The sequence below is a fragment of the Streptomyces sp. NPDC110618 genome (assembly GCF_055657065.1).
Genome location: NZ_JBVKBN010000005.1, coordinates 1 through 113,874 on the forward strand (window position 1 = coordinate 1; position 113,874 = coordinate 113,874).

General features: G+C 71.3%; 105 protein-coding genes and 2 riboswitches (1 of these 107 only partly in view). Of the genes, 68 read left to right on the top strand and 37 right to left on the bottom strand.

All coding sequences use genetic code 11. From position 1 onward, the window contains the following. From ACZ7L7_RS11070 to ACZ7L7_RS11080, 3 genes are all read left to right on the top strand, one after another. A partial coding sequence (locus ACZ7L7_RS11070) for a cbb3-type cytochrome c oxidase subunit I (RefSeq protein WP_471428157.1) occupies positions 1-462 on the top strand: 462 nt, incomplete at its 5' end. After that, positions 459-857: a cytochrome c oxidase subunit 4 gene (locus ACZ7L7_RS11075; RefSeq protein ID WP_285513066.1), complete on the top strand. Its 399-nt coding sequence runs from the start codon at positions 459-461 to the stop codon at positions 855-857. The genes ACZ7L7_RS11070 and ACZ7L7_RS11075, both read left to right, overlap by 4 nt. 131 nt (positions 858-988) lie before the next feature. Further along, complete coding sequence (locus ACZ7L7_RS11080; protein WP_471428159.1) at positions 989-2,245, top strand: L,D-transpeptidase; 1,257 nt, start codon at positions 989-991, stop codon at positions 2,243-2,245. A gap of 19 nt (positions 2,246-2,264) precedes the next feature. Here ACZ7L7_RS11080 and ACZ7L7_RS11085 read toward each other — a convergent pair whose 3' ends face one another. Next, entirely contained in the window at positions 2,265-2,666 is a 402-nt protein-coding gene (locus ACZ7L7_RS11085; RefSeq protein ID WP_093718586.1) for a response regulator, read from the bottom strand. 145 nt (positions 2,667-2,811) lie between these two features. Here ACZ7L7_RS11085 and ctaE point away from each other — a divergent pair, with 145 nt between their 5' ends. From ctaE to ACZ7L7_RS11115, 6 genes are all read left to right on the top strand, one after another. Beyond that, on the top strand, positions 2,812-3,432 hold the full coding sequence (gene ctaE, locus ACZ7L7_RS11090; RefSeq protein WP_093718585.1) for an aa3-type cytochrome oxidase subunit III: 621 nt from the start codon (positions 2,812-2,814) through the stop codon (positions 3,430-3,432). A gap of 88 nt (positions 3,433-3,520) precedes the next feature. Then, on the top strand, positions 3,521-4,333 hold the full coding sequence (qcrC, locus tag ACZ7L7_RS11095; protein ID WP_093718584.1) for a cytochrome bc1 complex diheme cytochrome c subunit: 813 nt from the start codon (positions 3,521-3,523) through the stop codon (positions 4,331-4,333). Beyond that, on the top strand, positions 4,330-5,385 hold the full coding sequence (gene qcrA / locus ACZ7L7_RS11100; RefSeq protein WP_093718583.1) for a cytochrome bc1 complex Rieske iron-sulfur subunit: 1,056 nt from the start codon (positions 4,330-4,332) through the stop codon (positions 5,383-5,385). The genes qcrC and qcrA overlap by 4 nt, the downstream gene beginning before the upstream one ends. Further along, positions 5,382-7,019 (top strand): cytochrome bc1 complex cytochrome b subunit, encoded by a 1,638-nt coding sequence (gene qcrB, locus ACZ7L7_RS11105; protein ID WP_285513071.1) that lies wholly within the window; start codon positions 5,382-5,384, stop codon positions 7,017-7,019. The genes qcrA and qcrB overlap by 4 nt, the downstream gene beginning before the upstream one ends. A gap of 144 nt (positions 7,020-7,163) precedes the next feature. After that, the gene (gene trpD, locus ACZ7L7_RS11110) at positions 7,164-8,228 is read left to right on the top strand and encodes an anthranilate phosphoribosyltransferase (RefSeq protein WP_471592290.1); all 1,065 of its coding nucleotides are present in this window, start codon (positions 7,164-7,166) and stop codon (positions 8,226-8,228) included. Positions 8,229-8,312: 84 nt separating this feature from the next. Next, positions 8,313-8,429, top strand: a riboswitch (SAM riboswitch). Between the two features lie 152 nt (positions 8,430-8,581). Beyond that, positions 8,582-9,943 carry an aminotransferase class V-fold PLP-dependent enzyme gene (locus tag ACZ7L7_RS11115; RefSeq protein ID WP_472075624.1) on the top strand — a complete coding sequence of 454 codons (1,362 nt, stop codon included), beginning with the start codon at positions 8,582-8,584 and terminating at the stop codon, positions 9,941-9,943. Positions 9,944-9,989: 46 nt separating this feature from the next. Here ACZ7L7_RS11115 and ACZ7L7_RS11120 read toward each other — a convergent pair whose 3' ends face one another. Then, positions 9,990-10,271: an Lrp/AsnC family transcriptional regulator gene (locus tag ACZ7L7_RS11120; protein WP_015661006.1), complete on the bottom strand. Its 282-nt coding sequence runs from the start codon at positions 10,269-10,271 to the stop codon at positions 9,990-9,992. Next, positions 10,268-11,002, bottom strand: coding sequence for a rhomboid family intramembrane serine protease (locus ACZ7L7_RS11125; protein ID WP_285513074.1), 735 nt, complete (start codon positions 11,000-11,002; stop codon positions 10,268-10,270). The genes ACZ7L7_RS11120 and ACZ7L7_RS11125 overlap by 4 nt, the downstream gene beginning before the upstream one ends. A 154-nt stretch (positions 11,003-11,156) precedes the next feature. Here ACZ7L7_RS11125 and ACZ7L7_RS11130 point away from each other — a divergent pair, with 154 nt between their 5' ends. The 5 genes from ACZ7L7_RS11130 to ACZ7L7_RS11150 all read left to right on the top strand — a co-directional run bounded on the left by ACZ7L7_RS11130 (position 11,157) and on the right by ACZ7L7_RS11150 (position 16,536). Then, a complete protein-coding gene (locus ACZ7L7_RS11130; protein ID WP_055541554.1) occupies positions 11,157-11,396 on the top strand; it encodes a hypothetical protein in 240 nt (79 codons plus the stop codon). Positions 11,397-11,466: 70 nt separating this feature from the next. After that, the gene (locus ACZ7L7_RS11135) at positions 11,467-12,810 is read left to right on the top strand and encodes an NYN domain-containing protein (RefSeq protein ID WP_453604561.1); all 1,344 of its coding nucleotides are present in this window, start codon (positions 11,467-11,469) and stop codon (positions 12,808-12,810) included. A 210-nt stretch (positions 12,811-13,020) separates the two neighbouring features. Further along, positions 13,021-14,055, top strand: a complete 1,035-nt coding sequence (locus ACZ7L7_RS11140) for an NlpC/P60 family protein (RefSeq protein WP_285513076.1) — start codon at positions 13,021-13,023, stop codon at positions 14,053-14,055. Between the two features lie 218 nt (positions 14,056-14,273). Beyond that, on the top strand, positions 14,274-15,281 hold the full coding sequence (locus ACZ7L7_RS11145) for a C40 family peptidase (RefSeq protein ID WP_285513077.1): 1,008 nt from the start codon (positions 14,274-14,276) through the stop codon (positions 15,279-15,281). A 70-nt stretch (positions 15,282-15,351) separates the two neighbouring features. Beyond that, positions 15,352-16,536: a hypothetical protein gene (locus ACZ7L7_RS11150; RefSeq protein ID WP_285513078.1), complete on the top strand. Its 1,185-nt coding sequence runs from the start codon at positions 15,352-15,354 to the stop codon at positions 16,534-16,536. Here the strand turns inward: ACZ7L7_RS11150 and ACZ7L7_RS11155 are convergent. Beyond that, a complete protein-coding gene (locus ACZ7L7_RS11155; RefSeq protein ID WP_285513079.1) occupies positions 16,524-17,069 on the bottom strand; it encodes a PadR family transcriptional regulator in 546 nt (181 codons plus the stop codon). The two genes, ACZ7L7_RS11150 and ACZ7L7_RS11155, sit on opposite strands and share 13 nt — an antisense overlap. 89 nt (positions 17,070-17,158) lie before the next feature. On the opposite strand from ACZ7L7_RS11155, the gene ACZ7L7_RS11160 reads away from it, so the two are divergent. Then, complete coding sequence (locus ACZ7L7_RS11160; RefSeq protein ID WP_285513080.1) at positions 17,159-18,457, top strand: MATE family efflux transporter; 1,299 nt, start codon at positions 17,159-17,161, stop codon at positions 18,455-18,457. Here the strand turns inward: ACZ7L7_RS11160 and ACZ7L7_RS11165 are convergent. Further along, positions 18,418-19,653 (bottom strand): glycosyltransferase 87 family protein, encoded by a 1,236-nt coding sequence (locus tag ACZ7L7_RS11165; RefSeq protein ID WP_453604556.1) that lies wholly within the window; start codon positions 19,651-19,653, stop codon positions 18,418-18,420. The genes ACZ7L7_RS11160 and ACZ7L7_RS11165 overlap by 40 nt on opposite strands. A 120-nt stretch (positions 19,654-19,773) precedes the next feature. On the opposite strand from ACZ7L7_RS11165, the gene ACZ7L7_RS11170 reads away from it, so the two are divergent. Next, the gene (locus ACZ7L7_RS11170) at positions 19,774-20,916 is read left to right on the top strand and encodes a glycosyltransferase family 4 protein (RefSeq protein ID WP_471428168.1); all 1,143 of its coding nucleotides are present in this window, start codon (positions 19,774-19,776) and stop codon (positions 20,914-20,916) included. Between the two features lie 90 nt (positions 20,917-21,006). Continuing rightward, positions 21,007-22,620, top strand: a complete 1,614-nt coding sequence (locus ACZ7L7_RS11175) for a GMC oxidoreductase (RefSeq protein ID WP_453604575.1) — start codon at positions 21,007-21,009, stop codon at positions 22,618-22,620. 13 nt (positions 22,621-22,633) lie between these two features. Here the strand turns inward: ACZ7L7_RS11175 and ACZ7L7_RS11180 are convergent, their stop codons facing one another. Next, complete coding sequence (locus ACZ7L7_RS11180) at positions 22,634-24,430, bottom strand: AMP-dependent synthetase/ligase (protein ID WP_285513084.1); 1,797 nt, start codon at positions 24,428-24,430, stop codon at positions 22,634-22,636. A 312-nt stretch (positions 24,431-24,742) separates the two neighbouring features. On the opposite strand from ACZ7L7_RS11180, the gene ACZ7L7_RS11185 reads away from it, so the two are divergent. The 6 genes from ACZ7L7_RS11185 to ACZ7L7_RS11210 all read left to right on the top strand — a co-directional run bounded on the left by ACZ7L7_RS11185 (position 24,743) and on the right by ACZ7L7_RS11210 (position 29,644). Beyond that, positions 24,743-25,558: a metallophosphoesterase family protein gene (locus tag ACZ7L7_RS11185; protein WP_285513085.1), complete on the top strand. Its 816-nt coding sequence runs from the start codon at positions 24,743-24,745 to the stop codon at positions 25,556-25,558. A 66-nt stretch (positions 25,559-25,624) separates the two neighbouring features. Beyond that, complete coding sequence (locus tag ACZ7L7_RS11190; protein WP_285513086.1) at positions 25,625-26,068, top strand: SRPBCC family protein; 444 nt, start codon at positions 25,625-25,627, stop codon at positions 26,066-26,068. 29 nt (positions 26,069-26,097) lie between these two features. Then, the gene (locus ACZ7L7_RS11195) at positions 26,098-27,258 is read left to right on the top strand and encodes an ArsA family ATPase (RefSeq protein ID WP_285513087.1); all 1,161 of its coding nucleotides are present in this window, start codon (positions 26,098-26,100) and stop codon (positions 27,256-27,258) included. 57 nt (positions 27,259-27,315) lie between these two features. Then, positions 27,316-27,804, top strand: a complete 489-nt coding sequence (locus ACZ7L7_RS11200) for a DUF5304 domain-containing protein (RefSeq protein ID WP_285513088.1) — start codon at positions 27,316-27,318, stop codon at positions 27,802-27,804. A gap of 53 nt (positions 27,805-27,857) precedes the next feature. Next, positions 27,858-28,811, top strand: a complete 954-nt coding sequence (locus ACZ7L7_RS11205) for an ROK family glucokinase (protein ID WP_285513089.1) — start codon at positions 27,858-27,860, stop codon at positions 28,809-28,811. Positions 28,812-28,924: 113 nt separating this feature from the next. Next, entirely contained in the window at positions 28,925-29,644 is a 720-nt protein-coding gene (locus tag ACZ7L7_RS11210; RefSeq protein WP_471592297.1) for an endonuclease/exonuclease/phosphatase family protein, read from the top strand. A gap of 12 nt (positions 29,645-29,656) precedes the next feature. On the opposite strand, the gene ACZ7L7_RS11215 is transcribed toward ACZ7L7_RS11210, so the two are convergent. From ACZ7L7_RS11215 to ACZ7L7_RS11230, 4 genes are all read right to left on the bottom strand, one after another. Then, positions 29,657-30,679 carry a CU044_5270 family protein gene (locus ACZ7L7_RS11215; RefSeq protein ID WP_471592298.1) on the bottom strand — a complete coding sequence of 341 codons (1,023 nt, stop codon included), beginning with the start codon at positions 30,677-30,679 and terminating at the stop codon, positions 29,657-29,659. Further along, positions 30,672-31,295 carry an RNA polymerase sigma factor gene (locus ACZ7L7_RS11220; protein WP_285513092.1) on the bottom strand — a complete coding sequence of 208 codons (624 nt, stop codon included), beginning with the start codon at positions 31,293-31,295 and terminating at the stop codon, positions 30,672-30,674. Before ACZ7L7_RS11220 ends, ACZ7L7_RS11215 begins: the two co-directional genes overlap by 8 nt. Positions 31,296-31,462: 167 nt before the next feature. Then, positions 31,463-32,029 (bottom strand): hypothetical protein, encoded by a 567-nt coding sequence (locus ACZ7L7_RS11225; RefSeq protein ID WP_285513093.1) that lies wholly within the window; start codon positions 32,027-32,029, stop codon positions 31,463-31,465. Next, positions 32,022-32,801 carry an alpha/beta hydrolase gene (locus ACZ7L7_RS11230; RefSeq protein WP_285513094.1) on the bottom strand — a complete coding sequence of 260 codons (780 nt, stop codon included), beginning with the start codon at positions 32,799-32,801 and terminating at the stop codon, positions 32,022-32,024. Before ACZ7L7_RS11230 ends, ACZ7L7_RS11225 begins: the two co-directional genes overlap by 8 nt. A gap of 149 nt (positions 32,802-32,950) precedes the next feature. Between ACZ7L7_RS11230 and ACZ7L7_RS11235 the strand changes: the two genes are divergently transcribed. The 5 genes from ACZ7L7_RS11235 to ACZ7L7_RS11255 all read left to right on the top strand — a co-directional run bounded on the left by ACZ7L7_RS11235 (position 32,951) and on the right by ACZ7L7_RS11255 (position 37,841). Next, positions 32,951-33,712 carry a lysophospholipid acyltransferase family protein gene (locus ACZ7L7_RS11235; protein WP_285513334.1) on the top strand — a complete coding sequence of 254 codons (762 nt, stop codon included), beginning with the start codon at positions 32,951-32,953 and terminating at the stop codon, positions 33,710-33,712. A 33-nt stretch (positions 33,713-33,745) separates the two neighbouring features. Then, positions 33,746-34,957, top strand: coding sequence for a MacS family sensor histidine kinase (gene macS / locus ACZ7L7_RS11240; RefSeq protein ID WP_471428174.1), 1,212 nt, complete (start codon positions 33,746-33,748; stop codon positions 34,955-34,957). After that, positions 34,954-35,637, top strand: a complete 684-nt coding sequence (locus ACZ7L7_RS11245) for a response regulator (protein ID WP_285513096.1) — start codon at positions 34,954-34,956, stop codon at positions 35,635-35,637. The genes macS and ACZ7L7_RS11245 overlap by 4 nt, the downstream gene beginning before the upstream one ends. 107 nt (positions 35,638-35,744) lie before the next feature. Then, entirely contained in the window at positions 35,745-36,773 is a 1,029-nt protein-coding gene (locus ACZ7L7_RS11250; protein WP_472075631.1) for a 6-phosphofructokinase, read from the top strand. A gap of 72 nt (positions 36,774-36,845) precedes the next feature. After that, positions 36,846-37,841 (top strand): 2-hydroxyacid dehydrogenase, encoded by a 996-nt coding sequence (locus tag ACZ7L7_RS11255; RefSeq protein WP_453604544.1) that lies wholly within the window; start codon positions 36,846-36,848, stop codon positions 37,839-37,841. Here the strand turns inward: ACZ7L7_RS11255 and ACZ7L7_RS11260 are convergent. Together ACZ7L7_RS11260 and ACZ7L7_RS11265 are read right to left on the bottom strand one after the other, a co-directional pair. Next, on the bottom strand, positions 37,793-39,673 hold the full coding sequence (locus tag ACZ7L7_RS11260; protein ID WP_285513099.1) for an anthranilate synthase family protein: 1,881 nt from the start codon (positions 39,671-39,673) through the stop codon (positions 37,793-37,795). The two genes, ACZ7L7_RS11255 and ACZ7L7_RS11260, sit on opposite strands and share 49 nt — an antisense overlap. A 104-nt stretch (positions 39,674-39,777) precedes the next feature. After that, positions 39,778-39,834 (bottom strand): trp operon leader peptide, encoded by a 57-nt coding sequence (locus ACZ7L7_RS11265; RefSeq protein ID WP_071528813.1) that lies wholly within the window; start codon positions 39,832-39,834, stop codon positions 39,778-39,780. Positions 39,835-39,930: 96 nt separating this feature from the next. Here ACZ7L7_RS11265 and ACZ7L7_RS11270 point away from each other — a divergent pair, with 96 nt between their 5' ends. Both ACZ7L7_RS11270 and ACZ7L7_RS11275 read left to right on the top strand, forming a co-directional pair. Then, complete coding sequence (locus tag ACZ7L7_RS11270) at positions 39,931-41,283, top strand: class II 3-deoxy-7-phosphoheptulonate synthase (RefSeq protein WP_285513100.1); 1,353 nt, start codon at positions 39,931-39,933, stop codon at positions 41,281-41,283. A gap of 145 nt (positions 41,284-41,428) precedes the next feature. After that, a complete protein-coding gene (locus ACZ7L7_RS11275) occupies positions 41,429-41,662 on the top strand; it encodes a (2Fe-2S)-binding protein (RefSeq protein ID WP_285513101.1) in 234 nt (77 codons plus the stop codon). 19 nt (positions 41,663-41,681) lie between these two features. Here ACZ7L7_RS11275 and bfr read toward each other — a convergent pair whose 3' ends face one another. Next, positions 41,682-42,158, bottom strand: coding sequence for a bacterioferritin (bfr, locus tag ACZ7L7_RS11280; RefSeq protein ID WP_285513102.1), 477 nt, complete (start codon positions 42,156-42,158; stop codon positions 41,682-41,684). 187 nt (positions 42,159-42,345) lie between these two features. Here bfr and ACZ7L7_RS11285 point away from each other — a divergent pair, with 187 nt between their 5' ends. Beyond that, the gene (locus tag ACZ7L7_RS11285; protein WP_285513103.1) at positions 42,346-42,978 is read left to right on the top strand and encodes a sulfite oxidase-like oxidoreductase; all 633 of its coding nucleotides are present in this window, start codon (positions 42,346-42,348) and stop codon (positions 42,976-42,978) included. A 7-nt stretch (positions 42,979-42,985) separates the two neighbouring features. Here ACZ7L7_RS11285 and ACZ7L7_RS11290 read toward each other — a convergent pair whose 3' ends face one another. The 5 genes from ACZ7L7_RS11290 to thiO all read right to left on the bottom strand — a co-directional run bounded on the left by ACZ7L7_RS11290 (position 42,986) and on the right by thiO (position 48,045). Further along, on the bottom strand, positions 42,986-43,843 hold the full coding sequence (locus ACZ7L7_RS11290; protein WP_472075634.1) for a deoxyribonuclease IV: 858 nt from the start codon (positions 43,841-43,843) through the stop codon (positions 42,986-42,988). A 17-nt stretch (positions 43,844-43,860) separates the two neighbouring features. After that, positions 43,861-45,798 carry a Stk1 family PASTA domain-containing Ser/Thr kinase gene (gene pknB, locus ACZ7L7_RS11295; protein ID WP_472075636.1) on the bottom strand — a complete coding sequence of 646 codons (1,938 nt, stop codon included), beginning with the start codon at positions 45,796-45,798 and terminating at the stop codon, positions 43,861-43,863. Between the two features lie 94 nt (positions 45,799-45,892). Further along, positions 45,893-46,687, bottom strand: coding sequence for a thiazole synthase (locus ACZ7L7_RS11300; RefSeq protein WP_285513106.1), 795 nt, complete (start codon positions 46,685-46,687; stop codon positions 45,893-45,895). 3 nt (positions 46,688-46,690) lie between these two features. Beyond that, positions 46,691-46,891: a sulfur carrier protein ThiS gene (thiS, locus tag ACZ7L7_RS11305; protein ID WP_093718548.1), complete on the bottom strand. Its 201-nt coding sequence runs from the start codon at positions 46,889-46,891 to the stop codon at positions 46,691-46,693. Beyond that, the gene (gene thiO, locus ACZ7L7_RS11310) at positions 46,888-48,045 is read right to left on the bottom strand and encodes a glycine oxidase ThiO (RefSeq protein WP_285513107.1); all 1,158 of its coding nucleotides are present in this window, start codon (positions 48,043-48,045) and stop codon (positions 46,888-46,890) included. Before thiO ends, thiS begins: the two co-directional genes overlap by 4 nt. Beyond that, positions 48,043-48,154: riboswitch (TPP riboswitch) on the bottom strand. It overlaps the preceding gene by 3 nt. A 54-nt stretch (positions 48,155-48,208) precedes the next feature. Between thiO and ACZ7L7_RS11315 the strand changes: the two genes are divergently transcribed. From ACZ7L7_RS11315 to ACZ7L7_RS11340, 6 genes are all read left to right on the top strand, one after another. Further along, the gene (locus ACZ7L7_RS11315) at positions 48,209-48,559 is read left to right on the top strand and encodes an avidin-fold protein (RefSeq protein ID WP_472075638.1); all 351 of its coding nucleotides are present in this window, start codon (positions 48,209-48,211) and stop codon (positions 48,557-48,559) included. A gap of 86 nt (positions 48,560-48,645) precedes the next feature. Next, a complete protein-coding gene (locus ACZ7L7_RS11320; RefSeq protein ID WP_472075808.1) occupies positions 48,646-49,809 on the top strand; it encodes an NAD(P)/FAD-dependent oxidoreductase in 1,164 nt (387 codons plus the stop codon). Between the two features lie 420 nt (positions 49,810-50,229). Continuing rightward, positions 50,230-50,595, top strand: a complete 366-nt coding sequence (locus ACZ7L7_RS11325) for an Rv2175c family DNA-binding protein (RefSeq protein ID WP_086171562.1) — start codon at positions 50,230-50,232, stop codon at positions 50,593-50,595. A gap of 82 nt (positions 50,596-50,677) precedes the next feature. After that, on the top strand, positions 50,678-51,325 hold the full coding sequence (thiE, locus tag ACZ7L7_RS11330) for a thiamine phosphate synthase (RefSeq protein WP_285513110.1): 648 nt from the start codon (positions 50,678-50,680) through the stop codon (positions 51,323-51,325). A gap of 122 nt (positions 51,326-51,447) precedes the next feature. Beyond that, positions 51,448-52,371 carry a methylenetetrahydrofolate reductase [NAD(P)H] gene (metF, locus tag ACZ7L7_RS11335; protein WP_285513111.1) on the top strand — a complete coding sequence of 308 codons (924 nt, stop codon included), beginning with the start codon at positions 51,448-51,450 and terminating at the stop codon, positions 52,369-52,371. 56 nt (positions 52,372-52,427) lie between these two features. Continuing rightward, positions 52,428-53,366, top strand: a complete 939-nt coding sequence (locus ACZ7L7_RS11340; RefSeq protein WP_285513112.1) for an SCO2102 family sporulation regulator — start codon at positions 52,428-52,430, stop codon at positions 53,364-53,366. Positions 53,367-53,402: 36 nt separating this feature from the next. On the opposite strand, the gene ACZ7L7_RS11345 is transcribed toward ACZ7L7_RS11340, so the two are convergent. The 4 genes from ACZ7L7_RS11345 to ACZ7L7_RS11360 form a co-directional block, all read right to left on the bottom strand. Further along, positions 53,403-54,914, bottom strand: coding sequence for a phytoene desaturase family protein (locus ACZ7L7_RS11345; protein WP_472075641.1), 1,512 nt, complete (start codon positions 54,912-54,914; stop codon positions 53,403-53,405). 404 nt (positions 54,915-55,318) lie between these two features. Further along, positions 55,319-55,948, bottom strand: coding sequence for a TetR/AcrR family transcriptional regulator (locus ACZ7L7_RS11350; protein WP_285513114.1), 630 nt, complete (start codon positions 55,946-55,948; stop codon positions 55,319-55,321). A gap of 23 nt (positions 55,949-55,971) precedes the next feature. Next, positions 55,972-58,056, bottom strand: coding sequence for a YhgE/Pip family protein (locus tag ACZ7L7_RS11355; protein ID WP_471428183.1), 2,085 nt, complete (start codon positions 58,054-58,056; stop codon positions 55,972-55,974). Then, on the bottom strand, positions 58,028-58,831 hold the full coding sequence (locus tag ACZ7L7_RS11360; protein ID WP_472075643.1) for an ATP-binding cassette domain-containing protein: 804 nt from the start codon (positions 58,829-58,831) through the stop codon (positions 58,028-58,030). Before ACZ7L7_RS11360 ends, ACZ7L7_RS11355 begins: the two co-directional genes overlap by 29 nt. Positions 58,832-59,017: 186 nt before the next feature. On the opposite strand from ACZ7L7_RS11360, the gene ACZ7L7_RS11365 reads away from it, so the two are divergent. From ACZ7L7_RS11365 to ACZ7L7_RS11375, 3 genes are all read left to right on the top strand, one after another. Then, positions 59,018-59,581, top strand: coding sequence for an SAV_6107 family HEPN domain-containing protein (locus tag ACZ7L7_RS11365; RefSeq protein ID WP_285513117.1), 564 nt, complete (start codon positions 59,018-59,020; stop codon positions 59,579-59,581). A 191-nt stretch (positions 59,582-59,772) separates the two neighbouring features. Continuing rightward, complete coding sequence (locus ACZ7L7_RS11370; RefSeq protein WP_285513118.1) at positions 59,773-60,600, top strand: methyltransferase; 828 nt, start codon at positions 59,773-59,775, stop codon at positions 60,598-60,600. Positions 60,601-60,875: 275 nt separating this feature from the next. Beyond that, positions 60,876-61,265: a DUF3040 domain-containing protein gene (locus ACZ7L7_RS11375; RefSeq protein WP_453606978.1), complete on the top strand. Its 390-nt coding sequence runs from the start codon at positions 60,876-60,878 to the stop codon at positions 61,263-61,265. Positions 61,266-61,569: 304 nt separating this feature from the next. On the opposite strand, the gene ACZ7L7_RS11380 is transcribed toward ACZ7L7_RS11375, so the two are convergent. From ACZ7L7_RS11380 to ACZ7L7_RS11395, 4 genes are all read right to left on the bottom strand, one after another. Continuing rightward, positions 61,570-63,948, bottom strand: a complete 2,379-nt coding sequence (locus ACZ7L7_RS11380) for a transglutaminase TgpA family protein (protein ID WP_285513119.1) — start codon at positions 63,946-63,948, stop codon at positions 61,570-61,572. Next, positions 63,945-65,309 (bottom strand): DUF58 domain-containing protein, encoded by a 1,365-nt coding sequence (locus ACZ7L7_RS11385; protein WP_472075646.1) that lies wholly within the window; start codon positions 65,307-65,309, stop codon positions 63,945-63,947. The genes ACZ7L7_RS11380 and ACZ7L7_RS11385 overlap by 4 nt, the downstream gene beginning before the upstream one ends. Continuing rightward, a complete protein-coding gene (locus ACZ7L7_RS11390; protein WP_472075648.1) occupies positions 65,309-66,346 on the bottom strand; it encodes an AAA family ATPase in 1,038 nt (345 codons plus the stop codon). Before ACZ7L7_RS11390 ends, ACZ7L7_RS11385 begins: the two co-directional genes overlap by 1 nt. A gap of 237 nt (positions 66,347-66,583) precedes the next feature. After that, complete coding sequence (locus ACZ7L7_RS11395) at positions 66,584-67,132, bottom strand: beta-class carbonic anhydrase (protein WP_285513122.1); 549 nt, start codon at positions 67,130-67,132, stop codon at positions 66,584-66,586. A gap of 419 nt (positions 67,133-67,551) precedes the next feature. Here ACZ7L7_RS11395 and rsmH point away from each other — a divergent pair, with 419 nt between their 5' ends. From rsmH to ACZ7L7_RS11475, 16 genes are all read left to right on the top strand, one after another. Beyond that, positions 67,552-68,508, top strand: coding sequence for a 16S rRNA (cytosine(1402)-N(4))-methyltransferase RsmH (gene rsmH / locus ACZ7L7_RS11400; RefSeq protein WP_472075650.1), 957 nt, complete (start codon positions 67,552-67,554; stop codon positions 68,506-68,508). Positions 68,509-68,529: 21 nt separating this feature from the next. Then, positions 68,530-69,012: a cell division protein FtsL gene (gene ftsL, locus ACZ7L7_RS11405; protein WP_285513124.1), complete on the top strand. Its 483-nt coding sequence runs from the start codon at positions 68,530-68,532 to the stop codon at positions 69,010-69,012. A 7-nt stretch (positions 69,013-69,019) separates the two neighbouring features. Continuing rightward, entirely contained in the window at positions 69,020-70,978 is a 1,959-nt protein-coding gene (locus ACZ7L7_RS11410; protein WP_453606984.1) for a peptidoglycan D,D-transpeptidase FtsI family protein, read from the top strand. A gap of 162 nt (positions 70,979-71,140) precedes the next feature. Further along, positions 71,141-72,661: a UDP-N-acetylmuramoyl-L-alanyl-D-glutamate--2,6-diaminopimelate ligase gene (locus ACZ7L7_RS11415; RefSeq protein ID WP_285513335.1), complete on the top strand. Its 1,521-nt coding sequence runs from the start codon at positions 71,141-71,143 to the stop codon at positions 72,659-72,661. A 4-nt stretch (positions 72,662-72,665) separates the two neighbouring features. Then, complete coding sequence (locus ACZ7L7_RS11420; protein WP_471592305.1) at positions 72,666-74,081, top strand: UDP-N-acetylmuramoyl-tripeptide--D-alanyl-D-alanine ligase; 1,416 nt, start codon at positions 72,666-72,668, stop codon at positions 74,079-74,081. Continuing rightward, on the top strand, positions 74,078-75,151 hold the full coding sequence (mraY, locus tag ACZ7L7_RS11425) for a phospho-N-acetylmuramoyl-pentapeptide-transferase (RefSeq protein ID WP_285513127.1): 1,074 nt from the start codon (positions 74,078-74,080) through the stop codon (positions 75,149-75,151). Before ACZ7L7_RS11420 ends, mraY begins: the two co-directional genes overlap by 4 nt. Continuing rightward, positions 75,133-76,572: a UDP-N-acetylmuramoyl-L-alanine--D-glutamate ligase gene (murD, locus tag ACZ7L7_RS11430; protein WP_471428191.1), complete on the top strand. Its 1,440-nt coding sequence runs from the start codon at positions 75,133-75,135 to the stop codon at positions 76,570-76,572. Before mraY ends, murD begins: the two co-directional genes overlap by 19 nt. A gap of 98 nt (positions 76,573-76,670) precedes the next feature. Beyond that, the gene (ftsW, locus tag ACZ7L7_RS11435) at positions 76,671-78,032 is read left to right on the top strand and encodes a putative lipid II flippase FtsW (protein WP_453606995.1); all 1,362 of its coding nucleotides are present in this window, start codon (positions 76,671-76,673) and stop codon (positions 78,030-78,032) included. 6 nt (positions 78,033-78,038) lie between these two features. After that, positions 78,039-79,130, top strand: a complete 1,092-nt coding sequence (gene murG, locus ACZ7L7_RS11440; protein ID WP_285513130.1) for an undecaprenyldiphospho-muramoylpentapeptide beta-N-acetylglucosaminyltransferase — start codon at positions 78,039-78,041, stop codon at positions 79,128-79,130. Positions 79,131-79,155: 25 nt separating this feature from the next. Beyond that, the gene (locus ACZ7L7_RS11445; RefSeq protein ID WP_285513131.1) at positions 79,156-79,950 is read left to right on the top strand and encodes a cell division protein FtsQ/DivIB; all 795 of its coding nucleotides are present in this window, start codon (positions 79,156-79,158) and stop codon (positions 79,948-79,950) included. Positions 79,951-80,238: 288 nt separating this feature from the next. Further along, the gene (gene ftsZ / locus ACZ7L7_RS11450; protein ID WP_285513132.1) at positions 80,239-81,429 is read left to right on the top strand and encodes a cell division protein FtsZ; all 1,191 of its coding nucleotides are present in this window, start codon (positions 80,239-80,241) and stop codon (positions 81,427-81,429) included. Further along, a complete protein-coding gene (gene pgeF / locus ACZ7L7_RS11455) occupies positions 81,426-82,154 on the top strand; it encodes a peptidoglycan editing factor PgeF (RefSeq protein ID WP_285513133.1) in 729 nt (242 codons plus the stop codon). The genes ftsZ and pgeF overlap by 4 nt, the downstream gene beginning before the upstream one ends. Before the next feature lie 6 nt (positions 82,155-82,160). Then, entirely contained in the window at positions 82,161-82,880 is a 720-nt protein-coding gene (locus ACZ7L7_RS11460) for a YggS family pyridoxal phosphate-dependent enzyme (RefSeq protein ID WP_472075655.1), read from the top strand. A gap of 129 nt (positions 82,881-83,009) precedes the next feature. Continuing rightward, complete coding sequence (locus ACZ7L7_RS11465) at positions 83,010-83,651, top strand: cell division protein SepF (protein WP_093718518.1); 642 nt, start codon at positions 83,010-83,012, stop codon at positions 83,649-83,651. 82 nt (positions 83,652-83,733) lie between these two features. Further along, complete coding sequence (locus ACZ7L7_RS11470) at positions 83,734-84,018, top strand: YggT family protein (protein WP_007448661.1); 285 nt, start codon at positions 83,734-83,736, stop codon at positions 84,016-84,018. Between the two features lie 53 nt (positions 84,019-84,071). Next, on the top strand, positions 84,072-85,208 hold the full coding sequence (locus ACZ7L7_RS11475; protein ID WP_471592307.1) for a DivIVA domain-containing protein: 1,137 nt from the start codon (positions 84,072-84,074) through the stop codon (positions 85,206-85,208). A gap of 171 nt (positions 85,209-85,379) precedes the next feature. Here ACZ7L7_RS11475 and ileS read toward each other — a convergent pair whose 3' ends face one another. Further along, positions 85,380-88,523, bottom strand: a complete 3,144-nt coding sequence (gene ileS, locus ACZ7L7_RS11480; protein WP_471592308.1) for an isoleucine--tRNA ligase — start codon at positions 88,521-88,523, stop codon at positions 85,380-85,382. A 605-nt stretch (positions 88,524-89,128) separates the two neighbouring features. Between ileS and ACZ7L7_RS11485 the strand changes: the two genes are divergently transcribed. The 5 genes from ACZ7L7_RS11485 (at position 89,129) to ACZ7L7_RS11505 (ending at position 94,042) form a co-directional block, all read left to right on the top strand. After that, positions 89,129-90,250: a TraR/DksA family transcriptional regulator gene (locus ACZ7L7_RS11485; RefSeq protein WP_472075658.1), complete on the top strand. Its 1,122-nt coding sequence runs from the start codon at positions 89,129-89,131 to the stop codon at positions 90,248-90,250. Positions 90,251-90,310: 60 nt separating this feature from the next. Next, positions 90,311-90,913 carry a signal peptidase II gene (gene lspA, locus ACZ7L7_RS11490; protein ID WP_471428196.1) on the top strand — a complete coding sequence of 201 codons (603 nt, stop codon included), beginning with the start codon at positions 90,311-90,313 and terminating at the stop codon, positions 90,911-90,913. A gap of 55 nt (positions 90,914-90,968) precedes the next feature. Further along, a complete protein-coding gene (locus tag ACZ7L7_RS11495) occupies positions 90,969-91,913 on the top strand; it encodes an RluA family pseudouridine synthase (RefSeq protein WP_285513139.1) in 945 nt (314 codons plus the stop codon). Beyond that, positions 91,910-92,380 (top strand): GNAT family N-acetyltransferase, encoded by a 471-nt coding sequence (locus ACZ7L7_RS11500; protein ID WP_285513140.1) that lies wholly within the window; start codon positions 91,910-91,912, stop codon positions 92,378-92,380. Before ACZ7L7_RS11495 ends, ACZ7L7_RS11500 begins: the two co-directional genes overlap by 4 nt. Positions 92,381-92,467: 87 nt before the next feature. Further along, positions 92,468-94,042 (top strand): Na+/H+ antiporter, encoded by a 1,575-nt coding sequence (locus ACZ7L7_RS11505; RefSeq protein WP_453608082.1) that lies wholly within the window; start codon positions 92,468-92,470, stop codon positions 94,040-94,042. A 79-nt stretch (positions 94,043-94,121) separates the two neighbouring features. On the opposite strand, the gene ACZ7L7_RS11510 is transcribed toward ACZ7L7_RS11505, so the two are convergent. Beyond that, positions 94,122-95,234 (bottom strand): mechanosensitive ion channel family protein, encoded by a 1,113-nt coding sequence (locus ACZ7L7_RS11510; protein WP_285513141.1) that lies wholly within the window; start codon positions 95,232-95,234, stop codon positions 94,122-94,124. A 95-nt stretch (positions 95,235-95,329) separates the two neighbouring features. Between ACZ7L7_RS11510 and ACZ7L7_RS11515 the strand changes: the two genes are divergently transcribed. Continuing rightward, a complete protein-coding gene (locus ACZ7L7_RS11515) occupies positions 95,330-95,902 on the top strand; it encodes a dienelactone hydrolase family protein (protein ID WP_453608072.1) in 573 nt (190 codons plus the stop codon). Positions 95,903-95,915: 13 nt separating this feature from the next. Here ACZ7L7_RS11515 and ACZ7L7_RS11520 read toward each other — a convergent pair whose 3' ends face one another. The 4 genes from ACZ7L7_RS11520 to ACZ7L7_RS11535 form a co-directional block, all read right to left on the bottom strand. Then, positions 95,916-97,574 carry an alkaline phosphatase D family protein gene (locus ACZ7L7_RS11520; RefSeq protein ID WP_285513143.1) on the bottom strand — a complete coding sequence of 553 codons (1,659 nt, stop codon included), beginning with the start codon at positions 97,572-97,574 and terminating at the stop codon, positions 95,916-95,918. 92 nt (positions 97,575-97,666) lie between these two features. After that, positions 97,667-98,467 (bottom strand): DsbA family protein, encoded by an 801-nt coding sequence (locus ACZ7L7_RS11525; RefSeq protein WP_285513144.1) that lies wholly within the window; start codon positions 98,465-98,467, stop codon positions 97,667-97,669. 98 nt (positions 98,468-98,565) lie between these two features. Then, entirely contained in the window at positions 98,566-99,261 is a 696-nt protein-coding gene (locus ACZ7L7_RS11530) for a hypothetical protein (protein ID WP_285513145.1), read from the bottom strand. A 69-nt stretch (positions 99,262-99,330) separates the two neighbouring features. Further along, entirely contained in the window at positions 99,331-100,656 is a 1,326-nt protein-coding gene (locus ACZ7L7_RS11535; RefSeq protein WP_285513146.1) for a DUF2252 domain-containing protein, read from the bottom strand. A 171-nt stretch (positions 100,657-100,827) separates the two neighbouring features. Here ACZ7L7_RS11535 and dnaE point away from each other — a divergent pair, with 171 nt between their 5' ends. Beyond that, positions 100,828-104,367 carry a DNA polymerase III subunit alpha gene (gene dnaE / locus ACZ7L7_RS11540; protein ID WP_285513147.1) on the top strand — a complete coding sequence of 1,180 codons (3,540 nt, stop codon included), beginning with the start codon at positions 100,828-100,830 and terminating at the stop codon, positions 104,365-104,367. Positions 104,368-104,453: 86 nt separating this feature from the next. Here the strand turns inward: dnaE and ACZ7L7_RS11545 are convergent, their stop codons facing one another. Beyond that, entirely contained in the window at positions 104,454-104,618 is a 165-nt protein-coding gene (locus tag ACZ7L7_RS11545) for a hypothetical protein (RefSeq protein ID WP_285513148.1), read from the bottom strand. A 223-nt stretch (positions 104,619-104,841) separates the two neighbouring features. Here ACZ7L7_RS11545 and ACZ7L7_RS11550 point away from each other — a divergent pair, with 223 nt between their 5' ends. The 4 genes from ACZ7L7_RS11550 (at position 104,842) to ACZ7L7_RS11565 (ending at position 108,741) form a co-directional block, all read left to right on the top strand. Continuing rightward, the gene (locus ACZ7L7_RS11550; RefSeq protein WP_453608059.1) at positions 104,842-106,056 is read left to right on the top strand and encodes an NYN domain-containing protein; all 1,215 of its coding nucleotides are present in this window, start codon (positions 104,842-104,844) and stop codon (positions 106,054-106,056) included. Positions 106,057-106,162: 106 nt separating this feature from the next. Then, positions 106,163-107,137, top strand: a complete 975-nt coding sequence (locus tag ACZ7L7_RS11555; RefSeq protein WP_285513150.1) for an ABC transporter ATP-binding protein — start codon at positions 106,163-106,165, stop codon at positions 107,135-107,137. Positions 107,138-107,222: 85 nt separating this feature from the next. Continuing rightward, a complete protein-coding gene (locus tag ACZ7L7_RS11560; RefSeq protein WP_285513151.1) occupies positions 107,223-108,047 on the top strand; it encodes an ABC transporter permease in 825 nt (274 codons plus the stop codon). A gap of 34 nt (positions 108,048-108,081) precedes the next feature. Further along, on the top strand, positions 108,082-108,741 hold the full coding sequence (locus ACZ7L7_RS11565; protein WP_472075663.1) for a hypothetical protein: 660 nt from the start codon (positions 108,082-108,084) through the stop codon (positions 108,739-108,741). 374 nt (positions 108,742-109,115) lie between these two features. On the opposite strand, the gene ybaK is transcribed toward ACZ7L7_RS11565, so the two are convergent. The 4 genes from ybaK to ACZ7L7_RS11585 all read right to left on the bottom strand — a co-directional run bounded on the left by ybaK (position 109,116) and on the right by ACZ7L7_RS11585 (position 113,054). Continuing rightward, positions 109,116-109,607 carry a Cys-tRNA(Pro) deacylase gene (ybaK, locus tag ACZ7L7_RS11570; RefSeq protein ID WP_285513153.1) on the bottom strand — a complete coding sequence of 164 codons (492 nt, stop codon included), beginning with the start codon at positions 109,605-109,607 and terminating at the stop codon, positions 109,116-109,118. 6 nt (positions 109,608-109,613) lie between these two features. Continuing rightward, positions 109,614-110,354 carry an LON peptidase substrate-binding domain-containing protein gene (locus tag ACZ7L7_RS11575; RefSeq protein WP_285513154.1) on the bottom strand — a complete coding sequence of 247 codons (741 nt, stop codon included), beginning with the start codon at positions 110,352-110,354 and terminating at the stop codon, positions 109,614-109,616. An 11-nt stretch (positions 110,355-110,365) separates the two neighbouring features. Then, positions 110,366-111,379 (bottom strand): hypothetical protein, encoded by a 1,014-nt coding sequence (locus ACZ7L7_RS11580; protein ID WP_285513337.1) that lies wholly within the window; start codon positions 111,377-111,379, stop codon positions 110,366-110,368. 97 nt (positions 111,380-111,476) lie between these two features. After that, on the bottom strand, positions 111,477-113,054 hold the full coding sequence (locus tag ACZ7L7_RS11585) for an oxidoreductase (RefSeq protein ID WP_472075665.1): 1,578 nt from the start codon (positions 113,052-113,054) through the stop codon (positions 111,477-111,479). A gap of 177 nt (positions 113,055-113,231) precedes the next feature. On the opposite strand from ACZ7L7_RS11585, the gene hisD reads away from it, so the two are divergent. Further along, a protein-coding gene (gene hisD, locus ACZ7L7_RS11590; RefSeq protein ID WP_285513156.1) for a histidinol dehydrogenase crosses the window boundary here: on the top strand, positions 113,232-113,874 show its 5' portion. 683 nt of this gene lie beyond the right edge of the window; the window shows 643 of its 1,326 coding nt (coding positions 1-643); it begins with the start codon at positions 113,232-113,234; its stop codon lies off the right edge, out of view.

A 113,874-nucleotide genomic window follows, 5' to 3' on the forward strand; every position in this document is an offset into this window, starting at 1 on the left:
ACCGGCAAGATGCTCGACGAGCGGCTCGGCAAGATCACCTTCTGGACGCTGTTCTTCGGCTTCCACGGCACCTTCCTCGTCCAGCACTGGCTGGGCGCCGAGGGCATGCCGCGCCGGTACGCGGACTACCTCGCGGCCGACGGCTTCACCGCCCTGAACACGATCTCGACGATCAGCTCCTTCGTCCTCGGCCTGTCGCTCCTGCCGTTCTTCTACAACGTCTGGAAGACCGCCAAGTACGGCAAGAAGATCGAGGTCGACGACCCGTGGGGCTACGGCCGTTCGCTGGAGTGGGCCACCTCGTGCCCGCCCCCGCGGCACAACTTCCTCACCCTGCCGCGGATCCGCAGCGAATCCCCGGCGTTCGACCTGCACCACCCTGAGATCGCCGCTCTCGACCAGCTTGAGAACGCCCCTCACGGTGACAAGGCCCTGGCTGGCGGCAAGGAGGCCGGCAAGTGAAGATCCAAGGCAGGATGTTCATCTGGCTGAGCGTCTTCGTCCTCGCCATGGCGATCGTCTATGGCGTGTGGTCGAAGGAGCCAGCCGGTACGACGGCCCTCTTCCTGGCCTTCGGCCTGTGCATCATGGTCGGCTTCTACCTGGGCTTCACCGCCCGGCGGGTCGACGTGGGCGCCCAGGACAACAAGAACGCCGATGTGGCGGACGACGCCGGCGAGGTCGGGTTCTTCAGCCCGCACAGCTGGCAGCCGCTCGCCCTCGCCCTGGGCGGCGCGCTCGCCTTCCTCTCGGTCGCCATCGGCTGGTGGCTGATGTACTTCTCGGCCCCGATCATCCTGGTCGGTATCTGGGGCTGGGTCTTCGAGTACTACCGCGGTGAGAACCGCACCCAGTAACACGCGCCGAGCGCTCTGGAGCCCGGACACTCCGACAGGAGGGTCCGGGCTCCCCCTTTTGCCGCGCGTTTGGTCACTCGTACGGATTGCCCGGCGCGCCGCCCTTGACGCGGCTCCCTAGCGTCAACTCCATGAACACACATCCGCGCACCCGCACCGTCGTCGGATGCACGCTGCTGGTGATCGCGCTCGGCGCGAGCGGCACGGCGTGCGGCGGTGACGGCAACCCGCTGTCCGCCGCGCCCTACGACGCGGCGGACCAGATCGCCTTCAACGCCCCCACCGGGGACGGGAAGAAGGCCGACCCGGACAAGCCCCTGGAGGTCACCGCCGAGGACGGACGCATCACGGACGTCACCGCCAAGGACGCCACAGGGCGCCACGTCAGCGGCGAACTCTCCGCCGACGGCCGCCGGTGGCACAGCACCTCCCCGCTGGCCGCCGACGCCCGTTACACGGTCCGGGTGTCCACCGAGGACGAGGACGGCGCCCCCGGCCGCCGCCTGATCACCTTCGACACCGGCAAGCCGCTCACCAAGAAGCGGCTGAACATCACCTTCGGCCCCAAGTCGGGCACGTACGGCGTGGGCCAGCCGATAACCGCCGAACTGAGCAAGCCGGTCAAGGACCCGGCCCAGCGCGCCGCCGTGGAACGCGGCCTGAGGGTCGAGTCGGTACCCGCCGTCGAGGGCGCCTGGCACTGGGTGGACGACAAGAAGCTGCACTACCGGCCCAAGGAGTACTGGCCGACCCACGCCACCATCCGGGTACGCAGCGAGCTGGCCGGCGTCAGGATCAGCGACCGGCTCCGGGGCGGCAAGGCCAGGCCGCTGCGCCTCACCACCGGGGACAAGGTCGTCGCCGTCACGGACGCCGCCACGCACTGGATGACGGTCTACCGCAACGGCGAGGAGATCAACTCCATCCCGGTCACCACCGGCAAGCCGGGCTTCGAGACCCGCAACGGCGTCAAGGTGGTGCTGGCCAAGGAGTACTTCGTACGGATGCGCGGTACCAGCATCGGCATCGCGGAGGGCTCGGCGGAGTCGTACGACCTGCCGGTCTACTACGCGACCCGGGTCACCTGGAGCGGCGAGTACGTGCACGCCGCCCCGTGGTCGGTCGGCTCCCAGGGCGCCGCCAACGTCAGCCACGGCTGCACCGGTATGAGCACCGACAACGCGGCCTGGTTCTTCAAGAACGTGCGCGAGGGCGACCTGGTCAAGGTGGTCAACTCCTACGGCGACACCATGGAACCCTTCGGCAACGGCTTCGGGGACTGGAACATCGACTGGCGGAAGTGGCGCAAGGGCAGCGCCCTGGTGGGCGGTACGCCCGAGACCCCGAAGCCGGAGCAGGTGGCCAGACTGCGGCCGGCGGCGGTCTGAGCACCCCCGGCCGCCCGTACTAGGCGCTCTGCAGCCGCTGGGTGCGCAGCAGGGAGGCCAGGGCGGAGGCGAACTCCACCGGGTCCACCGGGTGCGTCACCGCCGCCTCCGCGCGGCTCCAGGTGGCCAGCCAGGCGTCCTGCGGGCGCCCGATGAGCAGCAGCACCGGCGGGCAGTTGAACACCTCGTCCTTGATCTGACGGCACATCCCCATGCCCCCCATGGGCACGGCCTCGCCGTCCAGGACGCAGACGTCGATACCGCCCTTGTCCAGCTCCTTCAGCACGGCGGCCGGGGTCGCGCACTCCACGAACTCGACCAGCGGGACATCGGGAGCGGGCCGCCTGCCGGTGGCCAGCCGCACCTGCTCGCGGGTGTTGGAGTCGTCGCTGTAGACCAGCACCGTGGCGGTCGGCCGCATGGTTCCTCCGTGACGTCAGCGTCGTAAGGACAAGCCCGTTGAGGCGGATGCTACTCCCTTGAACACCACGTCAACACCGGTATGGAGCAGGGAGACACTCCGAACGGCACCCCCCGGAGTGAGGGCGGGATAAGCGACCGACATAATGTCGGTCGTGGCGACAGCAACGACAGTAGAAACCGGGCACGCGCACCCGTCGGTCAATCGGCCGAACCTCACCAGCGTCGGAACCATCATCTGGCTGAGTTCCGAGCTGATGTTCTTCGCGGCCCTCTTCGCGATGTACTTCACCCTTCGATCGGTGACCGGAGCCGAGTTCTGGAAGGAGAAGGCAGACTTCCTGAACTTCCCCTTCTCGGCGACCAACACCACGATCCTGGTGCTCTCCTCCCTCACCTGCCAGCTCGGCGTGTTCGCCGCCGAGCGCGGTGACGTGAAGAAGCTCCGGATGTGGTTCATCGTCACCTTCGTCATGGGTGCGATCTTCATCGGTGGCCAGGTCTACGAGTACACCGAGCTGGTGAAGCACGAGGGCCTCTCGCTCTCCTCGGATCCGTACGGCTCGGTCTTCTACCTGACCACCGGCTTCCACGGCCTGCACGTGACGGGTGGCCTCATCGCCTTCCTGCTGGTCCTCGGCCGTACGTACGCGGCCAAGAGGTTCACTCATGAGCAGGCGACCGCCGCCATCGTCGTGTCCTACTACTGGCACTTCGTCGATGTCGTCTGGATCGGCCTCTTCGCCACGATCTACATGATCAAGTAGCCGGGCCCGTCCCGAGCGCTGCGAGCAGGCACGCGAGCAGCACATCCCAGAAGCATCGACGCAGAAGATCCTGACACCGGGGTAATCCGTGAAAAAGCTCTCCGCACGACGACGCCATCCGCTGGCGGCGGTCGTCGTCCTACTCCTCGCGCTGGCGGCCACTGGGGGGCTGTACGCCTTTGTCGCGCCCACGGGCAAGGCGCAGGCCGATGAAACCGCCCAGTCTCTCGCCATCGACGAGGGTAAGAAGCTCTACGCCGTCGGCTGCGCCAGCTGCCACGGAACCGGCGGTCAGGGCACCTCCGACGGCCCGAGCCTGGTGGGCGTCGGCGCCGCGGCCGTGGACTTCCAGGTGGGCACCGGCCGTATGCCGGCGGCGACCTCCCAGGGCGCCCAGGTGCCGCGGAAGGACGTTGTCTACACGCAGGCCGAGATCGACCAGCTCGCGGCGTACATCGCCTCGCTGGGCGCCGGTCCGAACATTCCGACCGAGGCGGAGTACGGCCCCGAGGGTGCCGACATCGCCAAGGGTGGCGACCTGTTCCGCACCAACTGCGCGCAGTGCCACAACTTCACCGGCAAGGGTGGCGCGCTGACCCACGGCAAGTACGCGCCGTCCCTTGAGGGTGTCGACCCGAAGCACATCTACGAGGCCATGCAGACCGGCCCGCAGAACATGCCCTCCTTCCCCGACACGATCCTGTCGGAGCAGAACAAGAAGGACATCATCGCCTACCTCGACGCGGTCAACGGCGATGACACCGAGAGCCCCGGTGGTCTTGAGCTGGGCGGACTCGGTCCGGTCAGTGAGGGCCTGTTCGCCTGGGTCTTCGGACTCGGCGCGCTGATCGCGGTCGCCGTCTGGGTCGCCGCTCGGACCGCAAAGGCCAAGAAGTCATGAGTAGCCAAGACATTCCTGAAGAGAACCTGCCCGCAGCGCAGGACGCACACGGCGCGGTAGGCGTCGCGGACGACAAGGACCCGTTCGCGGACCCCGGTCTGCCGCCCCACGAGCACCGGATCCAGGACATCGACGAGCGGGCCGCCAAGCGGTCCGAGCGCACGGTCGCCCTGCTGTTCACGGTGTCGATGCTGGCCACCATCGGCTTCATCGCCTCCTACGTGGCGATCGACGCCGACCAGTCGGTCTACATCTGGCCGCTGGGTCACATCAGCGCGCTGAACTTCGCCCTCGGCATGACGCTCGGCGTCTCCCTGTTCTGCATCGGCGCGGGCGCGGTCCACTGGGCCCGCACGCTGATGTCGGACGTCGAGGTCGCCGAGGAGCGGCACCCGGTCGCCTCCGCCCCGGAGGTCAAGGCCAAGGTGCTGGCCGACTTCAAGGAGGGCGCCAAGGAGTCCGCGCTCGGCCGTCGCAAGCTGATCCGCAACACGATGTTCGGCGCGCTGGCCCTGTTCCCGCTCTCCGGTGTCGTCCTGCTGCGCGACCTCGGTCCGCTGCCCGGCACCAAGCTCCGCCACACCCTGTGGTCCAAGGGCAAGCTGCTCGTCAACATGAACACCAACGAGCCGCTGCGTCCCTCGGACGTCGTCGTCGGTTCCCTCACCTTCGCCAAGCCGGAGGGCCTGGAGGAGCACGACCACGACTTCCAGAAGGAGATCGCCAAGGCCGCCCTGATGATCGTCCGGATCCAGCCGGACAACATCAAGGACAAGCGCGAGCTTGAGTGGTCGCACGAGGGCATCGTGGCGTACTCGAAGATCTGCACCCACGTGGGTTGCCCGATCTCCCTGTACGAGCAGCAGACGCACCACGCCCTGTGCCCCTGCCACCAGTCCACCTTCGACCTGTCCGACGGTGCCCGAGTGATCTTCGGTCCCGCCGGTCACGCCCTGCCGCAGCTGCGCATCGGCGTGAACGACGAGGGGTACCTCGAAGCGCTCGGCGACTTCGAGGAGCCCGTCGGTCCTGCCTTCTGGGAGCGCGGATGAGCACTACAGAGACCACTGAGTCCCGCGCACGCGGGAAGGCACCGGCCGGCGAGCGCGTCGCCGACTGGGCCGACGGCCGGCTGGGCATCTACGGCCTGGCCAAGGCCAACATGCGCAAGATCTTCCCCGACCACTGGTCGTTCATGCTGGGCGAGGTCTGCCTCTACAGCTTCATCATCATCATCCTCACGGGTGTGTACCTGACGCTGTTCTTCCACCCGTCGATGAACGAGGTGGAGTACCACGGCAGCTACGTCCCGCTGCAGGGCCAGCTGATGTCGGAGGCGTTCAGCTCCACGCTGCACATCTCCTTCGACGTCCGTGGCGGTCTGCTCATCCGGCAGATCCACCACTGGGCCGCGCTGATCTTCCTCGCGGGCATGTTCGTGCACATGATGCGCGTCTTCTTCACCGGCGCGTTCCGCAAGCCGCGCGAGATCAACTGGGTCTTCGGCTTCCTGCTGTTCGTCCTCGGCATGTTCACCGGCTTCACCGGTTACTCGCTCCCCGACGACCTGCTCTCCGGAACCGGTGTCCGCTTCATGGAGGGCGCGGTCCTGTCCGTGCCGATCGTCGGCACCTACCTGGCGTTCTTCCTGTTCGGCGGGGAGTTCCCGGGCGGCGACTTCGTGGCGCGCTTCTACTCGGTCCACATCCTGCTGCTGCCGGGCATCATGCTCGGTCTGGTGGTCGGCCACCTGATCCTGGTCGTCTACCACAAGCACACGCAGTTCGCGGGTCCGGGCAAGACGAACAAGAACGTCGTCGGCATGCCGCTGCTGCCGGTCTACATGGCCAAGGCCGGAGGCTTCTTCTTCCTGGTCTTCGGTGTCATCGCGGTCATCTCGGCGATCGCCACGATCAACCCGATCTGGGCGCTCGGCCCGTACCGCCCGGACCAGGTGTCCACCGGCGCCCAGCCCGACTGGTACATGGGCTTCTCCGAGGGCCTGATCCGTGTCATGCCGGGCTGGGAGATCAACTTCTGGGGCCACACGCTCGTCCTGGGCGTGTTCATCCCGCTGATGATCTTCCCGCTGGTCCTGGTCGCGATCGCGGTCTACCCGTTCATCGAGTCCTGGGTCACCGGCGACAAGCGCGAGCACCACATCCTGGACCGCCCGCGTAACGCCCCGACCCGCACCGCCTTCGGTGTCGCCTGGATCACCTGGTACATGATCCTGCTGATCGGTGGTGGAAACGACCTGTGGGCCACCCACTTCCACCTGTCGATCAACTCGATCACCTGGTTCGTCCGGATCGCGTTCTTCGTCGGCCCGGTCCTCGCCTTCATCGTCACCAAGCGGATCTGCCTCGGCCTGCAGCGCCGGGACAAGGAGAAGGTGCTGCACGGACGCGAGTCCGGCATCATCAAGCGCCTGCCGCACGGTGAGTTCATCGAGGTGCACGAGCCGCTCAGCCAGGACGCGCTGCACACCCTCACCGCGCACGAGCAGTACAAGCCGGTCGAGATCGGCCCGACGGTCGACGAGAACGGCGTCGAGCGCAAGGTGAAGGGCACCGAGAAGCTGCGCGCCAAGCTCAGCAAGGCGTACTTCGGCGAGGAGTCCCAGATTCCGAAGCCGACCGTCGAGGAGTACAAGGAGATCACGAGCGGCCACGGCCACCACTGATCGCTGCGCTCGCCACGCGCGGTAGAAGGGCCCCCGTCCGGTGTTCGGACGGGGGCCCTTCTCCGTGCCCCCGGCTGGATAGGGTGGGAGCACAACCCCGTGTACCGGGGCGGACACTCTGCTACGACATTCAGGAGCGGCCTTATGAGCGCTGTGACCCCCGCTGGAGGCGACACCGCGGCGGGCCGCTCCTGGCCCCTGCTGCTGAACGGTCTGCTGGAGGGGCGGGACCTCGGCGCCGACGACACGGCCTGGGCGATGGACCTGATCATGCGGGGCGAGGCGACCGACGCGCAGATCGCCGGGTTCGTGGTGGCGCTGCGGGCCAAGGGCGAGACGGTGGAGGAGATCACCGGTTTCGTCCGCACGATGTACCAGCACGCGAACGTCATCGAGGTGTCCGGCGACACCGTCGACATCGTCGGCACGGGCGGCGACGGCGCCAAGACCGTCAACATCTCCACCATGTCCGCGATCGTGGTGGCCGGCGCGGGCGCCAAGGTCGTCAAGCACGGCAACCGGGCGGCCTCCTCCGCCTCCGGCTCCTCGGACGTGCTGGAGAAGCTCGGGGTCAATCTGGAACTGCCGGTGGCCCGGGTGCCCGAGGTGGCCGAGGAGGCCGGGATCACCTTCTGCTTCGCGGCCAAGTTCCACCCGGCGATGCGTCACGCGGGCGCCGCGCGCGGGCAGTTGGGCATCCGGACCGTCTTCAATGTGCTCGGCCCGCTCACCAACCCGGCCCGGGTGCGGGCGCAGGCGGTCGGCGTCGCCGATCCGCGGATGGCGCCGATCGTGGCGGGCGTGTTCGCCGAACGCGGCAACTCCTCGCTGGTGTTCCGCGGCGACGACGGCCTCGACGAGCTGACCACCACCTCGACCTCCCGGGTCTGGGTCGTCCGCGACGGCAAGGTCAGCGAGGAGACCTTCGACCCGCGCGAGGTCGGCATCGACCTCGTCCCGGTGGAGGCGCTGCGCGGCGCGGACGCCTCGTACAACGCCGATGTGGCCCGGCGCCTGCTGAACGGCGAGACGGGTCCCGTCCGGGACGCCGTCCTGCTCAACTCGGCCGCCGCCCTGGTGGCCCTGCACCCCACCGGGGAGCCGCTGACCGAGCAGATCCGCGCCGGTATGGCGAAGGCGGCGGAGTCGATCGACTCGGGGGCCGCCAAGCGGACCCTGGAGCGCTGGGTCGCCGCCAGCAACGCGTAGGCGCTTCGGCGTTCGACGTCCGCCGTCCCGCAATCCGGACTCGGGTTGCGGGACGGCGATCTTTTGCCCTAGGTTCCTGTACCAGGTCATGAGTGACAGTCATGAGGCCCCGGCCGACTGTCCGGCAACCCTCCGTCCGTGGCGGGGTGCCCCGGGTGAAGACCAGGTCGTAGGCAGCGAGGTCTACGGCAAGCGCGGACCCCTCTCGAAACCCAGGGGTCCTGGTCGTTCGAGGGAGTCTTCCGTGAGCAAGCGAATGCGATAGGGCCGCCGAGCCCCGCCTCCGCGTACCCCCTTTCCTTCCTTCTCTGCGCGCTGCGCTCTGCGCGCCGTCCTTTCACGGGAGCTTCGCCATGTCCGTCCTCACCGCTGCCTCCGCTCAGTCCGTTTGTGCCCAGCTGCCCGTTCTGGGGCGGGATGTCACCGTCCCGCTCGTCACCGGCGGCGAGGTCACCTACGCCGCGCTCGACTACGCCGCCAGCGCCCCCGCGCTGCAGCGCGTCTGGGACGACGTGGCCGCCTACGCGCCGTACTACGGCAGCGTTCACCGGGGCGCCGGGTACCTCTCGCAGCTCTCGACCGACCAGTTCGAGAACGCCCGGAAGACCGTCGCGGAGTTCCTCGACTGCCGTGCCGACGACCAGCTGGTCTTCACCCGGTCCACCACCGACTCGCTGAACCTGCTCGCCGCCGTGCTGCCGGCCGGCTGCCAGGTCTTCGTCTTCGAGACCGAGCACCACGCCTCGCTGCTGCCCTGGCAGGACGCCGAGGTCACCTACCTGGACGCGCCGCGCGCCCCCGAGCAGGCCGTGGCCACCCTGGAGCGCGCCCTCGCCGACCGCGACCCCCACGGACCGGCCCTGGTCTGCGTCACCGGTGCCTCCAACGTCACCGGCGAGCTGTGGCCGGTGCGGGAGCTGGCCGCCGCCGCGCACGCGCACGGCGCCCGGATCGTCCTCGACGCCGCCCAGCTCGCCCCGCATCACCCGGTCTCCGTCCAGGACCTCGACGTCGACTGGGTCGCCTTCTCCGGGCACAAGCTCTACGCGCCCTTCGGCTCCGGAGTGCTCGCGGGCCGCGCCGACTGGCTGCGCGAGGCCCGGCCGTACCTCGCGGGCGGCGGTGCCAGCCGCAAGGTGACCCGGCGTACGGACGGGGGAGTGGACGTCGAGTGGCACGAGAGCGCCGCGCGGCACGAGGCGGGCTCCCCGAACGTCATCGGCGCCTACTCCATCGCCTCGGCCTGCAAGGCCCTCACGGAGGCCGGGTTCGACACCCTGGTGGCCCGCGAGCGGTACCTGATCGAGAAGGTCCGCCAGGGGCTCGCGGACGTGCCGGAGGTCCGCTTCCTCTCCCTCTTCGGCGACGACGCCCCGCGCGTGGGTGTGCTGTCCTTCGTCGTCGAGGGCTGGAACAGCTCCCACTTCGCCGCCGCGCTCTCCGCCGAGTACGGCATCGGCGTCCGCGACGGCCTGTTCTGCGCCCACCCCCTGGTGCGCACCCTGCTCGGCAGCGACCCGCAGACCCTGGGCGAGTGCGGCGCCCCCGAGGCGGCCCCCGGCGAGAAGTCCCTCAACGCCATCCGCGTCAGCTTCGGCGCCGGCACCCCCGACGAACACGTGGACCGCTTCGTCACCGCGGCCCGCGAACTGGTCCGCGACGGCGCCAAGTGGAACTACCGCACCGAGGACGGGCGTTGCGTGCCGGCGGTCTGACCGACCCGCGCGCGGGGGGCGGCGCGGCTGCCCCCCGCCGTACGCCCTAGCCGTCCAGGCCGATCGAGAACGCGGCCTCCAGGTCGTGCTGGGAGTACGTCCTGAAGGCCACGTGGGTGTCCGTGCCCTCGACGCCGGGGATCTTGCTGATGCGGCCGGGGATGACCTCGGCGAGGTCCTCGTGCTCCTTGACCCGGACCATGGCGATCAGGTCGTAGGTGCCGGTGACGGAGAAGACCTCGCTCACGCTGTCCAGCGAAGCGATCTGCTCCGCGATCTCGGGGATCCGGTCCACGCTGGTCTTGATGAGGACGATCGCAGTGATCACGGCTGTTTCTCTCCCTGGGGGGCCGGCGTCGCAGGCGTCGGCCTCACTCTAGTCGTACGGCCGAACCGCACCCAGGCGAAGCCGCACCCCAGGCCGAAGCCCACGAGATGGGCCAGGTAGGCCACTCCGGGGCCGCTCGTGGCCTGTCCCGCCGCCAGCCACTGCAGGGCCGCCCAGAAGGGCAGCACGACCCACGCGGGGAAGCGCAGGGGCAGGAAGAGGAGGAAGGGCAGCAGACTGGTCACCCGGGCCCGCGGGAACAGCGCCAGGAAGGCGCCGAGCACCGCCGAGATCGCCCCGGACGCCCCGACCAGTGACTGTTCGGAGTCGGCGTTGGCGGCCGCGTAGCCGAGCAGGGCGAGATAGCCGCAGCCCAGGTAGAAGAGGAGGTACTGGAAGCGGCCCATGCGCTCCTCGGTCATCACGCCGAAGACGTAGAGGAAGAGCATGTTGCCCAGCAGGTGCACCCAGCTGCCGTGCACGAACAGCGCGGTCGCCGGGGTGAGCGCGGCCCGCGCCTCGCCCTCGAACAGCACCGCCGGGACCACCCCCCAGCGCCGGAAGTAGGCCCGCTGGGTCGCGATCAGCTCCTCCCCGGTGCCGTACCCCGGGTTCAGCCCCGAGGCGGGCCCCATCAGGAAGATCAGTGTGCACAGCCCGATCAGTGCGTAGGTGACCGGTGCGGACGGCATCCGCAGTCCTCTGGCCGTGCTGCTCCACTTGCTGATCATGAACACAGAGCATGACGTAAAGGGAGCAACTCTGACAGAGTGCCTCGCCGCCGTGGACAGCCGAGCGGCGAGTCGCGCACAGGCCGTAGGGTTACGAGCCATACACACCGGGATGCCGGTGGGTCACCGACACTGGAAGGAAAGAACGGTCGAGATGACGGTTCCCCTGCCGACCGCCACCACGCGGTGGCGCTGCACGCTCTGCGGCAACCTCACCCGCTTCGATGTGACGCGCTCGTCGAAGGTCGTCGAGTACGTCCACCTCGACCTCGCCGGTGAGCCCAAGGTCGAGGAGCGCGAGGTGGTCAGTGAGACCATCGAGTCGGTGCGCTGCCGCTGGTGCAACGCCGTGGACCAGGTGGAACTCGTGGACAGGCCGGGCGCCGGCTCCTGAGCGGGAGCGGGCCCCGTTCGGGTGATCCCCTCAGCCGGGGGATCCCGCACAGGTATTGGGGTGACGACGGATGGTGGAGACCGCAGGCGGGGGGCCGGGCGACGGCGCCGCTGAGGTGCTCGACCGTCCGTTGCCCGACGGCGTGCGCAAGCGGGTCGTCCAGATCGTCTCGGACGGTTTCGGCCAGTTGACGATCGGCGAACTGCCCGCACAGCTGCGGCAGTACGCCCGGTTCGCCCCGAACCGCCGCGCCAAGTTCGCCGGGAACGCGATGGCCGCCGCCCTGGAGACCGATCCGCTCTTCCGCCAGCGGATCGGGGAGAAGCTCAGAGAGGCGCAGCCGGAACTCGCCGGCGCCCTGGACTCCGGCTCGCCGCCCCCGGCCGCGGACCCGCTCGATGTGGCGGCCGCGGCCTATGTGCTGCGGCCCACCGACTGGGTGAAGCTGGTTACCGCGGCCGGCGAGGAGGCCCAGCGGGCGGACGCCGAGCGCGCCGACGAGGAGAGCCGGGCCGAGCTGGAGCGGCTGCGCGCCGAACTCGCCCAGGCGCGGGAGCAGGTCCGCACCGAGACCGAACGGCTGCGCACCGAGCTGGACGCGGCCAAGAAGGAAGCCGAATCGCTTCACCGCAAACTGCGCGCCGCCCAGAGCGACGTCAAGCGCGGTGAGGCGGCGCTGCGCAAGGCGCACGGCGAGATCGAGGCGGTGCGCGCCGAGGCGCAGGGGCAGGTGTCGGCGGCCGAGAGCGAGACCCGGCGGCTGAAGTCCCGGCTCGGGGAGGCCGAGGCCGCTCTGGAGGCCACCCGCAGAGCGGCGCGGGAGGGCCGCAGCGTGGAGGACATGCGGGTACGGCTGCTGCTGGACACCCTCCTGGACGCCACTCAAGGGCTGCGCCGGGAGCTGGCGTTGCCACCGGTGTCGGTGCGTCCGGCGGAGACCGTGGACGCGGTCGAACCGGGACGTATGACCCCGAAGGACATCGCCGCCCGCGCGCTGTCCGAGCACGATCCGGCCATCCTCGACCAGTTGCTCGCCCTGCCCCAGGCGCATCTGGTGGTCGACGGCTACAACGTCACCAAGACCGGCTATCCCCAGATGCCGCTGGAGAAGCAGCGGCTCAGACTCCTCGGCCAGCTCTCCCAGCTCGCCGCGCAGACCGGCGCCGAGGTGACCTGTGTCTTCGACGGGGCGGAGCTGGCCGCGCCGGTGCTGCTGGCGCCGCCGCGCGGGGTGCGGGTGCTGTTCTCCAAGCCCGGGGTGACGGCGGACGAGCTGATCCGCCAGCTGGTGCGGGCGGAGCCGCCGGGGCGTCCGGTCATCGTCGTCTCGACCGATCGCGAGGTGGCCGACGGCATCGCCAAGGCGGGCGCCCGGCCGGTGGCTTCTGCGGTGCTTCTGAAGCGACTGTCCTGAAGGTCAACGTAGAGCGGTAATGCCCGAATTGGCGGGTGTGTCACGCAACCCAGCGTCAAGTGGCTATCACGGCACGTGGGTTGAAGGTAAAGAATCCGGGCTAAGGGCGGGATAAATCGCCCAGGGATTTGAACTCATCACAGCGGTATCACTAGGGTCTGCCTTCGAACCTTCGATCGGAAGATCACTGAGAAGAAGGAGTTCGCCTCCGTGGCGTCCCACCGTCGACCCAAGCAGCCGAGCCGCGCACGTGTGACCGTGCTGACCACCGCCGCTGCCGCCGCCGTGGCCATCAGCTCTCAGGCGGCCAACGCCGCGCCCAGCGAGAAGCCGAGCAAGGACGAGGTCAAGGCCAAGGTCGACAAGCTCTACGAGGAGGCCGAGCAGGCCACCGAGAAGTACAACGGGGCCAAGGAGAAGCAGGAGAAGCTCCAGAAGGAGATCTCCACCATCCAGGACAACGTCGCGCGCGGTCAGGAAGACCTGAACGACATGCGTGACTCCATAGGCCTGGCGGCGGCCGCGCAGTACCGCACCGGCTCCATCGACTCCTCGGTCCAGCTGTTCCTCTCCGCGGACCCGGACGACTACCTCGACAAGGCCTCCACGCTCGACCAGTTGAGCAGCCAGCAGGTCGAGCAGCTGAAGAAGATCCAGGACAAGCAGCGCGAACTCGCCCAGGACCGCGCCGAGGCCACCGAGAAGCTCAAGGACCTGGCCTCCACCCGGACCGAACTGGGCAAGAAGAAGAAGGAAGTCCAGGACAAGCTCGCCGAGGCGCAGAAGCTCCTGAACTCCCTCACCGCCGAGGAGAAGGCCGCCCTCGCCAAGGAGGAGGCGCGCGCCACCCGGTCCTCCGCCGACCGTGTCGACCTCGGCAACTCCGCGCAGGGCTCCGGCCGGGCGATGGCCGCCTTCCAGGCCGCGCAGAGCAAGATCGGCTCGCCCTACGTGTACGGCGCCTCCGGCCCGTCCTCCTTCGACTGCTCGGGCCTGACCTCCTGGGCCTTCGCCCAGGCCGGCGTCGGCATCCCGCGCACCTCGCAGGCGCAGGCCAACGCCGGTACCCGGATCTACAGCCAGTCCGACCTCAAGGTCGGCGACCTGGTCATCTTCTACGGCGACCTGCACCACGTCGGCTTCTACGCGGGCAACGGCCAGGTGCTGCACGCCCCGCGCACCGGCGCGGTCGTGCGCTACGAGTCGATCAACAACATGCCGTTCCAGTTCGGCGTCCGGATCTGACCCTTCCAAGATCAGGACACGGTGCCGCCCGTTCGGGCGAATCGCACCGACCGGAACTGACCCCGCGCCCCGCCCATGACCTGCGTCATAGGCGGGGCGTCACCGTTTGTGGCCACGGCGGTCGTTGGTCGGTGCCCTGTCGCGGGGCTACTGTCTGCCGCGTTTCCCCCTCGCCGGGGAACGGTCCTTGTCCGCCAGCGGAAGGGGTGCGGCTTCCTGTGGGGTCCCATCGTCGCCTTGTACCGTCCGGGTTCGACCGCGGCGCGAGCGCCGCGCTCTGTGTCATCTCAGCGGCGGCCGCCGCGCTGGGCGTCCTGCCGGCCTCGGCGGCGCCGCACGACGACACCCGGTCCGAGGTGGACCGCCTCTACGAGGAGGCGGAGAAAGCCACCGAGGCGTACAACAAGGCCGATGAACGCGCCGACTCGCTGCGCAGGCAGGTCAGCACCGCGCGGGACCGGATCGCCCGCCAGCAGGAGCGCATCAACTCCATGCGGGAGTCACTGGGTTCGCTGGCCGGGGCGCAGTACCGCTCCGGCGGCATCGATCCGTCACTCGCGCTCCTCTTCTCCGACGACCCGGACGACTACCTCGACAAGGCCTCCGTCCTGGACCGGATCACGGCGCGCCAGGCGGGCGAGCTGAAGGACCTTCAGGACGCGATGCGCGAACTGGCGCAGGACCGCGCCGAAGCCACGCGCAAGCTCGGGGAACTGGAGAAGAGCCGCAAGGCCGTGGCGGCGCACAAGCGGACGGTGGAGAGCAAGCTGGCCAAGGCCCGCCGGCTGCTCAACTCCCTGCCCCTGGACGAGCGCGCCGCCTACGACCGGGCCTCCCGCTCCGGCCGCATGCCCGACCTCGGGGGCGCCGTCCCGGCCTCCGGCCGCGCCGCCGCCGCGATCGCCGCCGCCCGCTCCGCCCTCGGCAAGCCGTACGTCTGGGGCGCCAACGGCCCCAGCGGCTTCGACTGCTCGGGCCTGATGCAGTGGTCCTACGCCCAGGCGGGCGTCTCCCTGCCCCGCACCTCCCAGGCCCAGCGCCACGCGGGCCGCCAGGTCCCCCTCTCCCAGGCCCGCCCCGGCGACCTGGTCACCTACCGCTCCGACGCGAGCCATGTGGGCATGTACGTCGGCAACGGCCAGGTCATCCACGCCCCCTACCCCGGCGCCCCGGTCCGCTACGACCCGGTGGGGATGATGCCGGGCGCGACGGTGACCCGCGTCTGACCGGCCCGGGCCGGTCCCGGCCCGCTCCCGCGGTCTGACCTCCGTCCGATTCGCGCCGTACGATCTCCGCATGGCTGGTCGGCGGTGGGCGTCCGGGGTGGTGGTGCTCTGGGTGCTGCTCGGGCTGGTTTCGGCGTGCGGGGGGCGCGAGGTCGCCGACGCGGCCCGGGACTCCGTGCAGCGGGTGCTGGACCGGCGGGCCGAGGCCATCGTCGCGGACGACGCGGCGGCCTACGGGCGGACCGGGACGCGGGCCGGGTTCGACGAGCTCGCGGCGGTGCCGTTCGCCGACTGGGTGTACCGGGTGACCGGTGTGGAGCGGGAGGGGGACAGCGCCACCGCCGATGTCGAGCTGAGTTACCGGATCCAGGGGCACGACCGGGCGCCGGTCGTCGTCCGCCGTACCGTGCGGCTCGGGCTCGACGCCGCCGGGGAGTGGTACGTGGAGTCCGAGCGGCCCGCCGCCAAGGCGCCCGAGCAACTGTGGGACCAGGGGCGGGTCGAGGTCGTCCGGGGCGAGCACAGCACCGTCCTCGGGGTCGGGCAGTCCGACGAGCGGCTGCGGGCCTTCGCCGAGATGGCCGACCGCGCGGTGCCCGCGGTGAACCGGGCCTGGGGCACCGCGTGGCCGCGCGGCACCGTCGTGCTCGTACCGAAGTCACTGGAGGGCATGGCCGGGCTGCTCGGGGCGCCCGCCTCCTCGTACCGGGGGATCGCCGCCGTGACCACCGGCGAGACCGGCACCCGCGCGCACGCGCCCGCGGACCGGATCATCCTCAACCCGGTCGCGTACGGCGTCCTCGGCCAGAGCGGCAAGCAGGTCGTGCTCACCCACGAGACCACCCATGTCGCCACCCGCGCCCACACCGGCCCCGCCACCCCGCTGTGGCTCTCCGAGGGCTACGCCGACTGGGTCGGCTACCTCGGCTCGGGCCGCGAGCCCTCCGACGCCGCGCCCGAGCTGTGGCGGGCGGTGACCGAGGACGAGATCCCGCAGCGGCTGCCGACCGACGAGGACTTCGCGTTCACCGGGGACGCGGCGAGCCTCGCCCAGGCGTACGAGAGCGGCTGGATGGCATGCCGGATGATCGCCGACCGCTGGGGCGAGGCGAAGCTGGGGGAGTTCTACCGGGCCGTCGGCGCGCACGAGACCCGCTCCGGCGCGGTCCAACAGGCGATGGAACAGGTGCTCGGGACGAGCCCGGAGGACTTCACCGCGCAGTGGCGGGAGTACCTGCGCGGTCAGTTCGACTGAGTCCCGTCGGGTGGGTCCAGCAGCTCGATCGCCTCGGTCAGCCACGCCCGCTCCGCCGCCCCCGTCGCCCGCGCCACCCGCAGCATCCCCTGCCGGAACAGATCGCCGGCCTCCTCCGCCCGCACCGGCTCGCCGTCCCGGTAGAAGAAGCTCGACGGCGCGTTGAGGAACTCCAGGCGGCGGCGCAGGACGGCGGCCTGTTCGCGCGGGTCCGGCAGGTGCCGCAGGAACGACAGCACGGTGTTGAAGCGGACCTGGTCGCTGATCTCCACCGGCTTGGGGTGCCGCAGCCGCTCCAGCAGCTCGGCGCGGCCCTGTTCGGTCAGTGACAGGATCCGGCGCGGGGCGGCGGACGCGCCGGGCTCGGTGCGCTGGTCCAGCAGACCCGCCTTGGTGAGCCGGGTGATCGCCGGGTACAGCGCGCCGTCGCTGACCGGCCGGACATGCCCGCTGAGCGCCTTGATGCGCTCCTTCAGCTCGTAGCCGTGCAGCGGCTGCTCGGCTAGGAAGCCCAGGATCGACAGCTCCAGCACCGGTACCTCCTTGCGGGCGATGTGCCCGCCATGCTACCTCTTTCCGAGCTACCTCGATTCGAGGTAGCTCGGAAAGAGGGAACTCGCTGATGGACGCTCACCGCCGGACACTCGTCTCGCTCGCCCACCCCGTCTACTTCTCGCTCCTGGCCTCCGTCGCCGCCGGGATCATCAACACCGTCTGGGTCTCCCGGCTCGGCGGCCCCGCCGTCGCCGCCGTGGCCGTCGCCACCAACACCGAGAACGTGCTCCTCGGCGTCGCCCTGGTCTTCGGCTCCGGTACGACCGTGCTGGTCGCGCACGCCAGGGGCGCCCGGGACCCGGCGGCCGTGCGCGCGGCCGTGCGCGGCGGCTGGGCGCTGTACGCCCTGGTCACCCCGCTGGTCATCGGCGGCGGCCTGCTGCTGCGCGAACCGCTGGCCCGGCTGGTCCTGGGCGGCGACGGCCCGGCGGTGCCGCTCGCCACCGCCTACTTCGCGATCTCCCTGCCCGGCATCGCCGTCTTCTTCGCCCAGACCCTGCTCGACGGCATCCTCAAGGGCACCGGCGACACCCGCACCCCGATGCGCCTCGCCCTCCTCGCCAACGGCCTGATCCTGGTCACCGACCCCTTCGCGATCCACTACTACGGCGTCCGGGGCGCCGCCGCCGCCACGGTCCTGTGCCGCACCGCCGCCCTCGCGGTCGGCCTTCTCGCCCTGCGCCGCAACAAACTGCTGCGCGAGGCATCCCGCTCACCCGCCCCCTTCTCGCCCCGCCGCACCCTCGCCACCGGACTGCCCATGGCCGCCGACTTCACCGTCCGGCAGACCGGCGCACTGGCCCTGGTGGCGATCGTGGCCCGGCTCGGGGTGACCGCGGTGGCCGCGTACGCGATCGCCTACAAGGTCCTCTACGTCGCCACCATGGCCTTCTACGCGCTGCGCCAGGCCGCCGCCATCCACACCGCGCACACCCGCGGCGCCGGACGCGACGAGCGGCGGGCGATCGGACGGCAGGTCGTCCTGGTGGCCGGGGCGGTGGCCCTGACCGCGTCCGTGCTGCTGGCGGTGGCCGCGCCCTGGCTCATGGCCGCCTTCGGCGCCGGACCGCGCGTCGCCGACCAAGGCGTGCTCTTCCTGCGCTGCATCGGCCCCTATCTGCTGCTCATGGGCTGCTTCATCGCCCTCGGCGGGGTCTTCGAGGGCAGTGGCGGCTCCCCGCTGCTGCTGCGCGTGACGCTACTGGGGACAGCGGTCCAACTGCCGCTCGCGTACGCGCTGTCCGGGCTCGGGCTGCCGGGGGTGTGTCTGGCGCTGGCGCTCGCCATGGCGCTCCAGTGTGCCCTGCTCGGGTGGCGGGCCCGGCGTCAGGAGGGCAGCGAGGTCTCCCTCGTCCGGGTGGCCTGAGCGGGCAGCGGACGGACGGCGTCCTCGGACACCGTGGAGCGCCACAGGACGCGGGCGGCGAGGACGGTGGCGAGCACCAGCAGGCCGTTGCGGACGGAGAGCAGCGTGATGCCGAGGCCGTCGCTGGCGACCACGTGCGCGAACCAGAGCGGGAACTCCAGCATGGTCACCAGGCATGCCGCCAGCAGCACGACGACCGGCGGGCCCATCCGGCTGCCCCGGAAACAGAGGCAGACGGCCGCCAGACCGACCAGCCAGACCAGGTACTGCGGGCTGATCACCCGGCTGGTCGTGGTGAACAGCAGCACCGCCACGAACGCCGCGTCCGCGACGGTGTGCGAGCGGAACCGCCGGGCCCGCAGCCGCCACAGCAGCAGCCAGCCGAAGGCCAGGGCGGACAGCACCAGAGCGATGTTGCTGACCGTGTCCACGTGCGGGCCGAGGAATTCCACCGAGCCGTAGTTCAGCAGCACCTCCCCGTCCCAGCCGTGGTGCCGGGCCACATGGAAGACGAGCGCGCCCAGCGACTCCACCTCGGTGCCGCGGTCCCGCTGGAAGGTCAGGAACGCGAACGCCCCCGGCATCCCCGCCGCGAACAGCGCCGCCAGCACGGCCCCGGTCACCACGGCCGACGCCCAGGCGGTGCGGTCGCGGACGGCCACCAGCAGCAGCACCGGCCACACCTTCAGCAGCGCCCCCAACGCGGTCAGCGCGCCCATCGCCCGCGGGTGCCGGGCGCCCGCCAGCAGCGCTGCCACCGCGACCGCGGTCACCATCACGTCGTACCGGGCGTACACGGTCGGCCCGAGCAGGGGCACGCCCACCGCCCAGACCCAGGCGCCGCGCACGCTGCGGCCGGGGCGCGGGCCCGTGTAGAGGAGCAGGGCGAGGACGGCCAGGTCGGCGGTGAAGGCCAGGACGAAGAAGGCGGAGGCGTAGTCCAGGTAGAAGAGCAGCTTGGGGGAGAGGATCGCGAGCGCGGCGGCGGGCGGGTACTGCCAGGTGACGTCGTCCTGCGGGAACGATCCGGTGCCCAGCACCTCGGACCAGCCCTGGTAGATCACGGCGACGTCGGAGGTGACGTCCGGGCCGGGGAAGACCCACACCTTGAACACGAGGAGCAGCAGCACGACCCTGGTCGCGGCCCAGATGCCGAGGAGGCCGGCCAGGGACCACCGCGCGCCCGTCGTCTCCACCTGGTCCCCTGCCGTTCGTGCTCGTCGTCGAGGGCACCATGATGTCCCGCGCGGCTGTGGGTCGGCCACCAGGGCGGGCGTGACGCGCTGTGCACGACGCCTCCGATAGGGTCGGCCGCGATGCACAAGACGCTCATCGTGACGAACGACTTCCCGCCCCGCCCCGGCGGTATCCAGGCCTTCCTGCACAACATGGCGCTGCGGCTGGACCCGGAGCGGCTGGTCGTCTACGCCTCCACCTGGAAGCGCGGCCGGGAGGGCGCCGAGGCGACGGCGGCCTTCGACGCGGAACAGCCCTTCACCGTCGTCCGCGACTCCACGACGATGCTGCTGCCCACCCCGCGGGTGACCCGGCGTGCGGTCGGGCTGCTGCGGGAGCACGGCTGCACGTCCGTGTGGTTCGGGGCGGCGGCCCCGCTCGGCCTGATGGCCCCGGCCCTGCGGAAGGCGGGGGCGCGGCGGCTGGTCGCCACCACCCACGGGCACGAGGCCGGCTGGGCCCAGCTGCCCGCCTCGCGGCAACTGCTGCGGCGGATCGGGGACTCCACGGACACGATCACCTACCTCGGCGAGTACACCCGCTCGCGGATCGCGGGCGCGCTCTCGCCCGAGGCGGCCTCCCGGATGGTCCAGCTCCCCCCGGGCGTGGACGAGAAGACCTTCCACCCCGGCTCCGGCGGCGCCGAGGTCCGGGCCCGGCTGGGCCTGACCGACCGGCCCGTGGTGGTGTGCGTCTCCCGGCTGGTCCCGCGCAAGGGCCAGGACACGCTCATCCTCGCGATGCCCCGCATCCTCGCGAAGGAGCCGGACGCGGTGCTGCTGATCGTCGGCGGCGGCCCGTACGAGCAGGATCTGCGCAAGCTGGCCGAGGACACCGGCGTGGCCGGCTCGGTCCGCTTCACCGGCTCGGTGCCCTGGTCCGAACTGCCCGCCCACTACGGCGCCGGTGACGTGTTCGCCATGCCGTGCCGCACTCGGCGCCGGGGCCTGGACGTGGAGGGGCTCGGCATCGTGTACCTGGAGGCCTCGGCGACCGGACTGCCGGTCGTCGCGGGCGACTCCGGCGGCGCCCCCGACGCGGTCCTCGACGGCGAGACCGGCTGGGTGGTCCGCGGCGGCTCCCCGAGCCAGGCCGCCGACCGCATCACCGCCCTCCTCGGCGACCCCGAACTGCGGCGCCGGATGGGGGAGCGGGGCCGGGAGTGGGTCGAGGAGAAGTGGCGCTGGGACCTGCTGGCGGAGAAGTTGAAGGCGCTGCTGTGAGAACAAGTTGAAGGCGCTGCTGCAATACGCGCCGACAACCTAGGCGGAACCCGAAATTCCGCCCATGCTGCGCACATGACATCAAACCTGATGCAGCGTCAGCTGACAAGACGTCAAATCCTGGGCATGGTCGCCCTCCAGACGGCCGCCGCCTCCGGACTCACCCGCATAGGGCTCTCCTCGGCCCACGCCGCCGAGCCGCCCGCCCTCGACAACGCCCCCGCCGTCGTGGTCGGTTCCGGATACGGCGGCGCCGTCGCGGCCCTCCGCCTCGGCCAGGCCGGCATCCGCACGATCGTGCTGGAGATGGGCCGCCTGTGGAACTCCGCGGGCCCCGACGGCAAGGTGTTCTGCTCCACCACCGCCCCCGACCACCGCTCCACCTGGTTCCGCACCCGCACCGAGGCCCCGCTGGCCACCTTCCTGTGGCTGGACGTCGTCAACAAGGACATCAGCCTCTACCCCGGCGTCCTGGACCGCGTACGCTTCGCCCACATGTCCGTCTACTGCGGACGCGGCGTCGGCGGCGGCTCCCTGGTCAACGGCGGCATGGCCGTCACCCCGCTCAAGTCGTACTTCGCCGAGCAGTTCCCCACCGTCGACGCGGACGAGATGTACGCCACGTACTACCCCCGCGCCCGCTCCATGCTCGGCGTCAACCCCATCGACCCGGCCTGGTTCGAGGCCACGGACTGGTACCGCTTCAGCCGCGTCTCCCGCACGCACGCCGAACGGACCGGCCTGCGGACCACCTTCGTGCCGAACGTCTACGACTTCGGCCACATGCAGCGCGAGGAGGCCGGCACCGCCCCGAAGTCCGCGCTCGCCGCCGAACTGCTCTACGGCAACAACCACGGCAAGCGCAGCCTGGACAAGACCTACCTCGCCGCCGCCGTCGGCACCGGCAACGTCACCATCCACACCCTGGAGAAGGTCACCGGAATCCGGCTCGGGGAGGGCGGGACGTACGTCGTCCAGACCCAGCGGATCGACAACGCCGGGAACGTCGTCGAGACCAAGGAGTACGGCTGTACCTACCTCTTCCTCGGCGGCGGCAGCGTCGGCACCACCGAGCTGCTGCTGCGCGCCCGGGAGACCGGCGCGCTGCCCGCCCTGGACGCCAGTGTCGGCACCGGCTGGGGCACCAACGGCAATGTGATGCTCGGCCGGGCCAACCACCTGTGGGACACGGTCGGGGCGAAGCAGTCGACCGTGCCGGTCATGGGCATCGACGACTGGGCCAACACCGCCAACCCCGTCTTCGCCGAGATCGCGCCCCTGCCCATGGGGCTCGAACACTGGGTCAGCCTCTACCTGGCGATCACCAAGAACCAGGAACGGGCGTCCTTCTCCCTCACCGGCGGCTCCCTGGCGCTCAGTTGGACCGCGGCGCAGAGCGCGGTCTCCTCGGCCATGGCCAAGAAACTGTTCGACCGGATCAACCGGGCCAACGCCACCATCTACCGGTACGACCTGTTCGGCGGAAACCGGGCCTTCGCCGACGACTTCACGTACCACCCGCTGGGCGGCTGTGTGCTCGGCCGGGCCACCGACGACTACGGCCGGGTGAAGGGCTACCCGAAGCTGTACGTCACCGACGGCTCGCTGGTGCCCGGGTCGATCGGGGTGAACCCCTTCGTCACCATCACCGCCCTCGCCGAACGCACGATGGCGCGGGTCCTCGTGGAGGACGCCGCGCCATAGCCGCAAGCAGTCACTACTTCGCGTAGATCGCCTCGATCTCCTGCGCGAAGTCCTTCGCCACCACGTTCCGCTTCAGTTTCAGCGACGGCGTCAGGTGGCCCGACTCCTCCGTGAACTGGGAGGACAGAATGCGGAACTTCCGCACCGATTCCGCCTTGGACACCGCGGCGTTGCCGTCGTCGATCGCCGACTGGATGGCGGCCAGCAGGTCCGCGTCCTCACGCAGCGACGCCGCGGTGGACCCCTCCGGCTTGCCGTGCTCGGCGGCCCAGCGGCCCAGGAACTCCTCGTCGATGGTGACCAGCGCGCCCACGAACGGCCGCCCGTCACCGACCACCATGCACTCCGCGACCAGCGCGTGCGCCCGGATCCGGTCCTCGATCACCGCCGGGGCGACGTTCTTGCCGCCCGCGGTCACCAGGATCTCCTTCTTGCGGCCGGTGATCCTGAGGTAGCCGTCCTCGTCGAGGGTGCCGATGTCGCCCGAGTGGAACCAGCCGTCGCGCAGCGCCTCCTCGCTCGCGCCCGGGTTGTTCCAGTACTCCTTGAAGATGTGCTCGCCGTGCAGCAGCACCTCGCCGTCGTCGGCGATACGCACCACCGAACCCGGCAGCGGCTGGCCGACCGTGCCGATCTTCTGCCGGTCCCACGGGTTGAACGCGGTGGCCGCGCAGGTCTCGGTCAGGCCGTAGCCCTCCAGCACCGTGAATCCGATGCCCCGGAAGAAGTGGCCGAGCCGCTCGCCCAGCGGGGCGCCGCCGGAGATCGCGTACTCGCCCCGGCCGCCCAGGACCGCGCGCAGCTTGCTGTAGACGAGCTTGTCGAAGACCTTGTGCTTGATCTTCAGGCCGACCGGCGGGCCGGAGGGGTTGTCCAGCGCCTTGCTGTAGGCGATGGCGGTGTCCGCGGCCTTGTCGAAGATCTTGCCCTTGCCGTCCGCCTGCGCCTTGGCGCGCGCCGAGTTGTAGACCTTCTCGAAGACGCGCGGCACACCGAGGATCAGCGTCGGCCGGAACTCGGCCAGCTCGTCGGTGAGGTTCTTGATGTCGGGCAGACAGCCCAGCTTGATCGGCGCGATCATCGGCGCGATCTGCACCAGCCGCCCGAAGACGTGCGCCAGCGGCAGGAACAGCAGCACCGAGCACTCACCGGTGCGGAACAGCGGCCGCAGCCGCTCCACCACATTGCCGCACTCGGCGAAGAAGTTGCGGTGGGTGAGCACACAGCCCTTGGGACGGCCGGTGGTGCCCGAGGTGTAGACGATGGTCGCCGGGTCGTCGGCCTTCGCCAGCGAGCTTCGCTCGTCCACCGTCTTGTCGCTGACGTCCTGGCCGAGCCGAGCCAGCTCCTCGATGCCGCCGCCCTCGATCTGCCACAGGTGCTTGAGCGCGGGCAGCCGGTCGCGCACCGACTCCACGGCCGCGGTGTGCGTGTCCAGTTCGGTCACGATCGCGCTCGCGCCGGAGTCGCCGAGGATCCACTGCACCTGCTCGGGCGAGCTGGTCTCGTACACCGGGACCGTGATGGCGCCCGCGGACCAGATCGCGAAGTCCAGCAGGGTCCACTCGTAGCGGGTGCGGGACATCAGGGCGACCCGGTCGCCCGGCTGCACCCCGGCCGCGATCAGGCCCTTGGCGGCGGCGCGCACCTCGGCGAGGAAAGCGGTGGCCGTGACGTCCTGCCAGACACCGTCGACCTTGCGGGCGATGACGGCGACGTCGGGATGCTGCGCGGCGTTTCTGCGGACGATGTCGGTCAGATTGCCGTCCGCGGGGACCTCGTACAAAGCCGGAAGGCTGAACTCGCGCAAGACTGCTGCTCCTCATAGGGCGCCGGCGCCACGACATTGTGTGATGCGACGGTGCGGTCCAAGGCTCGGGCAGGTACCCAGGAATCCCGGTGGTTGAAATCCTGAGCACGACTGGACTGCCCGGACGTTACCCGCCGGTATGGCTTCTTCGACAGAGGGTCCGGCGAGATGTTCGCTGCGTCACACGGTTCGGTACCGCAAGCATGGGTGCTTCTGCTGCGCACAGTAGTCGACCGGTTTGACGACTAGCCAGTAACCGCAGGTCCGGCCGCCACTGTTCACGCATGGCGCACAGGCCTACGCTTGATCGCCATGGCATCCACACCAGCCGGTAACAGCAGGACGCGCGTTCATGTGGTCAGCGACGTACACGGAAACGTCCGTGACCTGGCCAGAGCCGGTGACGGCGCGGACGCCCTGATCTGCCTGGGTGACCTGGTCCTCTTCCTCGACTACGCCGACCACTCCCGCGGCATCTTCCCCGATCTCTTCGGCGTGGAGAACGCCGACCGCATCGTGGAGCTGCGCACCGCCCGCCGCTACGAGGAAGCCCGCCAATTCGGCGCCCGGCTGTGGGCCGGGATCGGCGCCGACCGGGGCGCGGTGATCGAGAAAGCGGTGCGCAAGCAGTACGCCGAACTCTTCGCGGCGTTCCCGACCCCGACGTACGCCACCTACGGCAATGTCGACATGCCGCCCCTGTGGCCGGAGTACGCCGGGCCCGGCACCACCGTGCTGGACGGGCAGCGGGTCGAGATCGGCGGCTGGACCTTCGGCTTCGTCGGCGGCGGCCTGAGGACCCCGATGCGCACCCCGTACGAGATCAGCGACGAGGAGTACGCGGCCAAGATCGAGGCGGTCGGCGAGGTCGACGTGCTGTGCACCCACATCCCGCCGGAGGTCCCCGAACTCGTCTACGACACCGTCGCCCGCCGCTTCGAGCGGGGCAGCCGCGCCCTGCTGGAGGCGATCCGCAAGACCCGGCCCCGATACTCCCTCTTCGGGCATGTGCACCAGCCCCTGGTGCGCCGGATGCGGGTCGGAACCACGGAGTGCGTGAATGTCGGCCACTTCGCCGGGACCGGGAAGCCATGGGCGCTGGAGTTCGGCGGTCCGGGTGCGCGGTAGCCTTCACGCTGCACACACGTGCGTATGAGGACGACCTACCGGCCCGCATCTGGAGGAGCCACGACGATGGCGGAACACACCAGTTCGAGCATCACGATCGAGGCTGCACCGGCCGACGTCATGGGGGTGATCGCCGACTTCGCCCGCTACCCCGACTGGACCGGCGAGGTGAAGGAGGCGGAGGTGCTGGCCACCGACGCCCAGGGCCGCGCCGAGCAGGTGCGCCTGGTGATGGACGCGGGCGCGATCAAGGACGACCAGGTGCTCGCCTACACCTGGACCGGCGACCACGAGGTCTCCTGGACCCTGGTGAAGTCGCAGATGCTGCGCTCCCTGGACGGCTCGTACATCCTCAAGCCGGCCGGCGCCGGCTCCACCGAGGTCACCTATGTACTGACCGTCGACGTCAAGATCCCCATGCTCGGCATGATCAAGCGCAAGGCGGAGAAGGTCATCATCGACCGCGCGCTGGCCGGACTGAAGAAGCGGGTGGAGTCGGGTACCAAGTAACGGAGGGCCGTGCCCTACCGTTCACCCTCATGCGCACCCTCCTGATCACCGGGCCCGGCGGCAGCGGCCGTACCACGGTCGCCGCCGCCACCGCCCTCACCGCCGCGCGTGACGGCGAGCGGGTCCTCCTGCTCAGCGCCGACCGGGCCGACACCCTCGGCGCCGTCCTCGGCACCGCCACGGGCCCCGCGCCGGTGCGGGCCGGGGAACGGCTCACCCTCTGGCGGCCCGACGCCGCCGCCGGATTCCGCGCCGACCTCGCCGCCTTCCAGGAACGCGCCACCGCCGCCCTCGACCTGCTCGGCGCCTCCCGCCTCGACCCCGAGGAGGTCACCCCCCTCCCCGGCGCCGAGGAACTGACCCTCCTGCGCGCCCTGCGCGACGCCGCCCTCTCCGAACAGCACGACCTCCTCGTCGTCGACCTCCCGGCCACCGCCCAGGCCCTCGCCCTGCTCGCCCTGCCCGAACAGCTCCGCCGCTACCTGCGCCGCCTGCTCCCGCCGGAACGCCAGGCCGCCCGCGCCCTGCGCCCCGTCCTCGGCCGCCTGGCCGGGGTCCCCATGCCCGCCGAGTGGCTCTACGAGACCGCGGCCCGCTGGGACCTCGAACTCGCCGCCGTCGAAGCCGTCGTCGCCGACCGCGACACCGCCGTACGCCTCGTCGCCGAGCCAGGACCGGCCGGCTCCGACGCCGTACGCGAGGCTGTCCTCGCCCTCGCCCTGCGCGGACTGCGCCCCGAGCTCCTGGTCGCCAACCGGGCCGTCCCCGAGGACTGGCCGCCCTCCCTCGTCGCCCAGCAGCGCAAGACGCTGGAGGGATGGCAGGAGTCCTACGACGTCCAGGTCGTCCCGCACCTCGGCCGCGATCCGCGCGGCGCCGACGACCTCGCCGCGCTCGGCGTGCGGACAGCCGTCAACGCGACTCCCTCCACGGTCGAGTGGCCGGTCACCGACCGCCTCGCCGACGACGGCGTCCTGGTGTGGACCATCCCGCTGCCCGGCGCCATACGCGAGGACCTCGACCTCGTCCGGCGCGGCGACGAACTCGTCGTCACCGCGGGTCCGTTCCGCCGGATCGTCCCCCTGCCCTCCGCCCTGCGCCGCTGCACCGTCGACGGCGCCTCGCTGCGCGACGGAGAACTGCGCGTCCGGTTCGCCCCCGACCCCGCGCTGTGGCCCGCGGCCCGGTGAACCCGGTACGCCCGTTCGGGTAACGTCGGAGGGACGAACCGTAGTCAGGAGTCCGTCATGAGCGAAGAGGTCCAGCCCTCCGACGTCCCCGGCGAGGAGTCGCTCGACGAGGTACGGGCGACCGACGCCGACGCCTGGGCCACGGCGTGCGCCGAGGACCTGGCCGAGGAGCAGGCCCGCCGCCGCGCCCAGTACGGCCCGCCGCCCGGCTCGGCCGCCGAGGAACTGCGCAAGCTCGTCGACGCGGTCGGCGAGAAGCTGTCCTCGCTCAACTCGCCGCTGCTCGGCGCGGTCGCCGGACCCGCCGCCCAGCAGGTGGTCAAGCAGGTCGTGCAGCAGGCGAAGGCCGCCGTCGAACCCGTCATCGAACGGAACCCGGACGTCTTCGACCATCTCGCCGCGGCCGGCAACGAACTCCTCGCCGCCTACCGCTCCGCCGTCCAGGCCCAGGAACGCCGCTGGACCACGGGCGACGACCGCGATCTCCGCGAGCGCCGGGACCCCGGCGACGAGTCCGGTCCCGGGGAACGCATCGACTTGGACTGAAGCCGCTCGGGTACGGTTGGCCATAGCGGGGCTCGACCGAAACTGAGGGATTCATGGGACTCACCATCGGCGTCGACATCGGCGGCACGAAGATCGCGGCCGGCGTGGTCGACGAGGAAGGCAACATCCTCTCGACCCACAAGGTGCCGACACCGGGCACGCCCGAGGGCATCGTGGACGCCATCGCCTCCGCGGTGGAGGGGGCGCGCGCCGGTCATGACATCGTCGGCGTGGGAATCGGCGCCGCAGGATACGTCAACCGCCAGCGCTCGACGGTCTACTTCGCTCCGAACATCGACTGGCGCCAGGAACCGCTCAAGGAGAAGGTCGAGGCCCGCGTGGGCCTCCCGGTCGTCGTCGAGAACGACGCCAACGCCGCGGCCTGGGGCGAGTACAAGTTCGGCGCCGGCAAGGGCCACCGCAACGTCATCTGCATCACGCTCGGCACCGGCCTCGGCGGCGGCATCATCATCGGCAACAAGCTGCGCCGCGGCCACTTCGGCGTGGCCGCCGAGTTCGGCCACATCCGCATGGTGCCGGACGGCCTGCTGTGCGGCTGCGGCTCGCAGGGCTGCTGGGAGCAGTACGCCTCCGGCCGCGCCCTCGTCCGGTACGCCAAGCAGCGTGCCAACGCCACCCCGGAGCGCGCCGAGGTGCTGCTCGCGCTCGGCGACGGCACCCCCGACGGCATCGAGGGCAAGCACATCTCCATGGCCGCCCGCCAGGGCTGCCCGGTGGCCGTCGACTCCTACCGCGAGCTGGCCCGCTGGGCCGGCGCCGGGCTCGCCGACCTGGCCTCCCTCTTCGACCCGTCCGCCTTCATCGTCGGCGGCGGTCTCTCCGACGAGGGCGACCTGGTCCTGGACCCGATCCGCAAGTCCTACAAGCGCTGGCTGGTGGGCGGCAACTGGCGCCCGGTGGCCGATGTGATCGCCGCCCAGCTGGGCAACAAGGCGGGCCTGGTGGGCGCGGCGGACCTGGCCCGGGAGCCCGACCCGGTCATGTAATCGGGGCGCACGCTCTCACTCGGGGGGCGCGGGGACGGCGCGACCGACGACTGGCCGAAAGCCGGTCGCGCATGAGCCTCGCGCCCCGAGCCATGAGGCGTAGATTGATCCGCATGCCTGACGGTTCAGCCCTCGTCCGAGTCCTGAGCTACAACATCCGCTCGATGCGCGACGACACCGCGGCCCTGGCCCGGGTGATCCGCGCCTGCTCCCCGGACCTGGTCCTGGTCCAGGAAGCCCCCCGTTTCTTCCGCTGGCGCAAGAAACTGGCCCGCCTCGCCAAGGCCTCCGACCTGGTCATCCTCACCGGCGGAGCCACCGCCGCCGGTCCCGCCATCCTCTGCGACCTGCGCGTCACGGTCGAGCGCACCGAGGACGTCCTCCTCCCGCTCACCCCCGGACAGCACCGCCGCGGCTTCGCCACCGCCGTCGTCCGCCTCGGCGGTGCCCGCATCGGCGTCCTGAGCTGTCACCTCAGCCTGGACAAGCGGGAGCGCCACGAACAGGCCGGCCTGCTCCTGGACCGCCTGGCCGGGCTCGGCGTCGACCACGCCGTCGCGGGCGGCGACCTCAACGAACGCCCCGGCGGCCGCACCTTCACCCGCCTGACCGGCACCCTCCAGGACTGCTGGGCCACCGCCCCCCAAGGCGGCGAGCACACCTGGACCCGTACCGAACCCCACAGCCGCATCGACGCGATCTTCGCCACCAAGGGCATCGAGGTCACCGGCTGCGGCGTCCCCCTGGACCTGCCCGGCGTCACCGAGAAAGACCTGAGGGCGGCCACGGACCACCTCCCGGTCCTGGCCACCCTCAAAATCCCCGCGTCCTAAAACACGGCCCGGCTACGGCCGCTGCTTCACCTTGTCGACCACCGCCCAGCTGTCCAGGTAGGAGAGCTGGGTGTACGTCTTCATGGCCTTGCCGTCGCCCGAGGTGCGCACATCACGGAAGCCGAGGAACTCGTAGGTCCTTGGATCGAAGATGAAGAAGCCTCCGAAGCCGTCCATGCCCTCCGGCAGCGTCGGGTCGTCGTAGGTGATCGCCACCCCGACCCGCCCCTTCGCGTCCCGCTGGTTCGGTACCGCCTTCACACCGGGCACCATGCCCAGCGCCTCGTACGCCGCCGGGCGCAGCCCCTCCGGCATCACCGGGACCAGCTTGAGCAGCCCGGCCAGGCTGAAATGGACGTTCGACCAGGCCTGGTCGTCGAGGTCGTCCAGCGAGTCGGCCTTGTCGGGTCCGCTGCCACCGAACCGGTTGTGGATCGCGAGGATCAGCGCCTTCGGCTCGGTCGGCAGCCCGCGCAGCGTGCCCCAGTCCTGCGGCGGCCAGATCATCTCGCCCTCCTGGAGCGGCTCGGCCCACCAGCCCCGGCCGATCTCCATGGTCCAGGACCGCTGCGAACCGTCCACCGACCGCCAGTTCTCGTCGACGTAGGTCTTGGTGGTGCCGGTCTTCTTCTCGGTCTCCTTGATGATCTCCTTGGTGTAGATGAACTGGTCGTCCCGCGGGGTGACCGCACGCTCGTTCTTCCGCGCGTACGCGGCCGCCCCCTCCAGCACGGTCTGCGCGCTCACGTTCCGCATGGCGGGCGCGGACGTCGCCGGCACGGGCTTGCGGGCGGTACCGCCCCCGGAGCCGTCGTCGTGCCGTACGGCGACCAGCACCCCCGCGACGACCGCGGTGGTGAGCACGCCGGTCAGGGCGATGCGCAGGACGGGACGCCGGGGCCGTACCGGCGCCGGGGCGGGTTCGGTCATCGCCTGGAACAGGCGGGCACGCACCCGGTAGCGGGTGGCGTCGTCGAGCGGGGCTTCCCCCGCGTCGAAGTCCCGCAGCGCGCGGAGTTCGTCGGTGTCACGCATGGGCGTCTGCCTCTCGGAAAGCGGTCGGATCGGATCCGCCCAGTGCTTCGCGCAATCTGCTGCGAGCCCGGTGCAGCCGCGATCTGATCGTGCCGACGGGCACGCCGAGGGCCTGGGCCGCCTCCTCGTAGTCGAGGCCGGCCCAGGCCACCAGCAGCACGACATCGCGGTGCCGGGCGGAGAGTCCGCCCAGCGCTGCTGCCAGTTCCCGGCGCACCCCCGTGGCACCGGCCCTGGAAACAGCCCGGTCAGCGACCGGCTCGTCGTGCTCCACCGGCTCCGGCAGTCGCGCCAGCGCCTTGTAACGGCGCGCCTCGGCCCGGCGGTGCCGGGCGACGAGGTTGGTCGCGATGCCGAACAACCAAGGGCGGGCGTCGTCCCGCCCCAGGTCGTAGGTGTGCCGTCGTTGGAAGGCGGTGATGAAGGTCTCCGCCATCAGATCCTCCGCCGCCTCCGGACCGAGCCGCCGGGCCGCGTAACGGTGCACGGCGTCGGCGTACCGGTCGTAGAGCACGGCGAACAGCTCGGGCTCGTCCCGGGACCGTGCGATCACGCGGGCATCACTGATCTCGCGATCCTCGTCGCGGGTGCCGACGCCCGGTGGTCCGACGGTCATCGGGGCTCCTTCTGTTCGTGTGAACGCCTCGAAGGCTTGGGCTCTTTCAGGTTGTTCACCTGTGCTTCGCCGCCCGGCGGGATCGAGTTCCCTTTTCGCCTCCGGATGCGAAAGGGCCCGCCCGGAACAGCTCCGGGCGGGCCCTTTCGCGTGAGGTCGGACGGGGGTCAGACCACCGCCCCGCGCCCCGGATCGTCGTCGTCCTCGTCGCCCGGGCGCATCCGCATCACCAGTGTGGCGAAGCCGCCCAGGAAGCCGCCGATGCCGACCGTGGTCAGCCACCAGGTCATCTCCCAGCTCAGCAGCACGGCGAGCAGAAGCAGTATCGGGCCGCCCAGCACCGCCAGCCAGGCGAACTTCGTGGTGGTGTCCGCCTCGGGCAGCGGCGGGGGCTCCGGCGGGACGAAGTGGCCCTCGTCGTCGTCCTCGTCGTCGGCGTCCGCGGCCGGCTCCGGCGGGGAGTAGTCGCGCGGGCCGACACCGGGGGCGAAGGTGACCGAGCCGCCGAGCGGGGCCGCGGGGCGCTTCTCCTCCGGCTCCGCCTCCTCCGGGTCGTTGGTCTCGGCCTCCAGCAGGGCCAGGTCCTCCACGGACTTGAACGGCTTGGCGCCCGGCGGGTCCGGCGGCTCCTCGCCGTACCCGGCCACGATGGCCGCCCAGGCCGCGTCCTCGTCGAAACGGGCGCCCTGGTCGTCCGGCTCGCGCTCCCCGCGGTCGGAGTCGTGCTCAGCCACCTACAGCCGTCCCTTCCTTGCCGAGACCTTTGGCGAGCCGGCTCATGAACGCGTGGCTCTCCGCGAAGATCCGCTCCGCGTCATGGTCCAACGTCGCCACGTGGTAGCTGTGTTCCAGCACGATCTCCGTCACGTCCGCCGACGACACCCGGCTGAGCACCCGCGCCGAGTCGGCGGGCGGCACCACATGGTCCTGCGTGCTGTGCAGAAGCAGCAGCGGCTGCGTGACCTGCGGCAGCTCGCGGTCGACCTGCCGGAAGAAGTTCCGCAGCGAGTGCGCCGCGTGCAGCGGCACCCGGGTGTAGCCGAGTTCCTCGCTGCCCTCCTTGGCGATGTCGCTGGCGATGCCCTTCGTCGAGCGCACCAGGTGCCGCGCCACCGGAAGGGCGTGCGCGGCCAGGCCGTGCACCTTGTTCGCCGGGTTGACGACGACCACGCCGTCGATCGCGTCGCCGTGCTTGGCCGCCAGCCTCAGCGCCAGCGCGCCGCCCATCGACAGACCGGCCACGAACAGCGGCCCCGGCCGCTCCCGCAGCCGCCGCAGCTCGCGGTCCACCTCCGCGTACCAGTCCTGCCAGCCGGTGAGCTGCATGTCCTCCCAGCGGGTGCCGTGCCCGGGCAGCAGCGGAAGCGACACGGTCAGGTCGCGCTCGGCGAGATACTCCGCCCAGGGGCGCAGCGACTGCGGGGAACCGGTGAAGCCGTGGCAGAGGAGGACGGAGATCTCCCCGCCCTCATGGCGGTACGGCTCGGCTCCAGGAAGGACCGGCACCTTCGGTCTCCTGTTCATGAGGTCGGTTGCAGGTACTTCACCGTACGCGACCGCACTGACACCGACCAGGGTCGTCGGAGTCTTTGCCGCCGCTCCGGGTTAAGGTCTGATCGACAGACACAGGAGGCACTCGGTTGTTGTACGGCACGATGAAGGTGGCCATCGGGGGACCGCTGAAGGTCGCCTTCAGGCCCTGGGTGGAGGGCCTGGAGAACATTCCCGCCGAGGGTCCCGCCATCCTGGCGAGCAACCACCTGTCGTTCTCCGACTCGTTCTTCCTGCCCGCGGTCCTGGACCGCAAGGTCACCTTCATCGCGAAGGCCGAGTACTTCACCACCCCGGGCGTCAAGGGACGGCTGACCGCCGCGTTCTTCAAGGGCGTCGGCCAGCTCCCGGTGGACCGCTCCGGGGCGCGTGGCGCGGGCGAGGCCGCCATCAAGAGCGGCATAGAGGTCCTCGAACGCGGTGAGCTGTTCGGTATCTACCCGGAGGGCACCCGCTCGCCCGACGGCCGCCTGTACCGGGGCAAGCCCGGCGGCCTCGCACGCGTGGCGCTCGCGACCGGCGCGCCGGTCATCCCGGTCGCCATGATCGACACCGAGAAGATCCAGCCGCCCGGCAAGGTCGTGCCCAAGCTGATGCGGCCGGGCATCCGCATCGGCAAGCCCCTCGACTTCAGCCGCTACCAGGGCATGGAGCACGACCGCTTCGTCCTGCGCGCGCTGACCGACGAGGTCATGTACGAGATCATGCAGCTCTCCGGCCAGGAGTACGTCGACATGTACGCGACCGCCGCCAAGCGGCAGCTCGCGGAGGCCGCCAAGGCCGAGAAGGAAGCCGAGAAGGCGGCCAGAGCCGCCCTCGCCAAGGCCGACCAGGACCAGGCGGACAAAGAGAAGTCCGAGTCCTGACGGCGGCGCGGTCCGGTTCGGGGGGTGGGGGAGATGGCCAAGCGCGAGCGAGTGCTGAGAATGTCCGTGGAGCAGCCGCTGTGGCGTGCGCTCCGCGGCTACCGCGTCCTCACCCTCCTGTACGCGATAGGCCTGTTCATCAGCGCCTACGAGCACTTCGCCCGCCCCTGGGCGGCCATCGCCTACTACGCCGTACTGGCCGTGTGGACGCTCGCCACCCTGCCCAAGGTCGCGGGCGCCGCCGCCTGCACCAAGCGCTTCCTCGCCGCCGACCTGACCATCGCGCTCTTCGGCATCCTGTTCACCAGGTTCGCCGACTCCGCCGCGCACATCGAGTCCGGCGCCCCCACCCTGCCGTCGATATGGACCGCCGGTTCCGTCCTGGCCTTCGCCATCAAGGGCGGCTGGCGCTGGGCCGCCTTCGCCTCCACGCTGGTCGCCGCCGCCAACCTGGCCTACCGCGGCTCCCCGACCCGCGACACCGTCCACGCCGTGATCCTCGTCTGGGTCGCCTCCATCGCCATCGGCTACGTCGTCGAGGTCGCCCGCGCCTCCGAGCGCACCCTCGCCCGCGCCCTGGAGATCGAGGCCGCCACCCGCGAACGCGAGCGGCTCGCCCGGGACATCCATGACAGCGTGCTCCAGGTGCTCGCGATGGTGCAGCGGCGCGGCGCGGTCATCGGCGGCGAGGCGGCCGAGCTGGGCCGGCTGGCCGGCGAGCAGGAGGTCGCCCTGCGCACCCTGGTCTCCGGCGGCCTCACCCCCGTCTCCTGGGTCTCCACGGACGCCTCCGAAGGCGCCCTGGTCCGGGCCGTCGAGGACGAACCCGACGACGACCGGCCGCTCGACCTGCGCGGACTGCTCTCCCGCTACGCGGGCTCCCGTGTCAGCCTCGCCGAACCCGGCGCGCCCGTGGAACTGCCCCCGGCCGCGGCACGCGAGCTGGCCGCGGCTGTCGGCGCCGCCCTGGACAATGTGCGGGAGCACGCGGGCGAACAGGCCCGCGCGTGGATCCTGGTCGAGGACGAGCCCGACGAGGTCGTCATCACCGTCCGGGACGACGGCCCCGGCATCCCCGAGGGGCGCCTGGCGCAGGCCGAGAGCGAGGGGCGGCTCGGGGTCGCGCTGTCGATCCGGGGGAGGCTGCGCGACATCGGGGGCAGCGCCGAGCTGATCTCGGTGCCAGGCCAGGGCACGGAAGTCGAACTGAAAGTACCGAAGCAGAAGTCCCGGGGGACGCGATGAGCGAGCAGCAGACCGGCCCGATCAAGGTCATGGTGGTCGACGACCACCCCATGTGGCGCGACGCCGTGGCCCGCGACCTGTCCGAGTCCGGGTTCGAGGTGGTCGCCACCGCGGGCGACGGCGAACAGGCCGTGCGCCGCGCCAAGGCCGCGGGCCCCGACGTGCTCGTCCTCGACCTCAACCTGCCCGCCAAGCCCGGCGTCCAGGTCTGCAAGGAACTCGTCGCCCACAACCCGGCCCTGCGCGTCCTGGTGCTCTCCGCCAGCGGCGAGCACGCCGATGTCCTGGAGGCCGTGAAGTCCGGCGCCACCGGCTACCTGCTGAAGTCGGCCTCCACCGAGGAGCTGCTGGACGCGGTGCGCCGTACCGCCGTCGGCGACCCCGTGTTCACCCCCGGCCTCGCCGGGCTGGTGCTCGGCGAGTACCGTCGCCTGGCCGCCGAACCCGCGCCCGCCGACCGGGATTCCGGCCAGCCGGGCGCCCCGCAGCTCACCGAGCGCGAGACCGAGGTGCTGCGCCTGGTCGCCAAGGGCCTGAGCTACAAGCAGATCGCCGAACGCCTCGTCATCTCCCACCGCACCGTGCAGAACCACGTCCAGAACACCCTCGGCAAGCTCCAACTGCACAACCGTGTCGAACTCGTGCGGTACGCCATAGAGCGCGGGCTTGACGACGCGTAAACCAACCGCCTGCCGATTCACCGGAATTGCCTGTCCTGACCCTCGCTGTGTGACCTGGATCACTACTAGCGTTGCCTCATCAGCAACCGCGGCGAAGGGATATTTCCATGCGGGTCGGAGTACTCACCGGAGGCGGCGACTGCCCCGGGCTCAACGCCGTCATCCGGGCCGTCGTCCGCAAGGGCGTACAGGAGTACGGCTACGAATTCACCGGATTCAGGGACGGCTGGCGCGGTCCCCTCGACGGCGACACCGTACGGCTCGACATCCCCGCGGTGCGCGGCATCCTGCCCCGCGGCGGCACCATCCTGGGTTCCTCGCGCACCAACCCGCTCAAGCACGACAACGGCATCCGGCGGATCAAGGAGAATCTCGCCAAGCAGGAGGTCGACGCGCTCATCACCATCGGCGGCGAGGACACCCTCGGGGTGGCCGCGAAGCTGTCCGACGAGTACGGCGTGCCCTGCGTGGGCGTGCCGAAGACCATCGACAACGACCTGTCCGCCACCGACTACACCTTCGGCTTCGACACCGCCGTCGGTATCGCGATGGAGGCCATCGACCGGCTGCACACCACCGCCGAGTCCCATATGCGGGTCCTGGTGGTGGAGGTGATGGGCCGTCACGCCGGCTGGATCGCCCTGCACTCCGGCCTCGCGGGCGGCGCCAACGTCATCCTCATCCCCGAGCAGCGCTTCGACCTGGAGAAGGTGTGCGGGTGGGTGACCTCCCGCTTCAAGGCGTCCTACGCGCCCATCGTGGTCGTCGCCGAGGGCGCCATGCCCCGGGACGGCGACATGGTGCTCAAGGACGAGTCGCTGGACTCCTTCGGGCATGTGCGGCTGTCGGGCGTCGGCGAGTGGCTGGCCAAGGAGATCGAGAGGCGCACCGGCAAGGAGGCCCGGACCACCGTTCTCGGCCATGTGCAGCGCGGCGGCACGCCCAGCGCCTTCGACCGCTGGCTCGCCACCCGCTTCGGACTGCACGCCATCGAGGCGGTCCGTGACGGCGACTTCGGCACGATGGTCGCCCTGCGCGGCACGGACATCGTCCGCGTCCCGATCGGCGAGGCGACGGCGAAGCTGAAGACGGTGGACCCGGCGCTGTACGAGGAGGTCGGCGTCTTCTTCGGCTGACCGGCACCACCCCGCACCCCGGGGTTATGGGCCGTATATTCGGCCCATAACCCACCAGCAGCGGGAGCAGCCTTGGAGATCCTCGCCTTCGGTGTCCAGGCGGACGAGAAGCCCCTGATCGAGCGGGCCTTCGCCGGTCACCACGACGTCCGCTGCCTGGATGTCTTCCTCAACGAGGACACCGCGCCCATCGCGGCCGGCCACGAGATCATCTCCAGCAGCGTCAACGCCGACCTCGGCGCCCGGGTCCTGGAGATCCTCGCCGCGGGCGGCACCCGGATGGTCGCCCAGCGCTCCACCGGCTTCAACAACATCGACCTCGACGTCGCCGAACGGCTCGGCATGACGGTCGCCCGGGTCTCGTACTACTCGCCGTACTCGGTCGCCGAGTTCGCCTGGACCCTCGCCATGGCCGTCAATCGCCGTATCGTGCGCGCCTCCATCCGCACCCGGGACTTCGACTTCCGGCTCGACGGGCTGATGGGCCGCGACCTGCACGGCCGCACCGCGGGCGTCATCGGCACCGGGAAGATCGGCGAGGCGTTCGCCCGCATCGCCCACGGCTTCGGCATGAAGCTGCTCGGCTGGGACGTCGCCGAGAACCCGGCCTGCCGGGAACTCGGCATGTCCTACGTCCCCAAGGAGCGGCTCCTCGCCGAGTCCGACCTGATCTCCCTGCACGTTCCGCTGCTGCCCTCGACCCAGAACCTGATCGACGCCGCCGCCCTGAAGACGATGCGCGACGACGCGATCCTGGTGAACTCCAGCCGCGGCGGCCTGATCGACACCGCGGCCCTCGTCACCGAACTGCGCGCCGGCCGCTTCACCGGCGTCGGCCTCGACGTGTACGAGGCGGAGGCGGGCCTGTTCTTCCTCGACAAGTCCCTGGAGGCGATCGAGGACGACACCCTGGCCCGCCTGATGACGTTCCCGAACGTCCTGGTCACCTCCCACCAGGCGTACTACACCGAGGACGCCGTCGGCCAGATCGTGGCGACCACCGTGGAGAACGTCCTCGACTACACGGCGGGCCGCCGCTCGGAGAACGTACTGGTGCCGCGGAGCTGACCCACCAGCTCCCGGACGATCGCGGCACCGTTCAGCGTCAGCACCGACTCGGGGTGGAACTGCACCCCGGCGAACCCGGGCCCGCGCATCGCGTGCACCTCGCCGGAGGCGCTCCGGCTCACCTCGACGCCGTGCGCGGCCAGCTCCGCGGCCGCCTCGTCGTCGCAGCGGGCCACGAAGCTGTTGTAGAAGCCCACCGTCTCCGGGCGCCCGAACAGGTCGACCGTCGTCTGGGCGCCCTGGTAGGGCACCTCCTTGCGGACGATCTCCAGGCCCAGTTCGACCGCGATCAGCTCGTGCCCCAGGCACACCCCGAGCACGCCGTGCCGGTGGTGCCGGATCACCTCGGCGGTCAGCCCGCGCAGGAACCGCATCTTCGGGTCGGACGTGTCGGAGGGATCACCGGGGCCGGGGCCGAGGACGACCGGGCCCCCGTGCCCGAGGACGGCGTCCCGCAGCCGCGGCTCGTCGTAGCGGCGGACGGTCACCTCAAGCCCGGCCGACCGCAGTACGTGCGCGAGCATCGCGGTGAAGGTGTCCTCGCCGTCCACGACCAGGGCGTGCCCGGTCAGCTCGGCGGACCGCTCCTGCATCCGCAGCCAGAACGGGGCGAGCGAGGCCCGGCGCCCGTCGAGCGCGGCACGCACGCGTGGATCGTCGGCCAGCCTCGGCCGTACGGCCTCCTCGCGCGGCCGGCGCGCGGTCACGCCCAGCGCCGCCAGCACCCCCGCCGCCTTCGCGTGGGTCTCGGCGACCTCGCTCGCCGGGTCCGAGCCGCGCACCAGGGTCGCGCCGACCGGGACGCGCAGCCGGCCGTCCGCGTCGATGTCGGCGGTGCGGATGAGGATGGGGGAGTCCAGTGTCTGGGCGCCGCCGGAGTCCCGGCCGAGCAGGGCCAGGGCGCCCGCGTAGTATCCGCGCCCGCCCACCTCGTGCCGCTCGATCACCCGGCAGGCGTTCTGCACGGGCGACCCGGTCACGGTGGCCGCGAACATCGTCTCCCGCAGCACGTCCCGCGCGTCCAGCGAGGACTTCCCGCGCAGCTCGTACTCGGTGTGCGCGAGGTGCGCCATCTCCTTCAGCCGGGGGCCGACGACGACTCCGCCCATGTCGCCGACGGTGCACATCATCTTCAGCTCCTCGTCGACGACCATCGACAGCTCCTCGATCTCCTTGCCGTCGGCGAGGAAGTCGAGCAGATGCTCGGGGGTCGGGCCCTCGGCGGGGTAGCGGTAGGTCCCGCTGATCGGGTTCATCACGACGGTGCCGCCGGACATCCGCACATGCACCTCGGGGCTCGCCCCGACCAGGGTCCGCTCCCCGGTGTGCACGACGAACGTCCAGTACGCGCCCCGCTCCCCTTCCAGCAGCCGCCGGAACAGCGCGAGCGCGTCGGCGCGGCCGAACCCCGGGATGCCGCCCTCGTACGTCCGCCGGATCACGAAGTTCGCGCCCTCGCCCCGCCCGATCTCCTCGTCCAGCACCCGCCCGACGATCCGCGCGTACTCCTCGTCACCGACGTCGAAGCCGCCGCCCTCGACGCGCACCTCGTGCGCGGGGAGCTGGTCGAGGGCGTCGGCGAGCGGAAGGGTGTCCGACTCCTCGGGGGTCAGCACCGTCAGCGGGGTGCCGTCGTCGCGCACGTCGAAGCCGCGCTCGCGGATCTGCCGGAACGGCACCAGCGCGAGCCCCTCGTCGGGCAGGTCGGCGAGCCGGTCACGGGTGGACACCGGCCCGAGGAACACCTCCACGGTGTTCTCGTCGTGCCCGGGCGTGCGGCGGCGCAGCAGGGCGAAGGGGCGGGGGTCGTCGAGCAGGCCGAGCAGGTTCATGGGGTCCGTACTCCTAGTCAGGGAGGTGTCTGGAGAGGAACGGACCCCGGAAACGCCGAAGGCCGCCCCTCGGGCGGCCTTCGCGAAGTCTTGCGTACGCGCAGTCAGTGGGCCGCCGGATGAGCGGTCCACCACCAGTTCTGGGTCGAGTGCGCGAACATGCGGTGCACCTTACCCGATGTCCGCGTGTTGTACCTCGTGTCTCAATTGCTGGGCATGGGGCTGGACGCCCGACACGACCCCGTAATGTTGAGGGCGTGACCGTGAACGCTAAGACCAGCGCGAGCGCTGGCAACACCTGGCGAAACCTGCCCGCGGCGCAGCAGCCCGAGTACCCCGACACCGAGGCTCTGCGCGCAGTGATCGCGGACCTTGAGTCGTATCCGCCGCTCGTCTTCGCGGGCGAGTGCGACCAGCTGCGCGCCCGGATGGCGGCCGTCGCCAAGGGAGAGGCGTTCCTCCTCCAGGGCGGCGACTGCGCCGAGGCGTTCGACGCGGTGTCCGCGGACCAGATCCGCAACAAATTGAAGACCTTGTTGCAGATGGGCGCCGTGCTCACGTACGCCGCATCCGTCCCCGTCGTGAAGGTCGGGCGGATCGCCGGGCAGTACTCCAAGCCGCGCTCCAAGCCGACCGAGACCCGCGACGGCGTCACCCTGCCGACCTACCGCGGCGACTCCGTCAACGGCTTCGACTTCACCGAGGCGGCCCGCGTCCCGGACCCCGAGCGGCTGAAGCGGATGTACAACGCGTCCGCCTCCACGCTCAACCTGGTGCGCGCCTTCACCACCGGCGGCTACGCCGACCTGCGCCAGGTGCACGCCTGGAACCAGGACTTCGTGAAGTCGTCCCCGTCGGGCCAGCGCTACGAGCAGCTCGCCCGTGAGATCGACAACGCGCTCAACTTCATGCACGCCTGCGGGGCCGACCCGGAGGAGTTCAAGACGGTCGAGTTCTACTCCTCGCACGAGGCGCTGCTGCTGGACTACGAGTCCGCCCTGACCAGGGTCGACTCGCGCACCGGGCAGCTGTACGACGTCTCCGCGCACATGGTGTGGATCGGTGAGCGCACCCGGCAGCTGGACCACGCGCACATCGAGTTCGCCTCGAAGATCCGCAACCCGATCGGGATCAAGCTCGGCCCGACGACGACGGCCGAGGAGGCGCTGCAGTACATCGAGCGCCTGGACCCGGAGCGCGAGCCGGGCCGGCTGACCTTCATCGTCCGGATGGGCGCCGACAAGATCCGGGACAAGCTCCCCGAGCTGGTCGAGAAGGTCACCGCCTCCGGTGCCACGGTGGCCTGGGTGACCGACCCGATGCACGGCAACACCTTCGAGGCGGCCTCCGGCCACAAGACCCGCCGTTTCGACGACGTGCTCGACGAGGTCAAGGGCTTCTTCGAGGTGCACAAGTCGCTCGGCACGCACCCGGGCGGCATCCACGTCGAGCTCACCGGTGACGATGTCACCGAGTGCGTGGGCGGCGGCGACGAGATCTTCGTCGACGATCTGCACCAGCGTTACGAGACGGCCTGCGACCCGCGTCTGAACCGCAGCCAGTCGCTTGACCTGGCGTTCCTGGTCGCGGAGATGTACAGGGACCAGTAACCGGTTCGGTTGGTGCAGCCACCTGCCTGGGGCGCGGATCACATGCGATCCGCGCCCCTCAGCTCTTTTGCGGTTCCGGCGAGCCGGGTAAGGTTAGGTTAGCCTCACCGATCAAGGGGATGGCACATCGATCCCGGACGGGGAGGTGAACCGCGTGTACGTCTGCAGTTGCTTCGGAGTCACCGAGCAGCAGGTCAAGCAGCACGCGCAGGACGGTGCCTGCACCCCCCGTCAGATAGCCTCCGCCTGCAAGGCGGGTACGGACTGCGGATCGTGCGTACGCCGGATCCAGGCCCTGCTGGGCCGGGGCGCCTGCCCCCGCCGTGAGCTGGCCGACCAGGGCAAGCCGGTCCTGACGAACCTGGCCGACGCGGCCTGAGGCGCATCCCGGCGGATTATCAGCTCGGCTGTTCGATCTGCTGCGCGATGTAGAGCGCCTCGCCGAGCTTGTCGATCAGCTCCAGCTGGGTGTCCAGGTAGTCGATGTGGTGCTCCTCGTCCTCCAGGATCGACTCGAAGAGGTTCGCGGACGTGATGTCGCCCTTGGCGCGCATCACCTCGATCCCGCGCTTGAGGCGGTCGATCGCCTCCACCTCCACCTGCCGGTCGGCCTGGAACATCTCCGTGACGGTCTGCCCGACCCGGACGTGGAACAGCCGCTGGTAGTTCGGCAGCCCGTCCAGCATCAGAATGCGTTCGGTGATCTTGTCCGCGTGCTTCATCTCGTCGATGGACTCTTCACGCGTGTACTTGGCGAGCTTGGTCCAGCCGTTGTTGTCCTGGATCCGGTAGTGCAGCCAGTACTGGTTGATCGCCGTCAGCTCGCCGGTGAGCTGCTCGTTCAGGAACTCGATGACCTCGGGGTCGCCCTGCATCGCAGAGGCTCCTTCCAGAAGAACGGGGGGAACTGGCAGGTTGCGCCGCATCCTTGCACCGGCACTGAAGATCGTCCAGTAAGTCTGGGCTTAGTAAGTAAGGGCATGCTTACCGCTGTTTGCCTGCTTTGACCGCTTTGGGCTTTCGTGGTCAAGGGCACTGCCCGAGGTCTGTCAGGATGGAGACATGGGTCAGCCGGTGGAGAGCGAATCTGGAGGGGCGGTACAGCCGGAGCTCCCGCCGGGGCAGCGCCTGCAGCGCGGCTGGCCGGTCACCCATTACGGGCCGGTGCCCAAGTTCCGCCCCGAGCGCTGGGAGTTCCGGGTCTTCGGCGCCACCGCCGACGGCGAGAAGCACTGCTGGAACCACGAGGAGTTCACGGCCCTGCCGTACACCACGGTCGTGGCCGATCTGCACTGCGTGACGAAGTTCTCCATGGTGGGCGCCGAGTGGGGCGGCATTCCCGCGCGGACCATCCTGGAGATCGCCCCGCCCGACCCCGCCGTCACCCATGTGATGGTGTGGGCCGAGTACGGCTTCAGCTCCAATCTGCGGCTGGCGGACTTCACCGCCGAGGGCACCATCTTCGCCACCCACAAGGACGGCGAGCTGCTCACCGCCGAGCACGGCTTCCCGCTCCGCCTCGTGGTGCCGCACCTGTACGCCTGGAAGGGCCCCAAATGGGTCCGCGGCGTGGAGTACATGACCGCCGACCGCCGCGGCTTCTGGGAGGAGCGCGGCTACCACAACGTCGGCGACCCCTGGAAGGAACAGCGCTACTCCTACCAGGAGGCACCGGGGGACGGCCCCGAGCTGTGACCGCCTCTCAGCCGTCCCTGAGCTTCTTCAGCCGCGCCACGTCCGCCGCGTGCCCCTCCTTGCCGCCGGGCGTCTCGATGATCAGTGGTACGCCCTCGGTGGCCGGATGGGTCATCAGTGCCCGGAACGGGTCCTCGCCGATGTGACCGGCACCGATATTGGCGTGCCGGTCCTTGTGGGCGCCGACCACGTCCTTGGAGTCGTTGGCGTGGATGAGCTTCAGGCGGCCCTCGCCGACCGTCTCCACCAGCAGGTCCAGGGTCTGGTGCATACCGTGCGGGCCGGTCAGGTCGTGCCCGGCGGCGAAGATGTGGCAGGTGTCCAGACAGACGCCCAGCTTGGGGTGGGCGTCCAGGGCCTCGAAGTACGGGCCGAAGTCCCAGGTCCGCGAGCAGAGCGAGGAGCCCTGTCCGGCGGTGGACTCCAGCAGCAGGAACGGGTCGTCGTCGTGGGTCAGCTCGTCCAGCAGCGGCAGCATGTGCTCCCGTACCTGCTTCAGCGCCACCGCGCGGTCCCGGCCGCCGGTCGCGCTGCCCGTGTGCACGACCACGCCGAGCGCCCCGATCTCCCGCCCCCGCCGCAGCGAGTGCCGCATCGACTCCACCGACCGCTCCACGGTGGCCTCGGTGTGCGAGCCGAAGTTGATCAGGTACGGGGCATGCACGTACGCCGGTATCGACCCCTGCGCGCAGGCCGCGCGGAACTCCTCGTCCTGGCGCGGGTTGCCCGCCGGGGTGGCCCAGCCGCGCGGGTTGGCGACGAAGACCTGCACGGTCTCCGCCTTCAGCTCACGGGCGTAGGCCAGGCCGACGCGGTTCAGTCCGCCGGCCACGGGGACGTGGCCGCCGACGGGGTTGCGGTTCATCGGTCGTGCCCGTCCCGTCACCTGATCTTGATGGTGATCGTCGAGCCCTTCGGCGCGGTCTCGCCGCCCTCCACGGACTGGCTCTCCACGGTGTCACCGAACAGGCCCAGCAGTCCGCGGTCCTCGTCGACCTCGAAGCCCGCGGCCTCCAGCTCGGCCTTGGCGTCGTCGACCTTGTCCCCGACGACGTCCGGGACCTCGACCATCTCCGGTCCCTTGGACACGGTCAGCGTCACCGTGTCGCCGGATACGGCCTGGCTGCCGGCCTCCGGGGTCTGCGCGGCGACCTCGCCCTTGTCGAACTCGGCGGAGGTCACCTGCTCGTCGGCGACCTTCACCTTCAGACCGGCCTCCTCCAGCTCCTCCCTGGCGTCCTGAAGGCTCTCGCCGGTGACATCGGGCACGTCGACCGGCCGGCCCTTGCTGACCACCAGGGCGACGGCGGAGCCCGAGCGGCGCTCGGTACCGGCCTCAGGGGTCGTCGAGACGACGAAGCCCCGGGGGACGGAGTCGCTGAACTCGCGCGTCACCATGCCCGGTTCCAGGCCCTCGGCGGTGAGCCGCTCGCGCGCCTTGTCCAGGCTGTAGCCCTCCACGTCGGGGACCTTCACCACCTGCGGGCCCTTGGAGACGACCAGGTTCACCGAGGAGTTCTGCCGGATGCGGCTGCCGACCTCAGGGTCGGTGCTGATGACCCGGCCCCGCTTGATCGTGTCGCTGAAGGCGCGCTCGACCTCACCGACCTCCAGACCGGCATCCGCCAGCCGGTCCTTCGCCTTGGCCTCCGGCTGGCTCAGCAGCGCCGGGACCCGGGTGAACTGGCCGGAGTTGATGTACCAGACGCCCACACCGACGCCGAGCAGCAGCAGGACCCCGACGACCGCGGCGAGCGGGCCGCGGGCCAGTCCGCGGCGCGGCCGGGACGGCGGAGGTGGCGGCGGGACCTCGAAGCGGCTGGTGCGGTGGACGAGGGCCGGGTCCTCCTCGGCCTCGTTGACCGGCAGCGGGCGCGGCACGGTCAGCGAACGCGGGATGACGCTGGTGCGGTCCTCGGCGTTGTCGTGCTCGGCGGACAGCGCCTGCGGCGGCAGCGCGTCGAGCTGCTCCTCGCTGAGCGCGGCGCGGGCCTCGCGGGCCTCGGCGAGCAGGGCGACGGCGTCGTGCGGACGGACGCCGGGGGTGCGGGCGGTGGCCGAGGCGACCAGCGCGTCCAGTGCGTAGGCCAGGCCCGGGACGACGGCGGAGGGCGGCGGGACGTCCTCGTGCAGATGCTTGTAGAGCACGATCGCGGGGGAGTCCCCGTCGTGCGGCTTCTCGCCGGTGAGCATCTCGTAGAGCACGACACCGCACGCGTACACGTCCACGCGGGCGTCGGCGGCACCCGGCTGGTCGATCTGCTCGGGGGCGAGGTAGGAGACGGTGCCGAGGACGGCGCCGGTGGTGTTGGTGACGGAGTCCACCGAGCGCACCAGACCGAAGTCGGCGACCTTGACCCGGCCGTCGTCCCCTATGAGGACGTTCTCGGGCTTCATGTCCCGGTGGACGAAACCGGCCCGGTGGGCGGCGCCGAGCGCGGCGAGTACCGGCTCCAGGATGTCCAGGGCGGCCCGCGGCTGCAGCGCGCCCCGCTCGCGCAGGACGTCGCGCAGGGTGCAGCCGGCGATGTACTCCATGGCGAGGTAGACGTACGACCCGTCGGTGCCCTGGTCGAAGACCTGCACGACGTTGGGGTGCGCGAGCCGGGCGACCGACTTGGCCTCCCGGATGAACCGGTCGACGAACGTGGCGTCGGCGGCGAGGCCGGGGTGCATCACCTTCAGCGCGAGCACGCGGTCGAGCCGGGTGTCCACGGCGCGGTAGACCGTGGCCATCCCCCCGACGGCGATCCGCGCCTCGACGCGATAACGTCCGTCGAGCACCTGCCCGACCAGCGGGTCCTGAAGGGTCGTATCCACGCAGGCGAGTGTACGAGCCATGGCTGACAGGACTGCCGTCCCGTCGGGAACAGGGGCGGTACTGAAGCCGACCTGTGACGCAACCCACGGTTGTTCAGAACGCGGGGCGCTCCGGGTCGAGGACCGCTCTGCCGTCGACCGGTGAGGACGCCTGGGCGAAGTGGCGCTTGGGGATACGGCCCGCGCGGTGGGCGAGGCGGCCCGCCTCGACCGCGTGCCGCATCGCGTCGGCCATCAGCACCGGCTCCTTGGCCCTGGTCACGGCCGAGGCGAGCATCACACCCGCGCACCCCAGTTCCATGGCGAGCGTCACGTCCGAGGCGGTACCGGCGCCCGCGTCCAGGATGACCGGCACGCGCGCGTGCTCGACGATCAGCTGGAAGTTGTGCGGGTTGCGGATACCGAGCCCGGAGCCGATGGGGGAGCCCAGCGGCATGATCGCCGCGCAGCCGACGTCCTCCAGCTTGCGGGCCAGGACCGGGTCGTCGTTGGTGTACGGCAGCACGGTGAAGCCGTCGTCGACGAGGGTCTCGGCGGCGTCCAGCAGTTCGACCGGGTCGGGCAGCAGGGTCCGTTCGTCGGCGATGACCTCCAGCTTGATGAGGTCGGTGCCGAGGGCCTCGCGCGCGAGGCGGGCGGTGAGGACGGCCTCCCCGGCGGTGAAGCAGCCCGCCGTGTTGGGCAGGACGCGGATGCCGAGCTTGTCCAGCACCGACAGGACCGAGCCGTGCACCGAGGGGTCCACCCGGCGCATCGCGACCGTGGTCAGCTCCGTGCCGGACGCCGCCAGCGCCCGCTCCAGCACCTCCAGGCTCGGAGCGCCGCCGGTGCCCATGATCAGCCGGGAGGACAGGGTCGTTCCGGCGAGGACGAAGGGATCGTCGGCCATGGGTCAGCCTCCTTGGACAGCGGTCAGGACCTCGACACGGTCCCCCTCGGAGAGGGGCGTGACGGGCCACTGCGCGCGCGGGACGACGGTCTCGTTGAGGGCGGCGGCCACACCGGAGGGCGCCGCGGTGAGGGACTTCACGAGCGCGTCGAGAGCCGTGCCCGGCTCGATCCGACGCGGCTCGCCGTTGACCGAGATGTTCATACGGGCTGCTCCGTGAGTGCGAACCGCTTGGGGCTGAACGGACGGGCCTCCTCGGTGAGTTCACCGGTGGCCAGGGCGTGCGCGAGGGCGTCGCCGGTGACCGGGGTGAGCAGCACGCCGTTGCGGTAGTGGCCGGTGGCCAGCAGCAGGCCGTCGAGTTCGGTCGGGCCGAGCAGCGGGGCGTTGTCGGGGGAGCCGGGGCGCAGGCCCGCGCGGGTCTCGGTGAGCGGCAGTTCGGTGATGCCGGGGACGAGCTCGTGGGCGTCGCGCAGCAGCTCGTAGACGCCGCCCGCGGTCACCGTGGTGTCCCAGCCCTGCTCCTCGCTGGTGGCGCCGACGACCAGTTCGCCGTTCTCCCGGGGCACCAGGTAGACCTGGCTGCCGCGGACCATGGCGCGCACGGTGCGGCTGAGGAACGGCGCGTGGCGGCGCGGCACGGACAGCCGCAGCACCTGGCCCTTGACGGGCCGTACCGGGGGCAGGACGTCCTTCGGAACGCCGTTGAGCTGTCCGCTGAGGCTGCCGGTGGCGAGGACCACCTGGCCCGCGGAGAGCAGGGTTCCTTCCTCGGTCACGCATCCCGCGGCCCGGCCGTGGGCGACGGCCAGGCCGGTCGCCCACACCCGGTGGAAGACCACGCCCGCCCGCTCGCAGGCGGTCACCAGGGCCTTCGCCAGGCGGCGCGGGTCGATCTGGTGGTCGCCGTCCACCCGGAGCCCGCCGCGCACACCCGGCGCCAGCATCGGCTCCAGGCGGCGGCAGTCCCGGCCGGACAGCCACTCCGAGTCCAGGCCCGACTCCCGTTGCAGGGCGTGCAGTTCACGCAGGTGGGCCCTGTCGTCGGCGTCGAGGGCGACCGCGAGCGTGCCGCACTGGCGGTAGCCGACGTCCACTCCGGTGACCTCCGTCAGCTCGGCCGCGAAGGCCGGATAGCGGCGGGCCGAGGCGAGGTTGAGGCCGAGCAGGGTCTGCTCGCCGTAGTGCAGTTCGGTGACGGCGGCGAGCATGCCAGCCGCCACCTGGGCGGCGCCGCCGCCCGGTTCGGGGTCCACCACGGCGGTGCTGAAACCGCGCTGTGCAGCCCGCCACGCGGTGACCAGGCCGATGATTCCGCCCCCGAGGACGAGGACGTCTGACGAACGCGTAGGCGACATGGGCGTCCAGCCCCTCCCTTCGCCGGCATGACCCGGATCAGGTTCGTACGGTCGGAGGCCGCCAGCCTCCCTCTCAGCCCGGTGCGTCCGGGCTCCCGCGAGTGCTTGTACGTTGGCCACCCTAGCCGCTCGTTCCGCGCCTTTTGTAGGGAGCCTCATCACCATGGCCCGCTCGCTCGACGGTCTCGTCCTCGCCCCGGTCGCCGATCAGGCACCCGGCCAGGTGGGCACCCGTACCCGCTTCGCCTACCACGAGCAGGACGGCCGGATCTGGGCCCACTACGCGGGCGGCGACGTCGTGCGCGGGTATCTGGTGGGCACGCGCGAGGGCGACCGGCTGGACTTCCGGTACGTGCAGCTCAAGCACGACGGGACCACGTCCTCGGGGCACTGCGTGTCGACGGTCGTGGAGCTGCCCGACGGGCGGGTGCGGCTGGAGGAGAGCTGGGAGTGGGAGTCCCAGGAGGGCAGCGGGACGAGCGTTGTGGAGCAGGTCACGCGGCACGACGGCTGACTGACAATTTGTCAGTTGTCTATGGTGATCAGGTGAGCGAGCAGACGACGACGTCGCGGCGGCGGGTGGTGGTGGCCGGCGCGGGCATGGCCGGGGTGCAGACCGCGGTCGCCCTGCGGGAGCAGGGCTTCACCGGCACGATCACGCTGATCGGCGCCGAGCCGCACCAGCCCTACGACCGGCCCCCGCTGTCCAAGGCGGTGCTGCTCGGCAAGGCCGAGGACTCCGCCTTCGACGTGGACTTCGAGGGGCTCGGCATCGAACTCGTCCTCGGCCGCGAGGTGCTGGGGGTGCGCCCGGCCGACCACGAGCTGGACACCGAGGCGGGCCCGGTCCCGTACGACGTCCTGGTCGTCGCCACCGGTGCCGAACCGATCCGGCTGCCGGGCGCCGAGGGCGTCCCCGGGGTGCATCTGCTGCGCACCCTGGACGACGCCGAGCGGCTGCGGCCGGTGCTGGCCCGGCAGCACGACATCGTGGTCGTCGGGGCGGGCTGGATCGGCGCCGAGTTCGCCACCGCCGCGCGGGAGGCGGGCTGCGCGGTGACCGTGGTGGAGGCCGCGGACCGGCCGCTCGCGGGCGCGCTGCCCGCCGAGGTCGCGGCGCCGATGGCCGCCTGGTACGCCGACAGCGGGGCCGAACTGCGCACCCACGCGCGCGTGGACCGCGTCGAGCCCGGCGTCGTCGTCCTGGACGACGGCACCCGGCTGCCCGCGGGCGCCGTCGTCGTCGGCATCGGGGCCCGCCCGGCCACCGGCTGGCTGGCGGGCTCCGGGATCGAGCTGGGCGCGTACGGCGAGGTGGTGGCCGACGAACGGCTGCGCACCTCGGCGCCGGACGTGTACGCGGTCGGCGACTGCGCCTCCTTCCCCTCCGGCCGCTACGGCGAGCGCCTGCTCGTCCACCACTGGGACAACGCCCTCCAGGGCCCGCGCACGGTCGCCGCCGACATCGTGGGCGAGGGGCCGGTGGTCTACGACCCGGTGCCGTACTTCTGGTCCGAGCAGTTCGGCCGCTTCGTCCAGTACGCGGGCCACCACGCCGCGGCCGACCGCACGGTGTGGCGCGGCGACCCGGCCGGCCCCGCGTGGACGGTGTGCTGGCTGCTGGAGGGCCGCCTGGTCGCCCTCCTGGCCGTGGGCCGCCCCCGCGACCTGGCGCAGGGCCGCCGCCTGATCGAGGCGGGCGTCCACATGGACCCGGAGCTGCTGGCGGACCCGGCGCGGCCACTGAAGGCGGCGACGGCGTAGGGCCGACGGCCGGCTCCGGCCGCGGCGGCGGTTGCCGCCGGGCGGGCAAAGGCCGGTTCCTGCGGGCGTCCACCCGCACCCGGCGCGACGGCTGACGGCGGGCACGGCGCAGGTCGGGTCCGCGAAGTCCCGTCTGCCGCCCGATGCCCGGCACGCCCTCTCGCCCAATCCGGCTTCGCCCGGCACGCGCGGGGGCACCCAACCGGGCCGGCGGAACGCCTCCGAGGACCTCGGCTTCGCCCGGCACGCGCGGGGGCACCCCCACGCCGCCGCTCGGCCCGCCCTCAGGCCGGACGAGGTGACTTCGCGGCCACGGCGCAGGGCCGCCCGGCCGTGTCGGCGTAGCTCTCCCCGGCTGTCCCGGCGCGGCCCGGAGCGGCCTGGCTTCCTGATGTCAGTGCGGGATGGCAGGCTTGTCGTGTGACCGAGATTGACGCAAAGATCGATGCTCTCGTCCCCGCCTGGCTCACCCTCCCCGACATCGCCGAGATGCTCGGCGTCGAGGTGACGCGTGTGCGGCAGCTGGTCAAGGAGGGCCAGCTCATCGCCGTACGCCGCGGTGAGAACCGCGCGCTGCACGTCCCCGCCGCCTTCATCGACGGGGACAAGGTCGTCAAGGGCCTGTCCGGGACCCTGACCCTGCTGCGGGACGACGGCTTCACCGACGAAGAGATGCTGGAGTGGCTCTTCACCCCCGACGACAGCCTGCCCGGTACCCCGGCTCAGGCGCTGAGCGAGAATCGCGGCACAGAGGTGAAGCGCCGCGCCCAGGCGCTCGCCGTCTGATCCGAGCCTGACCGAAGCAGTCCCGGCGCACGGGCCCCGGCACGTCCGCGGCCCGTGCGCCACCGATCACGGGGGAACACGTATGCCTGCCACCGCACGCGAACGACTCGCCGACGCCCGGCTCTACCTGTGCACGGACGCCCGCAAGCGCCAGGGCGACCTCGCCGAGTTCCTGGACGCGGCCCTCGCGGGCGGGGTCGACATCGTGCAACTGCGCGACAAGGGCATGGAGGCCGCCGAGGAACTGGAGCACCTGGAGGTCTTCGCGGACGCCTGCGCCCGGCACGGCAAGCTGCTCGCGGTCAACGACCGCGCGGACGTCGCGCACGCCGCGGGCGCCGCCGTGCTCCACCTCGGCCAGGGCGACCTGCCGGTCCCGGCCGCCCGGGCGATCCTCGGCGACGACGTGCTCATCGGCCGCTCCACGCACGCGGAGTCCGAGGCGGAGGCCGCCGCCGTCCAGGAGGGCGTGGACTACTTCTGCACCGGCCCCTGCTGGCCCACCCCGACCAAGCCGGGCCGCCACGCCCCGGGCCTCGGCCTGGTCCGGCACACCGCCGCCCTGGGCACCGACCGCCCCTGGTTCGCCATCGGCGGCATCGACCTCGGCAACCTCGACGAGGTGCTCGCGGCGGGTGCCCGCCGGGTGGTCGTCGTCCGGGCGATCACGCAGGCGGACGACCCGGGCGCCGCGGCGGCGGAGTTCGCCAAGCGGCTGCGGGAGGCGTAGCCGAGGGCCCGTCGGCCGCCGAGTGTCCGCGTTTTGTCCACGGACTGGACAAGAAACCGGCAAATCGGGCAAATATCCGGGATCCGGTTGGGGGACCCGCAACCCCTGGCTAACCTGCGGGTATGGCCCTAGGCACCGCATCCACCAGGTCGGACCACGCTCGTACCGTGCGCGAGATGCTCGCGACCGGCAAGACGACGTACTCGTTCGAGTTCTACGCGCCCAAGACCCCCAAGGGTGAGCGCAACCTGTGGAACGCGCTGCGCAGGGTCGAGGCCGTGGCCCCCGACTTCGTCTCCGTGACCTACGGCGCGGGCGGCACCACGCGGGCCGGCACCGTCAAGGCGACCGAGGCCATCGCCTCCGACACCACGCTCACCCCGATCGCCCACCTGACCGCCGTCGACCACTCGGTGGCCGATCTGCGGAACATCATCGGTCAGTATGCGGACGCCGGTATCCGCAACATGCTCGCGCTGCGCGGCGACCCGCCCGGCGACCCGATGGGCGAGTGGATTCCGCACCCCCAGGGCCTGACCTACGCCGCCGAACTGGTCGAGCTGATCAAGAACTCCGGTGACTTCTGCGTGGGCGTCGCCGCCTTCCCGGCCATGCACCCCCGCTCCACGGAGTGGGAATCGGACGTGCGCCACTTCGTCGACAAGTGCCGCGCGGGCGCCGACTACGCGATCACACAGATGTTCTTCCAGCCGGAGGACTACCTGCGGCTGCGCGACCGGGTCGACGCGGCCGGCTGCGACACCCCGATCATTCCCGAGATCATGCCGATCGCCAGTGTGCGGACGCTGGAGCGGATCCCCTCGCTCACCAACGCCGCCTTCCCGGCGGCCCTGAAAGAGCGGATCCTCACAGCAAAAGACGATCCGGCCGCTGTACGCTCCATTGGAATCGAATTCGCCACGGAGTTCTGCGCGCGGCTGCTGGCCGAGGGAGTGCCGGGTCTGCACTTCATCACGCTCAACAACTCCACGGCGACACTGGAGATCTACGAGAACCTGGGCCTGCACCATCCCCCGCGGGTCTAGACCGGCCGTACCGCTGTACGACACTATGCGTAACGGCCACTGGGAGAGGGGCGTACATGGGCTGGACGGTCCTCTACATCGCGTTCGGCATCGTCGCGCTGTGGCTGCTGGGCGAGGTGCTGCTGCAGTACAAGGCGCGCCTGCGCTGGCGGCTGCTCGCCTTCGTCGGCTTCCTGGGCGTGGTGCTCGGAGTGCTGATGCCCTCCGTGGTCGTCATCGGGCTCGGTGCCGCCGCCTTCGCGGTCGGCCAGACCTACGTCACCCTCTCCTTCCGGCGCGGCTTCGCGGCCGGCTGGGCGGTGAACGCCCCCGGGCTCGGCGGCTCCAAGCGCGACCGTGACAGGTTCGGCCGTCAGGAGCCGACCCTGGAGGTCTCCGACCTCGAAGCGGGCGAGAGCCGCTACGGCGACGAGTCCGGGTACCGCGGCGACAACGCGGGCTACGGCGACGACACCTACGACCGCGACGACGTCTTCACCCCCTCCCGCCCGGCGCAGGCCTCGGCCGCCGAGACCACCGCCGTCTACGAGCCGCAGCCCCTGCCCGACGACACCGGCTCCTACGGCGTCTACGGCTCCGACTCCTACGCCGCCGCCCAGCCCCAGGACCAGTACGCGACCGCCTCCCAGGGCACGGACCAGGGCTACGGCTACGACGGCTACACCGGGTACGACCAGCAGCAGTACGGCTACGACACCACCGGCCAGCAGCAGTACGCCGCCTACTCGGACCCGTACATCGGCACCCAGACCTACGGCGGCGGCTCCTACGACACCAATGGCTACGGCCAGCAGTACGGCCAGGGCTACGCGCAGGACCAGTACGTCACCGGCACCTACACCGGCGAGTCGACCCCGGCCGGCGGGGTGTGGGTCCCGCAGCAGCGCAGCGACGACTCCTACGGCGGCGAACTCCCGCCGGAGCAGCAGTACCCGTACCAGGGCGGCCAGCAGGGTCAGCAGGGCGGCGGGTACGACGAGCAGTACCGCTTCTGAGCGATCTTCAGGTCGCCGCCGGGACCCGCGCGGCGCTCACTGCGACCCGCGGAAGTCCGGCCCCTCCACGATCAGCCCGGCCACCAGCGCCCCCGACATGCCCGCGTGGGGGAGTCCGCCCCCGGGGTGCGACCAGCCGCCGACCGTGAACAGCCCCGGTACGCGCGTGCTGTTGGCCGGGAGCAGGTACGCCCCCTCGGCCGCGGCCAGCGCGGGCGCGGGTACCCCGCCGCCCTCGGCGCCGGTCTCCGCGCGGGTGTGCACGGGGGTGCGCACCTCGCGCCACAGCGTCCGCGCGCGCAGGTCCGGTACCGCCCGCTCGGCGGCCTCCACCATGCGGTCCGCGAAAGCGTCGGCGGCACCGGGCGCCGTCCAGTCGTAGGCCCCCTGCGGCGGCGCCGTCGCGGTCAGCACCACCGACTCGTGCTCCTCGTCGGGCCGCAGCGCCGGATCGTCCGGGCGGTCCACCAGGACCGTCGGCGACGCGGCCGGCTCGCCCCGGCGCAGGGCGTCCAGCTCGCCCTCACGGTCCGGGGTGTGCACCACCGTCCGGTGCGCGGCATCCGCCACCCGTGCCCCGCGCAGCGCCAGGCAGACCGCCACCCGGCCCCGGGCGGGCGCCTCGGGGCGGGGCCGGACGTCCTCGGCGCCGTACAGCTCCCGGCCCGGCACCAGCCCGCGCAGCCGCCACGGCCCGCAGCCCACCACCAGGTCGGCCTCCACGACGGTGCCGTCCGCCAGCTCAAGTCCCGCGGCCCGGCCGTCCTTCTCCAGCACACCCGTCACCTCGGCGCCGAAGTGGAACTCGACCTTGCGGGCCAGACACCGCTCGTGCACCGCGCGGGCCAGCTCCCGGATGCCGCCGCGCACGTACCAGGTGCCGAAGGCGTGCTCCATGTACGGCAGCACCGCCGCGTTGGCCGGGGCCGCCGCCGGGTCCAGGCCGTGCGCGAGCGCGTGGCTCTCCAGCAGGGCGGCGAGGCGGGGGTCGCGCAGCTCCCATGCGCCGACCTCGGCGAGGGTGGTGGCGCGGCGGGTGCGCAGCAGGCGCTTGTGCGGCACCGCCGGGTACGGCTCGCGGGAGGCCAGCACGTCCCAGTTGGGCCACAGCGGCTCCTCCAGGAGAGGTCTGCGGCCGCGGTCCCAGGCCTCCCGGGCCCGTACCAGCACATCGCCCCAGCGCGCGCCCGCGCCCGCGCCGAGCGCCCCGTCCAGGGCGGCGACCACCCCCGCGCGGGAGGCGTTCGGCAGCGCCACCTCGGTGCCGTCCGCGAAGACATGCCGCGAGGACGGGTCGACCTGGACCAGGTCGACGCGGTCCTCCAGGGCCTCCTTGCCGGTCTTCAGGAACAGATCGCGCCACACGGCGGGCAAGGTCAGCAGCCCGGGACCGGTGTCGAAGCGGAAACCGTCCCGCTCCAGGCGGCGCACCGCCCCGCCGTAGGTCTCCGTACGCTCGTACACCGCCACCCGGTGGCCCGCGACGGCCAGCCGGGCAGCGGCCGCCATCGCGCCCATCCCGGCGCCGATCACCGCAATCCGTGCCATGCCAGGGACTTTATCCGCCGCCACTGACAGTCACCGCGGCGGAGGCGGGGAGTGGGTCTGAGCGCGCAGGACTGAGTACGCGTACCTAGTCGTTGAGATGAGTACGCGCGCGGATGGGGGCCGACCTGCGCGGACGAGAGAGTGGAGACACGGAGAAGGGGACCGGCTCCGGCACCGGCGACACGGGGCGCCGGAACGGAGCCGCCCTGATCCGCTCCTTCCGCCGGCCGCGCGTCGGCGGAAGCGAGACACGGGGAACCCGGGGGAAACGACCGGACGGGGGACCAACGGGGGAACGGGGGAGTACGGCGGAAGCGCCGGATCCCGGCGGCCATGTTGGGGGACATGGCCGTACGGGACCGGCGCTTTCCGTATGCCGTGGGGCGTCAGCATGCCGTGGGGCGTCAGCCCCGCCCGCTCACCCTGCCCTGGAGCAGCCGGGACAGCGCCGCGTGGACGTCGTCCAGGGAGCGCTCGGGCTGGAAGGACTGCCAGTCCAGGGCGGCGACCAGGACCATGCCGACCAGCGCTGCGGCGGTCAGCTGGATGTCGATCTCCTCGCTGAACTCCCCGTTCGCCACGCCGTCGCGCAGGACGCCCTCCACGATCGCCACGACCTGCTGCCGGACCACCATCAGCGTGGACTGCCAGGCCCGGTTGGTGCGCCACAGCTCGGCCACGTACAGCTGGGTGAAGGCCGGGTAGGCGGCGATGAAGCCGAGCCCCGCGCGGATCATCGCGTCCAGGGCGTCGACCTTGCTGCCGCCCTCCCGCTCGGTGCGCTCGGCCGCGTCCTTCAGGGACGCGGCGAGCAGACCCACGCCGTGCCGCAGCAGCTCCTCGAAGAGGACCGACTTGCTCGCGAAGTTGTAGTAGACCGTGCCCTTCGCGACTCCGGCGCGCTCGGCGATCTCGTCCACGGTGGTGGCGGAGAAGCCCTGCTCGGCGATGAGCGTGACGGCGGCCTCGTAGAGTTTCTGCCGGGTGGCCTCACGGCGGGTGCTGCCGCCCGGTGCGGCGCTGCTGCTTTCCATGGCCATGATTGTCCCGCGCGCCGTCACAGGCTCAGCTCCGGGTGCAGCCGGTCGAGCGTCCACACCTGCCGGCGGCGTGCCGACAGCGCCGTCAGCGCCAGGGCGCCCGCGGTGAAGGCGACGAGCACCACGCACGCGTGCCAGACCGGTTCCAGTCCGCCGCCGGTGATCAGCCGCCTGAGGGCCTCCACGACGTAGCTCATCGGCAGGAACGGGTGCAGCGCGTTGAAGAACCCGGGACTGGTCTGCACCGGGTAGGTGCCGCCCGCGGACGTCAGCTGGAGCATCAGCAGGGCCAGCACCAGGATCCGCCCGGCCGCCCCGAAGCGGGCGTTGAGCCACTGGATCAGGGACGCGAAGCACGCCGTCACCAGGAACAGGAAGCCCACCGTCCCGGCCGCGCGGGCCATCTGCAGCCCGACCGCCCAGTGCAGCACCGACATCAGCGCCACGGTCTGGAGCACCCCGATCGCCACCACGGGCAGCCAGCCCGCCAGCGCGATCCGCCACGCCGAGGCGCCCGCCGCCAGCGCACGCCGGTTCATCGGCGCGATCAGCATGTACGCCACCATCGAGCCCACCCACAGCGACAGCGGGATGAAGTACGGGGCGAAGCCGGTGCCGTAGTTCGGCGCCTTGTGCAGGTCCTCGGCGACCAGCCGGACCGGGTCGGACATCACCTCGGTGCGCTCGTCACGGTCCCGCTTGCCGTAGTCGGGGATCTGCTCCGCGCCGTCGTGCAGTCCGTCGGACAGCTCCCCGGAGCCGTCGACGAGCTTGTACAGGCCCGCCTTGAGGCCCTTGGCGCCGGCCTTGAGGTCGCCGACGCCCTTGTCCAGGTCGGTGGCGCCGGTGTCGGCGGTGCCCAGCCCCTTGTGCAGCTTCTTCGCCCCGGCCGCGACCTTGCCGGCGCCCTCGTTCAGCTTGTTGATCTTGGTGACGGCGTCGTCGAGGTCCTCGGAGAGGTTCGGCGCGCGGTCGGCGAGGGCCTGGGCCTGCTTCTCAAGGGTGGCCAGGTGGCCGTCGAGCTTCTTCAGGTCCTCCGCGTGGTCGGAGACCAGCGTGTCGACGTCGGCGGCGACACCGGAGACGGCCTCGGCGGCGTCCTTGGCCGTCTTCAGGTCGGCGCAGGCGGTGTCGGGGACGACGGCGTCCTCGCAGCGCGTTCGGTGCACGCCGCTGAGGTCGGCGGCGGACTCGCGGGCGTCCTTGGCGGCGGTGGGGGCGCGCTCCACCAGGGCGTCGAGGTTGTCGCGGACCTTCCCGGAGACGTCGGCGACCGCCTGCGCGGTGGCGCCGATCGCCTTCTCGTTGCCCTTGATGAAGGGACCGATCTTCTCGGCGGTGCCGTTGACCTTGTCGGCGAGCTTCTGCGTGGCCTCGGCGACGTCCGCGGAGCCCTCCTCCAGGTCGCCCGCGCCCTTGTGCAGCTTCGTCACGCCCTTGGCCAGCTTGCCGCTGCCCGCCTTGGCGTCCTTCAGCCCGTCGGCGAGGTCCCGCGAGCCCTTCTCCGCCTTCCCGATGCCGGTCTCCAGCTTGTCGGCACCCTTGGCGGCCTCCACGGTCGCCCCGTGGATGTCGGAGAAGGAGATGAAGATCCGGTCCAGGAAGGAACGGGACGCCTTCGTCGACGCCGCGTCGCGCACCTCGCCGAACACCGTCCGGGAGATCTGCCCGACGATGTAGTTGTTGGCGTCGTTGGTGCGGACCTGGAGCGCGCCGGTCTCGGGGGAGTCGCCCGAACTGGACGCGATCCGCTCGCTGAAGTCGCCCGGCATGGTCAGCGACAGGTAGTAGCGGCCGTCCTCCACGCCCGCGCGTGCTTCCTCGGCGCTGACCTCGTGCCAGTCGAAGACCTCGCTGTCGCGCAGCCCCTCGACGATGTCGTCGCCGGCCGTGATCCGCTTGCCGTCGGCCCGCGCACCCCGGTCGTCGTTGACCAGCGCCACGGGGATGCGGTCCAGCCTGCTGTACGGGTCCCAGAACGACCACAGGTACAGGGCGCCGTACAGCAGGGGCAGCACGAGCAGCGCCACCAGCGCGGCCCGCGGCAGCTTCCCCCGCCCGAACCGCCGGATCTCAAGCGCGGCCAGCCTCGGCGATCGCATCGGCGGGCACCTCCTTGGGGGTTTCGTCGGTGTCGGTGTCGGGGGACTCGGGTTCGTCCTCGGCCGGCTCGTCCTGAGCCACCGTCGACACGCGCACCGCCCCCTCCGGTGCCTCGCTGCACACCGCCACGACCGTCGTCCCCCCGTCGGCGAGGGACCGCAGCAGCGCCCAGACCTCCTCGCGTTCGGCGTCGGAGAGCTTCAGGTCGGTGTCGTCGACGCCGAGCAGCCCCGGCTCGCCGATCAGCGCCAGCGCCACGGACAGCCGCAGCGCCTCCACCCGCTCCAGATCCCGTACGGCGGTGCGCGAGCCCTTTGGCAGCGCCGCCGGGTCGAGCCCGGCCGCGTCCAGCGCCCGCCGGATCCGCAGCCGGGTCTCCGTCGCCCGCTCCGCCCGCGGGCGCAGCAGCCCGCGCAGGGAGCCGCCGAACCGCCGCTGGAGCAGGGCCCGCTCGTACAGGTGCTCGGCGACGGTGAGGGCGGGGTCGAGATCGGTGACCCCGGGCACGTGGGCGAGGGCGCTGAACCGCCGTGCCGCCCCGAGCTGCTTGGGCAGCGTGGCCCCGCCCACCCGGGCGGTGCCCTCGGTGGCCTTCATCCGTCCGGTGAGCGCGAGCAGCAGACAGGTGCGCCCGGTACCGGACGGCCCCTCCACCGCGATCAGTGATCCCGGGTCCGCCTCGAAGGAGACCCCGCGGAACGCCCATCCGCGGGGCCCTTCGAGACCGAGCCCCCGGGCCGCGATGCCGACATCGGCCGTCACGGCTCCCCCCATTCCCCTGGTTGTGCAGCCGGCTGGTGCAGCTGATGGTGCGAAGTTTTGAACTGACTGGTCAGTACAAAAACTAGCCCGAACTGCCGATCGACGCAAAACCGCAGGTCAGAACGGATTGTCAGTGGCATACCTCACGATGGGCACATACGGCACCCGTGCCGTCACACAGACGACAGGAGGTTCGTCATGGCCAGCTACCACGCAGCCGCCGCACGCCGGCGCCGCGCCACCGGCCCTGCCCCCTCACTGACCGGCCCGGCGAGCGACGTGCACCCCGTGCTGCGCCGGACCACGGCCCCGCCCGCCGCCCTCGACCTGCTCGCCCAGGCCCGCGCCGGACTCGACGAGGCCGCCGTCCTGGAAACCCCCAACGAGCGCTATGCCACCGCCCACCTCGCCGCCCTGCGCACCGCCGCCGCCGTCCTCGCCGCACGCGGCCGCCCAGAGCCCAACCCCCGACGCCGGGCCCGGATCAGGAGCGCCTGGGAAGTGCTCCCCGAGATAGCGCCCGAGCTGACCGAGTGGAGCGCGCTGTTCGCCTCCGGGGCCCGCCGCCGCGCCCGGGCCGAGGCCGGTATCCAGGGCGCGGCCAGTCGCCGGGACGCCGACGACCTGATCCGCGACGTCGCGATGTTCCTGCGCCTGGTCGAGAGGATGCTCGTCCTCCAGCCCGTACTGCCCCAGCCCCGCCAGGACACCGACCGGCCGGAGGAGCGGCCACCGGGCCAGGACTTCCCGGACGCGGGCTGAGGGGCACCGCCGTGACCCGGAGAGGGGCGGGAGGTCAACGGGCGCCGGGGGCCATGCGGTGACCTGGACCGGCGCCGGAGGCAATAGGGTGGGACCAGCCTGAAGCCGTCCCGCTCCGGTACTCCGGGCCGGACGGCACCCCGTTCGCTCCGCCGCACCTGAGGCGGTGCCGCGCCGAGGAGTCAACAGCCGTGTCGGATCCGATGCGCCCGCCCGTCGCCCACCAGCACCCGCAACCGGCGTCGCTGCGTTCCGACCCCTTCGGACCCCGCGCGTCGCTGCGGACCGCCGTGGTCTGGGAGGTCCTCAAGGACGCCCTCGACCGCCAGGTCAAGGCCACCGGCCGGGAGACGCTGGACGTCCTCGACGCGGGCGGCGGCAGCGGCAAGTTCGCCGTACAGGTGGCCCGCCTCGGCCACCGGGTCACCGTGGTCGACCCCAGCCCCAACGCCCTGTTCGCCCTGGAGCGCCGCGCCGCCGAGGCCGGCGTCGCCGACCGCGTCCAGGGCGTCCAGGGCGACGCCCACGGCCTGTTCGACGTGGTCGAGCGCGGCGGCTACGACGCGGTGCTGTGCCACGGCGTCCTGGAGTACGTCGACGACCCCGCCGAGGGCGTCCGCAACGCCGTGGCCGCCCTGCGCCCCGAGGGCGTGCTCAGCCTGCTCGCCGCCGGACTCGGCGGCGCCGTGCTCTCCCGTGCCCTCGCCGGGCACTTCAAGGAGGCCAAGCAGGCTCTGGAGGACCCGAACGGCCGCTGGGGCGAGGGCGACCCCGTACCGCACCGCTTCACCACCGAGCAGCTCACCTCGCTGGTCGAGGGCGCGGGCCTGAGCGTCGCCGCCGTGCACGGCGTGCGCGTCTTCGCCGACCTCGTGCCCGGCGTCCTGGTGGACACCGAGCCCGGCGCCCTGGAGGCGCTGCTCAAGCTGGAGGAGGCGGCGGCGGAGCTGCCCGCCTTCCACTCCGTGGCCACGCAGCTCCATGTGCTCGGTGAGTCCCGGGGGAGCGCCGGGGCCTGAGTTGCCCCCGGGGCGCACCGCTGATCAGGGACTGGGCGGCACATGGAGTACGCCACAGGCCCCCCGATCGAGCGCTCAGAGCCGTATGATCGAGGGAGACCGCCCGGCATGACGGGTCGGCTGCTGGGGAATGCAGATCTCAGCGGGCCGGGACGTCCATGACGGATCCCGGTTGGCCAATTGGCGTAGAGGGGCGGGTTTCACGGGGGCGATTCCCTGCCTATCCTGAAGGGACCCCCGGGTCGCCCCGGCGACTGCACGATGAGGAGGACTCCGTGCCGCTCTCGGAGCACGAGCAGCGCATGCTCGAGCAGATGGAGCGAGCGCTGTACGCCGAAGATCCCAAGTTCGCGACAGCGCTTGAAGGAAGCGGGCTGCGCACGTACACCCGGCGCAGGGTGTACCAGGCAGTCGCCGGCTTCCTCGTGGGTATCGCGCTCCTCATGGCTGGAATGGTCGCCAAGCAGGTCTGGCTCAGCGTGGTGGGATTCCTCGTCATGCTGGGTTGCGCGGTACTCGCCGTGACCGGCTGGCGCAAGGCTCCCAAGCCGGGTGAACAGCCCGCGGGCGGTCATCAGACCGGCCGTCAGGGTCGGACCAAGCGCTCCATGATGGACCGGATCGAGCAGCGCTGGCAGCGGCGCCGCGACGAACAGGGCCACTGAGAGCCTCAGCTCCTGGACATCGGTGAGGGGGCGACCACCGTCGGGTGGTCGCCCCCTCACGCATGCCTTCACGCAGGTGACGCCGGCGCGGCCGGGCGGACACACCGACGGTGATCGGCGCATCCGGCCGAGCCGGTGACTGGCGGAAACGGGCCGCGGGGACGTCGGAACACCCGCCCGTCGGTGACCCGAATCCGACAGTCGCCGCCGTCGAACGGATCCGCCGCGACGGCGCCGGCAACGCTCGCCCCCGCCGGATCCGGGGCGCCCCGGGACCAGGGCGCCCCCACCAGCCCAGCGGCCGTCAGCCCCGCTGCCCCGACGGCTTGCGCCACGTCGGCCGCACCGCGGCGAGCCGCGCGGTGAACCCGCGCCACCGGTCCGACGCCGCCCACACCACACGAACGGTCGAGCGCGGCATGAACAGCGCTCGCAGCCGGGTCGAGCGGCTGAGGCTGCCCCGCAGGGCGGCCACGACCTGGCGGACGTCCTGAGCGAGTCCCGCGGCCGGTCGCGGCCGGGGCGCGTACAGCACCTGCTCCACCGCGTCCGCCACCCGGTGCACCGCGGCCGCCGCCTCCGGATCGAGATGCCCGAGCCGGACGATCCGGGCCGCCGCCTTGCGCGGGGTCTGCGACTCCTCCGGCGCGATCCCGAAGTCCCACGCCGTGTCGGTGAGCTCCTGCCACACCGCCAGGATGTGCGGTGCCGCGTCGTCCTCGCCGCGTCCGTGCGCCCCGAGGCGCGCCGCCCTGGTCCGCAGCCGCCACAGCATCGGTGACAGCGGGATCAACAGCGCCGCCGCCCCGGCCAGCGACCAGGCCAGCAGCGCCCACCACTTCGGACCGTCGTCGCTCGTGACCAGCGCGGCCTCGGGCGACTCGCTGGCGCACAGCTCCGGCCGGCCCGCCGCGCAGCTCTCGCTCTCCGACGGCTCGGTGCTCGGCGCCGCGCTGGCCGACTGGGTCGGCCGCGCCACGTCCGGCAGGGTGCTGCCGGACGGGTCCGGCTGTGTGTACTCGGGGACCGTGCCGCGGGACGGGGTCGGCTCGAAGCGGGTCCAGCCGACGCCCTCGAAGTACAGCTCCGGCCAGGCGTGCGCGTCCTTCAGGCCCACCGACACCGACTCGTCGCCCTGCGGGGTGCCCGGCGCGAAGCCGACCGCCACCCGTGCCGGGATGCCCAGTGAGCGGGCCATCGCCGCCATCGAGAAGGAGTAGTGGACGCAGAAGCCCCGCTTGTCCTCCAGGAACCGGGCGATCGCCTTGGAGCCGCTGCCGACGTCCACCTGGGTGTCGTACTCGAAGCCGCCGGTGAGCGTGAAGTACTCCTGGATCTTCACCGCCTGCTCGTACGGGTTCTTCGCACCCTCGGTCACCTCGCGCGCGGTCTGCGCGACCACGTCCGGCAGCGACTTGGGCAGCTTGGTGAACTCCCGCTTGATGGCCGCCGGCGGCTCCGGAGCCGAGGCCAGCTGATCCGCCGTGGGCTGCACGTCGAGGCTGCGCACGGTGTAGGTCAGACCGCGGGTGTTCTGGCCGTGGTCGCCGACCAGGGTCATACCGAGCGGTTCATAGCGCCAGTTGCCCTCGACGTCCACACCGCTGGGCGGGTAGGGCATCGGCAGCCAGTCCTGGGCGTACCAGTTCGCCGCCGAGATCCGGGTGGCGACCTCCGCGCGCTTGATGTCCGGGCTCAGCCCGATCGGCGTGGGGAAGTCGTCGTCCGGCACCGCGGTGATGTTGCGCTTGGACGGCTTCCAGGTGGTGCCGTCGAAGTCGTCCAGGGACACGATCCGCAGGTACATGTCGGAGATGTTCTCCGAGGTGGTGCGCAGGGTGAGGACCTCGCGGTCCTCGTCCACGTTCAGGCTGTCGCGCAGGGAGACGAGCGGGTTCACCGCGGAGATCGTCCCGCCGCCGCCCGAACCGTTGCCCACCCCGGTGCCCGCGGCGTCCAGCAGGCCGCCGTTCATCGCGGGCAGCCCGAGCGGCACCACCAGGGCGATACCCAGGGCGACCACGCCGATCCGCCGCCCGGTGCGCACCGGCGCCACCGCGCCCGGCTCGGCGCCCGGAGCGCGCGGGGCACCGGCGAAGATCCGGCCCCACTGCGAGAGCCGGTCCCGGCCCTCGGCCAGCAGCAGCATCAGATAGCCGGCCGCCGCCACCAGGAACCACAGCCAGTCGGCACCGCCGTCGGACAGGCCCGCGGCGACCGAGTACAGCGCCAGCAGCGGCAGCCCGGCCGGGGCGGCGCTGCGGAAGGTCACCGCGAGGACGTCCACCGCCAGGCCGATGACCAGCACCCCGCCGACCAGCATCAGCCGGATGCCGTCGGTCAGCGGTGCCGGGATCGCGTACCGGGAGACGTCGTCCGAGCCCGCCTGGAGCAGGTCGGCGAAGCGCGTGATGGCCTCCGGACCCGGCAGCAGCCCGAACAGCGCCTGCTCCCGGGCGAACGCCAAGGTCAGCAGCAGCAAGGTGACCAGGGCCTGCGCGAACACGGTCAGCGAGCGGGCCAGCGGCACCCGGCGGGCCGCCATGCCGACGCCGGTCTGCACGGTGAGGATGAACAGCGCCTGGAAGATCCAGGTGGCCTTGTCGACCAGGGGCAGCAGGGCGCAGGCCGCGGCCAGGGTGGCCACGGCGGCGCACACCGCCAGTCGAGCCCGCCCGCTCATGCCGAGACCTCCCCGCCGCTCGCGGCGACGACGCCGTTGCGTTCCCGGTCCGCCTGCCGCCACAGCTCTTCCAGTGAGGCACCGCGCGGCACGCTCACCACCGTCCAGCCCGCCTCGCGCAGCATCCGCAGCCGCTCCTCGGCGGCCTCCGAGGGGCCGGCCCCGTCGGCGGGCTCGCGTGCCCAGGTCTCACTGTCCAGCAGGAAGGCGAGCGCGCCGCCGCTGCGCTGCCGCATCCGGGCGGCCACCGTGGCCTGCTCCTCGTCCAGATCGCCGAAGAACGCCACCAGCAGCCCCTCGTTCCCGCCGCGCAGCACGTCGTAGGCCCGGGACAGGCCGGTGCCGTCGGAGTGCTCGATCACGGCGAGGGTGTCCATCATCAGCCCGGCCGCGTCCGCCGACTCCTGGTTGGCGCCCGCGAACCCGTCGGCGCCCTCACCGGGCACCGAGTTGCCGGTGTCGGTCAGCAGCCGCACCGAGAAGCCCCGCTCCAGCATGTGCACCAGCACCGAGGCGGCACCGGAGACCGCCCACTCGAAGGCGGAATCGGGGCCCGCGCCCTCGAAGGCCAGGTCCCGGGTGTCCAGCAGCACCGTGCAGCGGGCGCGCTGCGGCTGCTCCTCGCGGCGCACCATCAGCTCGCCGTAGCGGGCGGTGGAGCGCCAGTGCACCCGGCGCAGGTCGTCGCCGTAGCGGTAGCCGCGCGGGATGACGTCGTCCTCGCCGGCCAGCGCCAGCGAGCGCTGCCGTCCGTCGCCGTACCCCTTGGCCTCGCCGCTCAGGCGGACCGGGGGCAGTGCCTCCACGCGCGGGATCACCGTGAGGGTGTCGTACGTGGAGAAGGAGCGGGTCAGCTCGCACATGCCGAAGGGGTCGCTCAGGCGCAGCTGGAGCGGCCCCAGCGGATAGCGGCCGCGCAGGTCGGAGCGGACCCGGTAGGAGACCTCGCGGCGGCCGCCCGCCTCCACCCGGTCCAGCACGAAGCGGGGGCGCGGGCCGAGGACGTAGGGCACCCGGTCCTGGAGCATCAGCAGGCCGGTGGGCAGCCGCGAGACGTTGTCCATCCGCAGATGGACCCGGGCCTCGCTGCCGGCGGGCACCCGCGCGGGGGAGAGCCGGCGGCTGCCGGCCACCCGGTAGCGGGTGCGGTAGAGCACGGTCGCGCAGACCAGGGGCAGCACCGCGAGCAGCAGGCCGACCCGGAGCAGGTCGCTCTGGCCGAGGACGTACGCGCAGATCGCGGCGGCCACTCCGGCGGCCAGGAAGGACCGGCCGCGGGTGGTCAGCCCCGACAGCGCGGTGCGCATTCCGCCCGGTTCACCCCGGTCGGGCTGCGACGGTCCTGTCCCCCCAGTGCTCATCACAGCCTCCGCGGCGGCTGCTGCGGGTAGGCCGGGGCGGCGCCGCGGAGGCCGGCCAGGCCGCCTTGCTGGGGCGCGGCGGGCACCGGGGTGCGCTGCAGGATCTCCTGCACGACCTGTTCCGACGTACGGCGGTTGAGCTGGGCCTGGGCGGTGGGCAGCAGCCGGTGGGCCAGGACGGCCACGGCGAGCGCCTGCACATCGTCCGGCAGGGCGTACTCCCGGCCGCTCAGCGCGGCGGACGCCTTCGCCGCGCGCAGCAGGTGCAGCGTCGCGCGCGGGGAGGCGCCGAGTCTGAGGTCGGGGTGGGTACGCGTGGCCGCGACCAGGTCCACCGCGTAGCGCCGGACCGGTTCGGCGACGTGGACGCCGCGGACGGCGTCGATCAGCTTCACGATCTCGTGGGTGTGGGCCACCGGCTGGAGGTCGTCCAGCGGGTTCACCCCGCCGTGGATGTCGAGCATCTGCAGCTCGGCCTCCGCGCTGGGGTAGCCGATCGAGACACGGGCCATGAAGCGGTCGCGCTGGGCCTCGGGCAACGGGTAGGTGCCCTCCATCTCGACCGGGTTCTGGGTGGCCACCACCATGAAGGGGCTGGGCAGCTCGTAGGTGTGCCCGTCGATGGTGACCTGCCGCTCCTCCATGGACTCCAGCAGCGCGGACTGGGTCTTGGGCGAGGCGCGGTTGATCTCGTCGCCGATCACGATCTGCGCGAAGATCGCGCCCGGTTTGAACTCGAAGTCCCGGCGCTGCTGGTCCCAGATGGACACCCCGGTGATGTCCGAGGGCAGCAGGTCGGGCGTGAACTGAATACGCCGCACCGAGCCGTCGATGGACCGTGCCAGTGCCTTGGCCAGCATTGTCTTGCCCACGCCGGGCACATCCTCGATCAGAAGATGCCCCTCGGCGAGCAGTACGGTCAGCGAAAGCCGTACGACCTCGGGCTTGCCCTCGATCACTCCCTCCACCGAACTGCGGACACGCTCCACGGTGGCGGTCAGATCAGTGAGGCTCGCTCGATCGTCATAGGTCGTCACCCGGCCCTCCTCGGCCCGTTCTTTCCGGGCCGACGCTCTGCGATGCGGACCGGCCCACCCCGAAACACGGACACCACACGGGAAAAGTTCCGCGCGACGCCACACGGGCATTCTTGCTGCCGTTACCGATTCGTGTCACTCGCCTGTGGACAAGTGCCGGAGTTATGTCCAGCTTTACTGCCTTTTGGGCGGTCCGTAGCTGGAAATCAACAGCGGAACGACAGCTTCCGCAGGGGTTCAGGCGGGGTCGATCTCGCGCAGCAGACCGGTGCGCACATCGAAGACGAAGCCTCGCACATCGTCGGTGTGCAGCAGGAACGGGGAGGTCCGCACGCGCTGCATGGACTGGCGCACGTCCTGGTCGACGTCCCGGAAGGCCTCCACGGCCCAGGCCGGGCGCTGGCCGACCTCCATCTCCAGATCGTGCCGGAACTCCTCGGTGAGGGACTCCAGGCCGCAGCCGGTGTGGTGGATCAGCACCACGCTGCGGGTGCCGAGCGCGCGCTGGCTGATGGTCAGGGAGCGGATCACGTCGTCCGTGACCACTCCGCCCGCGTTGCGGATGGTGTGACAGTCGCCGAGCTCCAGGCCGAGCGCGGCGTGCAGGTCGAGCCGGGCGTCCATGCAGGCCACCACGGCGACATGCAGGACCGGACGGGCGTCCATGCCCGGATCGGAGAACGCGGCGGCGTACTGCGCGTTCGCCTCGACAAGACGGTCGGTGACCGTACCGCCGTCGGCTATCGAGCCGTGGGAACCCGCGGGTACCGGTGCAGATGTCGTCATGGCTACGACGGTACTGGTCACCTCCTGTCCCGTCCCGCTGTGAGAGGGGACAAAGAATGTCATTGAGGTCTGTTGTGAGCTAACCCACAAGGGGGGTACGAGTGCGCCCGCAGGAGTGAAAAACACCTGTGGGCGGCTTCGCGCCGGCCCCGGGCCGCGCCGCGCAGGCCGGTTGATTGACCGCGAGACACCGTGGACTAAAGTGACGCGAAGCGGGAGGCGAGCCCTCCCTGCTGGACTGAACTTCCCGTAGGACCCGGCGCGCCCGCCGGAGTTTTCCCCACGTGCGCGGCGCGTACGTACGGCTCGGCCTCCTCCCGCTCCCGGCCGGCTGACGCTTCCGGCGCCGGTCGGCCTCCCCTTCACGAGCGGGCGGGGACCCGGCGGTGCGTACCGCCCGCCGGACCTGAGAGGGCCCCTTGAGCAACAGTCGACATGTCCCGGTGATGCTCCAGCGGTGCCTGGACATGTTGGCCCCCGCCCTGCAGGACCCCGGCGCCGTCGTCGTCGACTGCACCCTCGGGCTCGGCGGCCACAGCGAGGCCCTCCTGCAGCGCTTCCCCGAAGCCCGCCTCGTCGCGCTCGACCGGGACAAGGAGGCGCTGCGCCTGTCCGGCGAGCGGCTCGCCCCCTACGGCGAGCGCGCCGCCCTCGTCCACGCCGTCTACGACGAACTGCCCGAGGTCCTCGCCCGGCTCGGCATCCCGCGCGTCCAGGGCGTCCTGTTCGACCTCGGTGTCTCCTCCATGCAGCTCGACGAGGCCGACCGCGGCTTCGCCTACGCCCAGGACGCGCCCCTGGACATGCGCATGGACCAGACGACCGGCATCAGCGCCGCCGAGGTCCTCAACACCTATCCCGCCGGGGAACTGGTGCGGATCCTGCGTGCCTACGGCGAGGAGAAGCAGGCCAAGCGGATCGTCGCCGCCATCGTGCGCGAGCGGGAGAAGGAGCCGTTCAGCAACAGCGCGCGGCTGGTGGAACTGATCCGCGACGCGCTGCCGCAGGCCGCCAAGCGCACCGGCGGCAACCCGGCCAAGCGCACCTTCCAGGCGCTGCGCATCGAGGTCAACGGCGAGCTGTCTGTGCTGGAGCGGGCGATCCCGGCCGCCGTGAAGGCCCTCGCGGTGGGCGGACGGATCGCCGTGCTGTCGTACCACTCGCTGGAGGACCGGCTGGTCAAGCAGGTGTTCGCGGCCGGCGCCGCCACCACCGCGCCGCCCGGTCTGCCCGTCGTCCCCGAGCAGTACCAGCCCCGGCTCAAGCTGCTCACCCGCGGTGCCGAACTTCCCACCGAGGAAGAGGTCGCCGAGAACCGCCGGGCCGCGCCGGCGCGTCTTCGGGGGGCGGAGCGCATCAGGGAGGACGTCGAGTGAGCCGGTCTCACGGGAGGGCCAGTGAGTAGGAAACCCGAGCTCAAGGGGCGGGCGGCCCGGCTTGCCCGGCTCTTTCCGACGGGGACCGGGCAGGCCGCCCGTACGCCCTTCGTCGTCCTGGTGGTCCTCCTGCTCGGCGGCGGCCTGATCGGGCTGCTGGTGCTCAACAGCGCGCTCAGCGAGGGCGCCTTCCGGCTCGACGACCTCCAGCGGGAGACCAAGAGCCTCACCGACGAGGAACAGGCGCTCCAGCGCGACGTCGACGCCTACTCCGCGCCCGACGCCCTCCAGCGCCGCGCCCGTGAACTGGGCATGGTGCCCGGCGGCGACCCCGCCTTCCTCGACCCCGACGGCACCGTCAAGGGCGTCCCCGCCCCGGCCGCCGCCCCGGCCCGCCCGACCAAGGCCCCCGACCCCTTGGTCCTGGCCCCCGAGGCGTACCCGACGAAGTCGCCGACCCCGACCTCGACGCCGTCCGCGACCCCGACAACCCCCGGCAGGTGACGCACCCGTGGCCGACTCAGGGAAACAACCGCCGCGCCGCCGGGTTCCCGGGCCCGCCAGGCCCGAGCGCGCGGGGAACCGGCGTACTCCCGGGCCCGGCGCACGGCCGGCCAGGCGTCCGGCCCGGCCCCGTACCGCCGCGGCGCCGCAGGCGCTCCGGCTGGGCAGCCCCCGGCCCCGGCTGCGCATGGTCGGGCTGGCGCTCACCCTCGTGCTGATCGCCTTCACCGTGCGGCTGCTCCAGGTGCAGGCCGTGGACGCCAGCACGTATGCCGCCAAGGCGGAGAAGAACCGGTACGTCGGCTACACCCTGGCCGCCGAGCGCGGCGGCATCACCGACCGCAACGGCGTGGCGCTCGCGGCCAGCGTGGACGCGTACGACATCACCGCCGACCCCACGATGTTCACGCGCAAGGCGCTCAAGACCGGCGACGGTCCCGAGCAGGCCGCCGCGCTGCTCGCGCCGATCCTCGGCCAGGAGCAGGAGGAACTCACCAGGAAGCTGCGCGCCAAGGGGCAGTACGTGCTGCTCTCCCGGCGGCAGACCCCGCAGGTCTGGAAGCAGATCAAGGACCTCAAGAGCGCGCTGGCCACCAAGGCCGAGACCGACCCCGGCACCGTCAACGTCCTCGCCGGGATCTTCTCGGTCGCCAGCAGCAAGCGCGTGTACCCCAACGGAGACCTCGCCGCCGGGATACTGGGCTGGGTCAACTACGAGGGCAAAGGCGGCGGCGGCATCGAGGCGCAGCTGAACGAGGAGCTGTCCGGCAAGGACGGCAAGATCCGCTACGCCCAGTCCGGCGGACGCCAGGTGCCGACCGCCGGGTCCACCGAGACCCCCGCGGTGCCCGGCAGCGACGTCGAGCTGACCATCGACCGCGACATCCAGTGGGCCGCGCAGAACGCCATCAGCGAGCAGGTCAAGGAGTCCAAGGCCGACCGCGGCTATGTGATCGTCCAGGACACCCGCACCGGCGAGATCCTCGCCATGGCCAACTCACCCGGCTTCGACCCCAACGACCTCTCCAAGGCCGACGGCGCCTCCCTGCACAACTGGAGCCTGGAGGACGCCTACGAGCCCGGCTCGACGGCCAAGGTGATGTCGATGGCCGCAGTCCTGGAGGAGGGTGCCGCCACCCCCGAGACCCATGTCGTGGTGCCCAACCGGCTGCACCGCGGCGACCGCCTCTTCCGCGACGACATCGACCACGAGACCTGGTACCTGACGCTCAACGGCGTGCTCGCCAAGTCCAGCAACATCGGCACCATCCTGGCCACCGGCCAGCTCGGGAAGACCCAGCAGGAGGCGAACAAGGTCCTCTACTCCTACCTGCGCAAGTTCGGCCTGGGCAGCCACACCGGACTCGGCTTCCCCGGTGAGACCAAGGGCATCCTCGCCCCGCCCGAGGAGTGGTCGACCTCGCAGCAGTACACGATTCCTTTCGGCCAGGGCGTCTCCGTGAACGCCATGCAGGCCGCCTCGGTCTACTCGACCATCGCCAACGGCGGAGTCCGCGTCGAGCCCACCCTCGTACGCGGCACCAAGGGACCCGACGGGCGCTTCACCCCCGCCCCGAAGCCCGGGAAGACAAGGGTCGTGAGCGCCAGGACGGCGAAGACCCTCGCCCGGATGCTGGAGTCGGTCGTGGACGACCGGGAGGGCACCGGCACCAAGGCGCGCATTCCCGGCTACCGGGTCGCGGGCAAGACCGGTACGGCCAACCGCGTGGATCCGGCCACCGGCAAGTACCACGGCTACACCTCCTCCTTCGCCGGATTCGCCCCCGCCGACCAGCCCCGGATCACCGTCTACTGCGCCATCCAGAACGCCACCAAGGGCAGCTACTTCGGCGGCCAGATCTGCGGCCCCGTCTACAAGCAGGTCATGGAGTTCGCGCTGAAGACCCTCCAGGTCCCGCCGACCGGGGCCGCGCCCGCCAACCTCCCGGTCACCTACAAGCCCTGATCAGTACCGAGCAGCCAGGAACCACCCGTGACAACGATCACCCCGGACTCCGGGAACCAGGAGCCGTCGGCCCACTCGCTTCGCTCCGAGGCGGGTCAGCCCGGTACGCTCACCGCCGTGCCACACGCTGATCAGTCCCAAACCACCCAGAAGGGCGCACCCGTGACGTATCCCGGGCCGCCCCGGCCGGTCCAGCTCTCCGTCACACCCCTCGCGGAGCTCGCCGACCAGCTGGGTGCCCCCGCGCCGGACCAGGACGCCGAGGTCACGGGCATCACCCACGACTCGCGCGCCGTCCGCCCCGGCGACCTGTACGCCGCTCTGCCGGGGGCCCGGCTGCACGGCGCCGACTTCGTCGCCCAGGCCGCCGGCCTCGGCGCGGTCGCCGTGCTCACCGACCCCACTGGCGCCGACCGCGCCGCCGCCACCGGCCTGCCCGTCCTGGTCGTCGACGACCCCCGCGGACAGATGGGCGAACTGGCGGCCACCATCTACGGCCACCCCGGCCGGGACCTGCTCCAGATCGGCATCACCGGCACCTCCGGCAAGACCACCACCGCCTACCTCGTCGAGGGCGGCCTGAAGACCGTCCGCTCCACCGGCCTGATCGGCACCGTGGAGATGCGCATCGGCGAGGAGCGCATCAAGTCCGAGCGCACCACGCCCGAGGCCACCGACCTGCAGGCCCTGTTCGCCGTCATGCGCGAGCGCGGCGTCCAGGCGGTCGCCATGGAGGTCTCCAGCCACGCCCTGGTCCTCGGCCGGGTCGACGGCTGCGTCTTCGACATCGCCGTCTTCAACAACCTCAGCCCGGAGCACATGGAGTTCCACTCCGACATGGAGGACTACTTCCGGGCCAAGGCGCGGCTGTTCACACCCGAGCGCAGCAAACGCGGCGTGATCAACCTCGACGACGAGTACGGGCGCAGGCTCGCCAAGGAAGCCACCGTCCCCGTCGTCACCTTCTCCGCCGAGGGCCACCCCGACGCCGACTGGCGCGCCGAGGACGTCAAGGTCGGCCCGATGGACTCCACGTTCACCGTGGTCAGCCCCAAGGGCGAGCGGATCGCCGCCCGTTCCCCGCTGGCCGGTCCGTTCAACGTGGCCAACACCCTGGCCGCCGTCGTCGCCCTGGCCGAGGCCGGCCTCGACCCGCAGGCCGCCGCCGACGGCATCGCCGCTGTGCCCGGGGTGCCCGGCCGGCTGGAGCGGGTGGACGTCGGCCAGCCCTATCTCGCGGTCGTGGACTACGCCCACAAGACCGACGCGGTCGAATCGGTACTGCGCGCCCTGCGCAAGGTCACCGAGGGCAGGCTGCACGTCGTGCTCGGCTGCGGAGGCGACCGGGACACCACCAAGCGCGCGCCGATGGGCGCGGCCGCCGCCCGGCTCGCCGACACCGCCGTACTGACCTCCGACAACCCCCGCTCCGAGGACCCCCTCGCGATCCTCGCCACCATGCTCCAGGGCGCGGCCTCCGTGCCCCGGCACGAGCGCGGCGAGGTCCAGGTCTTCGAGGACCGGGCCGCCGCCATCGCCGCCGCCGTGGCCCGCGCACAGCCCGGCGACACCGTGCTGGTCGCGGGTAAGGGCCACGAGCAGGGCCAGGACATCGCCGGGGTGGTGCGTCCCTTCGACGACCGCCAGGTGCTTCGCGAAGCCATTCAGCAGACCCAGGGATGAACTTGTGATCGCCCTCTCTCTCGCCGAGATCGCAGAAGTCGTCGGCGGGCAGACGTACGACATACCGGATCCGTCCGTCCGGGTCACCGGACCGGTCGTCCGGGACTCCCGTGAGGCCGTCCCCGGCAGCCTCTTCGTCGCCTTCGCCGGCGAACGCGTCGACGGCCACGACTTCGCCGCCGCGGTCGTCGAGGCGGGCGCGGTGGCCGTGCTGGCCGCACGGCCCGTCGGAGTGCCCGCGATCGTCGTGGACGACGTCCAGACCGCCCTCGGCGCGCTCGCCCGGCACGTCGTCGCCAAGCTCGGCACCACCCTCGTGGCCCTCACCGGCTCGGCCGGCAAGACCTCCACCAAGGACCTGGTCGCCCAGGTGCTCCGGCGCAAGGCGCCGACGGTGTTCACGCCCGGCTCCCTCAACAACGAGATCGGGCTGCCGCTCACCGCGCTCAGCGCCACCGAGGAAACCCGCTTCCTGGTGCTGGAGATGGGCGCCCGCGGGCTTGGCCACATCCGCTACCTCACCGGGCTCACCCCGCCCCGCGTCGGCCTGGTGCTCAACGTCGGCACCGCCCACATCGGCGAGTTCGGCGGCCGCGAGCAGATCGCCGAGGCCAAGGGCGAACTCGTCGAGGCGCTGCCCGCCGAGGCGGACGGCGGTGTCGCGGTCCTCAACGCCGACGACCCCTTGGTACGGGCCATGGCCGCCCGAACGAAGGCGAAGGTGCTCCTTTTCGGAGAGTCCGGCGAAGCGGACGTTCGCGCCGAGAACGTACGACTCACGGACAGCGGACAGCCCTCCTTCCTGCTTCACACACCCTCCGGTGCAAGCGAAGTGACCATGCGCCTGTACGGTGAGCACCACGTGTCGAACGCGCTCGCCGCGGCCGCCGTCGCCCACGAGCTGGGCATGTCCGCGGAAGAGATCGCCACCGCGCTCTCCGAGGCGGGCTCCCTCTCCCGCTGGCGGATGGAGGTCACCGAGCGCCCGGACGGCGTGACGGTCGTCAACGACGCCTACAACGCGAACCCCGAGTCCATGCGAGCCGCCCTGCGCGCGCTCGCGGCGATGGGCAAGGGGCGGCGGACCTGGGCGGTGCTCGGCAAGATGGCCGAGCTCGGGGACGAGGCGCTCGCCGAGCACGACGCGGTCGGACGGCTCGCCGTCCGGCTCAACGTCAGCAAGCTCGTCGCGGTCGGGGGCAGGGAAGCGTCCTGGCTGCAACTGGGCGCATATAACGAGGGTTCGTGGGGTGAGGAGTCGGTGCACGTGTCCGACGCACAGGCGGCGGTCGACCTGTTGCGCAGCGAGTTGCGCCCGGGGGACGTCGTGCTCGTGAAGGCGTCCCGGTCGGTCGGCCTGGAGAGCGTGGCGCAGGCGCTCATCGAGACCGGTGCCGAGGGTGAGGTTGCCGCCCGATGATGAAGCAGATCCTGTTCGCAGGAGTCATTGGCCTCTTCCTGACACTGATCGGCACACCGCTGCTGATCAAGCTGCTCGCCCGCAAGGGCTACGGCCAGTACATCCGGGACGACGGCCCGCGCGAGCACGCCAGCAAGCGCGGTACGCCCACGATGGGCGGTATCGCCTTCATCCTGGCGACCGTCGCGGCCTACTTCCTGTCGAAGCTCATCACCGGCAAGCCGCCGACGTACTCCGGTGTGCTGGTGCTCGGCCTGATGGTCGGTATGGGTCTGGTCGGCTTCCTCGACGACTACATCAAGATCGTCAAGCGGCGTTCGCTGGGTCTGCGGGCCAAGGCGAAGATGGCCGGACAGCTGCTCGGCGGTATCGCCTTCGCGGTGCTCTCGCTGCAGTTCGAGGACGCCCGGGGCAACGCCCCGGCCTCCACCAAGCTGTCGTTCATCACGGACTTCGGCTGGACCATCGGCCCGGTGCTGTTCGTGGTCTGGGCGCTGTTCATGATCCTCGCGATGTCCAACGGCGTGAACCTCACCGACGGTCTGGACGGCCTCGCCACCGGTGCCTCCGTCCTGGTCTTCGGCGCCTACACCTTCATCGGTGTGTGGCAGTACCAGGAGTCCTGCGCCAACGCGCAGACCCTGACCAACCCGGGCGCCTGCTACGAGGTCCGCGACCCGCTCGACCTCGCGGTGGTCTCCGCCGCGCTGATGGGCGCCTGCCTCGGCTTCCTGTGGTGGAACACCTCGCCCGCCAAGATCTTCATGGGTGACACCGGCTCGCTGGCGCTCGGCGGTGTCCTCGCGGGCCTCGCCATCTGCTCCCGCACCGAGCTGCTGCTCGCCATCCTCGGCGGCCTGTTCGTGCTGATCACCATGTCGGTGGTCATCCAGGTCGGCTCCTTCCGGCTCACCGGCAAGCGCGTCTTCCGGATGGCGCCGCTTCAGCACCACTTCGAACTCAAGGGCTGGTCCGAGGTGCTCGTGGTGGTCCGGTTCTGGATCATCCAGGGCATCTGCGTGATCGTCGGCCTCGGCATCTTCTACGCGGGATGGGCAGCGGACAAGTGACCTCCTCGGGGCCCGAAGACTTCCAGGGCAAGCACATCACCGTCGCCGGGCTCGGCGTCTCCGGTGTCCCGGCCGCCAAGGTGCTGCACGCACGCGGCGCGATCGTCACCGTCGTCAACGACGGCGACGACGCCCGCGCGCGCGAACAGGCCGCGGAACTTGAGGAGCTGGGCGTCACCGTCCGCCTCGGCGACGGCGCCACCCTGCCCGAGGGCACCGAACTCGTCGTCACCGCGCCCGGCTGGCAGCCGGACAAGCCCCTCTTCGAAGCGGCCCGCGCCGCCGGTGTGGAGATCTGGGGCGACGTCGAACTCGCCTGGCGCCTGCGCGGCCCCGACGCCCCGCCCTGGCTCGCCGTCACCGGCACCAACGGCAAGACCACCACCGTGCAGATGCTCGCCTCCATCCTCAAGGCGGCGGGCCTGCGCACGGCGGCGGTCGGCAACATCGGCGTCTCCGTGCTGGACGCGGTCCTCGGCGAGGAGCAGTACGACGTCCTCGCCGTCGAACTCTCCAGCTACCAGTTGCACTGGGCGCCCTCCCTGCGCGCCCACTCCGCCGCGGTGCTCAACCTCGCCCCCGACCACCTCGACTGGCACGGCTCCATGGAGGCGTACGCCGCCGACAAGGGCCGCATCTACGAGGGCAATCGCGTCGCCTGCGTCTACAACGTGGCCGACAAGGCGACCGAGGACCTGGTGCGCGAGGCCGACGTCGAGGAGGGCTGCCGGGCCATCGGGTTCACCCTCGGCACCCCCGGCCCCTCCCAACTCGGCGTCGTCGAGGGCATCCTGGTCGACCGCGCCTTCGTGGAGAACCGGCACAAGAACGCCCAGGAGCTGGCCGAGGTCTCCGACGTCACCCCGCCCGCCCCGCACAACATCGCCAACGCCCTTGCCGCGGCCGCCCTCGCCCGTGCCTACGGGGTCCCCGCCAAGGCCGTACGGGACGGGCTGCGGGCCTTCACCCCGGACGCCCACCGCATCGCGCACGTGGCGGACGTGGCCGGGGTCTCCTACGTCGACGACTCCAAGGCCACCAACACCCACGCGGCGGAAGCCTCGTTGGCCGCCTACGAGTCCATCGTGTGGATCGCCGGCGGACTGGCCAAGGGCGCCACCTTCGACGAACTGGTCGCCAAGTCGGCGAAGCGGCTGCGCGGTGTCGTCCTGATCGGCGCCGACCGGGCCCTGATCCGCGAAGCGCTCGCGCGACACGCCCCGCAAGTGCCCATCGTCGACCTCGACCGGACCGACACTGGGGCGATGCTCGCGGCGGTCCGGGAGGCCCAGCGGCTCGCCACCGAGGGCGACACGGTGCTGCTGGCCCCGGCGTGCGCCTCGATGGACATGTTCGCCAACTACAACAAGCGCGGCGACGCGTTCGCGGAAGCGGTCCGCGAACTCGCGGCCGACGCCTGACGGAGGGTCTCGGCCGCTCAGTGTGCTTCGGGACCCGCTGAGGGACGGGGTGACTGTGATGTGGCTCGGGAGCGGTGGTCGGGTGCGAGGAGCCGGTGATGTCCAGTAGCCGTACGGGGCGTCCTCCCGTCCAGCGGACCGGCCGCCGCCCCGCCGCCGCGCGTCCCCCGCGCGAGAACCCGGTCCGCCGGCTGTACCTGCGCGCCAAGCGGGCCTGGGACCGGCCGCTGACCGCGTACTACCTGATCCTCGGCGGCAGCGCGCTGATCACCGTGCTCGGGCTGGTGATGGTCTACTCGGCCTCCCAGATCACGGCGCTGCAGATGTCGCTGCCGGGCTCGTACTTCTTCCGCAAGCAGTTGCTGGCCGCCGCGATCGGCGCCGGACTGCTGCTCGCCGCCTCCCGGATGCCGGTCAGACTGCACCGGGCGCTGGCCTATCCGATCCTCGCGGGCGCCGTCTTCCTCATGGCCCTGGTGCAGGTGCCCGGGATAGGAGTCGCGGTCAACGGCAACCAGAACTGGATCTCCGTCGGCGGCCCCTTCCAGCTCCAGCCCAGCGAGTTCGGCAAGCTGGCGCTGGTGCTGTGGGGCGCGGACCTGCTCGCCCGCAAGCAGGACAAGAAGCTGCTGATCCAGTGGAAGCACATGCTGGTGCCGCTGGTCCCGGTCGCCTTCATGCTGCTCGGGCTGATCATGCTCGGCGGCGACATGGGCACCGCGATCATCCTCACCGCGATCCTGTTCGGCCTGCTGTGGCTGTCGGGCGCGCCGACCCGGCTGTTCGTGGCGGTGCTCTCGGTCGCCGGACTGATCGGCCTGATCCTCATCAAGACCAGCCCGAACCGGATGGCCCGCCTGCAGTGCCTGGGCGCCACCGACCCCGGGCCCGGCGACGCCTGCTGGCAGGCGGTGCACGGGATCTACGCGCTCGCGTCCGGCGGGATCTTCGGTTCCGGGCTCGGGGCGAGTGTGGAGAAATGGGGACAACTGCCCGAAGCCCACACCGACTTCATCTTCGCCGTCACCGGTGAGGAACTGGGCCTGGCGGGGACGCTGTCGGTGCTCGCCCTCTTCGCGGCTCTAGGCTATGCGGGTATCCGCGTGGCCGGACGCACGGAAGACCCGTTCGTGAGGTATGCCGCGGGAGGCGTGACCACCTGGATCACCGCTCAGGCGGTGATCAACATCGGTGCGGTGCTCGGTCTGCTGCCGATCGCCGGTGTCCCCCTCCCGCTGTTCTCCTACGGCGGGTCGGCCCTGCTGCCGACCATGTTCGCCATCGGGCTGCTGATCGCCTTCGCACGTGACGAGCCCGCTGCGCGGGCGGCGCTTTCGATGCGGCAACCCCGCTTTGGTAGAAAGCGGGGTGCCGGGGGTTCCGCTGCGACCAGGGAACCCCGGAGATGGAACACGATGCGACGGCGCGCCTCGGCGGCGCGTTCGTCCGGAGAGCGGTGAATTTCGGTGCATGTCGTACTCGCCGGCGGAGGAACCGCGGGCCACATCGAGCCCGCGCTCGCCCTCGCGGACGCCCTGCGCAGGCAGGACCCCACCGTGGGCATCACGGCCCTGGGCACGGAACGGGGCCTGGAGACCAAGCTCGTCCCGCAGCGCGGCTACGAGCTGGCGCTGATCCCGGCCGTCCCGCTGCCCCGCAAGCCCACCCCCGAGCTGATCACCGTCCCGGGCCGGCTGCGCGGCACCATCAAGGCCGCCGAGCAGATCCTGGAGCGCACCAAGGCGGACGCCGTGGTCGGCTTCGGCGGCTACGTCGCCCTGCCCGGCTACCTGGCCGCCAAGCGCCTCGGCGTGCCGATCGTGATCCACGAGGCCAACGCCCGCCCCGGCCTCGCCAACAAGATCGGCTCGCGGTACGCGGCCCGGGTCGCCGTCTCCACCCCGGACAGCAAGCTGCGCGACGCCCGCTACATCGGCATCCCGCTGCGCCGCTCCATCGCCACCCTCGACCGTGCCGCCGTACGCCCCGAGGCGCGCGCGGCGTTCGGCCTCGACCCCAACCTGCCCACGCTGCTCGTCTCCGGCGGCTCCCAGGGCGCCCGGCGCCTCAATGAGGTCGTCCAGCAGGTCGCGCCCTATCTCCAGCAGGCCGGAATTCAGATCCTGCACGCGGTCGGCCCGAAGAACGAACTGCCGCACGTCCAGCAGATGCCGGGAATGCCCCCGTACATCCCGGTAAGTTACCTGGACCGGATGGACCTCGCGTACGCCGCGGCCGACATGATGCTCTGCCGTGCGGGCGCGATGACCGTCGCCGAACTCTCCGCCGTCGGACTCCCGGCCGCCTATGTCCCGCTGCCCATCGGCAACGGCGAACAGCGGCTGAACGCCCAGCCGGTGGTCAAGGCCGGCGGCGGACTGCTGGTCGACGACGCGGACCTCACCCCCGAGTGGGTGCAGCACAACGTCCTGCCCGTGCTCGCCGATCCGCACCGGCTGTACGAGATGTCCCGTGCCGCAAGCGAGTTCGGCCGCCGGGACGCCGACGAGCTGCTCGTCGGCATGGTGTACGAGGCGATCGCCTCGCACCGACGGTAGGACCGTATGACGGAGGGCAGGCAGCGTGGCCGGATCGACGACCGCCGAGCGCGGGGAACGTCAGCAGCAGTCGTCCGGCCCGCCCCCCGCCCGGCGGGTACGGCCACCACGGCTTCGTGTGATCATCATCCTCGCGGTCTGCCTCGCGCTCCTCGGGGCGGGCGGCGGCTGGGTGTTGTACGGCTCGGACTGGCTGCGCGTGGAGCGCGTGACGGTCTCCGGCACCCGGGTGCTCACCCCCGAGCAGGTGCGCGAGGCCGCCGAAGTGCCGGTGGGGGATCCGCTGCTCTCCGTCGACACCGACGCCATCGAGGCGCGCCTGAGGCGTGAACTGCCGCGTATCGACACGGTGGACGTGAGCCGTTCCTGGCCGGACGGAATCGGGCTGAAAGTCACCGAGCGAACCGCGGTCCTGGTGGTGCGAAAAGGCGGGAAGTTCGTCGAAGTGGACAAGGAAGGTGTCCGTTTCGCCACGGTTTCCAAGGCTCCCAAGGGAGTTCCCGCGCTGGAATTGAGGCTCGCCCGGTCCGGAACCGCCGCGGCCAGTCTGCGCCGCTTCGGCGAGCGGCGGCTGGTGCGCGAGGCGGTCCGGGTCGCCGCCGCCCTCCCGCAGGCCGTCTCCCGGCTCACCCGGAGCGTCAAGGTCCGTTCCTACGACGCCATCTCGCTGGAACTGACAGACGGCCGCACCGTCGACTGGGGCAGCTCCGAGAAGGGCGCGGCGAAGGCTCGCACACTCTCGGCTCTGATGAAAGCCTCCCCGGACGCACGGCACTTCGATGTGAGTGTTCCCACCGCCCCTGCGTCATCGGGGAGTTGACGCACATCCGCGCAGGCCAGCACCCTGGTTGGGCAGCGACACGGCTGATCACATAGGGTGAAAAGAAAAACGGGAGGTTCGGCGTGTTCGTTGAACGGGCGCCACTTGTCGACTTAGTGTCCTGTTCAGAAGACTCCAAGGAACAGACACACTGGTAACCCTAAACTTCAGGGTTAGGGTTCGGGTCGGCGCTACGGACCGTCCCATTCGGCATCAGTCGTCCGGATCGCGAGGCAGTAAGGCCCCGACGGTTCGGCGACACGTAACTCGAGGCGAGAGGCCTTCGACGTGGCAGCACCGCAGAACTACCTCGCAGTCATCAAAGTCATCGGTGTCGGCGGCGGTGGTGTCAATGCCATCAACCGGATGATCGAGGTCGGTCTCAAGGGCGTCGAGTTCATCGCCATCAACACTGACGCACAGGCGCTGTTGATGAGCGACGCCGACGTCAAGCTCGACGTCGGCCGTGAACTCACCCGCGGACTCGGCGCCGGAGCCAACCCGGCCGTCGGCCGCAAGGCCGCCGAGGACCACCGCGAGGAGATCGAGGAGGTCCTCAAGGGGGCCGACATGGTCTTCGTGACGGCCGGTGAAGGCGGCGGCACCGGCACCGGCGGCGCGCCCGTCGTGGCCAACATCGCACGCTCCCTGGGCGCCCTCACCATCGGCGTGGTCACCCGCCCGTTCACCTTCGAGGGACGCCGCCGGGCCAACCAGGCCGAGGACGGCATCGCCGAACTCCGCGAAGAGGTCGACACCCTCATCGTCATCCCCAACGACCGGCTGCTGTCCATCTCGGACCGCCAGGTCTCGGTCCTGGACGCCTTCAAGTCGGCCGACCAGGTCCTGCTCTCCGGTGTCCAGGGCATCACCGACCTGATCACCACCCCCGGTCTGATCAACCTCGACTTCGCCGACGTCAAGTCGGTCATGTCCGAGGCCGGTTCGGCCCTCATGGGCATCGGCTCGGCCCGCGGCGACGACCGCGCGGTGGCCGCGGCCGAGATGGCGATCTCCTCCCCGCTGCTGGAGGCGTCCATCGACGGCGCCCGCGGGGTGCTGCTCTCCATCTCCGGCGGCTCCGACCTCGGTCTGTTCGAGATCAACGAGGCCGCCCAGCTGGTCAGCGAGGCCGCCCACCCCGAGGCCAACATCATCTTCGGCGCGGTCATCGACGACGCCCTCGGCGACGAGGTCCGGGTCACCGTGATCGCGGCCGGGTTCGACGGCGGCCAGCCGCCCGCCAAGCGGGACAACATCCTCGGCTCCTCCTCCGCCAAGCGCGAGGAGCCGGCCCCGGTACGGCAGCCCGAGAGCCGCCCGTCCTTCGGCTCGCTCGGCAGCGTCACGCCGAAGGAGGAGCCGGCGCCCGCCCCCGAGCCGGTCGCCGACCTCCCGTCGAGCCCGCCGGTCCCGCCGTCCCGCACCTACGCGGACAGCCCGGCCGAGGAGCTGGACGTGCCGGACTTCCTGAAGTGATAGGACAGCGCGACACCGTGAACGGCGCGCACTTCGCCTTCACCGACAGGTGGGGCGGGGTGAGCGCCGTTCCGTACGAGGAGCTCAATCTCGGCGGCGCGGTCGGCGACGACCCGGGCGCGGTGCGGGTCAATCGCGAGCTGGCGGCCAAGTCACTCGGGATCGACCCGGGCCGGGTGGTCTGGATGAACCAGGTGCACGGCGACGCCGTCGCGGTGGTCGACGGGCCCTGGGGCGAGCGGCCGGTGCCGCAGGTCGACGCGATCGTCACCGCCGAGCCCGGACTCGCCCTCGCCGTCCTCACCGCCGACTGCGTCCCGGTCCTGCTCGCCGACCCGGTGGCACGTGTCGCCGCCGCGGCTCACGCGGGCCGTCCCGGCATGGTCGCCGGAGTCGTCCCGGCCGCGGTGCGCGCGATGACGGAACTGGGCGCCGAGCCGTCCCGGATCGTCGCCCGCACCGGACCCGCGGTGTGCGGCCGGTGCTACGAGGTGCCCGAGGAGATGCGCGCCGAGGTGTCCGCCGTCGAGCCGGCCGCGTACGCCGAGACGAGCTGGGGCACGCCGGCGGTCGATGTGACCGCGGGGGTGCACGCGCAGCTCGACCGGCTCGGGGTGCACGACCGGGAGCGGTCGCCGGTGTGCACGCGCGAATCGGGCGACCACTTCTCGTACCGCCGCGACCGGACCACGGGCCGGCTCGCGGGCTATGTCTGGCTGGACTGATAGGGCATGACGGAACGTAAGGAACAACTCGCAGCGAACCTGGCGAAAGTGGAGGAGCGCATCGCCGCGGCCTGCGCTTCCGCGGGGCGCAAGCGCGAGGAGGTGACCCTGATCGTGGTCACCAAGACCTATCCCGCGAGCGATGTGCGCATCCTGTCCGGACTGGGTGTGCGGCACGTCGCCGAGAACAAGGACCAGGACGCGGCACCCAAGGCCGCCGAATGTTCTGACCTGCCCCTTACTTGGCACTTTGTGGGTCAGTTGCAGACCAACAAGGTGCGATCCGTGGTCGGTTACGCGGATCTCGTGCAGTCCGTCGACCGGCCCAAGCTGGTGGCGGCCCTCTCCAAGGAGGCCGTGCGGGCGGAGCGCGAGGTGGGGTGTCTGATCCAGGTCGCGCTGGACGCGGGGGAGAAGGAGCGGGGGGACCGCGGCGGCGTGGCCCCCGGGGGGATCGGGGAGTTGGCCGATCTCATCGCCGGGGCTCCGGGGCTGCGGCTGGACGGACTGATGACGGTCGCACCTCTGACCGGAGAGTACGCGGGACGTGAACGGGCGGCGTTCGAGCGGTTGATGGATTTGTCGACCGACCTGCGCCGAGGCCATCCGGCTGCGAACATGGTCTCGGCAGGAATGAGTGCGGACCTCGAACAGGCCGTGGCGGCCGGGGCGACACATGTACGCGTCGGCAGCGCGGTACTCGGAGTCCGCGCGAGGCTCGGGTAACGTCGCCAGGAAGTCGGACCACAGCAGAAAATATGGTCATTACCGCTGAAGAGCGGTTGTAACGACCTCGTGGATCGCGGGCACTTGGCAGTAGTCAGTCGATCCACCACAGAGCGGAGGACTCAGAGCATGGCCGGCGCGATGCGCAAGATGGCGGTCTACCTCGGCCTCGTGGAGGACGATGGGTACGACGGCCGCGGTTTTGACCCCGACGACGACTTCGAACCCGAACTCGACCCGGAGCCCGAGCGGGACCACCGGCCGCACGAGCGGTCGCACCAGTCCCACGGTGCACATCAGTCCCAAAGGGACGAATCGGTACGAGTCGTACAGCCCTCGACGCCCCGGGACCCGGTGCCTCATTCCGCTTCGCTAGCCGCGGAATCGGGGCGCCCGGCGCGGATCGCGCCCGTGGCGTCCATCACACAAGAACGTCAGAGCCTGGAGAAGAACGCGCCGGTGATCATGCCCAAGGTCGTGTCGGAACGAGAGCCGTACCGGATCACCACGCTTCACCCGCGGACCTACAACGAGGCCCGTACCATCGGGGAACACTTCCGTGAGGGCACCCCGGTGATCATGAATCTCACTGAGATGGATGACACAGATGCCAAGCGACTTGTCGACTTTGCGGCGGGTTTGGTGTTTGGTCTTCACGGCAGCATCGAGCGGGTGACGCAGAAGGTGTTCCTGTTGTCGCCTGCTAACGTCGATGTCACGGCGGAGGACAAGGCCCGCATCGCAGAGGGCGGGTTCTTCAACCAGAGCTGAGACGCACAACCGGATAAAGCAGTACAAGAGTTACAACCGCAGTACCGCAGCAGCACGGAACAGGGGAGAGGGAAGCAAGGGCATGAGCGTGGTCCTGGATGTCGTCTACATCGCGCTGATGTGCTTCCTCATCGTGCTGATCTTCCGGTTGGTCATGGACTATGTCTTCCAGTTCGCCCGCTCGTGGCAACCCGGCAAGGCGATGGTGGTCGTTCTGGAGGCCACCTACACTGTCACTGATCCACCGCTCAAGCTTCTGCGGCGGTTCATTCCGCCGCTGCGTCTCGGGGGCGTGGCGCTCGACCTGTCCTTCTTCGTACTGATGATCATCGTCTACATCCTGATCTCGATCGTGAGCCGGCTGTGAGCGATGTGAACTACCGTCTTGCCGAATGCCGACGACTACGTTGAGGTGAAGAGATGCCGTTGACCCCCGAGGACGTGCGGAACAAGCAGTTCACGACCGTCCGCCTCCGAGAAGGCTATGACGAGGACGAGGTCGATGCCTTCCTCGACGAGGTCGAAGCCGAACTGACCCGCCTGCTCCGCGAGAACGAGGACCTGCGCGCCAAGCTGGCCGCGGCCACGCGCGCGGCCGCGCAGAACCAGCAGAACATGCGCAAGCCTCCGGAGCAGCCGCAGGACCAGCAGCAGGGCGGCATGCCCCAGCAGGGCGGTATGCCGCAGCAGGGCATGCGAGGTCCCGGCGCTCCGGTGCCCGCCGGCATATCGGGCCCGCCGCAGCAGCAGATGGGCGGCCCCATGGGTGGCCCGCCCCAGCTGCCGAGCGGTGCCCCGCAGCTGCCCGCCGGTCCCGGCGGTCAGGGCGGTCCGCAGGGTCCCGGTCCGATGGGCCAGGGTCCCGGTCCGATGGGTCAGCCCCCGATGCAGCAGCAGATGGGCGGTCCGATGGGCGGCCCCATGGGCGGTCCGATGGGCGGCCCCGGTCAGGGCCCCGGTGGCGACAGCGCCGCCCGTGTCCTCTCGCTGGCCCAGCAGACCGCCGACCAGGCGATCGCCGAGGCCCGTTCCGAGGCCAACAAGATCGTGGGCGAGGCGCGTTCGCGTGCCGAGGGTCTGGAGCGCGACGCCCGCGCCAAGGCCGACGCCCTGGAGCGGGACGCACAGGAGAAGCACCGCGTCGCGATGGGCTCCCTGGAGTCCGCCCGCGCCACGCTGGAGCGCAAGGTCGAGGACCTGCGCGGCTTCGAGCGCGAGTACCGCACCCGCCTGAAGTCCTACCTGGAGTCGCAGCTGCGCCAGTTGGAGACCCAGGCCGACGACTCGCTGGCTCCGCCGCGCACTCCGGCCACCGCCTCCCTGCCGCCGTCCCCGGCGCCCTCGATGGCCCCGGCCGGTGCGGGTGCCCCGTCCTACGGCGGCAACCAGGGCATGGGCGGCGGTCCTGCTCCGGCGGCCCCTTCCTACGGCGGCCAGCAGCAGATGTCCCCGGCGATGACCCAGCCGATGGCGCCGGTGCGCCCGCAGGGTCCGTCCCCGATGGGTCAGGCTCCCTCGCCGATGCGCGGTTTCCTGATCGACGAGGACGACAACTGACGGCCAGTAGTACGCCGTAGGCGTCGGCAGCGTTCAAGGGGCGAGCCCCGGACTTCGGTCCGGGGCTCGCCCCTTTTACCCGCGTTGACGCATGGCACCCGCCGTTGACGCGGCGCACCTGCGCAAAGGGCCCGGCCTCCGAACGGAGACCGGGCCCTGGTGTGCCTCAGGTCACGCCTTGCGCAGCCGGAAGGTCAGCGACAGACCCTCGTCGGTGAACGGCTCGCCGTAGCCGCCGTCCGCCTCGCCCTGGGCGAAGTCCGTGGCGAGGACCTCGTCGGCGATGAGGCCGGAGTGCTCCGTCAGGGCCTCCACCGTCGCCGGGTCCGTGGACTGCCAGCGCAGCGCGATCCGGTCGGCCACGTCCAGGCCGCTGTTCTTGCGGGCCTCCTGGATCAGCCGGATCGCGTCACGGGCCAGGCCCGCGCGGCGCAGCTCGTCGGTGATCTCCAGGTCCAGGGCGACCGTGGCGCCCGAGTCGGACGCCACCGACCAGCCCTCGCGCGGGGTCTCGGTGATGATCACCTCGTCCGGGGCGAGGCTGATCGTCTCCCCGTCGACCTCGACCGACGCCGTGCCCTCGCGCAGGGCCAGGGACAGCGCGGCCGCGTCCGCGTTCGCGACGGCCTTCGCCACGTCCTGCACCCGCTTGCCGAACCGCTTGCCCAGCGCCCGGAAGTTGGCCTTCGCCGTGGTGTCCACCAGCGAGCCGCCGACCTCGGAGAGGGACGCCAGCGATGTGACGTTCAACTCCTCGGTGATCTGCGTGTGCAGCTCCGTGTCGAGGCTGTCGAAGCCCACCGCCGCGACCAGTGCCCGGGACAGCGGCTGACGCGTCTTGACACCGGACTCCGCGCGCGTGGCCCGGCCCAGCTCCACCAGCCGCCGCACGAGCACCATCTGCTTGGACAGTTCCGGGTCGATGGCGGTGAGGTCCGCCTCCGGCCAGGCCGCCAGGTGCACCGACTCCGGGGCGCCCGGGGTGACCGGCACCACCAGGTCCTGCCAGACCCGCTCGGTGATGAACGGGGTCAGCGGGGCCATCAGCTTGGTGACCGTCTCGACGACCTCGTGCAGGGTGCGCAGCGCGGCCTTGTCGCCCTGCCAGAAGCGGCGGCGGGACCGGCGGACGTACCAGTTGGACAGGTCGTCGACGAACGCGGACAGCAGCTTGCCGGCGCGCTGGGTGTCGTAGGACTCCAGAGCCTGCGTCACCTGGTCGGTGAGCGCGTGGAGTTCGGACAGCAGCCAGCGGTCCAGCAGCGGGCGGTCGGCCGGGGCCGGGTCGGCCTCGGACGGCGCCCACTCGGACGTACGGGCGTACAGGGCCTGGAAGGCGACCGTGTTCCAGTACGTGAGGAGCGTCTTGCGGACGACCTCCTGGATGGTGCCGTGGCCGACGCGGCGGGCCGCCCAGGGGGAGCCGCCGGCCGCCATGAACCAGCGCACCGCGTCCGCGCCGTGCTGATCCATCAGCGGGATCGGCTGCAGGATGTTGCCCAGGTGCTTGGACATCTTGCGGCCGTCCTCGGCGAGGATGTGGCCGAGGCAGACCACGTTCTCGTACGAGGACTTGTCGAAGACCAGCGTGCCGACCGCCATCAGCGTGTAGAACCAGCCGCGGGTCTGGTCGATGGCCTCGCAGATGAACTGCGCCGGGTAGCGGGCCTCGAACAGCTCCTTGTTCTTGTACGGGTAGCCCCACTGCGCGAACGGCATCGAGCCCGAGTCGTACCAGGCGTCGATGACCTCGGGCACGCGCGTGGCCGTCTTTCCGCAGCCGTCGTGACGGCAGGCGAAGGTGACGTCGTCGATGTACGGCCGGTGCGGGTCGAGGCCGGACTGGTCGGTGCCGGTCAGCTCGGTCAGCTCCGCGCGGGAGCCGACGCAGGTGAGGTGGTCGTCCTCGCAGCGCCAGATCGGCAGCGGGGTGCCCCAGTAGCGGTTGCGGGACAGCGCCCAGTCGATGTTGTTGTTCAGCCAGTCGCCGTAGCGGCCGTGCTTGACCGTGTCCGGGAACCAGTTGGTGTTCTCGTTCTCCTGGAGGAGGCGGTCCTTGATCGCGGTGGTGCGGATGTACCAGGACGGCTGCGCGTAGTAGAGGAGCGCGGTGTGGCAGCGCCAGCAGTGCGGGTAGCTGTGCTCGTACGGGATGTGCCGGAAGAGCAGGCCGCGCTGCTGGAGGTCCTCGGTGAGCTTTTCGTCCGCCTTCTTGAAGAAGACGCCGCCGACCAGGGGGACGTCCTCCTCGAAGGTGCCGTCGGGGCGGACGGGGTTGACCACGGGCAGACCGTAGGAGCGGCAGACCTTGAGGTCGTCCTCACCGAAGGCGGGGGACTGGTGGACCAGACCGGTGCCGTCCTCGGTGGTGACGTACTCGGCGTTGACCACGTAGTGGGCCTCCGCCGGGAACTCGACCAGCTCGAAGGGGCGCTGGTAGGTCCAGCGCTCCATCTCGGCGCCCGTGAAGGACTGGCCGGTGGTCTCCCAGCCCTCGCCGAGGGCCTTGGTCACCAGCGGCTCGGCGACGACGAGCTTCTCCTCGCCGTCGGTCGCCACCACGTAGGTCACCTCGGGGTGGGCGGCGACCGCGGTGTTGGAGACCAGCGTCCAGGGGGTCGTCGTCCAGACCAGCAGGGCGGCCTCGCCCGCGAGCGGACCGGAGGTGAGCGGGAAACGGACGTACACGGACGGGTCGACGACCGTCTCGTAGCCCTGGGCCAGCTCGTGGTCGGACAGGCCGGTGCCGCAGCGCGGGCACCACGGGGCGACGCGGTGGTCCTGGACCAGCAGACCCTTGGTGAAGATCTCCTTCAGCGACCACCACACGGACTCGACGTACTCGGGGTCCATCGTGCGGTACGCGTCGTCCAGGTCGACCCAGTAGCCCATGCGGGTCGTCAGTTCGGCGAAGGCGTCGGTGTGCCGGGTCACGGACTCGCGGCACTTGGCGTTGAACTCGGCGATGCCGTACGCCTCGATGTCCTGCTTGCCGGAGAATCCCAGCTCCTTCTCGACCGCCAGCTCCACCGGCAGGCCGTGGCAGTCCCAGCCCGCCTTGCGGGCCACGTGGTAGCCGCGCATGGTGCGGAAGCGGGGGAAGACGTCCTTGAAGACGCGGGCCTCGATGTGGTGGGCGCCGGGCATGCCGTTCGCGGTGGGCGGGCCCTCGTAGAAGACCCACTCGGGGCGGCCCTCGGACTGCTCCAGGCTCTTGGCGAAGATCTTCTGCTCGCGCCAGAAATCGAGCACCGCGTGCTCCAGCGCGGGCAGGTCGACCTGGGCGGGTACCTGGCGGTACGTCGGCTTTGTCATCAGCGAGCTTCCTCCGGCGGACTTGCTGCCTTCCGTCCGGAGGGACGAGAGCTACGTCTTTCGTTGCGCCGGCTGCGGCGCGCTCCCGCGGTACCACCCTCCTTGGCCCGCCGATGCCGGGTACGGCTCGGTGAGCCCCCTCATTGGGGTCGCGATGCCGGTTCTACTCACCTGCGCAGGCTTTCTTCCGGCGGCTCCGGGGTGATCTTCACGTCGCGCTCGCCCCCGGGCTCCCACCGTCCCCGGGTCGCTCTGGGCTGCGTACGCCGCTACTCGTCCCCATCCACGCTTTTCGCTCCGCCCAGTGTACGGCGCCGCGGGGACAGCGGCCGACCGATTTCCGGGAGGCCGGGGGAGGGGGTCGGGGAGGGTGCGGAGGACGGGTCGGGTGACCCGAACGGCGCTGCACGGGTGTTCGCATTCTGGGACGGTCCCCGGCGCGGATTACCCGGCGGGGAGCTGGGCACAACGGATGCAGATCGGCCACGCGGTATGCGCGAGGCGGGCGAATCGGGTGGTGTGCCCCATTGCCGCCGGGCTGAAGTCGATTTATCGTCCCAGCACGATTCGCGAGCAAGATCACAATATGTGAAGGGGCCGCGGCCATGGTGGCGAAGAAGACCGCCGTACAGCAGTCGGCGTCCGGCAGGTCCACGAAGGCCACGGGCGGTGCGGCCAAGGACCCGAGCGCGAAGAAGAGCACGCACACGGCGTCCGCGGGCCGCGCCAAGGACGGGAAGCCGGTGAAGACCGTCCGGGGGGATGCCGCCGGGGCGGCTGGGGAGGAGGCGTTGCCGAAGAAGACGACGAAGACGGCGACGAAGAAGGCCGCGAAGACGGCGGCGAAGACGGCGGCGAAGACGGCTGCGGGGACGGCTGCGGGGACAGCCACGAGGTCGGCCGCGGCAGGGAAGACCGCGGCGAAGAAGACCGCCTCGACCAAGAAGGCCGCGGCGAAGAAGACCACGACGGCGGCCAAGTCCACGGAGACGCGGAAGTCCGCGGAGACCCAGAAGTCCGCGGAGCAGAAGGCCGGGGCGGCCAAGAAGACCGCGGCCAGGAAGGCACCGGCGAAGAAGACCGCGGCCGACAGTACGACCGCCAAGAAGACAGTGGCCAGGAAGACGGCCGGCGAGAAGGCCGCGGCAGGCAAGGCCCCGGCCAAGAAGAGCACCTCCAAGAAGAGCGCGACCAAGAAGACCAAGGTGGGCGCGGCCGAGGCCGCGGAGCAGACGGGAGCCACGACGGTGGTTGCGAAGAAGACTCCTGGCACGGCCACGGCGGCCACGACCGCCGTTCCCAAGGCGCGCGTCGCCGCGGCGGTGGAGCCGGGCGAGCTCCCCGTACGTCCCGGTGAGGAGCCCTGGACCCCAGAGGAGGTCGAGGAGGCCCGCGCGGAGCTGCTGCTGGAGGGCGAGCAGCTCAGGGAGGAGATCACCTCCTCCGAGCAGTCGCTGGCCGGTCTGATGCGGGACTCCGGCGACGGCGCCGGGGACGACCAGGCCGACACCGGCACGAAGAACATCACGCGGGAGCACGAGCTGGCGCTGGCCGCCAACGCGCGGGAGATGCTCACCCAGACCGAGCGCGCCCTGGAGCGGCTGGACGCGGGCACCTACGGGCTCTGCGAGAGCTGCGGCAACCCCATCGGCAAGGCCCGTATGCAGGCATTCCCGCGCGCGACGCTGTGCGTGGAGTGCAAGCAGAAGCAGGAACGCCGGTACTGAGGGCCCGGTCGGGCGTGTCGTACCCTCGTCCTCATCAAGTACCTAGGTTGAGGGACTCACGTGGCAGAGGCGGAGCGCATCATCGGTACTCCGGATTCCCCGGACGGGGCTGAGGCCGAGCAGCCGGAGCGGTCATCCGGTCCGCAGGGACAGGAGGGCGACCAGGCGCGCCCGAGGGGCAGGCGCCGGATCGCCGTGCTGTTCGCGGTCGCGGCCTTCGCGTACGTCATCGACCTGGTCAGCAAGATGATCGTGGTGGCCAAGCTGGAGCACCACGAGCCGATCGAGATCATCGGGGACTGGCTGAAGTTCGAGGCGATCCGCAACGCGGGCGCCGCCTTCGGCTTCGGCGAGGCATTCACCGTGATCTTCACGGTGATCGCGGCGGCCGTGATCGTGGTGATCGCCCGGCTCGCCCGCAAGCTCTACAGCCTGCCCTGGGCCGTCGCCCTCGGCCTGCTGCTGGGCGGCGCGCTGGGCAACCTCACCGACAGGATCTTCCGCTCGCCGGGCGTCTTCGAGGGCGCGGTCGTCGACTTCATCGCGCCCAAGCACTTCGCCGTGTTCAACCTCGCGGACTCGGCGATCGTGTGCGGCGGCATCCTGATCGTGCTGCTGTCCTTCAAGGGGCTCGACCCGGACGGCACCGTCCACAAGGACTGAGCCCGGCGCTCAGGGCGCGGTCCGGACTGTCTCACCCGTCCGGCATACTCGACGGGTGAGCACGCTTCCCGAGATCCGTACCCTGCCCGTGCCCGACGGCCTGGAGGGCGAGCGCGTCGACGCCGCCATCTCCCGCATGTTCGGCTTCTCCCGTACCAAGGCCGCGGAGCTCGCCGCGGCGGGCAAGGTGCTGGTCGACGGCACGGTGGTCGGCAAGTCCGAGCGGGTGCGCGGGGGTGCCTGGCTGGAGGTCGAGATGCCGCAGGCGCCCGCGCCGGTGCGGGTGGTCGCCGAGCCGGTCGAGGGCATGGAGATCGTGCACGACGACGATGACGTGGTCGTGATCGTCAAGCCGGTCGGGGTCGCGGCTCATCCGTCGCCGGGCTGGACCGGGCCGACCGTCATCGGCGGGCTCGCCGCCGCCGGGTACCGGATCTCCACGTCCGGTGCCGCCGAGCGGCAGGGCATCGTGCACCGGCTCGACGTGGGCACCTCCGGACTGATGGTGGTCGCCAAGTCCGAGTACGCGTACACGTCGCTCAAGCGCCAGTTCAAGGAGCGCACGGTCGACAAGCGGTACCACACGCTGGTCCAGGGCCACCCGGACCCGACCAGCGGCACCATCGACGCGCCCATCGGACGACACCCCAACCACGACTACAAGTGGGCGGTGACCGCCGACGGCAAGCCGTCCGTGACCCACTACGACCTCATCGAGGCGTTCCGCGCGGCCTCGCTGCTGGACGTGAAGCTGGAGACCGGGCGCACCCACCAGATCCGCGTCCACATGTCCGCCCACCGGCACCCCTGCGTCGGTGACCTCACCTACGGCGCCGACCCCACCCTCGCCAAGCGGCTGAAGCTGACCCGGCAGTGGCTGCACGCGGTGCGCCTCGGCTTCGAGCACCCCGGCGACGGGCAGTGGGTGGAGTTCTCCTGCGACTACCCCGACGACCTCCAGCACGCCCTGGACCAGGTGCGCGAGGAGACCTACGGATGAGCCCCGAGCCGTACGTGGTGCGGGTCGCCGAGGAGGCCGCCGACCGTGAGGCGTGCTTCGCGGTGCGCCGGGAGGTCTTCTGCGGCGAGCAGGGCGTGCCCGAGGAACTGGAGTACGACGCCTACGACGCCGTCGCGGTGCATGTGCTCGCCGTCCGGGAGGACGGGGTGCCGCTCGGCGCGGGCCGTCTGCTGTACGGCGAGGCCGCCGCGTCCAAGGTCGGCGGCGACCCGTTGGTGGGCTCGCTGGGCCGGCTCGCGGTGACCAAGGCGGCCCGCGGACTCGGCATCGGCGCCGCCCTGGTGCGGGCCATCGAGGACGCGGCACGCGCGCGTGGCCTGAGGGCCGTGGACCTGCACGCCCAGACCCACGCCCTCGGCTTCTACGAGCGGCTCGGGTACGCGGCGTACGGCCCGGAGTTCCCGGACGCGGGCATGCCGCACCGGGCGATGCGGCGCGAGGTCTAGCCCACGCGCCGCGAGCGCTGGTGAGGGCGGGGGCGTGGCAGGCTTGGGGGCTGTCCCGTGGCCGCCTACCCCGCCGGAGCGCTGACCGTGGATCAGTTGGCCCTGTTGTTCGTGCTGTTGCTCGGGGCCGTGGTGAGCGTCCCCGTGGGCGCGCGGTTCGGATTGCCGGCGCCGGTGCTGATGACGCTGCTCGGCATCGTGCTGGCGCTGCTGGAGTTCGTGCCCAATGTCGAGGTGCCGCCCGACCTGATCCTGCCGCTGCTGCTGCCGCCGTTGCTGTACGCGGCGGTGCGGCGGACCTCCTGGCGGCAGTTCGCCGCCAATGTGCGGCCCATCCTGCTGCTGGCCGTGGCGCTGGTGTTCGTGACCATGCTGAGCGTGGCCGCCGTCGCGCAGGCGATCATCCCCGGTCTGCCGATCGCCGCCGCCTTCGCGCTCGGCGCCCTGGTGGCGCCGCCCGACCCCGTCGCCGCCACCGCGGTCGCCGGTCAGCTGGGGCTGCCGCGCCGACTGGTGTCGATCCTGGAGGGGGAGGGCCTGTTCAACGACGTCACCGCGATCGTGCTCTACCACGTGGCCATCGCGGCCGTCGTCAGCGGCTCGTTCTCCTTCTGGGAGGCGGGGATCCAGTTCGTGCTCTCCGCCGTGCTCGCCCTGGTCGTCGGGCTCGGCCTCGGCTGGGGCGCGAACCGGCTGATGGACCTGCTCGACGACCCCACCCTCCAGATCGGCCTGACCCTGCTGGTGCCGTACGCCTCCTACGTCCTGGCCGAGGAGTTGCACGCGTCCGGGGTGCTGGCCGTGCTGACCACCGCGCTGTTCCTCGCCGAGTACGCCACCGACGCCGACGACGTGATGACCCGGCTCGCCGGGCACACCGTCTGGGACGTCGTCGACACCCTCGTCACCGGGGTGGCCTTCGGACTGATCGGGCTCGAACTGCACAACGCCGTGGCCACCGCCTCCGGGCGGTGGGGCGAGATGCTCGGCTGGGCGGCGGCCGTCACGGCCGTGGTGATCCTCGTACGGCTGCTGTGGCTGCTGCCCGCGACCTGGCTGACCAAGCGGATGCACGCCCGCAAGGTCCACGACGAGGACATCCCGATGACCTGGCGGGAGACCGTCGTCATGTGGTGGTCGGGGATGCGCGGGGTGGCGTCCGTGGCGCTGGCCCTGGCGATCCCGCTGACCGTGGACGACGGGTCCCCCTTCCCCGACCGCGACGAGATCATCTTCATCGCGTTCGGCGTGATCATGGGCACTCTGGTGCTCCAGGGGCTGACCCTGCCGTGGCTGGTGAAGCGGCTCGGGGTGCGGGCGGACACCGCGCGGGAGAAGGAGTTCGAGAAGGCGCTGGCCACCCGGGCGGCCAAGGCCGCCAAGCGGCGGCTGCGGGAGATCGAGGCGGTGGAGGAGCTGCCCGAGGAGCTGGCCGAGGTCATGATGCGCCGGGCCTTCGACATCGGGTTGCGGATCTCCCCGGACATCGGGGACGAGGAGCGCCGCGAGGCGCACCGCAGGGTCAAGCAGATCCGCGGCATCGAGCGGGAACTGCTCAGCGCCGCCCGGCACGAGGTGCTGGCGGCGCGCAGCGAACCCGGCGCCGATCCGGAGATCGTGGACCGGGTGCTGCGCCACCTGGACGTACGCAGCCTGCGGTGACGGTCCGTGGGCCGGGGGCCTGCCCGTGGCAGGCGGTGGGGCGCCGTACGTGCCCGGCCCGCGGTGACGGTCCGGCCCGTCAGCGGCCCGTGCGCGGTGGGTGGTGGGCGCGGCGCGTCTGGGCGCCGTCCGGGGAGCGGGTCGGGGGCACCGTGCCCGGCGGGAGCACGGCGTCGGCGGTGTTGACGCGGGGGAGGGCGTAGGGGTGGGCCGCGGCCAGCCACTTGACCATTTCCTCGCGGACCGTGACCCGTACCGTCCAGATGTCGTCCGCGTCCTTCGCCGTCACCAGGGCCCTGACCTCGATGGTCGACGGAGTCGCGTCGGTGACCGCGAGGGTGCAGGCCCGCCCGTCCCAGGCCGGGCACTCGCGCAGGATGTCCGTCAGCCGCTCGCGCATCAGGTCCAGCGGGGCCGAGTGGTCCAGATGCCAGTAGACGACGCCGGTCATCCGGGCACCGCCCCGGGACCAGTTCTCGAAGGGCTTGGAAGTGAAGTACGACACCGGCATGGTGATCCGGCGCTCGTCCCAGGTCCGCACGGTCAGGAAGGTCAGGGTGATCTCCTCGACCGTGCCCCACTCGCCGTCCACCACGACCGTGTCCCCGATGCGCACCATGTCGCCGAAGGCGATCTGGAGCCCCGCGAACATATTGCTCAGCGTCGACTGCGCGGCCACGCCCGCGACGATGCCGAGGATGCCCGCCGAGGCCAGCAGTGAGGCACCGGCGGCCCGCATCGCGGGGAACGTCAGCAGCATCGCCGCGACCGCCACCACCGCGACCACCGCCGCGACCACGCGGGTGATCAGCGTCACCTGGGTGCGCACCCGGCGGACCCGGGCCGCGTCCCGGCTGCCGCGCGCGTACCGCGTGTACGTCGTCTCCACGACCGCCGCCGCGATCCGGATCACCAGCCACGCCGCCGACCCGATCAGCACCAGCGTCAGCAGCTGCCCGATGCCGACGCGGTGCTTCTCCAGCACCCGCGCCGAGTCGTAGGACCCTCTGAGCAGAGCCGCGCACAGCACCAGCTGGTAGGGGACGCGGGCCCGGCGCAGCAGCCCCCACAGGGGCGTCTCGGAGCGCAGTCGGTCGGCCTTGCTCAGCAGCCGGTCGGTGGCCCACCCGATGAGCAGGGTGAGCAGGACCGAGCCGCCGATGACGATCAGCGGGCGGAGTACGTTCTCCATGCCCTCGAACGTAACCACGCCGAGGGGGTGACGAACATGCCGGGCGGTGAGACTCCGCCCACGTCACTGTCGTACCCGGCTGGCACCATGGCCTCATGAACATCGTGCTCTTTCACTCGACGTACGGCCCGCGCCCCGCGGTGGGGCAGGCCGCGGACCGGCTGCGCGAGGCCGGACACGAGGTGTGGACACCGGACCTGTTCGAGGGCCGGACGTTCGACACCGTCGAGGAGGGCATGGCCTTCAAGGAGGAGATCGGCAAGGACGAACTCCTCAAGCGGGCCGTCCTGGCCGCCGCCCCGTACTCCGAACGCGGCCTGGTCTACGCCGGGTTCTCGCTCGGCGCCTCCATCGCGCAGACCCTCGCCCTCGGCGACGAGAAGGCGCGCGGCCTGCTGCTCCTGCACGGCACCTCCGACATTGCGCCGAACGCCTCGGTGGACGAGCTTCCGGTGCAGCTGCACGTCGCCGAGCCGGACCCGTTCGAGACCGACGACTGGCTGAGCGCCTGGTACTTGCAGATGGGCCGGGCGGGCGCCGATGTGGAGGTCTACCGCTACGCCGGGGCCGGTCACCTGTACACCGACCCCGACCTGCCGGACTACGACGCCGAGGCGGCCGAGACCACCTGGCGGGTGGCACTCGGCTTCCTCGACTCGCTGTCCTGAGGACTTTCCCGGATCAGACCGGGTCGTAGGTCCGCTCGACCTTCTGTGTGCCGCTGCGGGTGCGGTACGAGCGGGCCCAGGACGCCGTCGCGTCGGGCTTGGTGCGGTCGGACAGGACGTAGTAGTCCATCTGCGCGCGGGCGGCGGTGATGTCCAGGACACCGAAGCCGTGCCGGTCGGTGTCGACCCAGTGGACATGCCGGTTGGCGGCCCTGATGAGCGGCGAGGCCAGCGCGGAGACCGTGCCCTCGGGGACCTTCACGATGTCGTCGAGGTTGTCCGAGCTGACCGAGGTCACCACGAACTCCGTGGCGGCCGAGGCGGACAGCGGATACGTACCGGCGTTCACCGGCACGTCGTTGGCCCACGCCATGTGGATGTCGCCGGTCAGGAAGACGGTGTTGCGGATGGCGTTCGAGCGCAGGTGGGCCAGGAGTTCCCGGCGGTCGTCGGTGTAGCCGTCCCACTGGTCGGTGTTGACGGCCAGGCCCTCCTTCGGCAGTCCCAGCAGCTCGGCGAGGGGTCTCAGCAGCTCGGCGGAGAGGGAGCCGATGGCGAACGGCGCCATCATCACCGGGTTCCCGACCAGCCGCCAGGTGGCGTCGGAGGACTTCAGGCCCGCCTTGAGCCAGTCCAGTTGGGCGCGCCCGGTGAGTGTGCGGTCCGGGTCGTCCACGTCGCCGTTGCCGACGGACACCTGCTGGGAACGGAAGGAGCGCAGGTCCAGCAGGGAGAGGTCGACCAGCTTGCCGAAGCGGAGCCTGCGGTAGGTGGTGCCGGCCACCGCGGGGCGTACCGGCATCCACTCGAAGTACGCCTGCTTCGCGGCCGCCTGACGCGCGGCGTACGCGCCCTCGGCGCCCTCGGTGTGGTTCTCGGCGCCCCCGGACCAGGCGTCGTTGGCGATCTCGTGGTCGTCCCAGATCGCCACGCAGGGCGCGACCGAGTGCAGCGCCTGGAGGTCGGGGTCGGTCTTGTAGCGGCCGTGCCGGATGCGGTAGTCGGCGAGGGTGAGGATCTCGTGGGCCGGGGCGTGCGGGCGTACGACCTTGTCGCGGTTGGCGTACTGGCCGCTGCCGTACTCGTAGATGTAGTCGCCCAGGTGCAGCCAGGCGTCCAGGTCGCCGCGGGCGGCGAGATGGCGGTACGCGGAGAAGTAGCCGGCCTCCCAGTTGGCGCAGGAGACCACGCCGAAGCGGAGGCCCGCCACGGCCGCGTCGGTGGCCGGCGCGGTGCGGGTGCGCGCCGGAGCGGTGGTGGTGCCGCCGGCCGCGAAGCGGAACCAGTAGTCGGTGGCGGGGGCGAGGCCCCGGATGTCCGCCTTGACCGTGTGGTCGGAGGCGGCCGTGGCGAGGGTGGAGCCCTGCGCGACGACGTGGGTGAACGCCTTGTCGGTGGCGACGGTCCAGCTCACCTCGGTGTCCGGGCCGAGCCCGGAACCGGGTGTCGCCTCGGGGGTGGGGGTCACGCGGGTCCACAGCAGGACGCCGTCGGGCAGCGGGTCGCCGGAGGCGACGCCGTGCAGGAAGGCGGGGGCGGTGGCGGCCCGGGCGGGTGCCGTCGCGGCCAGCGTTCCGGCCAGGACAGCAGTGGCCGCCGCGGCCTTGACGACCGTACGGCGGCGTGGGGTAGGCGGGTTGAGCGACTCGGAGGGTCTGTATCGACTGGTCACAAACCCTCAGGTTACTGGCAGGTACACGCCAGAGGCGGGCGAACTCGCCAGAATTCGCCCGCCGTTCGCCCGGAGTCTCCTCAGGCCGGGGGTTACTTCGTGACGCCCGCGTCCTTGAGCGCCTTCTGCCAGTCCTCGGGCGTGCCCGGGGTCTCGATCAGCTTGTTGTTGATCTTGAGGGTCGGGGTCGACTTGACGTCCTCGGTCTTCTGGAAGGTGTCGCTCATCTTCAGCGCCCAGGCGTCGTAGGTGCCCTTCTTCACGTCGTTCTGGAACTTCTTGTTGCCCTTCAGGGCGTCCACCGTGTCGGCCACCTTGATCAGGTAGTCGTCCTTGGCGAAGTCGTCGGTGGACTCCGCCGGGTGGTACTCGGTCGAGTAGAGCGCCGCCTTGTAGTCGAGGAACGCGTCGGGGCTGACGTCCAGGGCGGCACCGAGGGCGCTGAGCGCGTTCTTCGAACCCTCGCCGCCCAGGTTGCCGTCGAGGAACGTGCCGATGGTGAAGGTGAGCTTGTAGTCGCCGTCCTTCATGCCCTTGTTGATGGCGTCGCCCACGTTCTGCTCCAGGGCCGCGCAGCCCGGGCAGCGCGGGTCCTCGTAGAGGTGGACCAGGTTGTCGGTCTTGGACTCGCCGATGGTGACGGTGCTGCCGTTCTTGCCCGAGGTGTTGGCGGGGGCGACCACCGTGGCCTTGGCGGCCTCGTCCCAGGCCGAGGGCTCGTTGGCCTGGACGACCGCGTAGCCGATACCGCCGGCCGCGGCCAGCACACCGACCACCGAAAGGGCCACGATGACCTGCCGCTTGGCCTTGGCCCGCTTGGCCTCGCGCTCACGCTCGGCGCGCAGCCGCTCGCGTGCCGCCGTCTTCGCCGCCTGGCTGTTCCGCTTGCTCATGACTGTTTCTCTCCATGGGGACGCGCACACACCGGGTGTGCGGAAGGTGTTGGGGTGGACCGCCGTGGCTCGGTGGCTCTCGGAGGAGAGCGGTGCTCTCAGGCGAGAGCGGCCCGGCGGGGCGGTCCACGCCGTCCCAGGGAGTGCACGAGGAACCGCTCGCGGGCGGCGGCGGTGCGGCGCACGAAGCGCGGCAGCCGGCGCGCGGACCGGGCGGGCCGGACCGTCACGGCGGCCACCGCCAGCAGCAGCGGCCGGAAGGTGGTGGCCGCGACCGCCCGCAGCAGTTGCGCCAGCGCGCGCTCGCCGCGGCGCAGCCAGGCGGCGGCGACCAGGCCGACCGAGACATGGGCGGCCAGCAGCAGCCAGGCCGTGCGCGGATCGGCGTCGGCGAGCAGTGCGGCGAGCCGGTCGGTGCCGGTCTTCTCGGTGACCGCGGTCAGCGCGGTGCCGACCCGGGTGCCGTCGCCGCACAGCACGTCAAGGCCGACCGAGCGCAGCGGGCCCGCGACCGGGCCGCCCGCGGCGCCGTAACAGACGTGCTGACCGGTGGTGAAGACCGTGTCGGCGGCCAGCTCCAGCGGGATCAGCAGCGCCGCGATCCGGCCGAAGCCGCGCTCGCGCCCGGCGAGTGCGTAGGCGACCGCGAATACCGCCGCGGCGACCAGCGCGACCGTGTTGAGGGGCAGCGGGACCCGGGACAGCAGCACGTGCGACGCGGTGCTGAGCGTCACGACGAGTGCCGTGAACAGCGCCGCGCGCAGTACGCGCAACCGGGTCCCTGATATGTCCATAGCGAGAGAAGAGTCTGTCACGGAGGGCTGTAAGGGATCCCTAAAGGGTCCCTGTGAGCGCTCCTCGGGTCACAGGCCGGGGATCCGGCCGTTGCGGAAGAGGTCCACGAAGATCTGGTGGTCGGCACGCGCGCGTGCGCCGTACTCGTGGGCGAAGTCCACCAGCAGGTCGGCGAAGCCGTCCTCGTCGGCGGCGAGGGCCGCGTCGATGGCCCGCTCGGTGGAGAACGGCACCAGGGACTCGCCGGAGGTGTCGTCCGCCGCCGCGTGCATCGCCGCCGTCGCCCGGCCGAGGTCGGCGACCACCGCCGCGATCTCCTCCGGGTCGTCTATGTCACTCCAGTCGAGGTCCACGGCGTACGGCGAGACCTCCGCCACCAGCTGGCCCGCGCCGTCCAGCTCGGTCCAGCCCAGCCACGGGTCCGCGTGCGCCTGCAGGGCGCGCTGGGAGATCACCGTGCGGTGGCCCTCGTGCTGGAAGTAGTCCCGGATCGCCGGGTCGGTGATGTGCCGGGAGACCGCCGGGGTCTGGGCCTGCTTGATGTAGATCACGACGTCGTTCTCCAGGGCGTCGCTGTTGCCCTCCAGCAGGATGTTGTACGACGGCAGCCCGGCCGAGCCGATGCCGATCCCGCGACGGCCCACGACGTCCTTCACCCGGTAGGAGTCCGGGCGGGCCAGCGAGGACTCCGGGAGCGTCTCCAGATAGCCGTCGAAGGCGGCCAGCACCTTGTAGCGGGTGGCCGCGTCCAGCTCCACGGACCCGCCGCCCGGGGCGAACCGGCGCTCGAAGTCCCGGATCTCGGTCATCGAGTCCAGCAGCCCGAACCGGGTCAGCGAGCGGGCGTCGCGCAGCGCGTCCAGCAGCGGGCCGGTCGCGGTGTCCAGGGTGAAGGGCGGCACCTCGTCGCTCTTGGCGCCGGTCGCCAGCGCGTGGATCCGCTCGCGGTAGGCGGCGGCGTAGATCTCCACCAGCTCGGTGATCTGCTCGTCGCTGAGCGCCTTGGCGTACCCGATCAGCGCCACGGAGGCGGCGAAGCGCTTGAGGTCCCAGGTGAACGGGCCGACGTAGGCCTCGTCGAAGTCGTTGACGTTGAAGATCAGACGGCCGGTGGAGTCCATGTACGTGCCGAAGTTCTCCGCGTGCAGGTCGCCGTGGATCCACACGCGCGAGGTGCGCTCGTCCAGGAACGGCCCGCCCCGCTTCTCGGCGTCCAGGTCGTGGTAGAAGAGGCACGCCGTACCGCGGTAGAACGCGAACGCCGAGGCCGCCATCTTCCGGAACTTCACGCGGAACGCCGCCGGGTCGGCGGCCAGGAGCTCGCCGAAGGCGGTGTCGAAAACGGCCAGGATCTCCTCGCCGCGCTGCTCGTCGCTGAGCTTCGGGACCGACATCGCTGGGTGCCTCCTGGTGCAGTGCCTGTACGACAGCGTCTCTGCCGTACCCAACGCACGAAGGTACGTGGGAGTGCCCCCGGAGTGTCAGTCCCCCGGCATAGACTTCGACGCTGACCCCGGATCTGTCCGCCCGCCCGTCGCCTAGTGTTTCCCTCTGGAGGCCCGACCGTGTCAAAGCCGCCGTTCACGCACCTGCACGTCCACACCCAGTACTCGCTGCTGGACGGTGCCGCGCGGCTGAAGGACATGTTCAACGCCTGCAACGAGATGGGCATGACGCACATCGCCATGTCCGACCACGGCAACCTGCACGGGGCGTACGACTTCTTCCACTCCGCGAAGAAGGCCGGAATCACCCCGATCATCGGGATCGAGGCGTATGTCGCCCCCGAGTCCCGGCGGAACAAGCGCAAGATCCAGTGGGGCCAGCCGCACCAGAAGCGCGACGACGTCTCCGGTTCCGGTGGTTACACCCACAAGACGATGTGGGCCGTGAACAGCACGGGGCTGCACAACCTCTTCCGCCTGTCCTCCGACGCCTACGCCGAGGGCTGGCTGCAGAAGTGGCCCCGGATGGACAAGGAGACCATCTCCCAGTGGTCCGAGGGGATCGTGGCCTCCACCGGCTGCCCCTCCGGCGAGGTCCAGACCCGGCTGCGCCTCGGCCAGTTCGACGAGGCGCTCAAGGCCGCCGCCGACTACCAGGACATCTTCGGCAAGGACCGGTATTTCCTGGAGCTGATGGACCACGGCATCGACATCGAGCACCGGGTCCGCGACGGCCTGCTGGAGATCGGCAAGAAGCTCGGCATCCCGCCTTTGGTCACCAACGACTCGCACTACACCTACGCGCACGAGGCCGGCGCCCACGACGCCCTGCTGTGCATCCAGACCGGCAAGAACCTCTCCGACCCGGACCGCTTCAAGTTCGACGGCACCGGCTACTACCTGAAGTCCACGGACGAGATGTACGCCATCGACTCCTCGGACGCCTGGCAGGAGGGCTGCGCCAACACGCTGCTGGTCGCCGAGATGGTCGACACCACGGGCATGTTCGAAAAGCGCGACCTCATGCCCAAGTTCGACATCCCCGAGGGCTACACCGAGGTCAGCTGGTTCAAGGAGGAGGTCCGGCGCGGCATGGAGCGCCGGTACCCCGGCGGCATCCCCGAGGACCGCCAGAAGCAGGCCGACTACGAGATGGACGTCATCATCTCGATGGGCTTCCCCGGGTACTTCCTCGTCGTCGCCGACTTCATCATGTGGGCCAAGAACAACGGCATCGCCGTCGGCCCCGGACGAGGCTCCGCGGCCGGCTCGATCGTCGCGTACGCCCTCGGCATCACCGACCTCGACCCGATCCCGCACGGCCTGATCTTCGAGCGGTTCCTCAACCCCGAGCGCATCTCCATGCCCGACGTCGACATCGACTTCGACGAGCGCAGGCGCGTCGAGGTGATCAGGTACGTGACGGAGAAATACGGCGCCGACAAGGTCGCCATGATCGGCACCTACGGCACCATCAAGGCCAAGAACGCCATCAAGGACTCCGCGCGCGTGCTGGGCTACCCGTACGCGATGGGCGACCGCATCACCAAGGCCATGCCCGCCGACGTCCTCGGCAAGGGCATCCCGCTGTCGGGTATCACCGACCCCAGCCACCCCCGCTACTCCGAGGCGGGCGAGGTCCGGGCGATGTACGAGAACGAACCGGATGTGAAGAAGGTCATCGACACCGCCAAGGGCGTCGAGGGCCTGGTCCGGCAGATGGGTGTGCACGCGGCCGGCGTGATCATGTCCAGCGAGACCATCACCGAGCACGTGCCCGTCTGGGTCCGGCACACCGACGGCGTGACCATCACGCAGTGGGACTACCCGAGCTGTGAGTCGCTCGGCCTGCTGAAGATGGACTTCCTCGGCCTGCGCAACCTGACGATCATGGACGACGCCGTGAAGATGGTGAAGTCCAACAAGGGGATCGACATCGATCTCCTCAGCCTCCCGCTGGACGACCCGACGACCTTCGAACTCCTCCAGCGCGGCGACACCCTCGGCGTCTTCCAGTTCGACGGCGGGCCCATGCGCTCCCTGCTGCGCCTGATGAAGCCCGACAACTTCGAGGACATCTCCGCCGTGTCGGCCCTGTACCGGCCGGGCCCGATGGGCATGAACTCCCACACCAACTACGCGCTGCGCAAGAACAAGCAGCAGGAGATCACCCCGATCCACCCGGAGTTGGAGGAGCCGCTGCGGGAGGTCCTGGACGTCACCTACGGCCTGATCGTCTACCAGGAGCAGGTGCAGAAGGCCGCCCAGATCATCGCCGGGTACTCGCTCGGCGAGGCCGACATCCTGCGCCGCGTCATGGGCAAGAAGAAGCCCGACGAACTGGCGAAGAACTTCACCATCTTCCAGGCGGGCGCCCGCAAGAACGGCTACAGCGACGAGGCGATCCAGGCCCTGTGGGACGTGCTGGTGCCGTTCGCCGGCTACGCCTTCAACAAGGCCCACTCGGCCGCGTACGGACTGGTCTCGTACTGGACCGCCTACCTCAAGGCCAACCACCCCGCCGAGTACATGGCGGCGCTGCTGACCTCCGTCAAGGACGACAAGGACAAGTCGGCGGTCTACCTCAACGAGTGCCGCCGCATGGGCATCAAGGTGCTGCCGCCGAACGTCAACGAGTCGGTGCACAACTTCGCCGCCCAGGGCGACGACGTGATCCTCTTCGGCCTGGAGGCCGTGCGCAACGTCGGCACCGGCGTGGTCGAGTCGATCATCAACGCGCGCAAGGCGAAGGGGAAGTTCATCTCCTTCCCCGACTACCTGGACAAGATCGACGCCACCGCCTGCAACAAGCGCACCACCGAGTCGCTGATCAAGGCCGGCGCCTTCGACACCCTGGGCCACACCCGCAAGGGCCTCACCGCGCAGTACGAACCGATGATCGACAACGTGGTCGCGGTCAAGCGCAAGGAGGCCGAGGGCCAGTTCGACCTCTTCGGCGGCATGGGCGAGGAGGAGACCAACGAGCCCGGCTTCGGCCTGGACGTGGAGTTCACCACCGAGGAGTGGGAGAAGACCTATCTGCTCGCCCAGGAGCGGGAGATGCTCGGTCTGTACGTCTCCGACCACCCGCTCTTCGGTCTGGAGCACGTGCTGTCGGACAAGGCGGACGCGGGCATCGCCCAGCTCACCGGCGGTGAGCACGCGGACGGCGCGGTCGTCACCATCGGCGGCATCATCTCCGGCCTGCAGCGCAAGATGACCAAGCAGGGCAACGCCTGGGCCATCGCCACCGTCGAGGACCTCGCCGGTTCCATCGAGTGCATGTTCTTCCCGGCGACCTACCAGCTCGTCTCCACCCAGCTCGTGGAGGACGCGGTGGTCTTCGTCAAGGGCCGCCTGGACAAGCGCGAGGACATCCCCCGGCTGGTCGCCATGGAGCTGATGGTCCCCGACCTGTCGACGGCGGGCACCAACGCGCCGGTCGTCCTCACCATCCCCGCGGTCAAGGTGACCCCGCCGATGGTCAGCCGGCTCGGCGAGATCCTCAGCCACCACAAGGGCGACAGCGAGGTCCGGATCAAGCTCCAGGGCCCCACCAGGACGACCGTGCTGCGGCTGGACCGGCACCGCGTCAAGCCGGACCCGGCGCTCTTCGGCGACCTCAAGGTGCTGCTCGGGCCGTCCTGCCTGGCGGGCTGAGACCGCACAGCGCGCGAGAGGGGCGCACCGGTGTGCCGGGTGCGCCCCTCGTCATGTGCCTGGGCTCAACGCCCATTATGAAGATGTCAGTTGTGACCGAACCTCTTCTGCTTGCCCTTGCGCGCGATGTCGCTCGGCGTCACCTGGGACATGCGCTGCTCGGCCTGCGCCTCCATCGAGGACTGCTGGGCCTGCTGCTGTCCGCGCTCGGACTGGGGCTGCTTTCGGTCACGGTTCTTGTTCTTGGCCATGGTGACTGCCTCCTGCGGGGGATCTAGGGGCCAGGGCCGCGACCAGACTCACATAGGCTGATAAGGAGCGCATTTCGGAAAACTACCCTGTGTAACGGCGCTCGTTCGAGCCGCTCACCCCGAAACGCCACGCCGAAGATCGAGTTCCGGCCGTTAACCTTCGCGCGGTCGGGCAGACTCGAAGGAAGCCCGAAGCAAACCTCCCGGAAAGAGGGTGGATCGCGTGGACCGCTGCATCGTCCTGGTGGACGCCGGGTATCTGCTGGGGGCCGCCGCCTCACTCCTCGCCGGGGAGCCGTCCCGCTCCCGGATCACCGTCGATCACACGGCCCTCATCCAGGGCCTGCGCGAGCGCGCCGAATCGGATACCGAACGGCCACTGCTGCGCATCTACTGGTTCGACGGCGCCCCCGACCGGGTTCCGCAGCCCGAGCACCGCCGACTGCGCGTGATGCCCCGGGTCACCGTCCGGCTCGGCGCACTGACCCGCAGCGACGGACGCTGGGCCCAGAAGGGCGTGGACGCCGCGATGCACGCCGAGCTGACCGAGCTGGCCCGCAACCGCGCCTGCTCCGACATCGTGCTGGTCACCGGTGACGGCGATCTGCTGCCCGGCATGATGGCCGCCAAGGAGCACGGCGTCGCCGTCCACCTGTGGGCCGTCCAGGCCGCCGACGGCGACTACAACCAGTCCGAGGACCTGGTCGCCGAGGCCGACGAACGGCGCGTGCTGGACCGTACGTGGATCACCAAGGCCGTACGCGCCAAGGAACTCGGCGGCATCTGCGCCCCGCCGCCCGCCCCCCGGCCCGAGATCGCCGCGATCCTCTCCGCCCCGCTGCCCGACTCCGCCCTCACCGCCGCCGAACGGCCCACCGAGGAACGCACGCACCGCGCCCCGGCCGACGCGACCGGGAACGGCACCGCCGAACGCGTCCCCGCCCCCAAGGGTGTCCCCACCCCCAAGGACCTCGCCGCCCTGCGCGCCCACGGCAACGCGCCCGCCCCGCAGCCGGCCGCGACCCTGCGCTGGTCCTCCGACAAGGGCTGGGTCGACCGCCCCGGCACCGCCGCCGAACCGCCCGAGATCGCCTCCATGCCCACCCTCGCCCAGCTCACCACCGCTGAGCAGCGCTGGGCCGACCGCGAGGAGGACATCACCACCGTCGGCGGCGACCCCTACGAGGTCGGACAGGTGTTCGCGCGGCGCTGGGTGGAGCGGCTCGGCGACCAGGGCCACCTCCAGCGGCTGTCGGGCATGTACCCGCGCATCCCGCACCGCATCGACGGCGAGCTGCTGCGCTACGCCGCCCGCTTCGGCCTGCTCGCCCACAAGGACGACCAGATCGACGAGCACGACCGGTACGCGATCCGGGCCGGATTCTGGCGCGAGATCGATGTGCGCACGGCCACCGAACACGCTCCGGCCGGGGAGTGAAACGGCACATACGCCGCCCCAAGGACGAGCCGAGCCCGCCGACCCCGTAGTCTCATCCCTTGTGAGTACGCGCGCGGCACAGGCACTTCGGCCCCCCGGGGATGTCGTGTGCGCCGTGCGCGGACTGACCAAGACCTATCCGGCGGTACGCGCCCGGCGCGGCGCCCCCGGCACCCCCGAGGTACGGGCCACCGACGACGTGGAGCTGGACATCCGGCGCGGTGAGATCTTCGGGCTGCTCGGCCCGAACGGCGCCGGCAAGACCACCCTGGTACGGCAGCTCACCGGGCTGATGCGCCCCGACCGGGGCAGCGTGGAGATCCTCGGCCACGACATCGTGCGCCACCCGGAGCGGGCCGCGCGCATCCTCGCCTACCTCGGCCAGGAGTCCTCCGCCCTCGACGAGCTGACCGTCTCCCTCGCCGCCGAGACCACCGGACGGCTGCGCGGCCTCGACGTGCGCACCGCGCGGGCCGAGCGGGACGCCGTCCTGGAGGAACTGGGCCTGACCCAGCTCGCCGGACGGCCGCTGAAGAAGCTCTCCGGCGGCCAGCGCAGGCTCGCCTGCTTCGCCGCCGCCCTCGTCGGGCCCCGGCCGCTGCTCGTGCTCGACGAACCCACCACCGGCATGGACCCCGTCGCCCGGCGCGCCGTCTGGTCCGCCGTCGACCGGCGCCGCGCCGAGCAGGGCACCACCGTCCTGCTCGTCACCCACAACGTCATCGAGGCCGAGACCGTGCTCGACCGGGTCGCCGTGCTCGACCGGGGACGCGTCATCGCCTGCGACACACCCGGCGGCCTCAAGGAGCAGGTCGCCGGGGAGGTCCGGGTCGACCTGGTGTGGCGGGAGGCCGCCCCCCTGCATGTCCCCGAGGTGGCCGCGCTGCAGGACCGGGTCGTGGAGTCCGGCCGCCGCTGGACCCTGCGGCTCGCCCCCGACGAGGCCCGCGCCGTCGTCGCCACCGTCACCGGCGGGGCCGCCTTCGCCGCCCTCGACGACTTCACCCTCGCCACGCCCAGCCTGGAGGACGTGTACCTGGCCCTCGGCGGGGCCGCGCAGCAAGGGCTGGTGAAGGCTTGAGCGCGACTGGGTCGGAGTTGAGTACAACGAGCGTCGCATTCGTACGGAACGGGACTGCCGCCGCAGCGAAGAGGAGCAGCGCCACGTGAGTGTCGTACCCGCCGAGGTTCTGCCGGCCGGCACGCGGGCCGCGGACGAGTCGCCCGCCGCGGACGCGGCCGAGCTCGCGCCCGCGGCCCGGCTGTGGCCCTCGCTGTGCGCCGTGTACCGGGCGCAGCTGTCCCGTGCGCGGGTCGCGCGCATCCCGCTGCTGTTCGTGGCGACCTTCCAGTCGGTCGGGATCATGATCCTGATGCGCGGGGTCGTGGACGGCGGCGCCGAGGCGCGGGCCGTGGTGGCCGGGTCCTCGGTGCTCGTGGTGGCCTTCGTCGCGCTGAACCTGCTCGCCCAGTACTTCGGGCAGCTGCGCTCCAGCGGGGGGCTCGACCACTACGCCACGCTGCCGGTGCCGCCAGCCGCCGTGGTGCTGGGCGCGGCGGGCGCGTACGCCTCCTTCACCGTGCCCGGGACCGTGGTCACCGCGGTGTTCGGGTGCCTGCTCTTCGGGCTGCCGCTGACCCACCTGTGGGTGCTGGCGGCGGTGATCCCGCTGGCCGGGGCGGCGCTCGCCGGGCTCGGCGCGGCCCTGGGACTGCTCGCGCCGCGGCCGGAGCTGGCGACCGTGCTGGGGCAGCTGGGCATGTCCGCGGCACTGCTGCTGGGGGTGCTGCCCGCCGAGCGGATGCCCGAGGTGGTGCGGCTGGCCCGGGATCTGCTGCCCTCGACCTACGGTGTGGAGGCCTTCGCGCGGACCTTCGGGGAGCGGCCGGACTGGGCGTTCGTCCTCGGTGACCTCGCCGTCTGCGGGGTCGTCGGGTGCGTTTCGCTGGCCGTGGCGACCTGGGCGTACCGCAGGGCGGCCGTCCGGTGACGCGGCTCGCCGTCCGGCCTGGCACGATGTCAGGGTGACCGCACCGTTGACTCCGCCGCCTCCGCCGCGTGACCAGTCCGCCCACACCGAGTGGCGGAAGCCGCAGGTACCCGGTGGGCCGGCGCCGTATGGGTATGTGCCGCCGCCCTCGTACGGGGACGGCGGGCCCGGGATGAAGGCCGAGCTGCGGGAGGGCGCCGTGGTGACGGTGGCTGTCGCCGTGTGCGGGGTGCTGCTCGGGGTGCTGTGGTGGTGGCTGGCGCCGCGGGTTCCTCTCGTCGGGGACGTCGTCGACGGGGGCTGGGCCGTCTACTTCAAGGACACCGAGGGGGAGCAGGCGGTGGGCGTCGACGGGACGTTCACGCTGTTGGCGCTCGGGTTCGGGGCGGTCAGTGCGGTGGTGGTGTTTCTGCTGCGGCGGCGTGGGGGTGTGCCGCTGGTGGTGGGGCTGACGGTCGGGGGAGTGCTGGCGTCGCTGATCGCGTGGCGGGTGGGGGTGTGGCTGGGGCCCTCGCAGGATGTGATCGCGCATGCCAAGTCTGTGGGTAAGGGGGTGACGTTCTCGGCGCCGTTGGAGCTTTCGGCGAAGGGGGCGTTGCTGGTGTGGTCGGTTGCGGCGCTGGTGGTGCATCTGGGGGTTACGGCGTTGTTCGGGCCGCGGGATCCGGATCCGTTCGAGCAGTACCGGGCGTAGTGGGTGGCCGTCGTTCTTCTCGCCCCCGCCGCCCCTTCCCGTCCCGTCCCCAGGGGCTGCCGCCCCTTCGACCCCGCCCAGGGGGCTCCGCCCCCTGGACCCCCGTCGGCCTGAACGGCCTCGTCCTCAAACGCCGGACGGGCTGATTTACCCGGCCGGTGTTCTCAAGCGCCGGACGGGCTGAGATGCCCCGCCCGGCGTTCTCAAGCGCCGGACGGGCTGATATACCCGCCCGGCGTTCCGGAGGCTCAGCCTTGCCTACGCCGGGCGCCTGCCGTGGTTGGACTTTGCCTTGCGGACGCGCCATTTGCGTTTTCTTGTTTTCTTCGACATGTCCTCTCTCAGTAGTGGAGCGGAGAGGAACCGTCGAGGTGCTAAACGCGCCCGATCGGGGCGAGGGTCGCGTTCGTGAGGGTGGCCAGGTCCTTGGGGTCCAGTTCGATCTCCAGGCCCCGGCGGCCTGCCGAGACGCAGATCGTGGTGTGGGACGTCGCCGACGCGTCCAGGACCGTGGGGAGCTTCTTGCGCTGGCCGAGGGGGGAGATGCCGCCGCGGACGTAGCCCGTCGTGCGTTCCGCCTGGGTCGGGTCGGCCATCTGGGCCTTCTTGCCGTTCACCGCTGCTGCCAGGGCCTTCAGGTCCAGTTGGCCCGCTACCGGGACCACCGCCACCGTCAGCTTGCCGTCGACCTCCGCCACCAGTGTCTTGAAGACGCGGTCCGGGGAGACGCCCATCGCCTCCGCCGCCTCCTCGCCGTAGGACGGGTGGGACGGGTCGTGCTCGTAGGCGTGGGTGGTGAAGGGGATGCCCGCTGTGGTCAGGGTCACTGTCGCGGGTGTCCCGGCCGACTGTCGCTGCTTCGCCATCGCTCCTCAGTTCAGACTCGTCGGCGTGCGGGTCAGCTCCGCCGCCGGAAGTGAGGGCAGGTTACGGATGATCGAGGTCTCCGCGCGCAGCAGTTTCAGCTCCTCCCGCAGCCGGGAGGCGATGTCGGGGGCCTGGAGCAGGCGTTGCTTGGTGGGGGTGTCCAGCATCATCGCCGCGGCCACCAGGTAGGAGACCACCGAGGGGTCGTCGGGGAGGTCCGCCCCGGTGGAGAGGGAGCGTTCTCGGGCACCCGCCAGTCTCTTCTGGTACTGGCGGAACGCCCTCAGTACGCCCTCCGCCAGTGCTCCCGCCTCGTCGCCCTGTTCCTCCGGCAGTTCCTCCAGCTCCGCCGTCAGGAAGGGGCCGCTCGCGTCCACCGACAGCAGCCGTACCCGCGTCGTGCCCGTCGCCAGTACCTCGAACGTGCCGTCCGCCCGCTCCCGGATCGTCGCCGCGTCCGCGACACAGCCCGTGGAGTGGAAGGACTTGATGGGCTCGGCGCCGAAACCGGCCGCGGGCCCCCGCTGCGGCAGGGCCGTCGGGTCGGGCATGCCCGGCGCGCTCGGTGCCACCTCGTGGCCGTCGCGGATCGCCACGACGGCGAAGCGGCGCGGTTCCTCCTCGGGGGTCTTGATCAGTTCGCGCATCATGGCGCGATAGCGCTCCTCGAAGACGTTCAGAGGAAGCACAAGCCCCGGGAACAGTACGGAGTTCAGGGGGAAGAGCGGCAGCCGGACGGTGGTCACGACGGTAGAGCCTAATGGTCCGCGGGGCGTGCGCGTCCGTGCTGCCCGCCCGTCGGACGCCCCGGGGGCGCGTACAACTCCTCGCGCACCCGCAGACAGTGGCCCAGCGGGTCGTCCGAGAACCGGTCCCAGGGGAAGGACGTCGCGTACGGGCCGGTCAGGCGGACCTGGTCCCGGGCGTCCGCGATCCGGCCCAGGCGGAGCAGGACGAAGGTCAGCAGGTTGCGCAGCTCCGCCGGCCAGGGGTCCGCGGCCGGCAGCGACGCCGACAGCTCCACCGCCCGGTCCGCCGCCGCGTCCAGCCTCGCCCTCGGCACCTGAGGGCCGTCGCCGTCCGTCAGGCAGGTGAAGGCCGCCCTCAGCGGCAGGGCCTGGACCGGGCTGCCGGGCGGGGCGTCCTGCGCGGCGCGGTCGGCGAAGTTCAGGCACTCGCGGTGCGAGCCATGCCAGAAGGACGCCAGATAGCGCAGGGCCGCGACATGGCAGCCGTAGTGGTGGGGGGCCCGGCGCACAGCCGCCTCCCACAGTTCGGCGACATAGCGCGGGCCCGCGCCGGAGCCGCGCGCGTGGTCCAGGGCGATCCGCCAGGGCACCGGGTCCCGGTCGTCGCCGTGCGCCGCGGCGGTGACCAGGGGGCTCGCCTCGCGCAGTACTTCGGCGCGGGCCGGGGAGCGCCAGGCGCGGTCCACCGTCAGCTGGGCGTCGACGACCAGCCGGTCCGGGTCGTGCGGGGCGGCGGCGCGCCAGGCCTCGAACCAGTCCGGGCGGGCGTGGGCGAAGGCGGCGAGCCGGGCGGTGTAGCGGTCCCGGTGCTCCCACTGCCGGGCCGCGCGGGTGGCGGCGAGCAGCTGGGCGGCCGGTGCGTACTCCCCGTCCGCCGCCGCGACCAGGGCCGGGCCCAGCCGGGCGTCGGGCACGTCCAGCAGCACCTCGTCGTCGGCGCGGGCACCGGCGGCGCGGGACGCGGTCCTTGCCATCCGCGGCCCGCGGATGAACGGAAGCAGCAGAGCCATGGTGCCGACCATTGAAAAGCCGCAGGTCGGGGCGGCGCCAGAGGCTCCGGGCAAATCGTGGAAGGTTGTACGACCCCGGGTCAAGGACCGGTAAAAACGCGCGGGCGGTTCAGCCCCTGCGCAGCAGCCGGGTCGCCCCCGCCGCCACCGTCGTCGCCAGTGTCCAGCCCAGCAGGATCATCGCCGCCGCCAGCCACTGCCAGCCGCCCTTGAGCTGCCAGAAGCCGACCTGCCCCAGATCGATGACCGGCAGCAGCAGATCGAGTGCGAACAGCGTCGGGTTCCACTCCGGATGCTCCCCGCGCTTGATCGGCGGATGCCCGGCATGCGCGAACGCCACCGAGCCCGCCGCCCACAGCACCGCCATCCACACCGCGGCCCGCCCCGGCCGGTACCCGTAGGCGACCGTCCAGTCCTGCACGTACCCCCACAGCTTGGCGGCCAGCGGCAGGCTCTCCCGGCGGCGGCGCTGCTTGGCGAGGAGCACCTCGCGGGCGTCCGCGTCCTCGCCGCCCGCCCGCAAAACCGCCGCCAGCCGCTCGTACGGCTCCGGGTTGTACTCGGCGGTCGCCGCGGCCACCCAGTCCAGCCGCTCGGAGAGCGGGAACGGGCCGCGCGGCACCAGGTTCTCGTAGGTGAAGCCGCCCATGTGCAGCCGCCCCGGGCCCGGCCAGGCGTCCGCGCGGTCCATCAGGTTGACGACCCGCGCACCCGACAGGACCACCGTGCCGCGCGCCGGGCGCTCGCCCAGGAAGCGCAGCTCCGGTGTCTGGATGCGCCGCAGCGACAGCTCCTGGTCATCCGTGAGGGTGAATCTGGCCCGCTCCATGTCGACGGCGTCCCCGAACCGCCCGTCGTCCAGCCGTACCCCGCCCCGGCACGCGAACCGCTGGATCCGCGTCCCGCGCGCCGGGGTCGTCCCGCTGAGCAGTGGGTTCCCCAGGCCCGCCGGGGTCAGGTACAGGGAGCGCTCCACGGTCAGCTGGGGCGCGTTCAGCGCCAGCCTGCTGTACGGGTTGGCCAGCCGCGCCCCGCGCAGGCTCAGCGAGACGCCGATCTTGGCGCTGCGCAGGGTCAGCTCGCCGTGCGACTCCAGCAGCTCGGCCTGGAAGTCCTGGCCCACGGTCATGCCGTCCCCGGCGAGGGAACGCCCGCTGCGGTCGCGGTACACCACGGCCTGGTTGAGCAGCAGATCGGTGCCGATCTGGGCGTCGGTGAGCCGGATGCCGCCCAGGAAGCGGCAGCGCGGCAGGTGCAGATCGCCCTCGGTGTGCACCCGGGCCGCCTCAAGCCGCGGCACTGAGCAGTCCACCAGCCGCAGGGTCGTGAACCGGGCCTCCGGCAGCAGCACGTCCCGCTCGAACCGGCAGCCGCGCAGCTCGACGTACGGCTCCACCGTGCCGCCCGCCAGATCCAGGCTGCCGCTGATCCGTACACCGGTCAGCTTCAGGGAGGCCACCCGGCCGGCCAGCGCGGGCGGCCCGTCCAGCAGCAGCCAGCACACGATGCGGGCCCGCACCGTCCGCTCCGGCCCCCACGGGTGCCCCCCGTGCGGATCGTCGACCAGAGGGTCGCCGCTGCTCAGGTCGTAGACGCTGCCGTTGCGGAACGCCTGCCACATCCCGGCCTCGGCGGCGGTCAGGTCGTCCGGCAGGTCCCCGCCGCGGATACCGGCCCCCTCGGTCACAGTGCGCCTTCCTCCCCAGGCCCTGGCGGCCCGCAGGTTTCGTACAACCGTTCATGCCCGCTGAGTGACGGACGGAACGCTAACGGTGAAGCGGATCTTCCGGGTGACGCGTGCGTTCTGTATCAGCCATTGATACGCGCGAACGGCGTCCGAGCCCGGTCTGAGAGAATTGACCGCGTGATCTCCCGAATCGATCTGCGCGGCGACGCCCTTCCCGAGGGCCCCGCCCTGCGCGACCTGCTGCCCCGAGCCGACTTCGACGTTCAGGCCGCCCTGGAGAAGGTGCGTCCGATCTGCGAGGCCGTGCATCATCGGGGCGACGCGGCGCTGATCGACTTCGCCGAGAAATTCGACGGGGTCAGGCTGGACCAGGTCAGGGTGCCCGCCGCGGCACTCGGCAAGGCCCTCGCGGAACTCGACCCGGCCGTCCGCGCCGCGCTGGAGGAGTCCATCCGCCGCGCCCGGCTCGTCCACCGCGAGCAGCGCCGCTCCACCCACACCACCCAGGTCGTCCCCGGCGGCACCGTCACCGAGAAGTGGGTCCCGGTCGAGCGCGTCGGGCTGTACGCGCCCGGCGGGCGCTCGGTGTACCCGTCCTCCGTGGTGATGAACGTCGTCCCCGCCCAGGAGGCGGGCGTGGAGTCCATCGCGCTGGCCTCGCCCGCGCAGGCCGAGTTCGGCGGACTGCCGCACCCGACGATCCTCGCCGCCTGCGCACTGCTCGGCGTGGACGAGGTGTACGCCGCCGGCGGCGCCACCGCCGTTGCGATGTTCGCCCACGGCACCGAGTCCTGCCCGCCCGCCAACATGGTCACCGGCC

Coding starts and splice junctions, on each gene's coding strand:
- trpD (WP_471592290.1), top strand. CDS start 7,164: ATGAGCGCTGTGACCCCCGCTGGAGGCGACACCGCGGCGGGCCGCTCC.
- ACZ7L7_RS11080 (WP_471428159.1), top strand. CDS start 989: ATGAACACACATCCGCGCACCCGCACCGTCGTCGGATGCACGCTGCTG.
- ACZ7L7_RS11475 (WP_471592307.1), top strand. CDS start 84,072: ATGCCGTTGACCCCCGAGGACGTGCGGAACAAGCAGTTCACGACCGTC.
- ACZ7L7_RS11320 (WP_472075808.1), top strand. CDS start 48,646: ATGGCCGGGGTGCAGACCGCGGTCGCCCTGCGGGAGCAGGGCTTCACC.
- ACZ7L7_RS11195 (WP_285513087.1), top strand. CDS start 26,098: ATGCGCACCCTCCTGATCACCGGGCCCGGCGGCAGCGGCCGTACCACG.
- ACZ7L7_RS11175 (WP_453604575.1), top strand. CDS start 21,007: ATGCAGCGTCAGCTGACAAGACGTCAAATCCTGGGCATGGTCGCCCTC.
- ACZ7L7_RS11485 (WP_472075658.1), top strand. CDS start 89,129: ATGGTGGCGAAGAAGACCGCCGTACAGCAGTCGGCGTCCGGCAGGTCC.
- ACZ7L7_RS11315 (WP_472075638.1), top strand. CDS start 48,209: ATGGCCCGCTCGCTCGACGGTCTCGTCCTCGCCCCGGTCGCCGATCAG.
- ACZ7L7_RS11285 (WP_285513103.1), top strand. CDS start 42,346: ATGGGTCAGCCGGTGGAGAGCGAATCTGGAGGGGCGGTACAGCCGGAG.
- ACZ7L7_RS11170 (WP_471428168.1), top strand. CDS start 19,774: ATGCACAAGACGCTCATCGTGACGAACGACTTCCCGCCCCGCCCCGGC.
- ACZ7L7_RS11160 (WP_285513080.1), top strand. CDS start 17,159: ATGGACGCTCACCGCCGGACACTCGTCTCGCTCGCCCACCCCGTCTAC.
- ACZ7L7_RS11460 (WP_472075655.1), top strand. CDS start 82,161: ATGACGGAACGTAAGGAACAACTCGCAGCGAACCTGGCGAAAGTGGAG.
- ACZ7L7_RS11380 (WP_285513119.1), bottom strand. CDS start 63,948: ATGAGCGGGCGGGCTCGACTGGCGGTGTGCGCCGCCGTGGCCACCCTG.
- ileS (WP_471592308.1), bottom strand. CDS start 88,523: ATGACAAAGCCGACGTACCGCCAGGTACCCGCCCAGGTCGACCTGCCC.
- ACZ7L7_RS11510 (WP_285513141.1), bottom strand. CDS start 95,234: ATGGAGAACGTACTCCGCCCGCTGATCGTCATCGGCGGCTCGGTCCTG.
- ACZ7L7_RS11465 (WP_093718518.1), top strand. CDS start 83,010: ATGGCCGGCGCGATGCGCAAGATGGCGGTCTACCTCGGCCTCGTGGAG.
- ACZ7L7_RS11125 (WP_285513074.1), bottom strand. CDS start 11,002: ATGATCAGCAAGTGGAGCAGCACGGCCAGAGGACTGCGGATGCCGTCC.
- ACZ7L7_RS11185 (WP_285513085.1), top strand. CDS start 24,743: ATGGCATCCACACCAGCCGGTAACAGCAGGACGCGCGTTCATGTGGTC.
- thiS (WP_093718548.1), bottom strand. CDS start 46,891: ATGAACATCTCGGTCAACGGCGAGCCGCGTCGGATCGAGCCGGGCACG.
- ACZ7L7_RS11345 (WP_472075641.1), bottom strand. CDS start 54,914: ATGGCACGGATTGCGGTGATCGGCGCCGGGATGGGCGCGATGGCGGCC.
- ACZ7L7_RS11245 (WP_285513096.1), top strand. CDS start 34,954: ATGAGCGAGCAGCAGACCGGCCCGATCAAGGTCATGGTGGTCGACGAC.
- ACZ7L7_RS11355 (WP_471428183.1), bottom strand. CDS start 58,056: ATGCGATCGCCGAGGCTGGCCGCGCTTGAGATCCGGCGGTTCGGGCGG.
- ACZ7L7_RS11260 (WP_285513099.1), bottom strand. CDS start 39,673: ATGAACCTGCTCGGCCTGCTCGACGACCCCCGCCCCTTCGCCCTGCTG.
- ACZ7L7_RS11365 (WP_285513117.1), top strand. CDS start 59,018: ATGGCCAGCTACCACGCAGCCGCCGCACGCCGGCGCCGCGCCACCGGC.
- bfr (WP_285513102.1), bottom strand. CDS start 42,158: ATGCAGGGCGACCCCGAGGTCATCGAGTTCCTGAACGAGCAGCTCACC.
- ACZ7L7_RS11340 (WP_285513112.1), top strand. CDS start 52,428: ATGGGCTGGACGGTCCTCTACATCGCGTTCGGCATCGTCGCGCTGTGG.
- ACZ7L7_RS11350 (WP_285513114.1), bottom strand. CDS start 55,948: ATGGAAAGCAGCAGCGCCGCACCGGGCGGCAGCACCCGCCGTGAGGCC.
- ACZ7L7_RS11395 (WP_285513122.1), bottom strand. CDS start 67,132: ATGACGACATCTGCACCGGTACCCGCGGGTTCCCACGGCTCGATAGCC.
- qcrA (WP_093718583.1), top strand. CDS start 4,330: ATGAGTAGCCAAGACATTCCTGAAGAGAACCTGCCCGCAGCGCAGGAC.
- thiO (WP_285513107.1), bottom strand. CDS start 48,045: ATGTCGCCTACGCGTTCGTCAGACGTCCTCGTCCTCGGGGGCGGAATC.
- ACZ7L7_RS11200 (WP_285513088.1), top strand. CDS start 27,316: ATGAGCGAAGAGGTCCAGCCCTCCGACGTCCCCGGCGAGGAGTCGCTC.
- qcrB (WP_285513071.1), top strand. CDS start 5,382: ATGAGCACTACAGAGACCACTGAGTCCCGCGCACGCGGGAAGGCACCG.
- ACZ7L7_RS11250 (WP_472075631.1), top strand. CDS start 35,745: ATGCGGGTCGGAGTACTCACCGGAGGCGGCGACTGCCCCGGGCTCAAC.
- ACZ7L7_RS11530 (WP_285513145.1), bottom strand. CDS start 99,261: ATGGACATATCAGGGACCCGGTTGCGCGTACTGCGCGCGGCGCTGTTC.
- ACZ7L7_RS11515 (WP_453608072.1), top strand. CDS start 95,330: ATGAACATCGTGCTCTTTCACTCGACGTACGGCCCGCGCCCCGCGGTG.
- ACZ7L7_RS11150 (WP_285513078.1), top strand. CDS start 15,352: ATGGCTGGTCGGCGGTGGGCGTCCGGGGTGGTGGTGCTCTGGGTGCTG.
- thiE (WP_285513110.1), top strand. CDS start 50,678: ATGCCTGCCACCGCACGCGAACGACTCGCCGACGCCCGGCTCTACCTG.
- ACZ7L7_RS11580 (WP_285513337.1), bottom strand. CDS start 111,379: ATGGTCGGCACCATGGCTCTGCTGCTTCCGTTCATCCGCGGGCCGCGG.
- ACZ7L7_RS11470 (WP_007448661.1), top strand. CDS start 83,734: ATGAGCGTGGTCCTGGATGTCGTCTACATCGCGCTGATGTGCTTCCTC.
- ACZ7L7_RS11290 (WP_472075634.1), bottom strand. CDS start 43,843: ATGAACCGCAACCCCGTCGGCGGCCACGTCCCCGTGGCCGGCGGACTG.
- ACZ7L7_RS11235 (WP_285513334.1), top strand. CDS start 32,951: ATGAAGGTGGCCATCGGGGGACCGCTGAAGGTCGCCTTCAGGCCCTGG.
- ACZ7L7_RS11300 (WP_285513106.1), bottom strand. CDS start 46,687: ATGGCCGACGATCCCTTCGTCCTCGCCGGAACGACCCTGTCCTCCCGG.
- ACZ7L7_RS11220 (WP_285513092.1), bottom strand. CDS start 31,295: ATGACCGTCGGACCACCGGGCGTCGGCACCCGCGACGAGGATCGCGAG.
- ACZ7L7_RS11085 (WP_093718586.1), bottom strand. CDS start 2,666: ATGCGGCCGACCGCCACGGTGCTGGTCTACAGCGACGACTCCAACACC.
- murD (WP_471428191.1), top strand. CDS start 75,133: ATGGGCAGCGGACAAGTGACCTCCTCGGGGCCCGAAGACTTCCAGGGC.
- ftsW (WP_453606995.1), top strand. CDS start 76,671: ATGTCCAGTAGCCGTACGGGGCGTCCTCCCGTCCAGCGGACCGGCCGC.
- ACZ7L7_RS11525 (WP_285513144.1), bottom strand. CDS start 98,467: ATGAGCAAGCGGAACAGCCAGGCGGCGAAGACGGCGGCACGCGAGCGG.
- ACZ7L7_RS11360 (WP_472075643.1), bottom strand. CDS start 58,831: ATGGGGGGAGCCGTGACGGCCGATGTCGGCATCGCGGCCCGGGGGCTC.
- mraY (WP_285513127.1), top strand. CDS start 74,078: ATGATGAAGCAGATCCTGTTCGCAGGAGTCATTGGCCTCTTCCTGACA.
- ACZ7L7_RS11135 (WP_453604561.1), top strand. CDS start 11,467: ATGGTGGAGACCGCAGGCGGGGGGCCGGGCGACGGCGCCGCTGAGGTG.
- ACZ7L7_RS11205 (WP_285513089.1), top strand. CDS start 27,858: ATGGGACTCACCATCGGCGTCGACATCGGCGGCACGAAGATCGCGGCC.
- metF (WP_285513111.1), top strand. CDS start 51,448: ATGGCCCTAGGCACCGCATCCACCAGGTCGGACCACGCTCGTACCGTG.
- ACZ7L7_RS11130 (WP_055541554.1), top strand. CDS start 11,157: ATGACGGTTCCCCTGCCGACCGCCACCACGCGGTGGCGCTGCACGCTC.
- ACZ7L7_RS11500 (WP_285513140.1), top strand. CDS start 91,910: ATGAGCCCCGAGCCGTACGTGGTGCGGGTCGCCGAGGAGGCCGCCGAC.
- ybaK (WP_285513153.1), bottom strand. CDS start 109,607: ATGGCGAAGCAGCGACAGTCGGCCGGGACACCCGCGACAGTGACCCTG.
- ctaE (WP_093718585.1), top strand. CDS start 2,812: ATGTCGGTCGTGGCGACAGCAACGACAGTAGAAACCGGGCACGCGCAC.
- ACZ7L7_RS11545 (WP_285513148.1), bottom strand. CDS start 104,618: ATGGCCAAGAACAAGAACCGTGACCGAAAGCAGCCCCAGTCCGAGCGC.
- macS (WP_471428174.1), top strand. CDS start 33,746: ATGGCCAAGCGCGAGCGAGTGCTGAGAATGTCCGTGGAGCAGCCGCTG.
- ACZ7L7_RS11535 (WP_285513146.1), bottom strand. CDS start 100,656: ATGTCGGTCCCGAAGCTCAGCGACGAGCAGCGCGGCGAGGAGATCCTG.
- ACZ7L7_RS11210 (WP_471592297.1), top strand. CDS start 28,925: ATGCCTGACGGTTCAGCCCTCGTCCGAGTCCTGAGCTACAACATCCGC.
- ACZ7L7_RS11215 (WP_471592298.1), bottom strand. CDS start 30,679: ATGCGTGACACCGACGAACTCCGCGCGCTGCGGGACTTCGACGCGGGG.
- ACZ7L7_RS11115 (WP_472075624.1), top strand. CDS start 8,582: ATGTCCGTCCTCACCGCTGCCTCCGCTCAGTCCGTTTGTGCCCAGCTG.
- ACZ7L7_RS11385 (WP_472075646.1), bottom strand. CDS start 65,309: ATGAGCACTGGGGGGACAGGACCGTCGCAGCCCGACCGGGGTGAACCG.
- ACZ7L7_RS11190 (WP_285513086.1), top strand. CDS start 25,625: ATGGCGGAACACACCAGTTCGAGCATCACGATCGAGGCTGCACCGGCC.